This window comes from Lysinibacillus sp. JNUCC-52 (assembly GCF_015999545.1).
GTDB lineage: Bacteria > Bacillota > Bacilli > Bacillales_A > Planococcaceae > Lysinibacillus.
In genome coordinates, this window is the sequence record NZ_CP065546.1 from 3509731 (window position 1) to 3625073 (window position 115343).

A 115343-nucleotide genomic window follows, 5' to 3' on the forward strand; every position below is an offset into this window, starting at 1 on the left:
TGTTGAAAGACATTGTTGCCCGTCAGCTAGTCACTATTCCAGACTTAGACAATATCGAGAAGGAGATTAGTGTTTATATTGGCATTCCGTTTTGTCCAACAAAATGTGCATATTGTACTTTCCCTGCGTATGCGATTGGAAGTAACCGTAAACAAGGTCGTGTAGAGACATTTTTAGATGGCTTGCACATTGAATTGCGTGAGATGGGTAAGTGGCTAACTGAGAACAATATGAAAATTACTTCAATTTATTGGGGTGGGGGTACACCAACTTCAATTGAAGCACATGAAATGGATGCACTGTATCAAACAATGTATGACGCTTTCCCGAATCCTGAAACGATTCGTGAGGTAACGGTTGAAGCAGGTCGTCCAGATACGATTACACCAGAGAAATTAGCTGTACTGAAAAAATGGGGCATTGATCGTATTAGTGTAAATCCGCAGTCTTATACAGATGAAACATTAAAAGCAATCGGTCGCCATCATACGGTGCAAGAAACAATTGATAAGTTTTGGCTAGCACGCGAATCTGGGATGAATAACATCAATATGGATTTAATTATTGGCTTGCCGAATGAAGGGACGGAAGAGTTCCAACATTCGTTAGAGGAATCTGCAAAAATGCAGCCAGAGTCTTTAACTGTTCACACATTATCCTTTAAACGCGCCTCTGAAATGACGCGTAATAAAGATAAATACAAGGTGGCAGATCGTGATACGGTTGCTCAAATGATGCAGATGGCACAAGTATGGACGAAGGAAAATGATTATGTTCCTTACTATCTATACCGTCAAAAAAATATTTTAGGCAATTTAGAAAATGTAGGCTACAGTAAAGCGGGAGAAGAAAGCATTTATAATATTGTGATCATGGAGGAAGTGCAGACGATTTTAGGTATTGGTTGTGGAGCATCTTCAAAATTTGTTCATCCTGAGACAGGGAAGATTACACAATTCCATAATCCAAAAGATCCTGCCGCTTACATCATGACGTTTGAAGACGCAATTGGCAAAAAAATTGAGCTATTAAATGAATTATATAATGTTTAAAGGGCAAAAGAGTAAAGTGTTAGATTGACTGCAATCAATCTAACACTTTTTTTGTGTGCGTATTCTGAAGAACTTAGCCATTCTTTCTTTGGCAATAGATAATATTTAGCAGAGAGCAATAGTTGATGGTAGCGGAGGCGGCGACTCCTGCGGGAACGCACGCAAAGTAAGACGCAACAAACCTCGCGTTAGCGAGGGTTGCGGCTTACGGTGTGCCCGCGGAAAGCGCCCGCCGTAGCGGACATCAACCATAGCAAAAATTACGAATGACTTTTCTTTATAAGTTATATGTCCCAGACTGGTTATGATTTACCGTAAAGTGCAGGCCATTTTTAAGATGACAGCATCCTCAAAATATTGCGGATCGTAGCCTGTTAGCTCTCGAATTTTATTTAAACGATAGGTAAGAGTATGACGGTGAATATTAAGCTGTTGTGCACAAAGTTTCAGCTGTAAATTACAATCAAAAAAAGTTTGTAATGTTTCAAGTTGTTTAGCATTCATATTTTTTAGTACACGATTTTGGAATGCTTGTACTTCTTCAGAGTCTCTCTTTTTAAAAAGAGAAAATAACTCGACATCTTCAAAAAACGTAATTTCTTTATTCATAAAGGCAAATTCAAGTGCTGTTTTTGCGCCGTTATAGCAATTTGGAAGTTGCGATAAATTTGGTACTGTTGGTCCAACACCAATCTGTAATGACGGTAGTTTATGCTTTTTTTTACGTAAAGCTTTCATCATTTGTTGTTTTTTCTGCTCATCATAGTTTGTTAGTAGTATATAGTATTCATGAAGCTGGCTATGACCTGAAAGAACAGGCTGCTTATAAAATAAATCCTCAAAAAACAGAGGAAGGCTATTTTCTGCAGACGAAGGTGCATCTAAGCTAAGTAATACAATTTGAAAAGGTGCTTCAAGAGAGAATGGAAGTTTTTGAATGCGTTCTTGTAAGGCGGCGTCTATCTTACTGCCGTGCACTAACGCTTCAAATATGTAATCGTTGTTTTTCCGTTGCCACTCACTTTTTGATTCCACAATCGCTTGATGTGTCATGATTTCAGTTGTTAGTTGAACAAGATTGGCAATTTCTAAAATTTCCTCAGAATCACCTGTAATACCGATTACTCCAAGGACTTCATCTTGATACATAATCGGCATATTGATGCCAGGTTTTGTATTGGGATAGGCATCGATGTTTTCCTTATTAATGATGAGTGTCTCTTTTGATTTTGCCACATAAAGTGCGCCTTCGTGTATATTTTCCACCCTCATTTTATCGCCAGAAGCTAAAATAACTCCAGTTGGACTAATAACATTAATGTTGCGACGTAATCGTAACATTGTTTGATGCACGATTTCTTCTGCTAATTTTTTTGTTAACATGCTTATACACCTCGCATAAATAAACCTCTGTTATATTACAGTTAATTTGTACATTCATTATAATGTTTTCTGAATTTATTGTCATTATAATAATTTGTAAGCGCTTAACTTTGACTAGAAGAAATTTCTTGTATGCGATAAAACTATATCGTCTGACAGCTGAGCACCAATTTAAATATGAATGGATGTAAAGTGGGGGTATCAAATGAAAGTCATAATTTGTCCAGATTCTTATAAAGGTACTTTATCTGCATTTGAAGTTGCGAATGCGATGCATGAAGGAATCATGGATGCTGATCAATCGATTGAAACAGTTATTTTACCAGTGGCAGACGGTGGAGAAGGTACGCTAGAATCCCTTATTGCTTCAACGGGAGGTAAGTATATTTCAGAAAATGTGCTCGATCCGCTAGGCAGAACAATCGAAGCAAAGTTCGGTGTGCTTGGAGATGATGAAACTTGTGTCATCGAGATGGCACAGGCTTCTGGAATTATGCTGTTGCAGGACAGTGAAAAAAATCCTGAGCTGGCATCAACATATGGGACAGGGCAGTTAATAATGGCAGCACTGAATAAAGGGTTTCGAAAATTTATTATTGGAATAGGCGGTAGTGCCACAAACGATGCTGGTATTGGTTTATTAAAGGCTCTAGGCTTACAGTTTAAAAAAGATGATGGGACATCTATTGCGAATGGCGTGTCAGCATTATTAGATTTAGCATCCATTGATAATAGTCAGCTCGATGCACGATTGTCTGAAGCAACATTTACAATTGCATGTGATGTAGATAATCCATTGATTGGAGAGCGCGGCGCTACAGCTATTTTTGGCCCGCAAAAAGGTGTGAAAAAGCATGAAATTACTTATTTTGATAATTGCTTAAAGCAGTTTGCAGATATTGTGGAAAAGCAGTATCACATACGTTTACATGATTATAAAGGGGCAGGTGCTGCTGGTGGTGTAGGTGGTGCATTAATTGCCTTTTTAAATGGTACTTTTCATGCAGGCATAGATATTGTTATAGAGGCTGTCCAGTTAAAAAAACAGTTGAAAGACGCACAAATTGTTCTTACTGGTGAAGGTAAATCAGATCGCCAAACATTACATGGCAAGGCGCCATTGGGGGTGGCAATGGCTGCAAAAACAACAAACACACAGGCGATGCTATTGTCTGGAGCCATTGATGAGGAGGATAAGTCTATTTTGCTCAATTATTTTGCTGTTGTGGAATCGTTAGTAGACGAATCGACTACTGTCCAGCAAGCAATGCAAGAGCCTTATCGTTTAATTCGTCTAAAAACGAAAAAAATAATTGAGAATTATGTAAATATGGGGGATGAGTAAATGTTGTTCGTTATTATTTTAATAGGGGTAATATTTGTTGTAGTCGGAACAGCAAAGCTAAAGCTTCATCCGTTTCTAGCACTATTAATTAGTGCATTCTTTGTAGGCATTGCTTCTGGAATGCCATTATTAACGGTTGTTGAAAGTATTAATACTGGATTTGGAGGCTTGATGACAAGCATTGGTTTAGTCATTATAGCAGGAACAATTATCGGACTTATTTTAGAAAAATCAGGGGCTGCCTATCGTATGGCAGAAGTGGTATTGCGAATTGTTGGGCCAAAGCGTCCGCAATTAGCAATGTCTTTAATCGGCTATATCGTATCCATTCCTGTTTTCTGTGATTCAGGGTTTATTATATTATCGAGTTTACAAAAATCATTAGCAAAGCGCGCAAATGTTACGATTGCCTCGATGGCTGTAGCTTTGGCTACAGGGCTCTTTGCTACACACGTATTAGTGCCACCAACACCAGGGCCAATAGCAGCGGCTGGTAATATAGGGGCAGCAGATTATTTAGGAACAGTAATTGTTATTGGATTGTTAGTAGCAATTCCAGCGACTTTTGTAGGCTATTTATGGTCAGTTAAAGTAGCAACAAAAATTCGTGTGCCTGAAGATGACTTAGAGGCATTGGATTATGAAGAAATCATTAAATCATTTGGTAAAATGCCATCAACGTTTAAATCATTTTTACCGATTGTGCTTCCAATTGTGTTAATCGGGCTAGGATCAATCGCAGCATTAGTTGGGGATAGCGAAGCTACGTTTAATATGATTTTACGTTTTTTAGGATCACCAACAGTTGCTTTATTTTTAGGTGTAGCAGCAGCGATGTTGTTATTACCTGAAATAAGTGAAAAAACGTTAACTGGTTGGATAGGTGATAGCTTAAAAGAGGCTGCTCCGATTTTATTAATTACTGGAGCGGGTGGTTCTTTTGGAACGGTTATTAAAAATGCTGGCGTTGGTGAAATGTTGCAAGAAATGGATTTAGGTATGTTTGCATCAGGAAGCCTATTCCTACTTGTACCATTTATCGTAGCGGCTGCGTTAAAAACAGCACAAGGCTCTTCAACAACAGCGTTAGTTATAACATCTTCTCTAGTAGCTCCAATGCTTATGACGCTTGGTATTGAAGGAGCTGTTCCATTAGCATTGGTGGTAATGGCAATAGGAGCAGGGGCAATGACTGTTAGTCATGTAAATGATAGCTTTTTCTGGGTTATTACGCAGTATAGTGGAATGGAAGTGACACAAGCCTACAAAGCCCAAACTGTTGCGACACTATTACAGGGGCTTGTAACGATTGTGATTACGATGATTTTGTGGTGGATTTTAGTTTAATTTGCTTTAGCAGAGAGCGGCCTTCGGGTTCGCTCTCTTTTTTTGTATAATAGAAAATAGAAAGGAAGATATGTAATGAAAAAAATATTCGCTGTGCTCCTTTGTATTTTTGTATTAGCAGGTTGTACATCAGCATTAGAAACAGAAAAAATACCAGTGGCAGCTGGCCATGAAATGCGTGTGCATTTTTTTGATGTAGGACAGGGCGATTCAATTTTAATTGAGTCACCGAATGGTAAAACGATGCTCGTTGATGGAGGTGTGAAAGGGGCTGGGCAACAGGTCGTTTCACATATAAATGAACTTGGTATAGATAAGCTTGATATAGTCGTCGCGACACATCCAGATGCGGATCATATTGGCGGTTTAATCCCTGTATTGAATTCGATCCCTATTGAACAGTTTTATGATTCTGGGAAAGTACATACATCACAAACGTTTGAAGAAATGCTATCACTTATTGATACGAAAAATATTCCGTATAATGTGCCGAAAACGGGAGATAGCATTGCTTTTGATGATGAACTAGAAATAAAAGTACTGAATGCTAACGAAGATGCCTCAGATAATAATGATGCATCGATTGTGCTAAAAGTTACCTATGGAAATATTTCATTTTTATTAACAGGTGACGCAGGTGTAGCTCTAGAAAAAGAAATGATGCAACAAAATGTGAAGGCGACTATTTTAAAGGCAGGCCATCATGGTTCCAATACAAGTAGCTCTCAAAGCTTTATACAAGCAGTGCAACCAGAAGTAACTATATTAAGTTATGGTAAAGACAATAAATATGGACACCCACATGCTGAAGTTGTAGAGCGTTTACAGGCGATCGGAAGTAAAATTTATGCAACAGCCGAGGCTGGAACAGTTACTGTTTCAACAGATGGGGTAAGCTATAATGTAAGTGCGAAAGAGTGGTCAGGTGCCATTGCTGAAAAACCGAGTTTGAAACAAGATGTAGAAATTATTAGCAAGGATTTAATAGAGGAAATAGTCGCTATAAAAAACAATGGTCAAGATACAGTTTCGTTAAAGGATTGGCAACTTGTATCAATAGAAGGGAATCAAGTTTTTAATTTTCCTAATGTATCATTACAGCCAGGAAAAACGATTTATGTCACTAGCGGAACGACAGCACGTGAGGGGCAAAATTATTTAAAGTGGACAACAAGACAGATTTGGCTAAATGATGGAGATAGTGCACAATTACTTAATGCGAAAGGGGAAGTTGTAAGTGAACTCGACTAAATACACATTAGACCGCATTGAAGATGGCTATGCAATTTTTTTAAAATATCCAGAGGAAGTTGAGCAACTAATTCTACCTATCAACACTGTGAATCAATCGTTACAAGCTGGTGATCGCGTCTTAATTAAAGAAATTGATAACACTTACCATATTGACATATTAAAAGAAGAAACAGAGCAAAAGAAGGCCGAAATGCAAAGTTTAATGGACAAATTACGCCGAAAAAATTGAGTGCCAGTCACTCAAACAATTCTGAATTAAAATGGCGATGCCAGTAGCGCTAACTAAGTAAAAATCCACGGAGAATCCTGCGGGAATACGTGCGCTAGCGGGGGTTGAGGCTTACACTGTGCCCGCGGAAAGCGTAGTGGATTTTTACGATTTAACTATGCTAACTATTTTGAAAATATGCTAAAATAAGCGATATGAATGCTTTTTGTTCAAGTAGAAAAGAAGCTAGGAGCTGACACAATGTCAATAAGTACAATTATTTTTGATTTGGATGATACGTTGTTATGGGACAAAAAATCTGTAAAAACAGCATTTGAAAAAACATGCGCATACGCAGCAACAATACATACGGTGGATTCAACTGAATTAGAGGAGGCAGTGCGCAAAGAAGCACGTGCACTTTATGAAAGCTACGAAACATATGACTATACGGTGTTAATAGGTATTAATCCATTCGAAGGACTTTGGGGAACATTTGATGATCCAACCGATTCATTTCAAAAGATGAAAGAAATTGTGCCTGGATATCGCTCAGAAGCGTGGACAAAGGGCTTAGCTGCACTTGGAATTGACGATGCAAAGTTTGGAGCCGAACTAGGCGAACGTTTTGTAGCAGAACGTAAAGTGTCGCCACTTTTATATGAAGATACTTTTACTGTTTTAGATGAACTGAAAGGTAAATATCAACTTATATTATTAACGAATGGCGCACCGAGCTTACAAAATTTAAAGTTAGAAATTACACCTGAAATTGCTCCGTATTTTGACCATATCATCATTTCTGGTGATTTTGGAAAAGGGAAGCCAGATGCGTCCATCTTTGAGCATGTCATGGAAAAGGCGGGCATTACTGCTGACGAGGCAATTATGGTTGGCGATAACTTAAATACAGATATTTTAGGTTCATCTAGAGTCGGCATGCGTAATGTTTGGATTAACCGTGAAAACAATGTACCAATAGGAGCTGTCACGCCAACATATGAGGTAGATTCATTAACAGCCTTTTTAAAACTTGTGAAAGAGCTTTAATCCTCCTTATGAATTAGTGCAACAAAAAATAAATATGCATAAAAGGACTGATTAATAACTAATCAGTCCTTTCAGACTGTAGACAAACTCGAAAAATTTCGAGTTTGCCTACAGTCTTTTTTCATTTTAAAATAAAAATAGATGTCTACTGCCGTTGATTTCCGCTACGTTCGGGCGCTTTCCGCGGGCACACACGTAAGCCGCAACCCTCGCTAACGCGCGGTTTGTTGCGTCTTACGTTCTGTGCTTTCCCGCAGGAGTCGCCCGCCCTTCGCTCCAATCAACTTGATATGAATTGCTAGCAGTCTACTATAATTATGGCAAACCGCTTCATATGGAGGGGATGCTCGAAGAGTATAGCAAGACGAAAGTAAGAACTCCTAATTGTCGATAAAGCTTAATGAATCGCCGATAGAATGCAGGAAATCGCCGATAAATTCTCCAGCTACGTTTATAGAGCTTAGGCAATGTGCGCTATCACAGTAGCGTTGCCCTCTATACGTAGAACATTAACCATAAAATTACAAAAGACAACAAGAGTGTAAACTCTAGTTGCTTTTAGTAATTTAGTCATTAAAGATCAATTGCTTTCACTTCGTCAATGTTTTCAAGTTGTGAAACGTATGTTAAATCTTCTTCCGTAACAATATTATCGACTGTTAGCATCATTACAGCTGTTCCACCAACTTCAGCACGTCCAACTTGCATTGTTGCGATATTAATATCTTTTTCAGCTAATTTTGTTGCAACGCGACCAATTGCCCCTGGTTTATCTGTGTTTTTAATGTAAAGAAGGTGTCCTTCTGGTACAACGTCTACTACGTAATTTTCTACTTTTACAATACGTGCGCCAAGGCCATTTAATAATGTACCAGCAACAGTATGTGTTTCAGTAGCCGTTTTTACTTCAACTGTAATTAAGCTTGTGAAGCCTTTTGCAGTAGTAGTTTTATGTTCGTTAATTTTCATGCCAATACGTTCAGATAAGTAACGAGCATTGACATCATTAACGTGATTGCCATGGTTTTTAGCTAATAAACCTTTTAGAGCATTAGAAGTTAAAGGACGTACATCATAGTTTGCTACTTCACCTGCATAAGATAGATTAATTTCTTTAACTGGCTCAGCTGTAATTTGAGATAAGAATGAACCAAGTTTTTCAGCTAATTCAAAGAATGGTTCTACTTGAGCAAGTAGTTCTTTCGGAATTGAAGGCATATTTACTGGGTTTGTCACTGTACCTGTTTTGTAAAATTTAATAATATCGTTTGATACGTCAACTGCAACAGATTCTTGTGCCTCAATTGTAGATGCACCTAAGTGAGGTGTCGCAATGACTTGTGGTAAAGTTAATAATTTGTGATCAGTTGCTGGCTCAGAAACGAAAACGTCCAATGCTGCACCTGCTACTTTACCTTCGACGATAGCATCATATAAGTCATCCTCATTAATGATACCACCACGAGCACAGTTAATAATACGTACGCCATCTTTCATCATGGCAAACTTTTCTTTGTTAATAAGGTTACGTGTTTCTGGTAGTAATGGTGTGTGTACTGTAATAAAATCTGCCGCGGCACAAATTTCCTCGACAGTAGATTTCGTAACACCTAGCTCATTGGCGCGTTCATCAGTTAAAAATGGATCATACGCCATAATATTCATACGCTGACCTTTTGCACGGTAAGCTACTTCTACACCAATACGTCCGAATCCAACAACTCCAAGCGTTTTGTTTTTAAGCTCTACTCCTACATATGATTTACGATCCCATTTACCGTTTTTCAATGTATTAAAAGCTTGGGGAATATGACGAGCAAGTGAAGTCATCATGGCGATTGTATGTTCAGCGGCAGAGTTTGTGTTACCGTCTGGAGCGTTCACAACGATAATGCCGTGTTCTGTTGCAGCAGCTAGATCAATGTTGTCTACACCTACACCAGCACGACCGATTAATTTTAAGCTTTTCGCCGCTTCAATTACTTCACGCGTAACGGTTGTTTGAGAGCGAACTAGTAATACATCTATATCAGCAATTTTGGCAATTAATTCTTCTGGTGCTAGTCCAGTGTCGATAATAACGTTTAAGTCTAATTCTTTTTCTTGGCGTAATGGAAAAATACCATCTTCACTTAGTGGATCAGCGATAAATACGTTAATTGTTTTTGTTGCAGTAGTCATTTGTAATTAGCTCCTTTTAATAAAAAATTAGTAGTGATGTCTAAATGAGTAGTCCACAGGGGTGATGCTACAGCATGTAAACAATCTTTTTTTCGAAAAAATATAAAAGCCTTCCGCGCCTTACGAACACAACTATTGTGTCGTAAGGGGCGAAAGGCTGAAAAATATAGGTTCGCGGTACCACCCTTAATTACTGCTCGAAAAAAATCGATACAGTCTTAGCTATATGCGTAACGTGCATGTGACGGACAGGCTTACTTTTGGATGTTTCGGCATGTCTATTCGGGAGTGGAACTTTATCGTAGAAATCACTGATTTACACCAACCATCAGCTCTCTTTGGATTTTCTTGCGACTAGCGTGTCTCCGTCGTTATATTTTTGTGTGATTAAATTTGTTAACATCATAATCCCTATTGTTCACCTTTGTCAACAATAATTCAAAAAAAGATTAAAATCACTCGCTTCAAAAGTCTGAAAACTGCATATAAACGAACGATATATTGAATTACAACTTTTATCGTTCGTCTTTTTGCAGTGGACATTGTAAGCGCTAACGAATGTGTCAAGACAGATAATATAAGGATTAAGCGAGTATAAAATGATAAAAAATTTTTGAGAAATAATTGTCGTACATTCGATTATTTTCCTAAAACTCTCTTTAATTAAGACGGAATGCGAACATTTCGCTAATGCCATATTTTTGACGAAATTATCAAAAGATAAGGAGGTAAAGCGCCAATAAGAGAAGAATGTATGTAAAGAAAGATGGATTTCGATTTTTCGGGGGTGTTGGGATGAAATACGATGTAGCAATTGTCGGAGCTGGTCTGGCGGGACTCGTTGCAGCCTGTGAATTAATAGATGCAAAGAAACGTGTACTATTAGTAGACCAAGAGCCTGAAAATTCAATGGGAGGCCAGGCATTTTGGTCTTTTGGTGGGCTATTTTTAGTCAATACACCAGAGCAAAAAAGGCTTGGTATTAAGGATAGCAAAGAGCTTGCGTGGCAGGATTGGCTAGGTACTGCTGGCTTCGATCGTTTGGAAGATGAGGATAGTTGGGCTTACAAATGGGCAAGGGCTTATGTCGATTTTGCTGCAGGTGAAAAATATGCATGGCTTAAATCATTAGGCATAAAATTTTTCCCTGTTGTTGGTTGGGCTGAACGAGGTGGCTCATTGGCGGGAGGTCACGGGAATTCGGTTCCTCGCTTTCATATTGTTTGGGGAACGGGACCAGGCATTGTAAAGCCTTTTGCAGATAAAGTGAAGAAAGCGATAAAGGAAGGAATTGTTGATTTTAAGCCGAGACATCGTGTAGATGAATTTATCCAGCAGGATGGACGAATTATGGGCATAAGTGGCACAATTTTAGCTGAAAGTTTTGCCCAACGTGGAGAGCAAAGTTCACGCATTGGGGTAGGTGCTTTTTCCTATGAAGCAAATGCAGTTATTGTAGCAAGTGGGGGCATTGGGGCCAATATCGATTTAGTACGTAAAAATTGGCCTGCACGCCTTGGGACGCCGCCTAAAAATATAGTATGTGGTGTACCCGCATATGTAGATGGACGCATGTTAGAGATTACTGAACATGCTGGTGGGCGTATCGTTAATCGTGATCGGATGTGGCATTATACAGAGGGTTTAAAAAACTGGGACCCAATTTGGCCAAACCATGGTATTCGTATTTTACCAGGTCCTTCATCTTTATGGTTTGATGCCGAGGGAAATCGCTTTGGGGCACCGAACTTTCCAGGGTTTGATACATTAAGTACATTAGAGGCAATTCAAAAAACAGGTTATGATTATTCATGGTTTATTTTAACGGAAAAAATCATTGAAAAGGAGTTTGCCTTATCAGGTTCAGAGCAAAATCCTGACTTAACGAATAAAAGCATACCAGAGTTGATGAAACGCATTTTGCCAGGACCACCCGCACCGATTCAAGCGTTTAAAAATCAAGGTGAGGATTTTGTTATTGCAAACGATTTAAAACAGCTAGTAGATGGCATGAACAAGCTTGCTGGGAATGACTTGCTAGATTTTATTAAAATTAAAGAGCAAATATTAGCACGGGATCGTGAAATGGACAATAAATTCACGAAGGATTTACAGGTAAATGCCATATACGGGGCGAGAAAATATATCGGTGATAAAGTAGTACGGGTTGCAAAACCTCATAAAATTTTAGATACAAAAAATTGGCCACTTATTGCAGTGCGATTAAATATTTTAACCCGAAAAACATTAGGGGGCTTGCAGACGAATTTAGATGGAGCTGTATTTGGCATGGATGGACAATTAGTGCCAGGACTATTTGCAGCAGGAGAAGTGAGTGGTTTCGGAGGGGGCGGTGTACATGGTTACCGAGCTTTGGAAGGAACGTTTGTCGGCGGATGTTTATTTAGCGGAAGACAAGTAGGCCGCTATTTAGCAAAACAACCTTAAGTGTCAGGCACTCAAACAATTCTGAAAAAAATCCACGCAAGATCCTGTAGGAACGCACGCAAAGTAAGCCGCAACAGACCTTGTTGCGGCTTACTTTATACTGCACGAAAGTGTCAGGCACTCAAACAATTTTAGCCTGTGCAATTTTTGCTATTTGTTCTTCAACTTGCTCTTTTGTCCATCCATTTTCTTCGACAAAGAAATTACGTTTTGCGCGACGACAATCGTCAGAGCAGCTTCGCATATAAAATGCCTCATGCTTTTCCTCGCATAGCATTAATTTATGGCACTCAGGATTAGCGCAGTTTGTATAGCGCTCTGTCGGTTCACCTGTGAAATAGTCCTTACCAACAACTACATGCTCAACCTGATTAATAGGTACACTGCGGCGACGATCGAAAACAAACATTTGGCCATCCCATAATTGTCCCTTCACTTCAGGGTCTTTCGCATACGTAGCAATACCACCATGAAGTTGCCCGACACTTTCACCATAGCCTTCTCGTTTTAACCAGCCAGAGAATTTTTCACAGCGTATTCCACCTGTACAATAAGTTAAAATGTTTTTACCAGCAAAGTCTTCTTTATGCTCTTCCATCCAAGCAGGAAGATCACGGAAGCTTTCAATATCAGGACGCACCGCATTGCGGAAATGTCCTAGGTCAAATTCATAATCGTTACGTGCATCAATAATAACCGTATTATCTTCTTGCATACGAGTCATAAATTCCTTTGGTGTTAAATAATCTCCAGTTAATTCTAAAGGGTTAATATCATTTTCTAAGCCAAGGTGTACAATCTCCGTACGAGGTCGTACATGCATCTTTTTAAAGGCATGTCCTTCTACCTCGTCGATTTTCCACATTATATCGCTAAAACGAGGGTCTGCTTTCATATAATTCATGTAGCTTTCAGTTTGCTCAATCGTACCAGAAACCGTACCATTAATGCCCTCTAAGCCTACTAAAATCCGACCAAGTAGACCGACTTCTTGACAAAAAGCTAAATGCTCTTCGGCAAATGCTACTGGGTCCTCAATAGCAACATATTTATAATAAAGTAATACACGAAAGTCCTTTTGTGACACAAAAATACCCACCTTTAATTTCAATATTCGACATTAAATATAGCATAACAACGACTATTTTGCGTAGGAGAGAAGGAGTTTTCAGAAAAAACACGAATAGTACATAGTGAATGACTATTCATATTCGGGGGTGTAGGACATGGAATTTTCAACAATTACATTAGAAAAGTTAGAGCGTCGTGCTACATTAACACTAAATCGACCACAGGCTATGAATGCGATGGACGATGTAATGATGCGTGAATTAGCTAAGTGTTTTGAAGCATTACAGCAGGAGCAAGAAATACAGGTTTTAGTTATTCGTGGGGAAGGGAAGGTCTTTTCTGCGGGCGGTGATATTAAGGCAATGCTTGATCCAACTAAGCCATTAAATATTGATGAGGCGATGGTATATTTAACACGTATCGTCAAAGCGTATTATCAACTACCGATGATTGTTATAGCTGCGGTTCATGGTGCATCAGCAGGCTTAGGCTTTAGCTTAACACTAGGGGCAGATATCGTAGTTGCTTGTGAAAATAGTAAGCTAGCTATGAATTTTATAGGGATTGGGTTAATTCCAGATGGTGGTGGTCATTTCTTTATGAAGGAACGACTTGGTACTGTGAAAGCAAAGCAAATGATTTGGGAAGGCAAAGTGCTTACAGCCGAAGAGGCACACAATGTAGGCTTAATCGATTATGTGGCACCTGAAGGGTCCGTTTTTGCAGTGGCTGATCAATTAGTTGGAAAGATGCTAGCATCTCCAATTGCTTCAATGATTACGACGAAAAAGATTTTACATGCTCAAAACTTGCCACAGTTAGAAAATATTTTAGCGATGGAAGCACAAGGGCAATCTGCTATGCGTAAAACGGCTGATCATTTAGAAGGTATACATGCATTTGTTGAGAAAAGAACACCTGTCTTTGTAGGACAGTAAACATGTAGCTTGGCTTACAGTCTGAACACGACGCAAGCCCCATCACATAAACTTTTGTAGCGAGACAAGTGAGATTCCGTTTCGGAGGCTCTGTGCTTGTTCATAAAAGTAAACGTGGTGGGGCTTGCCATTTTTCTTTAAAAAGCTATTTAAAAATATTGTTACTGTGTTAGACGCCTAGTATTTTTTAGGTGTCTTTCTACTCTCATAGTTTAAACATGGAATAATATTAATTTTCCAGAAGAGTTGACAAGGCGATGTGTTTTTTCAGCAACGCCCTTTTCTACGATTTGTTGTTGACCATTTACTTTTGCAGCTTCATCGCTTTCAAATGTCCAAGTTTCATCAAAAAGTGTTTCCCCAGTTTTTTCAAAAGCTGTAAAACGATAATTATTCATAAACAAACCCCACCTTTTTTTGAATATATAACTATTATACATAGAAGAAATATAAACTTCACGGTATATCTAGCGAATATTTCGATAATTTACGAAAATTGTGGAAAATTTAGTACAACATGATGCTGAATAGTCTAGCAATTCGTTTCTCATCTAACAGGAAGTATGATAAAATAGAACAAATATTCGCTTTTGAATACTCTTGTTATACATGGCTCAAATCTTCCTTGCCTTGTACACGCAAAACGAAAAACTAGACGAAATGATGAACAAAGGTTTAATTAATATGTAGAGGTGATTGGATGTCCGCAATTCGTTTTTTCCATATGGCAGATTTACATTTAGATAGTCCTTTTAAAGGGTTATTTGGATTACCTGAGAAGAATCTAAAAAAAATTCGAGCAAGTACTTTTGAAGCATTTGATAAAATTATTCAGAAGACAATCGAAGAAAGACCAGATTTCCTGCTTATTGTAGGGGATCTTTATGATGGCGAAAATCGCAGTTTACAGGCACAAAGACGTTTTCAAGCAGCAATGGAGACGCTATTTGAACATAACATTCCCGTCATAGTCAGTTATGGCAATCATGACCACTTACATGGTTCTTGGACACGATTTGCTTTACCGAGTAATGTTTACGAATTACCAGCTGATACAAGTGTTGTGCAATTAAAAATACGAGGTCAGCAAGTAAATATTTATGGCTTTAGCTATGGTGAGCGCCATGTCAAGGAATCGATGATTGATAATTATCCTGTTGCACATGATCAGCATGCAATTCATATAGGGATGCTGCATGGCAGTGAAGCAAGTGATTCTTCGCATGCGGTATATGCGCCATTTAAAAAAGAGCAACTTCTTGAAAAAAGATACCATTACTGGGCACTTGGTCATATTCATAAACGACAGCTATTACACAAGGAACCGCCGATCGTTTATCCAGGTAATATTCAAAGTCGACACCGAAATGAGCAGGGAGTGAAAGGTTTTTACGATGTAACCTTATCGCAAACATCTGCTGAATTAACTTTTATACCAACTTCTGCTGTTGTCTATAATATAGTGGAGGTGGATTGCACCGATGTACTTCATGCAAATGAATTACTACTAAAATGTGAAGAGGCCATCGCTACTAATCGAATGGCATATGGAGCATCCGTAATTGAGCTTCATTTGAAAAATATAGATGAAGAAAGTGAAGCGTTATTTGAACATGCTTCGGTAGAAGAATGGCTTGAAACAATTCGGGAGTCAGAAGAGGGGGTTGAGCCAATGGGATGGGTGCAGAAGCTTATTTTGCATAAAGTTTCATCTTCATATGAGTCAACTGCGATGACTGAATCAGTAATAAGTGTAATGGAACAGTGGGATATTTCGGATTGGAAAGATATTTTAAAGGATTTGTACCAGCATGCAAGTGGGGCAAGATTTGTAGAACCTTTAACTGAACGGGAAATCGAACATTTGAAGCTTGATGCGCAGGAGTTATTAACCGATGAAATTCAAAGGGCGTGAAAACTTTGCTAACGATACAGAAAATCCATATTTACGGCTTTGGTAAGCATGAAAATATCACAATCTCTTTGCAAGACGGTGTTACGATTTTTTATGGCATGAACGAGGCAGGCAAAACGACTATTCAACAATTTATTTTGCAGATGCTTTTTGGATTTCCAACAAAACAGCAAAGCCAGCGAAAATATGAGCCAAAAACATCACCGAAATTTGGGGGTCAGCTAACCATACTTCACCCAATATATGGTCAATGTACAATTGAACGTGTAAAAGGAAAGGCTACTGGTGATGTTACTGTCTATACAGAAGATGGTATGAAAGGGCATGACGAGCTTTTAGCCAAGCTTTTGTACGGCTATTCACGTTCATCATTTGAAGCGATTTTTTCCTTTTCAATTCATGAATTGCAAGGAATCGAAAAAATGTCAGAGGACGAGCTGACACATCTATTGCTTGCATCAGGGACGACTGGCATTCATCGGCTATCTGCGCTTGAAAAAAAATTAGAAAAAGACGCTGGAGAGCTTTTTAAAAAATCTGGTAAACTGCCAATCATCAATCAAAAAATCGAAAATTTAAAGCAACTTGAAAAAGCCATTAAAAAAGAACAGGCTACAATTCATACATTTGAAGATAAATCACTCAAATTACAGCAACTTGAGCAAAGACTGAAGGATTTAAATAAACAACAAAAAACGCTGCAACAAGATTGGCAACAACTGACGGTCATAAAACAGGCAATGCCACTTATTGAGCAGCAAGATGCTTTACAGCAATCATTTAAAAATTATGAACATGTCCAATTCCCTCCAGAAGGAATTCGACGTTATGAACAGTTAAAAGATCGACTGACGCACGAAACATTACAGCTAACTCAACTAGAGGAACAATATCAAGCTTTAAAAAGTAAGCTTCAATTGACGGCAGATGAACAAGCAATTGACGAGATGGCTAGGCTGATGAATAAAGAAGCAACTTGGAATCAGCTCCTCGTTAAAGAGCAGAACCTTCAGGACGAGCTGTTTGTACTAGAGCAAGACGTTGAAGCCCAGTTTCGTTTATTGGGTGTACACGAAATGGAAGCTCAAGCAGCTCTTATAGAGGAAACAGTTTCTTTGCAACAAGAGGAACAATTTCAACGGCAGTTGACTGTATTACACGAAGCAGAGGAAGAGCTAAAGTCTTATCTACAATCTTTAGAGCGAATACACGAGGAACTAGATAGCATTGCTCGGCAGAAAAAGCAACTTCAGCAGGAGTCATTATCCGCTGAAGAAGAACATATTTTAGCAAAGTGGCCTCAGAGAAAGGGGCGCTTGGAACAACTGCGTCATGTTCAATCGCAACGCTCGAAACAAAAGCAACCAATGCTTTTTGTTATGCTTGTGTTAGCTATAAGCATTGTTGCGCTTATTTATGGCGTCTTAGAAAAAAATTGGGCTGTAATGGTTATTGGGGCTATGTTATCGTTACTATTTTTATTGTATTTAAAACAAGCGAAACAAGCAGAGGATGGACCTCCAGAGCACAATAGTCAATTACTGAGAGAACTAGAGCAAGAAGAAAATATTGTTCAAGTATTACTTGTGAAAAAGCAACGGCTTGAAGATCGATGGATACTAGCCAATGAGCAACAGCGTGATAAAGAACGACAGTATGCACAGCTCGAACTTAAAATACAACAAGCTGAACAAGTAAGCGCCGAGGCAACTCATTCGTTGCAAAACTTTTTGGAGCGTTTCCGCCTAGAGGGAAATGTACCACGCTCGCTATTACCAGAGTTATTCATGCGTATTCGTGGGGTACAGGAGTTGGTAGTTAAAAAAACAAGCATCTATCAACTATTACATGTTATACAATCTGAAAAAAAAGAGCTTTATGAAATGCTACAACAAGTTTTAAAAAATGAGTATAGTGAGCAGGAAATTTTTGTCCATCTACGCTCAACCTATTTTGCAATTCAGCAGGCACAACAACAGATGCTGCAAACAAAGGAACAACTTGCTCAAATCGATTCAAAAATACAAGAAGTACAACCACTTTTAGTAAACTATGAAGCGGCAATAGCACAATTATTTCTTGACGCAAATGTAGAATCAGAAAACGCATTTTACGAAGCATATGAACAATATCAACTTCAGCAAAAGCTGCAGTCCGAACTACAAGCGATTCAATATCAATTAGACTCATTAGATATGCAACAGCAAGAAAGCTTTTTAAGTGCGGAACAACTTCAAGAAAAAATACAAGCTTTGGAAGAAGTACGCAATGCTCTACGAATAGAAATTGAGCATTGCTTGGAAGAGCGAGCAGCCTTGCAGATTGAGAAGGAACATTTACTTAACGATGAACAATATGGTTTATTGTTGCAACAGTTTGAGCAAGAGAAAGCAATATTGCAACAGCTAATGGCACAATGGGCTTCTAAAAAAGCGTTAGCAACAGCTATTCATGAAACATTATTCCGTTTGCGTGAAGAAAAATTACCACATGTACTTACACAGGTTAATGCTTTCTTCCATTCGTTAACAGGTGGTCGTTACGATAAACTTTTCATTCATGAGGAAGGCTATTTTGAAGCGCATGCGGTTTCTGGCTTACGCTATCATGTAGCAGAATTATCACAAGCTACAAAGGAGCAAGTCTATATTTCATTGCGAATGGCATTAGCGAAAACCCTTGCAACTTCAGCGCCATTTCCGTTTATAATGGATGATCCATTTGTCCATTTTGATCGAAACCGTACAAACAAAATGGTACAATTAATGAAAGAAGTAGGATATGAACGTCAAATTTTGTATTTTACTTGCCATGAAGAGATGCTCGAACTTTGGCAAAAAGAGCAAATTGTCGATCTAGGAGCACTAGCAAATGAAAGGGGAGTGACGTCAACATGAAAGGTATTACGACGCTCCAAGTTGGAGAATCAGTTGATCAATTTTTATTAATTAAACAATCGACAAAAGGGGTTACCACTGTAGGGAAGCCATTTATGTCGCTGTTACTACAAGATAAAAGTGGAGATATTGAAGCAAAACTATGGGATACAAACGAAGACCATGAAAAAATGTATCATGCAGAGGCGATAGTACATGTAGGGGGAGAAATTCATGACTATCGTGGCAAAAATCAATTGCGCATTAAAACGATTCGTGTGGCAAAGCCTGAGGAGGGAATTGCCGTTAATGATTTAGTTCCTTCTGCTGCTACTCCAAAAGAACAGCTTTATGAGGAATTGACACAATTCTTCTTTGATATTAAAAATCCAAATATTTCACGTATCACACGTGCAGCTATTAAAAAGCATCAGGATGCTATTTTAGTATATCCTGCAGCAACGAAAAACCATCATGACTATGCATCAGGCTTATTAGATCATATGGTATCGATGTTAAAGCTAGGGAAAGCCATTGCTGATTTATATCCAACGTTAAATCGGGACCTATTATACTCGGGTATTATTTTACACGATATCGGTAAGGTCGTTGAATTATCAGGTCCAGTGGCAACAATGTACACTGTGGAAGGTAATTTACTCGGGCATATTACGATTATGGTCAATGAAATTGCCAAAATTGCTAGTGAGCTGGAAATTGAAGGCGAAGAAGTGATGCTGTTACAACATCTAGTGTTATCGCATCATGGAAAAGAAGAATGGGGAAGCCCGAAAAAACCTATGATTCAAGAAGCGGAAATCTTACATTATATTGATAATATCGATGCGAAAATGAATATGCTTACGCGTGCATTAGGGAAAACAGCTCCTGGAGAATTTACAGAGAGACTATTCCCACTCGATAACCGATCATTTTACAAACCAAATATTGAGTAAAACGAAAAGGGTTACGCCTTTGATGGCGTAACCCTTTTTCATATAGTAAAACAATGACTATTTAGATTCTTTGTCTTTACTTTCATCTGCTGCTTTTTTAGCTGCTTCTTCATCTGCTTTTGCTTGTTCTTCACTTGTTGTTGTAAAAGACTCTAATGCTTCTTTTAATTCTTTATCAGATGTTTTAAAGTCAGCATCTTTTGCTAATTGGGCAATGATGTCTTTTAACAATGTTTGTGCTTCACCAGTTTGAGTAAGCTTGTTTAACATTGTTGTACGAATTTTTTCTTCTTCATCTTCAAATGAGCCTACATCTTTTACATCGCGCTTTTCCGTAATTTCAATTACGTGGTAGCCATAGCTTGATTTAATTGGCTCACTTAATGTGTTTAATGGAAGTTCATAAGCCGCGTCATTGAATTCATCTACCATAGAACCAACTGTAAACCAACCTAACTCTCCGCCTTTTGCTGCAGAACCAGTATCAGTTGAGTATTCTTTTGCAACATCAGCAAAAGAAGCGCCGCCTTTAATTTTTTCAATCGCTTCTTTCGCAGTTTTTTCATCTGCTACAAGAATATGGCGACCGTTTAATTCTGTTTTCATTTGCTCATAATATTTTTTTACGTCTTCTTCTTTAATGGCTTTGTCTTTTAAAGCTTTTTCTTGTAGAAGTTGTACACGTAAAGAATCTTTAAAGCCTTGTTCTGTTAAGCCGTTTTCTGCTAGTGCTTGTGCAAAGCTATCGCCGAACTGTGATGCAGTTGCATCATATTGTTCTTTAATTTCTTTGTCAGTCACTTCATATTTGTCTGCTAATACTTTTTCAGTCACCATTTGTTGTAATACATATGAGCCTGTTAAAGTTTTTGCTTTTTCATTAAAATCAGATACTGAAATATCGCCTACTTTAGATGTAACTAATGCTTTGCTGTCGCCTCCACTACAAGCGCCAAGAGCTAAAATTGAGGCTGCTAATGTTAAAGATAATACAGTCTTTTTCATATGGATATTCTCTCCTTAATTCATTTCGTCCATTTTTTACTATAACATAAACGTTTTAAAAACAAAATGGTTCCCCCTTGAGTATAGCCTAAATTTCAATTTTCAAAGCGCATAGGATATAGAAAAGAAAGGGGGTGAAGTTATGAGCAACGGAGGATACGGTGGTGGCGGTGGCTACGGCTCAGGCTTTGCTTTATTAGTTGTGTTATTTATTTTATTAATTATTGTTGGTGCAGCGTTCCTATACTAATTAATAAAATGCCGAAAAGCTAAGGATATGCTGTTCCTTAGCTTTTCTTATCAATATCTAGGCATTCGCTCCGCACGCACGGGTCGAGGCCGAAAGAATTTTGGCTTCAATTAATTTCCCATTGCTGCATGGATGTTTTAAATACATGACCCGCGTGCGGACTGGCGCGGATGCAACTACATTAGACTGCAAACAAAATTTCTACGTAAAATGAAACAAGTAAAATTGTGATAAGTATATTGATAGTTCGGAATATCTTTGGTTGGTTTTCTTCGGGAATTTCACGTCGCATACACAGTGCGTAGGTCATGCGATTGATTTGAAATAAATAGAATACCGAGAATAGAACTACAATCATTAATAGCAAGTCTATTCCTCCCCTCTTTCAGTATTATTAGCATATCAAAAAACATTAATAAAACACAAGTACAAGCGAATCAGTTAATTGTAGGCGGTACTAAAATTTCATAGCCCTTCGGTGTTTCTTCAATTTGGGCATCTTTAGGTGAATTCAACAAATATTTCACGTAAAGAATATCAATTAAACATAAACTACAATGATACGCTAAAAGTAATGTTCCATAATGTGTATAGGCAGGCAGAAGCCATGTACTAATGACGATAATTGTATTTAATACAATAAAAGGTGTAAGTAATGCGAAAATATAGCGGTTTTTCGATAATGGCTCACGAATGCGCATATGCAGTATAGGAATAACGTAAAACTGTTTCCGTACACGTAATTTGAGATGCTGGCGTAAGTCATATAATGCTAGAAAGTGTAAACATTTATGAATAGGATAAAGAGCAAGGACGGCAATAACAAATAGCCAAAATAAATGATCATTATAATATTCATCGTTAAATAAATTAAATGTCACATAGGACACGGAAAAGACAGTGAGAAAAACAATAACAGCCATCATTATAATACGAGTCGTTCCATAATGATGTTCAAGGTTTAAAATTTTCCAACAGTGCACGTTAAATATCAACTCCATAATAGGGAAGGTTCCTATTCAATGTAAATTGATTTCTATAAGATTGCAAGAGAAAGGAGGTATTTCAGAAATGTTTCTGAAATGCCTCCTTTTTTAGCATATATTATCCTTTTACAGTAGAACGTTCTTCTAACGTGTCAAAGGAATCACGGAAGTGTTGAAATGAACGTTCAAAAATATCAATAAAGTCCTCACCGTAAATATTACGAATAACAGCCATTACATCTAAAAATTCTGGGAAGCGACCATATAAATCTTTCAAAGCTAACGAGCCCTCCAGCACAGAATGGTATGTGTTATGATAATTGCTATTCATTTCAATAATAAGGTCTGTCCCTGTTTCAGTTAGTTCTACATAAGTATTTCGTTTGTCATCATCGCGTTTTGAAAACTTTAATAATCCACGTTCCTCTAGCTTTTTTGAAAAGTTAAATGCTGTTGAAACGTGCATTACACCAAATTTGGCTACATCTGAAATGGAAGCCCCTTTTAAATGATATGAAATCCACAAAATATGGTGCTCGTTAATGTTTAAATCGTATGGTTTAATCCATTGTTGCCAATCTTTTTCAACTGCTTTCCATAAAGCTTTTGATAATTGTGCAATTCTTTGACTGTATAGCATTGCTTCTTTTTGAGTGTATAATTCCTCTGACAAAGCCATCACCTACTGCTTTCTTTAACGTTTTAAAATTATTATAGCAATAAAGAAAAAAAGTTTAAAGTTAGAAAAATTAAAAAATTGAAAAGTGGTTAAAAAATAACAATTTGAATATTGTTTTTGGTAAAAAAACAGGTTTTATTACCGTTTTATAAAACTTTATGCCTGTGCCTTTTCTTCTGGTTTTTTCTTTTTATCAGTGAATTGTGCAATGTTTTTCTCGATTTCGTTAATTGAATTCTGTAATGCATCTATTTCTTGTTGTAAATTATTCTTTGTCGGTTCGATTTCTTGTGTAAAGACAGTAATCGAATGTTTTAGATCATTTATTATTTGTGGTATATTATTTTTCGCTTCATTTGTTAAAGTGCCTACAGATTGTTTAACATTGTTGACTTGATGCTTTACATCTTGAAGCTTAAGTTTTGCACTATCAGTATTAGAAAGTATTGTAGAACGTAATTGTTGGCCTGATTGAGGTGTTGACAAAAGGACCGCAATTGCGCCTCCGATTATACCTGTTGTTAATCCGAATAAAAATGGTTGTGCTTTCATAGTAAATACCTCATTTCTATATTTGTTATCTTTCTTCTATTAAACCATGAAATCAGTCGATAAAAAAAGAAAAAAGAAGCTAAACGAGTGATTTTGCCTCACTGTTTAGCTTCTTCCCTTATATTAAAGCTTAAAACGTCTTACGTTTATAATGCTTGCGAAATTGCTGTGTTGAATTTAGAACGCTTCACTAGTTTGGCAACGATAGGATAAATAATAACAAATGCTACAACGTTAAAGGCAACAGCTGGTATTACAACCCCCACAAACAGCACCGTAAACGTTGCGCCTACATTAGCGTTAAATACAAATAGCGCAACAGATAAAAAGACAGATCCCGACAAAATCGTACCTAAGCCAACTAAGACAGCGGATATAGCAAAATGACTTGTCACTTTTTTTAGCATAATGAGTATTGCTAAAAACACAAAGCCTGTAACAGCTTTATCGATAATATTTGGGATAAATCCTGCTGGGAATGTTGTAAATAAACCTGAAAGTACCCCTGTCGATAAAGAAAGTAAAAAAGTTTCTTTTATTGAAGGGAACAATAAAATGCCGATAAACATCATTGTTAACATGAAGTCAGGCTTCATGCCATTTACCATACCTGGTGTGACCACATAAAGGGCAGCACCGACACCGACTAAAAGCGCCATTAACACTAGATTTTTTGTATTCATTTCTAATCTCTCCTCAACTATGCTAATCTAATTGTTTCCTAACGTGTCCTCATGACCGTTAGCGAAACTTATTTGTGATTGTACGCTAAAATGGATCGTTTGACAATAGCGTTCCATTTTCATAACTAAATTGTTTGAGAATTGTTTGAGTGCCTGGCACTATAAATTAGCTTTAATGCTGTCGGCTACTTCTGTTAATTGCTCTGGTGTATATGTTTGTGTTTGCCAAATTAAGCCTAGGCCTTCTTTTTCATCGTAACGCGGAATAAAATGTAAGTGGTAGTGGAAAACAGTTTGTCCAGCTGCAGCACCATTGTTATTAATCGTATTCATACCGATAGGGTTAAATGCTGCTTTAATGGCATTGGCAAGCTTCGGTGCGACTGCATATAAATTACGTGCTACCTCTTCTGGCATTTCGAATAAGTCTTGACAGTGATGTTTTGGAACTAATAAAGTGTGACCTTTTGCAACTGGTGCAATGTCCGTGAATGCATAGACATGTTCATCTTCGTAAACTTTTGTACTTGGAATTGATCCATCAATGATTTTGCAAAATAGGCAATCGCTCATTCGTAAAATCCCCCTTAATATTTATATGTAAGTTTATTCTATCATACTCATAACTGAATCATTTGCTAATTTTTGATAAAATAATAACAAGAAGAGGAGTGAGGGTATGTCGGTATTAGAAGTGCAACATGTGACAGGTGGCTATACGAAAAAGCCTGTTATTAAAGAATTGTCATTTACAATAGGTAAAGGAGAGCTTGTCGGGCTAATTGGTTTAAATGGTGCAGGTAAAAGTACGACCATTAAACATATAATCGGCACAATGCTACCAAAAGAAGGCGACATTCGTCTAAATGGTGTGACGTTAAAAGAAAATACGGACAAGTATCGGACAGCATTTTCCTATATCCCTGAAACACCAGTTTTATATGATGAATTAACATTACGTGAACATCTTGAATTAACAGCAATGGCTTACGGTTTAGATGAGGCTACACTTGCAGCTCGTTCAGAAATGTTATTAAAGGAATTTCGGATGGAAAAACGCTTAAATTGGTTCCCATCGCATTTCTCAAAAGGGATGCGTCAGAAAGTAATGATTATGTGTGCATTTTTAGTAAATCCAAGTCTGTATATAATTGATGAACCGTTTGTCGGACTGGATCCACTAGGTATCCAATCATTGCTCGATCAGATGGATACAAAGAAAAAAGAGGGAGCATCCATTTTAATGTCGACACATATTTTATCGACAGCTGAAAAACATTGTGATCGAATTATTTTATTGCATGAAGGATGTGTTCGAGCACAGGGAACGATGGCGGATTTACGACAAGCGTTTGGCATGCCACATGCTACATTGGATGACCTATATATTGCGATGACGAAGGAGCGGGACCATGAAGAACTTGCGTGATGTATGGTCCTCGCGCTTCATGCACTATATAAGTGAAGTACAAAAATATATGCAGTTTATTTTCACTGGACATATTGCGATTGTACTTGTGTTTCTTGTTGGAGCTGGGGGCTATCAATATAGTGAGTGGTTGAAAATCGTTGAGTCTGATTTTCCAGCTGAAGGGCTTATTGCCTTAATAATTGGTGTATTACTAGCATTTAGCCGCCCAACGACATTATTGCGTGAGCCAGACCAAGTGTATTTATTGCCATTAGAATCAAAAATGTCGCTGTATTTAAAAAAGGCACTTGCGTGGACGTTTTGGTCACAAGTTTGGATTGTGGCAATCGTTTATATCATTAGTATTCCTTTATTAAAGGCAGTAACAGAATTAACAACAACTAATATTTGGTTACTATTTTTACTAGTTATCGCCCTAAAGTATGTGAGTGTGCAAGGTGAATTTAGTTATCGTTATAGTGAACGCGGACATTTTGTATGGGTGGACAGACTAATACGAGCTATTATATTTGGTGTAACCGTATATATGGGGCTACAAATGCAACTTATTCTTGCATTCGTTGCAGCGATAATTGGTTGTATCTATGTATTGGTGTTTCGCAAAAAATGTGCGAACGAGCCTGTACCATATGAGCACTTTGTAAAATTAGAACAAAATCGAATGATGAGCTTCTATCGTTTCGCCAATTATTTTACCGATGTACCTCATTTACGTGGGAGTATTCGACGTAGAGCATGGCTGGACTGGTTTTATAATTTTATACCCTATCAAAAGGGGAATGCTCAAAAGTATTTAGTGTTCCGTACGTTTATTCGTACAGACGATCATTTTTATTTATGGCTCCGATTAACCGCTATTTCGGCTATTATTGCAGCCTTTGTGGATATTCCTTTTGTTACATGGTTTATTGCAGGTGCATTGAGCTTTGCGACGACAATTCAGCTAAAGCAAGCATTATTAGCTAGCGGTGAGTTTCGGATGGACATGCTTTATCCGCTGCCAGAGGGTGCGCGTAAAGTTGCTGTTATGCAAGTTGTGCGTCTGACAATGATTGCGCAAGCGATTATTGTTACTCTATGCGGAGTAACGCAGCCGATGTTTTATGTAACAGCAATAATCATTTTTGTAGTTAGTGAAATAACTGCAAAGGTGTCAAAACCTTAAAGACAAACGTTACTATTGTATATTAAAAGAAAGCTCATTTTGCCCGAAATAGATTAGGCAAAATGAGCTTTCTTTTTATTATTCCACGCCTTGATATTCAAGCGCAGCGCTTAACATAACTTTTGCTGCAACTAGCATACCTTTTTCATCAATATCAAATTTCGGATGATGATGTGGTGCATATTCTACAGGTGCGGCCCCTGTGAAGAAGAAAGTACCTGGTTTTTCCTCTAAATAATAGGCGAAGTCTTCGCCACCCATCGTTGCTGGTATTTCAACAACATCACAAATGTCTTGTGCGATATCGCGAACAAATAGTGTTTCTTTTTCATGATTCACAATCGCTGGATAGCCTTTACGATAGTCTAGCTTAATTGTGCAATCTTGTGCAATTTCAGTTCCGTGTACAACGCGCTTAAATTCACGTTCCATCGTTTCACGGACTTCTTTATCAAACGTACGGATAGTCCCATTTAAATAAGCTGTATCTGCAATAATATTATCCGCATTCGAGGCAACGAATGAGCCAACAGTAAGAACAGCTGATTCAGTTGGAGCTACTCGACGTGCTACAAGTTGTTGCAAGTTCATGACAAGCTGAGAGCCGATAACGATGGCATCTTTCGTTTGATGTGGATGAGCGCCATGCCCACCTTTACCTTGAATTTTTAACTCAAAGCTATCCACTGCAGCCATTAGTGGACCAACACGGTAACCGATCATGCCCGTCGGATGATTGGAAGATAAATGTGTACCAAATATAGCGTCAACACAGTTAAGTGCACCTGCTTGTATCATACCGATAGCACCGCCTGGGTCTGCTTCTTCAGCATGTTGATGTATCAGCACATATTCACCTGCTAACTCATCTCTCATTTCCCATAAAAGTTTCCCTATTATTAATAAAGTAGCCGTATGACCATCATGACCACAAGCATGCATAACACCATCTACCTTTGATTTGTAAGGGACATCTTTTTCGTCTTGAATAGGAAGTGCATCAAAATCAGCACGTAAGGCAATCCTTTTACCAGGCTTGCTACCTTTAATACGTGCAATCAGTCCATAGCCGCTAATATTAGGTTCAACTGGGACACCAAGCTTTTGATAGTATTCAATAATATAGTTTGCTGTTTCTTTCTCTTGGAAGCTTAGTTCCGGATGCATATGTAGATGGCGGCGAATGGCCACCATTTCATCAAAATGAGCATCAATTTTATCGAGTAATTGTTGATTCATAAGTAAGTGCTCCTTAAAAAAAATTATGCCTCGTCGTCTTCTTTCGGGACAACAGTATAGGTTGTAACATAGGATGCGGCAGAGAAAATATTTTGTTGTCGCACACCAGTTGGTTCTTCACGTTGGGCATGTGCTGTATTATACGCTTTTGAGCTTTTCCATGCTTCAAATGAGTGAGGTCCATTCCATTGTGTCAAAACAATGTATGTGTCACCATTTAATGGCCGTAACAGTCGGAACGCTACAAAACCAGGCTCGTTCTCAATGGCACGTGCACGATTTAAAAAACGATGTTCAAAAACAGGTTTCCCTTCATCTGTCACTGGAATATTATTGAACACGAAAAAACCGCGTTCTTCTAATTCATTTACCGAATCTAACACTTCAAATTTACGAGGTGTAGCAAATACAGATTTTCCTTCAGTTTCATGGATGAGCACAGAATTACCCTCACCATGCATTAAAATCATATGTTCGTCAGGGTACTTATTTTTCACTTGTTCCATAAACTCTCCTGTGCCAGAAGTTATATAAATATTCATTGTTTTGCCCTCCTTATAAATGTCTAAGTAATCAGTGATTAACTCCATTTAAGTGTAAGTTACCCGCTTTGTCAAAAAAGAAAGCATGGAGAAAGAACAATTTTATGACATTTCACTAGGAAAACTATACAATAGCAGAGGAAGCGTTTACTATTGAAAACGGATATCAATAATAATGGAATAAACAAGTGATTTTTTTTATGATACGAATTTCATCGAGGGGAAGGAAATAATCAATGACAACACTTTTTAATGATACACTTCTACGTGCTGCACGCGGAGAAAGGACTGAGCATACTCCAGTCTGGTATATGCGACAGGCAGGTCGTTCTCAACCAGAATATCGTGCAATTAAAGAAAAATATTCATTAGAGGAAATTACACATCAACCTGAGCTTTGTGCGTATGTAACACGTTTACCGGTCGAAAACTATAATGTGGATGCAGCGATTTTATATAAAGATATCGTAACGCCTCTTCCAGGTATCGGTATTGATGTAAAAATTAAAGCTGGTGTAGGTCCAGTTATTTCAAACCCAATTCGCACAGTATCAGATGTAGAAAAATTAGGTGAGTTCAACGCAAAGGAACATACACCATTCGTTTTAGAAACAATAAAAATATTATCAGAAGAACAGCTTAATGTGCCATTAATAGGTTTTGCAGGAGCACCGTTCACATTAGCGAGCTATATGATTGAAGGCGGACCTTCTAAAAACTATAATAAAACCAAATCATTTATGGTATCGGAACCAAAGGCATGGTTTGCATTAATGGACAAATTAGCAGACATGATTATTGCGGACGTTTCGGCGCAAGTGGAAGCGGGGGCAAAAGCGATACAAGTATTTGACTCATGGGTAGGAGCCTTAAGTGTTGAAGATTATCGTGTGTTCATTAAACCTGTTATGACTCGTATTTTTGGTGAGTTAAAAAAAGAAAATGTACCGCTTATTCAATTTGGAGTTGGCGCAAGCCATTTAGTAAAAGAGTGGCATGATTTACCGATTGACGTTGTGGGCTTAGATTGGCGATTACCAATTAAAGACGCACGTGCAAAAGGAATTACAAAGCCCGTACAAGGAAACCTAGACCCTTCATTATTACTTGCTGATTGGTCAGTAATAGAAAAACGAACAAAAGATATTATCGATCAAGGTTTAGAAGTACCAGGTCATATCTTTAATTTAGGCCATGGTGTATTCCCAGAAGTTGATCCAGCAGTATTGAAACGTTTAACAACACTTATTCATGAATACAGTGCACAACAAATTCAAGCACGTTCTTAAAATAAGCAAAAGAGCAGATTAAATGACGCAATTACACTATTTTTTGGTGTAATTGTTGTTGACGTACAGAAATCATACAAAAAATATAGTTAAACTATTATTTAGAGGTGAAAAGGTTTATGAAAAAAGTTAAAGGTTTATTAGTAATGGCATATGGTACACCCTATAAAGAAGAAGATATTGAATCCTACTATACACATATTCGTCACGGACGTAGACCATCTGACGAGCATTTAGAAGATTTACGCAGTCGCTATGAGGCAATCGGTGGTTTATCGCCACTGGCAGCTGCAACAGAAGCGCAGGCGGAAGCTTTATGTGCACGTTTAAATGAAGTGCAAGATGAGGTTGAGTACAAACTATTTATCGGCTTAAAGCATATCCATCCATTCATTGAGGATGCTGTTGAGGAAATGGTTGCAGCAGGTATTACGGAAGCAGTTTCTATCGTGTTAGCTCCTCACTTTTCGACTTTCTCTATTAAATCTTATAATGGTCGTGCAGAAGAAACAGCAGGTGATCGCCTGAAAATTACATCTGTTGAATCTTGGTATGATGAGCCGAAGTTTATTGAGTATTGGAAAATTAAAGTGAATGAAGCGTTTGATTCGATGACTGAAGAAGAACGTGAAAAGGCATGTCTAATCGTTTCAGCACACTCACTGCCTGTGAAAATTAAAGAAATGGGCGATCCATACGAAGACCAATTAATTGAAACTGCTCGATTAATTCAAGAAGCAACGGGCGTGAAAAATGTAAAAGTAGGCTGGCAATCAGCTGGTCAAACACCAGAGCCATGGTTTGGTCCAGACGTTCAGGATTTAACACGTGATCTTTATGAGCAAAATGGTTATCGTTCATTTGTTTACACACCAGTAGGCTTTGTAACAGAACATTTAGAGGTACTTTACGATAACGATTATGAATGTAAAGTGGTTTGTGATGAATTAGGTGCTAACTATTATCGCCCAGCAATGCCTAATACACATCCGTTATTTATCGATGCTATGGTAGACGCCATTCATAAAAAATTAAGCTAAGCGAAAAGAAAGTGATGATGTTGGTGACTCAAAAAAGACGAAAGGTAGTTGTTGTTGGCGGCGGCATTACAGGCCTCACAGCTGCGTTCTATATGCAAAAACAAGCGCGTGCAAAAGGATTGCCGGTAGATATCGTACTTGTCGAGTCGTCATTACGTCTTGGCGGGAAAATCCAAACGCTTAGAAAAGATGGCTTTATTATCGAGCGTGGGCCAGAATCCTTTTTCGATCGCGAAAATCATGTCCAGGCACTTGCAAAGGATTTAAATATTGAAGATAAGATGATAACTGGAGATTCGGGTCCAACCTATATAGCTGTTGGCAGTAAATTATATCCGATTCCGAGCAATCTGATGTCTGGAGCAACGCCACATATCTCGTCATTCATTACATCAGGATTATTTTCACTCAGCGGTAAAATTCGTGCAGCGGGAGATTTTGTCCTCCCGCGTTCTGCACGGGATGACGACCAGCCAATAGGTGAGTTTTTTCGAAGAAGATTTGGCGCAGAGGTTGTAGAAAATCTTGTAGAACCTTTACTTGCAGGTACATTCGCAGGGGATATTGAGCAGCTAAGCATGAGATCTACATTCCCGCAGCTCTACGAATTAGAGCAAAAGTATCGCAGCTTGCTTTTCGGTATGAAACAGTCGGGTACAAATTTTTTAAGTTACAATCGGATAGCAAAGGATAAGGGGATTTTTCAAACATTTGAAAATGGCCTTGAAACGCTAATCGAAAAACTAGAAGACTCTCTACTTCCAGGGACAGTTATGAAGGGTGTTAAAGTAGAGCAAATTGACCATAGCAAAGATGGCACTGTGCAGGTCGTATTAAATAATTTTTCGCATATAACAGCTGACGCGGTTATTATTGCAACACCATATAATGTTGCGCAAATGATGTTTAGTAATCACCAACTTTTAACAGAGTTAAATACAATGAAAGCCGCAACAATTGCGACCGTGACGATGGCATTTAAAAAAGAGCAGTTAGGTGACTTAGATGCACTGTCGTTTTTTGTCTCTCGAAATAGTGATTTTTCAATAACATCTTGTACATGGATTAATCGTAAATGGCCTAATACTACTCCTGAGGACTATGTATTATTACGTAGCTATATTGGTCGTGTAGGTGACGAAACGATTGTTGCCCTATCTGATTCAGAGATTGAAAAAACAGTATTACAAGACTTAAAGAATACAATAGGAATAGATGGGGAGCCTGTGACGACGGTTGTTTCTCGTTGGAAAAATGCTATGCCACAATATACTGTAGGACATGAGGCAAAAATTGATCGGGTGAAGGAAGAACTTTATGAACACTTCCCGACAGTCAAACTTGCTGGCAGCTCCTTTGAAGGGATTTCAATTCCTGAATGTGTAGAACAAGGGCGCAAAGTTGCAAATGAAATTTTAAGCGAAATGTTTATACAGGAAGATTAAAAAAAGTAGTACAAAATTTAATTTGTACTACTTTTTTATTTGATTTAAGTTTATCCATAGTGGAATGCATTAATGTATAAAGGTTAAATCTCTTAATTGAATAGATAACTAACAATTAAGAAATTCTGTGGCATGACCATACAATACCACCTGAGTTAGCGCCTCCTAGTGTTAAGGCAAGCGATAAACCATTTGCTTCGTAAAATAAATCTATTTGATCACCAGCAGTTAAATTAACTTCTCCAGCCAATGTTACAGTGCCACTACCAAGAATTGCTCTAATAGTTAATAAGGTTACGGATAAATTTAATATTGGGAATAAACCACTAATTAAATTAGTACTTGTATTTCTACGGATAGCAAATGCAGGGTTAACACCTGCACCTATACCAAGGCTAATGGCAGCTACTGTAGAATAGTTGATAGTTGCCTCAAAAGCATATCTTCCAGTTGTAGGAACTGTAAATATACCCGTTGTTGGATTAAATGCTGGTGTTGTGAAATATGGTGAAGCTACACTCCAATTAGTTAAAGTAGTAGAGGAACTAACAGATAAAGTACTTAGGAAGGCTGAGAAACCTTCTGTAAATGCAGGTCCAGTTGGCCCAGTAGCACCAGTAGGTCCCGTAGGTCCAAGAAGCCCCGTCGCGCCAGTAGGTCCTGTAGGTCCAAGAAGTCCCGTTGCGCCAGTAGGTCCCGTAGGTCCAAGAAGCCCAGTCGCACCAGTAGGTCCTGTTGGTCCAAGAAGTCCCGTTGCGCCAGTAGGTCCCGTAGGTCCAAGAAGCCCCGTTGCGCCAGTAGGTCCCGTAGGTCCAAGAAGCCCAGTTGCGCCAGTAGGTCCCGTAGGTCCAAGAAGCCCAGTCGCGCCAGTAGGTCCGAGAAGCCCCGTTGCGCCAGTAGGTCCCGTAGGTCCGAGAAGCCCAGTCTCGCCCGTAGGTCCTGTAGGTCCAAGAAGCCCAGTCGCGCCAGTAGGTCCCGTAGGTCCAAGAAGCCCAGTCGCGCCAGTAGGTCCCGTAGGTCCAAGAAGCCCAGTCGCACCAGTAGGTCCTGTAGGTCCAAGAAGCCCCGTTGCGCCAGTAGGTCCTGTAGGTCCAAGGAGTCCCGTTGCTCCAGTAGGTCCAAGAAGCCCAGTCGCGCCAGTAGGTCCCGTAGGTCCGAGAAGCCCAGTCGCGCCGGTAGGTCCCGTAGGTCCGAGTTCGCCAGTGGCACCAGTAGGTCCCGTAGGTCCAAGAAGCCCAGTCTCACCAGTAGGTCCAGTAGGTCCGAGAAGCCCAGTTGCGCCAGTAGGTCCCGTAGGCCCAAGAAGCCCAGTCGCGCCAGTAGGTCCAGTAGGTCCGAGAAGCCCCGTCGCGCCAGTAGGTCCTGTAGGTCCAAGAAGTCCTGTTGCACCAGTAGGTCCCGTAGGTCCAAGAAGCCCAGTCTCACCAGTAGGTCCCGTAGGTCCGAGAAGCCCAGTTGCGCCAGTAGGTCCCGTAGGTCCGAGTTCGCCAGTGGCACCAGTAGGTCCCGTAGGTCCAAGAAGCCCAGTCTCACCAGTAGGTCCCGTAGGTCCGAGAAGTCCAGTTGCGCCAGTAGGTCCCGTAGGCCCAAGAAGCCCAGTCGCACCAGTAGGTCCCGTAGGTCCAAGAAGCCCAGTCGCGCCAGTAGGTCCTGTAGGTCCAAGGAGTCCCGTTGCGCCAGTAGGTCCCGTAGGTCCAAGAAGCCCCGTCGCGCCAGTAGATCCCGTAGGTCCGAGAAGCCCCGTTGCGCCAGTAGGTCCAGTAGGTCCAAGAAGTCCCGTCGCGCCAGTAGGTCCAGTAGGTCCAAGAAGGCCAGTTGCGCCGGTAGGTCCCGTAGGTCCAAGAAGCCCAGTTGCGCCAGTAGGTCCCGTAGGTCCAAGTTCGCCAGTGGCACCAGTAGGTCCCGTAGGTCCAAGAAGCCCAGTCTCACCAGTAGGTCCCGTAGGTCCGAGAAGCCCAGTTGCGCCAGTAGGTCCCGTAGGCCCAAGAAGCCCCGTCGCGCCAGTAGGTCCTGTAGATCCAAGAAGTCCCGTTGCGCCAGTAGGTCCAGTAGGTCCAAGAAGCCCCGTCGCGCCAGTAGGTCCTGTAGGTCCAAGGAGTCCCGTTGCGCCAGTAGGTCCAGTAGGTCCAAGAAGCCCAGTCTCACCAGTAGGTCCCGTAGGTCCGAGAAGCCCAGTTGCGCCAGTAGGTCCCGTAGGCCCAAGAAGCCCAGTTGCGCCAGTAGGTCCCGTAGGTCCGAGAAGCCCCGTCGCGCCAGTAGGTCCAGTAGGTCCAAGAAGTCCCGTTGCGCCAGTAGGTCCTGTAGGTCCAAGAAGCCCAGTCGCGCCAGTAGGTCCAGTAGGTCCAAGAAGCCCCGTCGCGCCAGGATCTCCCGTAGGCCCTGTAGGACCAGTGGCTCCTGTTATGCCAGTAGCGCCAGGATCTCCCGTAGGCCCTGTTGGACCAGTAGCCCCTGTCATGCCAGTAGCACCAGAATCCCCCGTAGGCCCAGTAGCTCCCGTCATGCCAGTCGCGCCAGGATTTCCCGTAGGCCCTGTAGGACCAGTGGCTCCTGTCACACCAGTAGCTCCTGTAGGTCCTGTTGCGCCTGTACAACCAGTAGTTCCTGTTGGTTTAATTGGCCAAATGCAGCTATGATGTTCAGGTATTTTTATACAACCACAGGGGAATGTCCTACATTTACTGCAAACATTATTTAAAAAATAATCTTCAAAGTTCATTTATTCACCTCCTCTCTCAAGTATCCTATTCATAAAAATGATAGAGGAGGTGGACGGTTAACTACTTTTACTGTTTATTTGATAATTTGTAAAACCTATATTATTTATTATTAAATTTATTTACCGAAGGGGGAGGGCGATAAGATTGATAGATGGAAGGTAACACTTTTACAAGAATTTAAATCCTTTTATAAAAGGTAAATTAAAGTTTATCGTTGTTGTTTTTTAACAAACGATCGAAGTAGCTTTTATTGTGTAAGATTTTTGGATCATTGGGTAAGTAGACACGTGCTAATTCATTATGGGTGTTAGCTAATTCGTATTGTTGTAATCGGTCATAGAGAACGCAAAGTTGTAAATGGGGTAACCAAGTAGTAAAGGTTTTATTTTGGAAAGGGGCATTTGGTTTAGGTTTTATTGTGAGTGCTTGTTCATACCAAAAAATGGCCTCATGATTTTTTGCCTGTTCTATAAAGTGATGACCAAGCCTGCAGCATGCTTCAGGGCGCGGGGTGTCATATTCGAAGCTTCTTAAAATAGAACTTACGTTATTTTCCTTATCATTTAATTTCGTATAGCAATCAGCTAGTTTAAAACAGGCATTAATATTATCTTCTACCCAGCCTTGTTTAGATGTGAGAAAAAGCTCATAGTAAAATATTGCATCTTCAATTTCATTGTGATCCAGTAATTCATTGGCATAATAAAATGTGTCACGTGGTGATAGAGGTTCCCCTGATTGAAGGAGTTTCTTGTAAATAGTAATATTGCGCTGGTGATCGTGCTGAAGTGGTAAATGGCTTACTGCAACATCACTTTCAATCAGAGTACCACTAACCTCTAAATATTCGTGTACCGCCCCTATCCATCGAAATTGTTTCTCCCTTCTGACTAATCGATTTCTTCTTATAAGAGAGCTAACATTACCTTCGTTATCAAAGCTTAAATGATAATTCATCGAGACGGCATCGATATTAGGAGTTAAAGATTCCTTTAGCACTTTAAATTTTTCTTGATCTTCAGCCATTAAAACATCATCTGCATCTAACCAAAAAATGTAATCGCAAGTTGCTTGTTGAAAGGAAAAATTACGTGCATCGGCAAAATGGTGAATCCACTTAAAATCAAAAATCCGATCTGTAAACTGTTTAACAATTTCCTTTGTCTTGTCAGTGGAGCCTGTGTCCACTATATTTATTTCATCAACTAAATCACTTACTGATTCAAGGCATCTGGCGATAACATCCTCTTCGTTTTTCACAATCATACATAAACTTATCGTTACCATATTGATTCCTCCTTTCAATAATCTTTGTAGTATATGTAAAGTTAGTTTTTTTGCGAGGCAAATTGACCTTTCTTATTACGTTAAAGCACTGTTATCACTTGGGAATTTGTCATAAATTTACCTTTCAAGTTTCACGCAGATTTCACAAATGTAAAGTATAGTTAAAGGGCAGAGGTGATGATTATGAAAAAATGGGCATTCTTCATTTTTTCTTTTATACAAGTTATTTGGTTGGCGGGATGTACCGAGAAATCTTTTGAGCCACTTGACCGTAATCAGAGTTTTATTGCATCGCTCAACATACAAGAGCCTTCACTAGATTTTATTGATGAGCTGGGGAACGTAATTGCAACATGGTCATTCGATAAAGCATATACGGGCGCATTATTACTAGATAATGACCGAATATTATTATATGGGCATCAATTAGATGAAATCGTTGTCTATACACTTTCAACGGGTAAAAAGCTTTATTCCAAAAAAGTAGAGCTAGGTACGACAAATGTGTACTATGATCCAAATGTTAAACAATTTTTTATAACGAATAGTAAGATGAACACAGTGACAAGCTTTGATGTGGAAGGAAATAAGTTGGCATCACAGCAACTTGGTAACTACCCGATGTCGATGGCTACTTACAAAGATAAGCTCTATGTAGTCAATTATAAAGATACGAAATTATCAGTATTATCCATTAAAGATTTAACAATAGAACAGGAATGGCCAATAGGAAAATCATCACATGGCATTGTCATCGTTGAGGAGACAAATGAGCTTTGGGTTGGCGGGCATGGTGAAGGAAGCAAGCCGAATAGTTCAGTAAAGCGATTTGATCTTGGGACGGGTACTGTGCGTGGCAATATAGAAATGCCTTTAATGCCAGTAGGTTTAACAAAGACGAAAGATAAAGTGTTAGTCGTTAGCCACGGTCATAATGAATTATATGTTGTTGATTTTAAAGGAAATGTTTTATGGGAAAAAGAAGTAGGAGCAAATCCATTTGTTGTGAATCAGTTTAAGGACTATATTGTTGTAGCTGGTTATGATGACCATACATTATATTTTATAAAAGATGGTCAAGTACAAAAAACAGTTGATGTTGGCAAAGGTGCATTTCAGCTGTTAGTAAGGGAGGAAGAAAAGTGACAACGGTATTAATTGTTGATGATGAGCAAGATATGCGTAATTTAATCGAGATGATGCTCAATAACTCCAATTTCGAGACCTTTACAGCTGCATGTGGAACTGAGGCGTACGATATTATTGTTCGCGAACAAATTGACTTAGTTTTATTAGATGTGATGATGCCACATGAAGATGGCTTTGCGGTTTGTCAAAGTATTCGAGCAATGTCTAATGTGCCTGTCATTTTCTTAACGGCACGAGATGCTAATGAGGATAAAGTAAAAGGACTAACACTCGGTGGAGATGATTATATCGTTAAACCGTTTACAAATGATGAACTAGTGGCACGAATGCATGCTGTTTTGAGAAGAAGTGGTACGAATATTGCAGATTTTGAGCAAAAATTTGTTGTCTTTGGGCCAATTAAATTAGATGAGATTGCACGTAAAGTTTCAGTGGAAGGGAAGGTTATTCCATTAACTTTAAAGGAATTCGAATTATTACACTTATTTATGAAAAATCCAGGAAATGCTTATTCTCGTGAGCAGTTGTTAGAGCGTATTTGGGATATTGATTATTTAGGTGGAACAAGAACGGTTGATACTCATATTAAAACTTTGCGATTAAAGCTTGGAAAGGAAGCGGCAGGGTATATACAAACCGTCTGGGGAGTAGGCTACCGCTTTGATCCAGGCGAATGAAAAAGATTTCTACACGTATTTGGCTTTTGATTTTTGCATTTTTGATAATCACAGTTGTTTTTATGTATGTACTGACTGATTTTTTATATGAACAGCTTTATGTGGAAGATACAGAAAGCAATATGATTGAAATCGGGACAAAGCTACAAACAATGTATACGAGTGGTAAAGTTACAGACGAATTTATTGCTAATATTGAACATTATAATGACTATTCCAATTTAAACATTTTTGCTGTTAGAAATCCTCGTGAACTGAGTGCCTGTGTTCCGTTTGATATTGATTATGAAACATTGATAGGAGCTGATGAACGGCAGCAATTGCTAGAAGGGAAATATGTGCAAAAAATTGGCTATGAACCTCGTTTCGATCGACAGCTTATTTCAGTAGTCCTACCTTTAGTAGATCAAAATAGGCTAGAGGGAATTATTTATATTTACTTCCCATTAGCCAAAATTAGTGAGTTAGCAAGTCAAGAAGTCATTTTTTTATTTTTGAGTGCATTTGTCTTTTTGATAGTGACTAGTTTTTTTGTCTATAAAGGTATTCAACATATTATGCGTCCATTAAGTGACTTACAAACGGCAGTAGAACAAATGTCTTATGGACAATATGCAACACGTGTCCCTGTCAAATCGAGTGATGAGATAGGGAAACTATCAAGCACTTTTAACGATATGGCGGAGGCAATTCAACGAGAGGATGAGGCGCAAAAGACTTTTTTAGCGACTGTCTCTCATGAATTGCGTACACCTATTAGCTATGTAAAAGGTTATAGTGAAGCAATGCAAAACGGTATTATTGCAGAAGAGCAACAAGAGGAAACCATTCAGTTAATCGTGCGTGAAGCAAATCGTATGGAACGTTTAACAAATGAGCTTCTTCAACTTGCTCGTATGGAAAATGAACAAAAGGACATCGCACTCTATCCGATACCACTTGCAGAGACATTACGAGAAGTTCAAAAAATTTTAACGCATCAAGCACAGAAAAAGAATATTACTTTGCACCTTGATGTAGATGATGAATTAATTGTTAAAGCCGATGAAGTGAAGCTAAAGCAAATTTTTATCAACATTATTGAAAATGCTATCAATTACTCCTATGAGCAGTCGAAGGTTGACATTGTAGCAATTGAACACAACGGCAATGCGCTTATCATGATAGAAGATGAGGGGATAGGTATACCGCAGGAAGATTTATCTCATGTCACAGAGCGTTTTTATCGTGTCAATAAAGCGCGCAGTCGAGTAGATGGTGGAAGTGGCCTAGGTCTATCCATTGTTGAACAATTATTAAAACAGTTACAAGGCAAGTTAGAAATTGAAAGTGAAATAGACAAAGGCACAAAAGTAAAAATTTCGATGCCATTAATGGAGGAGTAAAACATGAAGAAGTGGTTATTTACATTGATAGCTGTACCAGCATTATTAGTAGGTTGTGGAGAAAAGGAAGAACCTGCAACATCTTCTGCATTGGAAGAGCCTCAAATGTTGGAGGTGGAAATTTTAACGCCAAAAGAAGTAGCGATAAATGCTCCTATTGAACTTGCTGCACATGTAATTCAAGGTGAAAAAAATATTGATGATGCAATAGTCGAATTTGAAGTGTGGGAATCAGGTAAACGCGATGAAGGACAAATGCTTGAAGGAACATTAGAGAAAGATGGCGTCTATAAAGCCCAAACTACATTTGATCATGATGGTGTTTACTTTATGTTTGCCCATACTACTGCGAATGGTATTCATAATATGCCGAAACAGCAAATTACGGCTGGAACACCTGATATGACACAAGTAATTAAAGAAGATGAAAAAGCTAATATGAACATGTCGGATCACGGTAAAGATTCATCAGAGGATTCAGAGCATTAATAAAATGAAAAAAATATTCAATAAATGCTTGCATTATTTTTAAAATAGGAATATTATAATGACCAGATGACCGAAATGGTTTTCTGGTCATTTTAATTTCTGTGTACAAAAAATGTACATAACTTAACAGGAAAGGATGTCACAAATGGATCGTAGGCAGGAAATTCTTGAAGCAGCTGCAAAATCATTTACGTTGTTTGGCTATAAGGCAACGACGATGGAACAAGTGGCGAAAATTGCTAATGTCGGTAAAGGAACGATTTATACATTCTTTGCAAATAAGGAAATTTTATTTCAAGAGATAGCGATGTCACTTGTACGTGAGATGAAGGCAGAAGCGGATGCAGTGTTGGATGTATCAGCTAGCTTCATGGATAATGCACATAATGCTTTAATGAAAATGCTACAGTTCCGTGAGAAGCATCTTTTATTTGCGAAGTTAATTGAGGAAGAAAAAGAATTACGTACGCCAGCAGTAAAACAAGTATTAATTCGTATTGAATCTGAAATATTATCGTATGTCGCAACGTTAATTCAAAGACGTATTGATAAAGGTGAGATTCGAGATTGTGATGCAGAGTTAGTAAGTTATCTGTTGCTAAAGGCGTATTTAGCGTTCGTGGTAGATTGGCATGAGCTACATGGCGACATGATTCCTGAAGAAAAGATACTAAATCTTTTCAAGGAAACGATCTTTCGAGGGCTAGTTCTTTAACAAAGAATCTACAAATTTTACGCACTGTGAAGTTTGTGATTTTTTTGCAGAAAAATGACCAATTGACGATTACGGTCAATTAGTATAGGAGTGAGAGAAAAATATGATTAAAGCTGAATGGCTGAAAATCCTAAAAACAAGAAAAATGCTTGTTTCAATAATTGCCGTCCTATTTATCCCAGTCATGTATGCAGGCATGTTTTTATGGGCGTTTTGGGATCCATACGCAGGCATGTCTAATTTGCCAGTAGCAGTTGTCAATGAAGATAATGGAGCAGAAATGGATGATGTGAAGTTAGACTTAGGAGATACCTTGGTCGATAAACTCGTCGATAGTAAGCAATTTGACTTTATTGAAGTGTCAAAAGAAGAAGCAGAAAAAGGTTTAAATAGTAGAGACTATTACATGATCTTAGAAATACCAGCAAATTTCTCAGAACATGCGACGACTTTACTTGATGACAAACCTTCTAAGTTAGTGATGAACTATATCCCAAATGAAGGGTTGAACTTCCTAGGTGCGCAAATTGGTGAAACAGCAATGGATCGCATACGCGCAGAAGTAAATTCACAAGTTTCTGCTACATATGCAGAAAAATTATTTGATTCCATTGCAACGCTTGGAGATGGCTTTACAGAAGCTGCTGACGGTTCAGTTAAGCTAGATGAAGGAGCACAAAAAGTAGCAAATGGAGCAAAAGATTTAAAAGGGTATTTAGAGCAGTTAGCTTCTAGCACAATCGAACTTTCTGATGGTACAGATAAAATTACAAAAGGTGCAGGGCAAGCAGCAACAGGTGCCAACGAACTGTCAACTGGTTTAGTTAAATTAGAAAATGGTACAGTTCAATTACAGCAAGGTGCACAGCAGGCAGCTGCAGGCGCAACAAATCTTGAACAAGGCTTATCTCAATACACACAAGGTGTAGCTAAAGTAGAAGCAGGCCTTACAACATTAAATGAAAAACAACAGCAAATCGTTTCAGGTGCGGCATCAGTTGCTGAAAATGCTGGTAAAATAAACAGTTCAGCAAATCAATTATCGAATGGTTCTGCACAAGTAGAAGCAGGTATTACAGCACTATCTGAACAGTTGAAAAGTGCGATTGCATCTATGCCAGAGGAGCAAGCAGCAGCGTTAAAACAAACGTTAGCAGAGCTACAAGCAGGAAGTGCAAGTGTGCATAATGGATTAAATTCTTTAGCATCTGGTGCTGAACAGTTACAAGCTGGTGCAAGCCAAGTAAGTGGTGGTGCATCACAAATTGCAGCTGGTCAAAAAGATGTTTTAACTGGTGCAAATGCATTATCAGCAAAAAGCAATGAATTAGTTAAAGGTGCGCAAAGTCTACAAGCTGGTAATGCGACACTAGCTGATAAACTAGGTGAATTACATGCTGGTGTGAACACAGCTGTTACAGGTTCAAAAACATTAGCTTCAGGATTAAATGATTTAGCTAGTGGTACGACAACATTGAACGAGGGCACATCAACGCTAGCTTCTAAATCTGGTGAGTTAGCTGAAGGGTCTGCAACACTTGCAGATGGTTCGACTGAACTTGCGGACGGTACTGCTACACTATCAGGCAAATTAGGTGAAGCGAGTGAAAAAGCAAACGAAGTACATGCGAATGATGACACGTATGATATGGTAGGTAATCCAGTAGAAGTAGAAAAAGAATCAGTTAACCATGTTCCAAACTATGGTACAGGTTTTGCACCTTACTTTATTTCACTTGGATTATTTGTTGGGGCATTATTAATCTCGATTGTATTCCCACTTGTTGAACCAGCTATTCGTCCGAAAAATGGTGCAACATGGTTTACAAGTAAAGTGACAGTGCTTGCATTTGTCGGTCTTGTTCAAGCTTTATTAACAGTAGCAATTGTAAAATGGGGCTTAGGTCTTGAAGTACAAAATTTAGGTTACTTTGTTCTAACAGCTTTAGTGACAAGCTATGTATTCTTAGCTTTAATTCAAATGTTAGTATCTATTTTCGGTGATCCAGGTCGCTTCATAGCGATTGTTGTACTGATTTTACAACTTACAACAAGCGCGGGTACATTCCCACTTGAGCTTATTCCAGAACCATTACAAGTGTTCAATAAATTATTGCCAATGACTTATACTGTTCAAGCGTTTAAAGCAAGTATTTCAACAGGCGACATGTCATATTTATGGCAAAACTACGGCGTGTTATTTGGATACTTAATTGTGTTCTTAGCCATTACATTTGGTTATTTCATGCTATTACACACAAGACGTTACTCAAAAGTAGTAGAAGATTAAACAAATTTGTACACCCACCATTTACTTGGTGGGTGTTTTTTAGTGCCAAATTGTTTTAGTGCCTGACACGCAAACAATTAGTCGCCTAGCAAAAGTATCGGCTCCTAAAACGTAAAAATCCACTTCGCTTTCCGCGGGCATTGTGTAAGCCGCAACCCTCGCTAACGCGCGGTTGCGTCTTGCAACTAGTGCTGTTCCCGCAGGAGTCAACGTGGATTTTTACTAGCAAATGAAATTGTATGAGTGCCTGACACCCGTCCTCAGTGGGAAGAGTGTCAGGCACTCATACAATTTACAAAGTAAAACAGCAGCTGATATGAGCGTATCAGCTGCTGTTTTGTGTAAGTGTAAGAGATTTAATTAATGGTTCACCATAAATGTATGATGAGGGGTGTCATTATTAGTTCGTGTGGGGCACGAAATGACTTACAGAATAGGCAAATGCTTATAGGCAGTTACATTTTTCACAAGTGTTGCTGTAGCATTCGCTTTGTTCTTCGATCTTTTCACCGCATTCTGTGCATTGTTTTGCAGGTAAGTTCTTGAAAAATTCAACTACGTTTTCTAACATTGTGGACTCCTCCTTTAAGTTCATCTGTACTATTACTGTTTTATTATTTTCTAGTGTATTATAACAGATGCGTTTCGTCAACACAAAATGCCTAATTTACGTTAAAATAATATATGGATATTTTGTGAAGGAGGAAACGATTATGATTTTCGTTGATAATAAAGGGATCCATGATCCACGCATTAACCTTGCCATTGAGGAGTATTTATTAAAAACAATGGACGTTGAGAAGGAGCCAGTGCTGTTATTTTACATAAATCAGCCATCCATCATTATTGGAAAGAACCAAAATACAATTGAAGAAATTAATACAGATTATGTTGAGGACAATGGTATTATCGTTGTGCGCCGTCTCTCTGGTGGAGGTGCGGTGTATCATGATCTCGGAAACCTAAACTTTAGTTTTATTACAAACGACGATGGCGATAGCTTTATGAATTATAAAAAGTTCACTCAGCCAGTTGTAGATGCACTTGCAAAAATGGGCGTGAACGCTGAGCTGTCAGGTCGTAATGATATTTTGGCAGAAGGGCGTAAAGTATCTGGGAACGCACAGTTTTCTACTAAAGGCCGTATGTTTAGTCACGGGACATTAATGTTTGATACAGAAATTGATGCGGTTGTATCTGCGTTGAAAGTAAAGAAAGATAAAATTGAATCAAAAGGCATTAAGTCGATTCGTTCACGCGTAGCCAATATTTCGGAATTTTTAAAGGACAAAATGACGGTGGAAGAATTCCGCCTAGAAATTTTAAAGTCCATTTTCGGTGGTGAAGAAAATATTCGCTATTATGAACTAACTGACGAAGATTGGGCGAATATTCATAAATTATCCGCTGAACGCTATCAAACATGGGAGTGGAATTACGGTAAATCTCCACGCTTTAATATTCAAAAAACACATCGCTTCCCTTCAGGTGGGATTGATATACGTCTAGAGGTGAAAAATGGTGTGATTGAAGAAGCACATATTTTTGGTGATTTCTTTGGTGTGGGCGATATGGCTGATGTAGAACAACGTCTAGTTGGGACAAACTATGACCGTGCTGCTATCGCAAATGCGCTCGTAGATATCAACATTCCAACATACTTTGGTGGCGTATCGACAGAAGAGTTTCTACAATTAATTTATTAACAGTAGATAAAAAAATAGCTGGCAAATGCCTTTCGATAACAAAGATATTTTTAGCCTATACTAAGACGATAGATTGGTTATGCTACTGGAAACATTTTGAGTCGAAACATGCTAAACACCCTAGTAAGGGAAATTCGAAGCTACTTCTGTAATCACAGTAGAAAAGGGCACGCGCAATTATGGCGCGTAGCCTTTTTTTGGTACAATATACGATAGAAAGGAGTGTCGGTATGGAGAAGCATCGAATATTTATTGTCGAGGATGATGTGAAGATTGCATCATTGCTTGCAGAAACATTAAGAAAATATCAATACGAAGTGGAAACAATTCAAGAATTTGACCATTTAATCGAAGAGTTTACAACTTTTAATCCACATATGGTATTGCTTGATATAAATTTACCAGCGTATGACGGCTATTACTGGTGTCGTCAATTACGTCAACATACAACATGTCCAATCATTTTCATTTCAGCGCGATCTGGAGAAATGGATCAAATTTTTGCGCTTGAAAATGGGGGTGACGATTTTATTACTAAGCCATTCAATTATGAAATTGTTTTGGCTAAAATCCGTAGTCACTTGCGTCGGACATATGGCGAATATGCAGCTAGGCAAGAAGAACGGACAATTAAGCAAGGGCAGCTTGTATTGCATCTAGAACGTATGGAGTTGCATAAAAATGACTTAGAAATTCCATTACAGAAAAAAGAATGTATTATTTTAGAATTATTAATGGGCCATGCACCAAAAGTAGTGGCGCGCGAGCAACTGTTAGAGGAACTTTGGGACGATCAGGCATTTGTCGATGAAAATACATTGAATGTTAATATGACGCGTGTACGTAAAAAGCTAGCGGATTATAATATTTCATCATCAATTGAGACAGTCCGTGGTGCAGGTTATCGCTTTATTTTAAGTGCAGGTGAGCTGTAAATGGGCTGGAAACTATTTTTGCGGGATTATGCAACATTTTTTATATTTCAGCTAATATTAGTTGGTTTTATTATGGTGTTGTATTGGCTCGATGGCTTCCGTAACGTTGATACTGCCATTTACTCTGTAAGTATTAGTTTGGTATTGCTATGCTCTTTTCTACTTATTCGTTATTTAATGCGTCAAAGCTATTTGAGCAAAATACTGCATCTTCCAAAGTCTATGGAGGACGTGCTTCAAAAAAATGCTAAGACACCAGAAGCGATGCAAGTGGAAAAGTATATGCATGAATTGTATCGTCTTTATCAGCATGAGCTACATTCGTTGTATGCTAGCCAAAAGCGACACGATCAATTTATGAATCAATGGGTACACCAAATGAAAACGCCTATTTCCGTTATCGAGATGCTATTACAGGATGAGCGTCCTCTCGATAAAAAGAATGTTCAAGAGGAAATCGATCGCTTACGAAGAGGATTGGATATGGTGCTTGTCAATGCACGACTCGAAAACTTTGAAGAGGATATGCAAGTAGAACAAATACCGTTAAAATCGATTGTCACTGCAACTGTTAATGAAAATAAACGTTTATTTATAACGAATAGAGTTTTCCCAGAAATCCATATTGATGATGACATGATTGTAGCAAGTGATTCAAAATGGCTTCGCTTTATTATTGGGCAATTCGTAACAAATGCAGTGAAATATACGTTTGAAGAAAATAAAAAAATTGTGATGTCTGCCATTAAAAAGGATGATTATATTCAGTTAGCAATTTGTGATGAAGGTATTGGTATTCCAGCTTCTGACCTTTCACGCGTGACTAAAGCCTTTTTTACAGGTGAGAATGGACGTAAAACTGGGGAATCCACAGGTATGGGCTTATATTTAGCAAAGGAAATCTGTGAAAAACTAGGGCATCAATTAGACATTACATCTGAAGTAGGTAAAGGTACAATTGTCACCGTGACATTTACAAACTAGGGGGAGCAAAAAATGGGAGAAGTACGTTTGGATGATTGGGTATTAAATATTGAATTAGAAAAGACGAAAAATTTGTATGACTTACAATTAGACGTTTGTGACTGTTTGTTTTGTGAAAATTTTCGTCAGGCTAGCCTATTACTTCAGGATGAGGTAATGCATTTTTGCAATGCGCTTGGGCTAAACTTACATAAACCATGCCTACTTAATGCTTTGCCAGTAGAAGGTGAGCAAGTCATGTATAGTGGGCACTATTCAGTTTGTGGCGAAATCATTGAAGGTGAATTAGATGGTTGGGATATGATCGTCGGGGAGCATTGCTTTAGTCTAGTTCAAGAAGAAGCGAACATACCTTCAGCTATTTTAGAGCCACAGTTTCAAATTGGCTTTGAGGTGGTATTTAAATGGCTATTACCAGAATCTATGGAATTAATCGAGAAATAAGGTGGATGAGGCATGCCTATTTTACAAATAAATGATGTGACAAAAGTATATGAGGGAAAGGTTACACATCGTGCACTCAATCAATTAAGCTTTGAGGTTGAGGAAGGTGAGTTTTTAGCTGTAATGGGACCATCGGGAAGTGGTAAAACTACGTTACTAAATATAATTTCTACAATTGACGAACCAACAAGTGGCGAAATTATTTTAGACGGCATGAATCCTCATAAGCTAAATGCTACTGAACTAGCTTATTTTAGAAGAAGACAGCTTGGCTTTGTTTTTCAGGACTTTAATTTATTGCATATGCTTACTGTCGAGGAAAATATCGTGTTGCCATTAACGCTTGATCAGCAGCCATTAGAAGTAATGGAAGCGCGTCTTGCAGGTATTATAGAGAAGCTTGATTTAGCTTCTTTCTTGCACAAGCGTCCAAATGAAATTTCAGGTGGACAAGCGCAAAGAACAGCGATAGGGCGAGCATTAATTCATAACCCAAGTCTTATTTTGGCAGATGAACCGACGGGGAATTTGGATTCGAATTCTTCTCGCGATGTACTTGAACTATTAACAAAAATTAATAAGGAAAAACAGACGACAATCGTGATGGTGACCCATGATCCGATTGCAGCAAGTTATTGTGATCGTGTGCTATTTATTAAGGACGGGGAATTTTTCAATGAAATTTATCGAGATGACCGACGTCAAATGTTTTTCCAACGTATTTTAAATGTATTGAGCTTACTAGGGGGAGGGCAAGTAGGTGACCTTTCGACAATTCGCTTACCGTAATGTCGTACGGAATAGCCGTATATACGGAGCCTTTTTTATGGCAAGCTTTTTTTCAGTAGCCGTATTTTTTATCTATTCAATGTTAATGTTTCATCCAGATATTGAACGTGGCATTTTAGGAGAAGTATCGTTAGTCGGCATGATTGGCGCAGAAATCGTACTTGTTCTCTTCACCTTGTTCTTTTTATATTATTCCATGAGTGCTTTTTTAGAGGCGCGCTCACATGAGTTTGCGATTTTATTGCACCTTGGAATGGAAAAGCGACAAATGAACAAGCTTGTCTTTTTAGAAACAATGATTATCGGTGCAGGCTCTATTATTGTGGGCATTATTTTTGGCTTTTCATTTTCAAAGTTTTTCTTCATGATTGTTCGAGAAATATTGCATTTAGAGGATTTACCGCTTTATGTTTCTTGGCAACCTTTTTTACTTACTATTGGTGTTTTTACGAGTGCCTTTGTCGTTATTTCTATCATTAGCGTGTATTTTACACGTGAGAGAAAACTACGTGCTCTTATTAAGGGAAATGATTATATAAATAGCGAAACTAGCTTTTCAAAAGTTCGTGCAACATATGGCATTACTCTTATTTTAGCAACCTATGTGCTGGCATTTATCGTTTCTCATACAACAATGATTGGGCTTACGTTATTAATACCGTTTTTTGCAACTTTCGGAACTTACTATTTTTTTAGTGATTCAGTACCATTCATTTTACAAATTGCACGTGGTAAACGTAAATTTAATTGGCAGCGCTATCGCCTTCTCTCTTTAGCGGAACAAACACATATTATGAGGGATAATGTAAAAATGTTTTTCGTCGTAACGATGGTATCGACGTTAGCATTTTTATCTGTCGGAGTATTGGCTACGATGTCCTCCTACACGACACAATACGATCGATTAAATCCTTTAGGGCTTATTTATAAAGGAGATATCGATAACCCATATGAAGCTACGCACATCAATTCCCTCCGTATCCAATTAGAGGAAAAGGGCTTATCCTACCATTTATCCCGCTTTGTAGTTGTAAAACAAACTTCCTCGTATACACATAATGAGGTTGAGGTATTCCGAGAATCAGATATGAATGTTTTATTATCCTCCTTTAACTATCCATTGATTAATTTAGAATCTGGAGAAGCGGTGTTCATACCATATTCGGAAGAGTCGTTAAAAAAGCTTAAAAATAAAGAAGTCAAAACAGTTTTAGAAGAAAACGAAATACCTATTACGATAGATAGTGTTTACCCTAAAATAGTATTCCCAGGATCAATAGTAAGTGTAAATTCAATTGTCATTAGCGATGAAGACTTTGTGAAGCTTGTGAAGCCAATTACGAGTAACGGTGCTGTGCAGCCAAGCTACCATCTATTTACTTTTGATATTCCACAGTGGATGGAAACAAAGGAAATTGGTAAGGACATAATTGAAATGGCTTCAACCGAATATTTTAACAATATTAAGAAGGGCAAGCATAGCCCATTTTATTTTGAAAATGCAGGATTAAATTATTCTTATATACTAGCTACCTACTCATTATTTACATTAGTTGGTGTTTTAGTGGCGACTGTATTTTTGCTGGCGGCTGGTAGTTTCATTTACTTTAAACTGCATACTTCACTTGAGCGAGAGAAGCGGAAATTTGATGTCCTAAAACGTATGGGTTTAACAGATATAGAGTTGAAAAAGCTAGTCAATCGTCATTTGTTCCCACAATTTTTCTTACCTTGGAGTGTTGCTATGATGCACAGTGCCTTTGCCTTTTTTATGGTGCAAGGCATTTTAAAGGATATTGCTAATATTTCAATTGTTAAAGAAGTATTCTTTGCATTTGGTTTTTTCGTCCTTATTCAAGTCATTTACTTTTACTTAATCCGTTGGCGCTATATCTCACATATCCGTTCTTGAAAATCTGTACAAAAGAGAAAAAAATGAATTTTTTGACGGTAATAATGACATGAAGTAAAAAGACTCATTGTCTTTTAGATATATTTCTTATATAATATTACTGAATAACGATTCATTTTATACGATAAGGGGATGGTGTAATTGAATTTAGTTTCATGTGTTCGTCAACAAGCAGCAGAGCAACCAGAAAAAATTGCGTATCATTTTATGGGGAAAGATACGACGTATGGGGAATTTGAACAGACAATTGGTCGCTTTGCACAGGGGTTACAAGATTTAGGGGTACAAAAAGGGGACCATGTGGCGTTTTTACTCGGCAATACGCCACATTATTTAATTGCTTTATATGCAACAATGCGTTTAGGAGCTACAGCAATACCTGTAAATCCAATTTATACGCCAGATGAGATTTCATATATTTTACGGAATGGCGATGTCAAGGCGGTGATTGCGCTCGATGCACTGCTTCCATTAGTAGAAGTAGGTGTACAAGCCTTTCCAGAAGTTGTGACATTTGTAGTGTGTGAAACAACACCAGATGTGGCTGAAAAAGTAGCTGCTTTATCGGAAGCGGCGAAGGCGAGAACACATTTATTTTCACAAGTCATCGCGCGCGCATCTGGCTCACTAGAACCAGTGAACGTTGCTGAAGATGATACGGCAATTATATTATATACATCGGGCACAACAGGGAATCCAAAGGGTGCCATGCTGTCCCACGGAAATGTCTATTCAAATGCGCGTGACGTCTCTACTTATTTAGGATATAGAGCGGATGACCGCATTATTGCAACATTACCAGTTTTCCACGTGTTTGCGTTAACAGTAGTTGTCAATGCACCATTAATTAGTGGTGCAACTGTATTGCTTGCACCACGCTTTAGTCCAAGTGAAATATTCGCATTGGCGAAGGAGCAGCAGGCAACGGTCTTTGCTGGTGTACCAACAATGTATAACTTTTTATATTTATTACCTGAGGGCAAGCCAGAAGATTTTTCGACAATTCGATTAGCCATTTCAGGAGGCGCATCTTTACCTGTTGCACTATTACATAATTTCGAACAGAAATTTAATGTGCGTGTCTCAGAGGGGTATGGTTTATCAGAAGCTTCACCTGTAACATGCTTCAATCCATTAGACAGAGAACGAAAAGCAGGCTCCATCGGGACATCTATTAACAACGTTGAAAATAGAGTCGTAGATATCAACGGAAGAGAAGTCCCTGTTGGTGAGGTTGGCGAGTTAGTTGTTCGTGGGCCAAACGTGATGAAAGGCTACTATAAAATGCCTGAAGAAACGGCCATGGCCATCCGTGATGGTTGGTTATTTACGGGGGATCTTGCAAAAGTAGATGATGAAGGCTATTTTTATATCGTCGATCGCAAAAAGGATATGATTATTGTTGGAGGCTATAACGTATACCCGAGAGAAGTCGAGGAAGTGTTATTTGCACATGACAATATCGTAGAGGCGGCAGTAGTGGGCTATCCAGATCTTAACTTCGGTGAAGCGGTACACGCTTATATCGTGCTCAAAGAAGAGTCGGCATCTACAGCAGATGATATATTAGCATACTGTGCAAAACATATGGTGAAATACAAAGTGCCAAAGGTTATTGAAATCTTGGACGAGCTACCGAAAAATACGACAGGTAAAATTTTGCGCCGCTCATTAAAGGCGACAAAAGTATAAGATATTTATAATAGAAATAATGTCCACCACAGAAAGTTAAGTGGTGGGCTTTTATTTTATAATTTGTTTGACAATTGTTTGAGTGACTGGCGCTCCACGGGGAGAATTCAGAATTGTTTGGGTGCCTGACACTTAAATGGTACTTAAATAAGTTGAGTGCATAGAGCTGTAGTGATAAAATCAGTCATGTGTAAAACTTCTACATACTTTAAAAGGGCTTGTCATATAGTAGGGGAGTAGTAACTTGTATACTCTGTTGTATTGATTTGGAACCCTTTTGTGAGTAACAACGTCCAAGCTTTTAGGAAAAATTAAATTGAAAGAGAGCATACAAAAACAATGATAGGACTCATTCAAGAGTTATTTAGTTTTATAATGCATATTGATGTGCATTTAGAAGAAATTATTCGTGATTTTGGTAATTGGAGCTATCTCATTTTATTTGCAATTGTGTTTGTCGAAACAGGTGTTGTTATTTTTCCATTTTTACCTGGTGATTCATTGCTGTTTGCTAGTGGTACATTAACAGCCGCAATGGGTGCCTTTGATTTATGGGTTCTAATTCCTGTATTTTTGGCTGCAGCAATTTTAGGAGATACAATGAATTATCATATAGGTCACAAAGTTGGCACTTCAATTCCACCTAAGAGCTTTTTAGGCCGAATTGTTAAAAAGGAACGTATGGAGGCAGCGGAAAAGTTTTTTAACACACATGGTGGGAAAACAATTGTGATTGCTCGATTCATGCCTTTTATTCGTACGTTTATCCCATTTGTTGCAGGGGCAAGTAAGATGCACTATAGCTACTTTTTACTGTACAATATTGTAGGTGCAGTTTTATGGGTATTCAGCTGTACATTACTTGGTTATTTCTTTGGTAATATCCCTATTATTAAAGATAACTTCTCGGTCGTACTTATTTTAATTATATTTATCTCAGTCGTACCAGCAGTTATCGGCGCTTTTAAATCTAAATTTGGGAAATAAATCGATACTTAAGAGATGATTCTCTGAAGTATGGAGACTATAGACAACTTGAAAATTTCAAGTTTATCTATAGTCTTTTTTATTTAACTAATGTGCTTCTTGCAAAAGAAATATTCCGAAAGGATTATCAAAAATGTATTATTTAAAACGCCATTAGTACATAAGTAATAAAAAACCAATTGTATAGGTATATGTTAGTTGAAGAATAACAATCAATTAATATGTTGCTGAAAAAATAAGCGTAAGGTAATGAAAGGTGCTATAATAATTACTAGAAAATGGTGAATTGGAGGCAACGAAATGGAAGTATTTATCGGAAGACAGCCAATCTTTAATCTTCACGAACAGGTCGTTGCATATGAATTGTTGTATCGAAATAAAAATGTAAATTCATTTCCTGATGTCGATTCGGATGCTGCAACAGTAGATGTGTTAGTGAACTCATTTTTATCAATTGGTATCGACGAGGTGACGAAAGGTAAGCCTTGTTTTGTTAATTTTACGGAAAACCTGATTATGAGTTCAATCGTTGAATTTTTAAATCCTTCTCAAATAGTAATTGAGATTTTAGAGGATGTACCACTAACACCAAAATTAGTTGAGCGTGTCATTGAACTGAAGGCGCATGGATTTAAAATAGCTTTAGATGATTTTATTTTAAACGAAGATGTACAAGTTTATGAAAAACTTTTCCCACATATTGATTATATAAAAGTGGATTTTTTATTTTCCTCTTTGCTTGAACGAATGGAAATTGAAAATATGGTAAAAGAAAATTTCCCCCATATTAAATTGCTTGCTGAAAAAGTAGAAACACAAAAGCAATTTAAAGTAGCTAAGCATTCAGGTTATGAGTTATTCCAAGGTTATTTCTTTGAGCAGCCTCAAATCATTAGAGCAATGGATATACCTGCAAATGCTATTCAATATTTTCATATAATTTCTCTTTTAAAAGAAGAGGAGCCGAATGTTCATCTGTTAGCGGAAAATATAGAACGGGATATATCGTTGACGTATAAATTATTACAAATGATTAATAATTCTAATAGACGATCAAAATCTAAAGTACGTTCAATTAAACAAGCTATACTACTACTTGGTTTAGCCAATCTTCGTAAGTGGATCTATTTATTAGCTTTGCGTGAGTTCGATGGTAAAACAGATTCAGATCTTTTCCAAGAATTAATGCGTACATCATTGTTCAGAGCAAAAGTTTGTGAAAAATTAGCAAAGCTATCATATAAGCAAAACTTTTCAGAGTACTTTTTAGTTGGGATGTTTTCATTAATTGATACGATATTACAAAGACCGATGAGTGCAATTTTACAGCAATTACCTTTTTCAGAGGCAATTACGGAAACAATTTTAGGTGGACAAACTGAAATGACCCCCTATTTAGAATTTAGTATTGCTCTAGGTAAATTAGATTGGGAACGCCTAGAAGAATTAGCAACGCAAATAAATATCGAAATGACAAGTATTGATCTTTTATATAATGAAGCTTTAGAATGGGCAGAAACATCATTATAATTAGGGAAAAATTACAGAAACTAAGCTACCGATGTTCACAAGGTAGCTTTTTTTGTTTGTTAAGTCGAGTTTCTCTTCATCAAGATGAAGTTCTCAACATGAAAACTATTTGCTATAATCATGTCGTCTTTAGAAAAATTCTGATAGTTGAAGTGGGCGTGAGGAAATGAATCAAACACAAGATGTAAAGGCAAGTATAGTGGAATATGTGTATGTAATTGTTGGTGCCGCTATTGTGGCAATTGGTTTTAATGTATTTTTACTACCAAATCAAGTAGCTTCAGGAGGCGTTAGCGGTATAAGTACCATTTTACATGGCTTATTTGGCTGGAATCCTGGACTAGTACAATATGCATTTAATATCCCGTTGTTTTTAGCTGGAGTTCTAATACTTGGTAAAAAGTTTGGCGTAAAGTCTTTTGTTGGCACAATAACGTTACCGTTTATCGTCTTATTAACTAATAGTTGGGAACCGTGGACGGATAATCCTTTACTCGGTGCGCTTTTTGGTGGAATTGTTGTTGGATTAGGAATAGGACTAGTCTTTAAGGGGAATGCTTCTACTGGTGGCACTGATTTACTAGCTCAAATTATTACAAAGTATACCGGTTTATCGCTTGGTACAAGTGTACTATTAATTGATGGAATTATCGCGATTAGTGCAGCAATTGTTTTTGACTTAGAAAAAGGACTCTATGCCTTAATCGGCCTTTATGTCACAACGAAAACGATTGATATCATTCAGCTTGGATTTAGCCAATCGAAAATGGTGTATATTATTACGTTGAAACAAGATGAAGTGCGTGATGCCATATATGCTGAAATTGATCGTGGCGTGACAAAATTGCCTGCCATTGGCGGTTATACAGGAGAAGCACGACCAGTTTTAATGGTTGTTGTCTATCAAACAGAGTTCACAAAGCTGAAACAACTCATTAAAAGCGTTGATCCGTCTGCGTTTGTCATCGTTTCTGATGCTTACGAGGTGTTAGGTGAAGGTTTCAAGCGTGCATAAATTTGGTATAATAGCAATGGTAAGATATTCATTTACTTAGGAGGGGTACTAATGAAAAAAGCAATGTTAACATTAGTGTTCGGTTCAGCAATTTTCTTAGCTGCATGTGGTGGCGGCGGAGATAAAAATAATGCTACGGGTAATAACGATACGGCTGCTGAACCAGACGGTAAAGCTATCGCAATGAAATCATGTGTTTCTTGTCACGGTGGTGAGCTACAAGGTATGGGTAATACACCTGCACTAAACAATGTAGGTTCTCGCTTATCGGAAGAGGAAATTTTAGATGTAATTAACAATGGTCGTGGGGCAATGCCAGCTGGACTTATTAAAGGTGCAGATGCTGAAGCTGTTGCCAAATGGTTAGCAACTCAAAAATAATCAAAGCTAAAAACTAGCGGTTCTGGAGACCGCTAGTTTTTCTATTTAATACATGTAAATAGTATAACTCTCATTATTTTGCACTTGTTTGTTACACCACCGTTTAGAAAGTATAATGGTGTTATTAAATAAACATGCAAACAAGTGTAAATTCATTTCTTTTATACATAGGCATGCTAAAATAAAACAATATTCAATTCGTTTGAATGGAGGCTGCACACATTGGTCGTAGTATTGACAAGGGATGTAATGGAAAAATTTAAATTAGAACTATTAGGCGGCGAGGAAGGTATAGGAAGAACGATTACTACAAGTGATATTTCTAGACCAGGGTTAGAGATGGCTGGGTATTTTACGCATTATCCTGCAAATCGAGTTCAATTGCTAGGGAAAACAGAACTTTCCTTTTTCGAAATGTTACCAGCAAATGTTAAACTAGAGCGCATGCGTTTACTATGTTCACAGGATACACCTGCGATAATTATCTCCCGTGACCTAGAAGTACCTGAGGAACTAATTCAAGCCTCAAACGAAAAGCATGTACCTGTATTTAAAACACATATGACGACAACGAAATTTTCGAGTAGGCTAACCAATTATTTAGAGGGGCGTTTAGCACCTATGACAGCGGCACACGGTGTGTTAGTCGATGTCTATGGCATTGGTGTGCTTATTATCGGAAAAAGTGGTGTTGGGAAAAGTGAAACAGCGCTAGAACTAGTGAAAAAAGGACATCGATTAGTTGCAGATGATTGTGTTGAAATCCGTCAGGAATCAGAGAACTTTTTAATAGGTAGTCCACCACCTTTATTAGAGCATTTATTGGAAATACGAGGGATCGGTATTATCGATATTATGACACTCTTTGGAGCAAGTGCCGTACGACCATATAAACGTATTACTTTAATTATTGAGTTAGAGATTTGGGATCCTGCCAAAGTATATGATCGTTTAGGTTTAGAAGAAGAGAAAATGAAGATAATTGATACAGAGCTGACAAAACTAACAATCCCAGTTCGACCTGGACGAAATGTATCCGTAATTATCGAAGTGGCAGCAATGAATTACCGTTTGAAAAAAATGGGTGTCAATGCAGCTGAAGAGTTTTCACGACGTTTAGATGAAGTCATTTCTTCAACAGATGAATTAGACGATTAATAAATTGTTAAATATTGAAAGGAGTTAAAGATGGATTTATTACTTTTAGACATTAACCCGATTGCCTTTCATTTAGGGCCAATTCCTGTACGTTGGTACGGACTGTTAATTGTATCGGGGATTATTTTAGCATATTTTGTTGGACAACGAGAGGCTGTAAAACGCGGTTTACCCGAGGATTTTTTAGCTGACTTGTTATTATGGGCAGTACCGATCTCAATCGTCTGTGCACGCATCTATTATGTTTCAATGCGTTGGGATTATTATAGTGAAAATCCAGGCAGCATTATTCAAATTTGGAATGGCGGTATTGCTATTCACGGTGCGCTAATAGGTGCATTTGTGACAGCTTACATATTTACTCGGAAAAAAGGGGTAAGCTTTTTACGCGTGGCAGATATTCTAGCGCCAAGTCTATTAATTGGACAAATTATTGGTCGCTGGGGCAATTTTATGAATCAAGAAGCATTTGGTGGACCAGTGTCACGTTCGTTTTTAGAAAACCTAATGCTTCCAGATTGGATTATTAATCAAATGTACATTGAAGAACTTGGAACATATGTACATCCTACGTTTTTATATGAATCTGCATGGAATTTTGTCGGTTTATTAATTTTACTGGCATTACGGAAAGTGAATTTAAATCGTGGGGAAATTTTCTTTGGTTATTTAATTTGGTATTCAATTGGTCGTTTCTATATAGAAGGTTTACGTACAGATAGTCTATATTTAGTTGGAGATATAAGATCAGCGCAGGTCGTTTCAATTATTGGTATTGTCATTGGTCTTGGAGCAATTATTTACCGACGATTGAAAGTTAAGCCAGCAGTGAAATATTTGGACAATAAGTAAGGAGTGTAATGTATGGCTGTAAAAGCATTACTTTTTGATTTTGATGGAACACTATTAAATACAAATGACTTAATTATTCAATCATTTATGCATGTTTTAGAAGAGAGATTTCCCGGGCAATATTCGCCAAAAGATTGCCTAAAATTCATGGGTCCGTCATTAAAACAAACATTTAGTGATTTAACGCCAGGCGAAGAAGAGGAAATGATGGCAAAATATCGCGCTTGGAATGAACCACACCATGATGAGCTTGTAACAGAGTTCCCAGATGTTGTGTCAACGTTAGAGCAATTAAAGTCAATGGGTATTAAATTAGCCATTGTCTCAACTAAGCGTAATGGTATGATTGATCGCGGCTTGAACATTTTAGGTGCTAGACATCTATTCGACGTGATTGTGGGGACAGATGATGTGCAAAACGTGAAGCCAGATCCAGAGCCTGTCTTACTTGCCCTATCACGTCTAGGTGCAGTAAAGGAAGAAGCCATTATGATTGGTGATAATTCTCATGATATTGAAGCTGGTCATAATGCGGGAGTAAGAGCTGCAGGTGTCGCATGGTCAATTAAAGGTGAACAATATTTACAGCAGTTTAACCCAGAGTATATGTTGCAGCATATGAACGATTTACTTGATATTGTGAAAGAGGGGTAAATGCATGGCGCGTAAAACAGAAAGATATCGTGTCGAAGGAGCAAACTCGCTATGGAATGTCTATGATACGGTGTCCTTTTGGAAGGTGATGAAGTGCTTCATTGTCATTCAAATTGGACGCTTCACACCATTTTTACGCGTGAAGAACTGGCTGTATCGCACATTTTTAAAAATGAAAATTGGTGACCAAACATCTATAGCCTTAATGGTCATGCCAGATACGATGTTTCCTGAGCGTATCCATGTCGGCAATAATACTGTCATTGGCTTTAATACGACAATATTAGCACATGAATACTTAATTGAAGAATATCGTCTAGGGGATGTCCATATTGGCAATGAAGTGATGGTAGGTGCTAATTCGACTATTTTACCTGGCGTGACAATAGGAGACGGAGCCATTGTGTCAGCCGCGACACTAGTACATAAGGATGTACCTGCAGGCTGTCTAGCAGGTGGTAACCCGATGCAAATTATTTATACAGCAGAACAGATGGCGGAGCGCAAACAGAAGGAAGATGTGCAATGGTGTACACCGAAAAAGTGAAATAATGAGGCTGCGACACAATTGCGCCGAGGTGTAATTGATAAACAGGGACAAAGGTGTTCGTAAATTTTACTATTTTTCTGAAGGAGAACTTAGCTATTCATTCTTTGGCAATAGATAAAATCTAACGGTGGACGGGTTCTCGGCACTAATGCAATTTCCACGCTACCATGTAATATTTAATTACTAAGTAAAAATCCACGTAGACTCCTGCGGGAACAGCACATGTTGTAAGACGCAACAGACCGCGCGACAGCGAGGGTTGCGGCTTACACTGTGCCCGCGGAAAGCGAAGTGGATTTTTACGATTTAGGACCGATATTCTGCCAGGTTCTATGCTAAGTGCAAGGCGCTAAAACATATATACTAGTTGATGGTAGCGGCTTACTGTGCCCGCGGAAAGCATCCGCCGAAGCGGACATCAACGGCGTTGGAAAAAGTGTTAGATTGATTGCAGTCAATCTAACACTTTTTCTTTTGTACTAGCTATTTTTACGTTATTCAAGCTGTGTGATAGAGATTGATAAAAGTTCCACTTTATATAAATAGGTGTATAATTAACTGAATAATAAGTAATTAAATCTTTAGAGAATTCAGTGCGTAATATATTGACTGGATAAAAGGAATGCGTTAAAATACTTTCATATTCTAATTCTCTAGCACTCTAGTGAATTAAAGTGAAACGTGAGGAAGTGTCAACATGTCAGCGATTAAAATGTTTGAAAAGCCACTTGGTATGCGCGATAAATTTCCGCAAATCTATGAAAAAGTAGAAGCTGTAAGACATACAGGTCGTAATTTTCTACGCTCAAGGGGCTATGAATTTATAAAAACGCCTACAGTAGAGTATTTCGATACAGTAGGTAAAGCATCGGCAATTTCCGATGCGCATTTATTCAAGCTTGTAGATAGTCAGGGCAATACGCTCGTCCTACGACCTGACATGACAACGCCGATTGCTCGAGTAGCTACTTCAAAATTATTAAAAGAAATGATACCGTTACGCTTAGCTTACTTTGCTAGTGTATTTCGTGCACAGGAAACAGAAGGTGGACGGCCAGCAGAATTTGAGCAAATGGGTGTTGAGCTAATCGGTGATCATTCGGTATTTGCGGATGCTGAGGTAATCGCTACAGCAATGGAACTGTTAAAGCAGTTTGGCATTGAAAACTTCAAAGTAACCATTGGACATGCAGGTGTCTTAAATTGTATCTTACAGGACTATACAGAAAGTACCGAACAACAAGATGCACTACGCACTTTGCTTGTACAGCGTAACTACGTAGGCTTTGAAGAGGCAGTGGCATCATTTGATTTACCAAAGACAAAATCAGATGCATTGCTACAATTTATTGAAGAGGCAATGACCTTAAAGGAAATTCGAGATATTGAAAAATATGTGCGTAAAAATGACGCATTAGACTATATGCAACAGCTTGCAAAATTGTTAGAAGTTGCGGACTTAGCTCAATATGTTGCGTTTGATTTTACACTATCAAGTCATATGAGCTATTACACAGGCATGTTATTTGAAGTGTTTGCCTCAGGCAGTGGTTTCCCTTTAGGCAATGGAGGACGCTATGATGGACTGCTTGAAGTCTTTGGCTCAAAAGTGGGGGCTACAGGTTTTAGTATTCGTGTAGATAGACTATTAGAAACGATAACAGCACAAGCTTTGCAAAAGGAAGAAGCTATTGTTGTGCTATTTGAGGAAGAAGACTTTGAGGAGGCTCTTGAAAAGATAAAAGCTTTAAGAGCAGCGGGAAAACAGGCGACATTGCAGGTAAGAAGTAGTTTAGTTGATGAAGCAGCCTTTTTAACGCATTTTACTGAGGTAGTTGTTGTTGGACAGGAGGAAGTTCGCGGTGAATGAATTAACAATTGCTATGCCAAAAGGGCGTATTTTTGAAGAGGCATACCAAATGCTTATTGATGCAGGCTTTAATTTACCAGAAGAGGTCGAGATGACACGTAAATTAATGATCGAAATTCCTGAAGAAAAAATTCGTTTTATATTAGCAAAACCTATGGATGTTCCTGTATATGTCGAGCACGGTGTTGCAGATATAGGCATTGCAGGAAAAGATGTTTTACTGGAACAACAGCGAGTTGTCCATGAGCTCCTTGATTTAAGAATAAGTACATGCTATATCGCATCAGCGGGTTTACCTAATACGACAATGAACGAAATTGCGCCACGCATTGCGACAAAATATCCAAACATTGCGATGAAATACTATAAAGGTATTGGCGAGCAAGTAGAAATTATTGAATTAAATGGGTCGATTGAGCTTGCACCGATGATAGGCTTAGCAGATCGCATTGTCGATATTGTATCAACTGGACGTACGCTCAAAGAAAATGGCTTAGTCGAGTATGAGTTTATTACGGATGTGTCATCGCGCCTAATCGCCAATCCAGTAAGCTATCGAATGAAAGGTGATCGCATCATTGACCTTGTAAAACGTTTGAAAAATTGTGTCGACTAATAAAAGTTTTGCGAAAGGTGTTGCCAAAACACCTAGAAATAAAGGGGACTTTTTCATGAAAATCACAAAATTAGCAAAAGGTATTTCCTTGAAACGACCACTCGAAGGTGGCAATGAAGAACAATTAAAGGTTGTACGACAAGTATTAGCGGATGTCCGAGCACAAGGTGACATCGCAGTACGTACATATACAGAAAAATGGGATGGCTATGCTCCTGACAATTTACGTGTCACAAAAGAAGAAATGGCAGAGGGCGTCAACACGATTGATACACAGCTATATGCAGATTTAACAGAAGCTGCACAAAATATTCGTCTCTATCATGAGCAACAAAAGCGTACTGGCTATCGGATGGAATTGGCAGATGGCTCCTGGCTTGGACAACGTATCACTGCGCTCGATGCAGTAGGCCTTTACGTTCCAGGAGGGACAGCTGCCTATCCATCATCCGTATTGATGAACGTTATCCCTGCACAAGTAGCTGGTGTGAAGCGAATTGTTATTACATCACCTGCTGGTCGTGATGGTAAATTACCTGCTGGCGTGCTTGCTGCTGCGCATATTTTAGGTGTAGAAGAAGTGTATAAAATTGGTGGTGCGCAGGCAATTGCGGCACTTGCCTACGGAACGGAAACGATTCAAGCGGTCGATAAAATTACGGGACCTGGTAATATTTTTGTTGCTCTAGCAAAACGTGAAGTATTTGGTGAAGTGGCAATTGATATGATTGCAGGACCAAGTGAAATTGCTGTAATTGCAGATGAAACAGCTTTTGCAGACGAAGTGGCAGCAGATCTTTTATCACAGGCAGAGCATGACAAGATGGCTTGTGCCATTTTAGTAACAACATCGGAGCAACTTGCTTATAACGTAGCGCTTGAAGTAGAAAAACAATTAGCTACTTTACCTCGTGAAGAGGTAGCACGTGCATCTATCGAAAATTATGGTGCGATTTACATTGCCGAGACGATGTCAGAAGCAGTTGAGGCCATTAATTCATTAGCACCAGAACATTTAGAAATCGTGACAAAAAATGCGGAAGCTGTGGCAGAGCAAGTACGTCACGCTGGCGGTATTTTCATTGGGCGATATAGCTCAGAGCCTGTAGGTGATTATTTTGCAGGTACAAATCATGTATTACCGACAAACAGCACAGCTCGTTTTGCAAGTGGTTTAAATGTAGATGACTTCGTGAAAAAATCGAGTATCGTTTATTACACTGAAAAAACGTGGGCCGATAATGCCTCAAAAATCGCACGCTTAGCTCGCATGGAAGGCCTAGAGGGGCATGCGCGAGCAGTCGAATCTCGTGGATGGGAAAAGGAGTAGAACGATGACAGAACAAAGACGCTATGCAAAGGTAGAACGAACAACAAATGAAACGCAAATATCAGTAGCCATTGATTTAGATGGTGAGGGCAAAGCAGATATCCAAACAGGTGTTGGATTTATGGACCATATGTTGGATTTATTTATTAAACACGGTCTTTTTAATGGCTCAATACAAGCGAACGGTGATACGCACATTGACGATCACCATACGACGGAAGACCTTGGCATTGTGTTAGGACAAGCTATTCGTGAAGCACTCGGTGATAAGAAAGGCATTAAACGTTACGGTAATGCCTTTGTCCCAATGGATGACGCCCTTGCTCAAGTCGTAGTCGATTGCTCAAACCGTCCGCATTTAGAATATCGTGTGCCTGAGCTAAAAGAAAAGGTAGGCACTTTTGATACTGAATTAGTGCATGAGTTTTTATGGAAGTTCGCACTTGAAGCAAGAATGAATGTGCATGTTATTGTGCCATATGGTCATAACACGCACCATATAATTGAAGCTATTTTTAAGGCGTTAGCCCGTGCGATTGATGCGGCAGTGGAGATTGATCCTCGTGTTAAAGGTGTACCTTCAACGAAGGGGCTGTTAACGTGAAAATCGGTGTAATTGACTATGGGATGGGCAATTTATTTAGTGTCGAGCAAGCATTAAAACGCCTTGGCTGTGAGGTCATTGTAACGGCAGATGAACATGAGCTCGATGCAACGGATGCTCTTCTATTGCCAGGTGTAGGTGCTTTCCCTGACGCTATGAAGCGCTTAGCGGAAACAAAATTAGATAACTACCTACAAAAAGTAAAGGCAGAAAATCGACCTTTACTCGGTATTTGTTTAGGGATGCAGTTATTATTTGAGGAAAGTACAGAAGTCACATTAACGAAGGGGCTAGGCTTTTTCAAAGGGAGCATTCAGCGCTTTAGCGGTGTTCAAGGGAATCAATCCTATCGAGTACCTCATATGGGGTGGAATGAATTGATTGTAACAAATCGCCCTGTATGGCTTAAAGACGAAGCAACTGCCGAGCATGTATATTTTGTCCATTCATTTTATGCGACAAATATTGATGCAACAGAGCTTGTCGCTTATGCAGACTATTATGGCATTGAAGTGCCAGGCATCGTTGCAAACGGCTCGATTACAGGTATGCAATTCCATCCTGAAAAGTCAGGGGAGTTAGGCGTGTACTTATTAGAACAATGGTTAAAAGGGGTGGCGGCGTGCTAACAAAACGTATTATTCCATGTCTTGATGTCAAGGATGGGCGTGTTGTCAAAGGTGTACAGTTCGTTTCATTGCGCGATGCAGGAGATCCTGTAGAGCTTGCAACATTTTATGATGAGCAAGGGGCAGATGAGCTTGTCTTCCTGGACATATCTGCATCGCATGAAGGTCGTGAAACGATGGTCGATGTGGTGCGCCAAACAGCGGCGACATTAGCTATTCCATTTACCGTTGGTGGTGGTATTCGTTCGTTAGAGGATATGAAGCGTATTTTACGCGCTGGTGCAGATAAAGTGTCTGTTAATACATCTGCTTTAGAACGTCCAGCGCTAATTAAGGAAGGTTCTGACTTCTTCGGTGCGCAATGTATCGTTGTGGCAATCGATGCGCGCTACAGTGAAGAAGATGGCACATGGATGGTGTATACACACGGTGGCCGCAACAAAACATCTTGGAAAGTAATCGAATGGGCAAAAGAAGCTGTTCGCTTAGGTGCTGGTGAGATTTTATTAACAAGTATGAATCAGGACGGAGAAAAATCTGGCTTTGATTTAGCTTTGACAAAGGCGGTAAGAGATTCCGTGACAGTCCCAGTAATAGCAAGTGGTGGTGCAGGGAATGCCGAGCATTTTTACGAAGTATTAGCAGATGATGTCGATGCAGATGCAGCACTTGCAGCATCCATTTTTCATTACAAAGAAACGAGCGTAGCGCAAGTAAAACAATACTTACGTGAAAAAGGAGTGGCAGTTCGATGATGGATAACATTAAATTTGACGATAAAGGTCTTGTGACAGCAGTTGTGCAAGATGCCAATACAAAAGAAGTATTAACGGTAGCTTATATGAATAAAGAGTCATTAGAAAAAACATTGGAATCAGGCGAAACATGGTTTTACTCACGTTCTCGCGAAGAGCTATGGCATAAAGGCGCTACTAGTGGCAACGTACAAAAGGTAGTATCCATTAAAGCGGATTGTGATGGCGATGCATTAGTTGTAGAAGTACTTCCTGCTGGTCCCGCATGCCACAACGGCACGACTTCTTGCTTTACGAATGTACTCCTGGAAAAAGCGAAAGTTGGTTCAGTAGGCATTATCCCTGAACTAGTTAAAGTAATTGAAAAGCGTGAGCAAGAAATGCCAGAGGGTGCATACACTACATATTTATTCGATAAAGGCATCGATAAAATTTGTAAAAAAGTTGGGGAAGAAGCAACAGAGGTTGTCATCGGTGCAAAAAATCGTGATGCAGAAGAGGTAAAATGGGAAGCGGCAGATTTAATTTACCATCTATTAGTTTTACTACAAGAACAAAAAGTAAATGTTTTTGATGTATTGCATGTGTTGGAAAAACGTCACGAGGAGAAATAACAGCATATCGCTTATTGTATGGTATAATATAAGTTACTGTAAAAAGGAACGTATGATGCGTTCCTTATTTCTTGTTTCGGAGGAAATATTTTGGAAAAGAAACGTCAAAAAGAGAAGCAAACGAATGTCGTATCGTTCATTCCAACAGGCGACTATTATTATAAAAAATCAATTCAAGCGATGAATAGCGGACAGATGGATAAAGCCTATAAATATTTACAGCGTGCTGTTGATTTAAGCCCAGATGACCCGATGATTTTATTGCAATTAGCGATTGTAGAATTAGAAGGTCAAGGCTTTGAAGAAGCCTATGATTTACTTCGTCGTGCCTATCAATTAGACCCAAATGAGCCAGAAATTATTTTTTATATGGCAGAGGTGTCTGGATGCGTCGGCATTATACAAGATGCCAAACGCTTTGCAGAGCAATACTTAGAGATGGAACCTGAGGGTGCTTATGCAGATGAAGCGGCTGAAATTTTGGACTTTGTAGCTTTTGAACAAGATGATTATGAAGAGCTTGAAGGTAGCGGCGAGGATTTATATCGTCAGGAACAAGCGCGTCGTTGTATGGAAAAGGGTGATTTTCCAGAGGCGATAAACATTTTAGAACAACTCGTAGAAGATAGACCAGAATTTTGGTCTGCATACAATAATTTAGCTTTAGCTTATTTCTATGTCGGTGAAGCAGAGCAAGCAAAAGCAATCCTAAACACAGTACTTCGTGAAAATAAAGGGAATTTACATGCGTTATGCAATTTAACGGTTATTGCGTATTATGAGAAAAATGATGAGGAATTAAATGCTCTTTTAGAAGTTTTAGTGAAAATCCAGCCTTATGCATGGGATCATCGCTATAAACTAGGTGCAACGCTTGCGCTTATTGGTCAATATGAAATAGCCTTTAAATGGCTACGAAGCATGCAAAAACGTGGCTATTTAGGTGATCCAGGATTTTACTTTTGGTTATCACATGCGGCGTATTTCTCGGGCTACGATGATATTTCAAAAAGCGCTTGGGAGCAGTTACTTGAGCTTGATCCAGAGAAAGAGGGCTTTGAACCTTGGCGTCAGCATGAAAATACATATGAACTTGACGCATTAGAACATGATCGTGACTTCATTGTATCTAAACTTGAAAGTGAGTATATAAGTGATCGCCTATTTGGTTTGTTTTTATTAAAAGGGACAGCGCATAAACAGGAAATCATTGCTCATCCTAAATGGATAGATGTTGAGCAATTTGATGCTTTTGAAAAGCTTTTTTTAGCTTACGCACTTGGCCATCAGTTTGATGAAAAAAATAAAGTAGAGGCAAGCTTTTTAAGAGCTGTCCGTGTATCAGAGATTTTATTAGAGCAATATGGGAAAATGACAACATTGGTTGCGCCAATGTTTCAAATGTGGTTTGTGCTATGTGAACAAGCGCTTAGTGAAAATTATCGCTTTACAAATCCAGCTGCCATTGCAGGTGCAAATGATTTCTTATTCCGCTCATCTCGCATGTTGAAGGTGACGAAGAAGGAAATTGCAGAGCAGTATGGTATATCTGTGTCTACATTATCTAAATATATTGAAGAAATGTTAATGTTTTTACCAACCAGTTAAATTTAGGTTGTGAGCAACATAGTTGAATAACTTCATGCTTTCACATACGATGAACATACTAACGTTATTATAAAAAAGTTTTACAAGTTTAGGAGGAAGTATGTATGTCAGAAGAAAAAATTTATGATGTTGTAATTATCGGAGCAGGACCTGCCGGCATGACTGCGGCTGTTTATACATCACGTGCCAACCTTTCAACGCTAATGATTGAACGCGGTATTCCAGGCGGACAAATGGCGAATACAGAAGAAGTAGAAAACTATCCAGGGTTTGATACAATTTTAGGGCCTGAACTGTCTACTAAAATGTTCGAGCATGCGAAAAAATTTGGTGCTGAGTATGCATACGGTGATGTTTCAGAAATCATCGATGGAGAAGAATATAAAATCATTAAATCTGGTGCAAAAGAATATAAAACACGATCAATTATCCTTTCTACAGGTGCAGAATATAAAAAAATGGGTGTACCAGGTGAAAAAGAGCTTGGTGGACGCGGTGTCAGCTATTGTGCAGTATGTGATGGTGCATTCTTTAAACAAAAAAATCTCGTTGTCGTAGGTGGTGGGGATTCAGCTGTTGAAGAAGGTGTTTATTTAACACGTTTTGCTGATAAAGTAACAATTGTTCACCGTCGTGATAAATTACGTGCTCAAAAAATTCTACAAGATCGTGCATTTGCCAACGATAAAATCGATTTCATTTGGAATGCAACAGTAAAAGAAATTAACGAAGCGAACGGTAAAGTAGGCGGCGTTACATTACAATCAACTGTGGATGGCACAGAATCAGAATTTAATGCTGATGGCGTATTTATCTATATTGGTATGCTTCCATTAACAAAACCTTTTGAAGCATTAGGTATTTTAAATGAAGCTGGTTATATTGTGACAAACGAAAATATGGAAACGAAAGTACCAGGTATTTTTGCTGCAGGAGATGTACGTGAAAAAACGCTTCGCCAAATCGTAACTGCGACTGGCGATGGTAGTATTGCAGCACAAGCAGCACAACATTATGTGGAAGAATTATTAGAAAAAATTAACGCATAATAGGCCTGAAATAGTTCGTCTCGAAATAGCTAGCGTAAAACGCTAAACGTAGAAGCTCGTTGCTATTGGCCGTTATTACCGGAAAAAAATACAATTTTTTAATACGGTTTTAATATTGCTGTAACTTGAATGACATATAAAAGGTGTAATATGTAGAGTGTAATTAGCAATCCCCCTTTTATTTTTTTAGTAGGTTGTTTCCGCCTAATTAGGTGGGGGCAACCTATTTTTGATATTTGAGTGTCACTCAAACAATTCTGAATTTTAAGTGTTATTGACGCTATTGTTATTTGTCCATTCATGCTACAACAGCACAAAAAGTAAGGCGCAACAAGCTGCACAATAGCGACGGTTGTAGCTTACGTTGGGCTGTGTGGACAACATACTGGGTTTTTCCGCAATTGGATAACTACTGCTTAAGCTTATTATTTCTGAATGTGTCATGTCTCACTATAGAAAACTGTATACTATAAGTATGATTATTCGTGTAAAATAACTGTCATTGGGAGTACAACGATCCTTTATGCAAGAGAAATAAAAGCCATTCATGTTGATTCAATATAAACAGTTTTTTGCGCAAGATACCATAGTTGTGAAATGAGGACAAACTCTGATAGGTCTTGCTATAATGAAAATATAATGCAAAAGAGATTAGAGGTGTGTCTATGCAAAGAATTGCAAACTTAATTGCCGTAAAAGACGGCCAAGTATTATTACTTCAAAAGCCGAGACGAGGCTGGTATGTAGCACCTGGCGGAAAAATGGAAAGCGGTGAGTCGATTTATGAGGCTGCTTTACGTGAGTTTCAGGAAGAAACAAATGTCATCCCATTGAACGCGCATCTAAAAGGTGTATATACGATGATTATTAAGGAAGATAACGTTAAGGTGGATGAATGGATGCTATATACTTTTATGGCGAAAGATATTGAAGGCGTTCCATTCGAAGAAACAAGAGAAGGTAAGCTTGCATGGCACCCAGTTGGGGATTTAAAACATTTGCCGATGGCTGAAGGTGATCGAACGAATTTACTATTTGCGATTTCCCAATCAGGCATTCAATACGGCACATTTGAATACACGAAAGATTTTGAATTGCTTCATGAGAAAATACAAATATCAATAGAACAATAAAGGAGCTGCATGACAGTGGTGGTTGAAAGTCAACAATGTACACATGAATTGGTCATTATTACAGGAATGTCTGGAGCTGGGAAGACAGTAGCTATTCAAAGCTTTGAGGATTTAGGGTATTACTGTATTGATAATTTACCACCAGCGTTACTCACGACTTTTTTAACTTTACTTAGGGATTCAGGTAAAAATATAACACGTATTGCAGCTGTCATGGATATGCGTGGCGGCAACTTTTTTGATTCGCTAATTGGAGCGCTCGACCATATATTAAAAGAAGGCGATATCGTTGTCCGCATTTTATTTTTAGATGCAGATGATGCAACGCTTGTGAGACGTTATAAGGAAACGAGACGTGCACATCCATTAGCTGTAACTGGTTTACCTCTTGATGGCATTAAACAAGAACGCGTACTGCTATCAGAAGTAAAAGGCCGCGCTAATTTCGTTTATAATACGTCAAATATGAAACCAAAAGAGTTACGTGAGAAAATCGTGAAAGCATTTGCAAGTGATGCAGATCACACTTTTTCAGTTAATATTATGTCCTTTGGATATAAACACGGTATGCCAATTGATGCAGACTTAGTATTTGATGTGCGCTTTTTAAAAAATCCTTATTATGTAGAGGAATTGCGCCCTAAAACTGGTTTGCAAACAGAAGTCTCTTCTTATGTATTAGCGTTAGAGGATACACAAATCCTAATTCAAAAACTAACGGATTTGTTTGAATTTATGATACCGCTTTATAAACAAGAGGGGAAATCGCAACTTGTCATTGCTTTTGGTTGTACAGGAGGACAGCATCGTTCGGTGACTTTAGCAGAATATTTTGGCGCTTGCTTGGCCAAAAAAGAAAATGCTGTGATATCGCACCGTGACATCAATCGAAGAAAGGATTGAGTGAATGGGGAAAAAGCATACAAGGCTAGTTGTAATAGGTGGTGGTACTGGCCTTTCTACGTTACTACGTGGTTTAAAGCATCACCCGTTTGATATCACTGCAATCGTAACAGTTGCGGATGATGGTGGTTCCTCAGGACGTTTACGTGATGATTATGATATCCCCCCGCCTGGGGATGTTCGTAATGTCATTGCAGCATTATCGGATGTGGAGCCACTCGTTGAGCAAATGTTTCAATATCGTTTTTCCGTATCAGAAGATTTAAATGGTCATTCTCTTGGCAATTTAATGTTAACGGCCTTAACCGATATTACTGGAGATTTTAGCCATGCTATTAGCGAAATGGGAAAAGTTTTAAAAGTACATGGTCGAGTAATTCCAGCTGCTAATAAAAAAATTACTTTACATGCCGAACTAGAAGATGGGGCAGTAATTCAAGGTGAGTCGAAAATTCCTACTGCTGGAAAGCGCATTGACCGCGTTTTTTTAGTGCCTGAAAATGTGCAGCCGTTACCAGAAGCAATACGCGCAATTAATCGTGCTGACTATATTTTAATAGGACCTGGTAGCTTATATACAAGTATTATTCCTAATTTGCTAGTAAAAGAAATTGGAGAAGCTGTAGTTAGAGCAAAGGGACGAAAAATTTATGTATGTAATTTAATGACCCAAAAAGGGGAGACCATTTCTTATACAGCAGGTGACCATGTTGAGGCAATTCACAAGCATGTTGGACATTCCTTTATTGATGCTATTTTAGTAAATGATGAACAACTTCCACATCCTGTTAAAGAGCTTTATAAAGAGGAATGTGCGGAACCCGTAACATTCGATGTTGGAAAGCTTGAAAGTATGGGATTAGAGGTTATTAAACGTGATATTGCAACCATTCGACCAGATGGGACAGTGCGCCATAATGCTGCAAATGTGGCACAATGGCTTGTGGATTATGCAAAAATCTTACCGAAAAAGTAAGGAAGCCAACAATAGAGTCCTAAAGAATGCTTGTTGTATATGGTAAGATGAACATATACATAGAAATAAAGGTCGAAAGGAGGGCGTAATATGTCATTTGCTTCAGAAACGAAAAAAGAGCTGACGCAAGTAGAAGCGGACGATTATTGTATGAAAGCAGAAGTATCTGCATTAATTCGTATGAATGGTTCATTATCTTTTGCAAACAAGCAACTTAGTTTAGACGTACAAACCGAAAATGCAGCGATTGCAAGAAGGCTTTACACTATTATGAAGAAGTTGTATCCATATAACGTAGAGCTACTTGTACGTAAGAAAATGCGTTTGAAAAAAAATAACGTGTATATATGTCGTGTGCGAGAAGGGGCGCGGGAGTTACTTATTGATTTAGCGATAATATCGGATGATTTCCAATTCAATCACACAATTTCTAAAGAGCTTATAAAAAAGAGTGGCCATAAAAGAGCTTACTTACGTGGAGCATTTTTAGCAGGTGGCTCGGTAAATAACCCAGAAACGTCTGCCTATCACTTAGAAATTTATTCTTTGTATAAAGAACACGGTGAAGCATTAATGGATTTAATGAATGAATTTGAGTTAAATGCAAAAACAATTGAACGAAAGAAGGGCTTTGTGACATACTTAAAAGAAGCGGAAAAGATTTCCGATTTTTTAAACATTGTCGGAGCTCATCAAGCGATGATGAAATTTGAAGATGTTCGCATACTACGCGATATGCGAAATAGTGTTAATCGTATTGTAAACTGTGAAACAGCAAACTTGAATAAAACAATCGGTGCTGCACTGCGCCAGGTAGAAAATATTCGCTTTATTGAAAATTCAGTAGGGCTGGATCAGTTGCCTGAAAAGCTTCGTGAAATTGCACGCTTACGTGTGGAATATCAAGATGTGACGTTAAAAGAACTTGGTGAAATGGTATCAAGTGGAACGGTTAGCAAATCAGGCGTTAATCATCGATTGCGTAAAATAGATGAAATAGCAGATGCACTAAGAAGAGGTGAAAAAATAGGCGGTTAAGCTTTCATACAAAAGACAGAAAGCAAGTGCAATCGCTTATTGTTCTTCTGCTGTAAAGTGCGGTAATATAAAACTAAGAGACGAACGGTAGTGAAGGAGAGAATTGCGAATGACTGAGAAAACAGTCCAGGTAAAATTAAAATTAGGACTTCAAGCTAGACAAGCGGCTTTGTTTGTACAGGAAGCAAATCGTTTTAGTGCTGATATTTTTCTTGAAAAAGATGAGAAAAAAGTAAATGCCAAATCCATTATGGGTGTAATGAGCTTAGCGATTGCTAAAGGTACGAAAGTTGTTTTAAGCAGTGAAGGTAGCGATGCAGAGCAAGCGGTTACATCATTAGCTGCTCTTATTGAAAAAGAAGACTAAATAAAAAACCCTCTAAGTCACCTGGACTTAGAGGGTTTTAAGCATCATCGCTGTGGATTTCCACGGGCACCGTATTTTGAGTGCCAGTCACTAGTGCAATTCGAAAGATTCGGAATTGTTCGAGTGCCTGGCACACATAAAAAACCCGCTAAGTCATCTGGACTTAGCGGGTTTTTCTAATTAACGTTCGTTACGTACAAAAATGTGGTCGATTAAGCCGTATTCTTTAGCACGTTCAGCTGTCATGAAGTTATCACGATCAGTATCTCGTGAGATGACTTCTAGTGGCTGACCAGTACGTTCAGATAAAATACCATTTAATTTTTCACGAAGGAATAAAATGCGTTTTGCAGCAATTTCAATTTCAGTCGCTTGACCCTGTGCACCGCCAAGTGGTTGGTGAATCATTACTTCTGCATTTGGTAATGCATAGCGTTTACCAGGTTCACCAGCAGCAAGTAGGAACGCACCCATTGATGCAGCCATACCAATACAAATTGTTTGTACTTTTGGCTTGATGAATTGCATTGTATCGTAGATTGCCATACCAGCTGTAATAGAACCACCTGGTGAGTTAATGTAAAGAGAAATGTCTTTATCTGGATCTTCTGCTTCTAAAAATAGAAGCTGCGCAACGATTGAGTTTGCAACGTTGTCATCAATTGCACTTCCTAATAGGATAATACGGTCTTTTAGTAGTCGTGAATAAATGTCATAAGCACGCTCACCACGACTTGTTTGTTCAATAACTGTAGGAATTAAATTCATGTTAAATCCTCCTTAAAAAGCTAAATTCGAATACTTTTACTGAAATCATCCATTATATTTCAGTTGTAACCTTATCATACACATTATAGTCAGGGAAGGTCAAATATTAACGCTGATATTAAGAAATAAAATCCCTTATAAAAATTTTAAATTATAGTTGAATTGTGGGCAATAGGTTTGTATAATGGAAAGGTCGTAAGTTAAAGTACAGTACACTATTTTGCAGGTATGCTTCTACAATGAGGGTTATCTACATGATGCTTTACCGTAAAGCCTAAGAGTGAGTACTTTTTTTTTATGTTCAATTGCCCTCGTGGTGTAATGGATAACACGTAAGATTCCGGTTCTTGCACTGGGGGTTCGATTCCCTCCGAGGGCGCCATTTACTGATGAATTGATTTACTTTTATAGCTCGATTCTCCTATTAAGTTGCTTAGCAGCCTGCTTAATGGAGAAAGAGAGGAATATGGTGGAAATCTGTCCCGTAGGCATTATTCCCATTATGATTCCTTTCTAAACCATCAAAAGCAATAACTCCAAAAAGTTTTTTAGTGAACATACTGATCGTGAAGCTAGCATTGCTAGCACAAAAGAAGAATCCTATCTGAGGGGATTCTTTTTTTGTGGTCAAAAATATCTAAATTTAGCATAAAAATCATCTTAATATTGCATAAGTATACATTTTCAGACATAGATATTGTTTTTATTACATAATTTCTCTACGTTTTGTATTATAAAATTAATTATTATGAAAAAATAATCACTTTTATACGAAATCGTATTGTATATCCCCTCTATTGACACTATAATTGACCTAATAGTCTAACATTTCCGAATTGATAAAATTGAATTAGTCGGAAAATATTAATTGTATAGGGGGAAAAACTATGAAAAAACGTTTTTGGACGTTATTAATGGTTGTAGCAGCATTTACGCTAGTGCTAGTAGGCTGTGGTGCAAAAGAAGATGCATCTTCTGGCGACGCAGTTTCTGATGGTGGCGGTAAGGACAAAGTTTATAAGGTAGGTACAGAGGCTACTTTTGCACCATTTGAATCGATTGACGATAAAGGGAATATTGTAGGATTAGATGTCGATATTTTGCAAGCGATTGCAGATGAAATGGGCTTTAAAGTGGAATGGGAAAACATCGGGTGGGAGCCTGTATTCCAAACAATTAAAAATGGTGAAACACACATCGGTGCATCGGGGATTACAATTAATGAAGAACGTAAGGCGTCATTCGATTTTACAGAGCCATACTATGAATCTCAATTATTAATCGTAGTTAAAGAGGATTCAGATATTACGTCATTAGCAGATTTAAAAGATAAAAAGATTTCAGTGCAAATAAATGCCACTGGTCATATGGCTGCAAAAAAATTACAAGGTGATGCAAGCACAAACATTATGGCATTCGAAAGCCAACCTGTTGCTATTCAAGAAATGTTAAATGGGAACGTTGATGCAACAATTGGTGATAATGCAGTTATTTATGAATATATTAAAGCTAACCCAAAAGCGAAACTTAAAGTAGTTGAAGATGATGCATTTGAAAAAGAATACTACGGCTTTATGGTGAAAAAAGGTAATACGGAATTATTAAACCTATTGAATGAAGGTCTACAAAAAATTAAAGACAATGGTAAATTAAAAGAAATTACTGGTAAGGACTTTAAGTAATGGATGATGCCGTTAGCCTAATCATGCTAGCGGCTCATTTGATTTATTAGCGTATTTAATAGAGAAATTGATAGGGAAAGTAGGGGTTCTAATGGACATCTTTGATTTACGCTGGGACATAGTTTGGAACTACCGTGATATGTTTATCCGTGGTATTGGTATAACAATCATCTTAACGCTCAGTGGTTATTTTGGTGGTATAATTTTAGGCTTACTATTAGGTTTAGGGAAAGTATCTAAAAATAAGTTTATTTACTGGCCATGTAAACTATATGTCGATTTATTCCGTGGGACACCAATGCTAGTGCAAATATTATTAATTCATTTAGCGGTGATTCCAACGATTTTTGGCCATTCATTAGGATATATGGTGTCAGGTATAACTGCGCTTGTATTAAACTGTGCAGCCTATAATGCAGAAATATTCCGTGCGGGAATTCAAAGCATTGATAAAGGACAAATGGAGGCAGCGCGTTCACTTGGCCTAACACACAATCAAGCGATGAAAAAAGTTATTTTACCACAGGCTTTCAGACGAATGATTCCACCACTTGGCAATGAATTTATTGCATTATTAAAAGACTCATCATTAGTAACGGTTATTGCGGCGCCAGATATTTTATATGCAAGTAAAGTTGTGGCAGGTGCGAGCTTCCGTTTCTGGGAACCTTATATTGTAGCCGCATTGCTATACTTAGTTTTAACATATGTTGTGACAAAGGTAGTCGCGTTTATTGAAAAACGATTCAGCAACAGCTATATCCCTCGTAAAGCGGAAGGGAGAGAAGCAAGATGATTAGAATTGAAAACTTACACAAATACTTCGGAAAACTGGAAGTATTAAAGGGCATCGATTATGAAATACATGAAAAGCAAGTTGTCTGTGTTATTGGACCTTCAGGATCAGGAAAAAGTACTTTTTTACGTTGCATAAATATGCTAGAAGAAGTGACAGATGGTGCAATTTATATTGAAAATGTGAAGGTAAATGGACCAAAAACGAATATCAATGCTATTCGAGCAGAGGTCGGAATGGTATTCCAACAATTTAATTTGTTCCCTCACATGAATGTCATTGATAATGTAACAATGGCACCAATGCAAATTCGCAAAATGAACCGTGCAGATGCAGAGAAACTAGGGCATGAGTTACTGCAAAAGGTCGGGCTAGATAGTAAGGCTTACAACTTTCCTGAGCAGCTTTCAGGTGGACAACAGCAACGTGTAGCGATTGCAAGAGCATTAGCGATGAAACCTAAAGCTATTTTATTTGATGAGCCAACTTCCGCACTAGATCCAGAAATGGTGAAAGAAGTATTAGATGTTATGAAAAATCTAGCGATTGAAGGAATGACAATGATTGTCGTGACACATGAAATGGGCTTTGCACGAGAAGTTGGAGATCGTGTTGTGTTTATGGATGGTGGCTATATCGTAGAAGAAGGAACACCAGAAGAACTCTTTGGTAACCCGAAAAATGAGCGGACCAAAGCATTTTTAGGAAAAGTTTTATAAAAAAATGGGAAAAACCATTCAACGCATAAGCGATGAATGGTTTTTTTGTATTTAATGGAGGGGATTTGTAGTTGTTGCATACGCATCAAGCATTGCACGCATATCTTGTTGCGTGTATTGTGGCACTTGATAATAGCCATGCTTATTTTGGTAAATAGATACTTCGTATGCCATCTCGATGCAGTTGGGAATACTATCAGCAACTACACGACGCACAACTGGATTTGTTGTTTCAGTTGCTGCTGCAGTCATACATTTAGCTGAACCTTTATGTGCACCAAGTAAGAAGCCTGAAATGACTTCATCATTGATTTCACTTGCATTTTGCATAGGCTTTTTCGGCTGAGAAGGCTTAATGCCATATTGGAAGTTGTTCCCTGTCTGCATTTCATAGCGACCAGTTGGAACAGAAGGATCATGCCCTGTTTTAAAAGATTCCACAATCGTATTGTACATACCGAGTGTGAAATTATATTGATTATCTAAAATGCTAAGTAGTTCTGGGTCTTTTACTTGTGGACGTAAAATAATGGATAGGTTTAGTCCAGCGATTATTTCGCCAATCGTTTCATGCATGTCCATAACTTCATGGCCACCATGATTAAGGCTTTGTTGTTGGTTAGGTGTTGTTGCATTGTTTTGTTCATTATAAAAAGATTGTGACAAAAAAAACGCCTCCTGAATGGTTTAGTTTGTTGCAGTAGTTAGTATGCCTTGCAAGTACTATTTCATACGATATAAATCCGTTTGCATATATTTAGCATAGCGATGTTTTTTTGCAACACATTAGAGGTATAACAAAAGAAAGTTAAGGAGGATAAAAAATTGAAAAAATTACTTGGACCAGTAGGGATAATCGTTATTATTTTAGCTGTATTAGCTTTACTATTTATTCCAAAATACAATAGTCTTGTAACCGCGGAGGAAAATGTTGACTCGAAGTGGGCTCAAGTCGAAAATCAGCTACAACGCCGTTATGATTTAATTCCGAATTTAGTGGAATCTGTAAAAGGGTACGCAAATCACGAGCAAGATGTCATTACTAGCATTACGGAGGCGCGTGCACAAATGGGCAATGCACAAACACCCGAGGAACAAGCGAGTGCAAATGATGCGTTAAACGGCGCACTTAGTCGATTACTTGTAGTCGTAGAAAATTATCCGAATTTAAAAGCCGATGCAAATTTCCGTCAATTAATGGATGAACTGGCGGGGACAGAAAATCGACTAGCAGTAGCACGTGAGGATTACAATAATGAAGTACAAGGCTTTAATAAAAAAGTAAAACGCTTCCCAGGGAATATTATTGCAGGTATGTTTGGCTTCGAACAAAAGGAATACTTTAAGGCAGCGGCTGGAGCTGAAAAAGCACCTGCAGTAGATTTTAGTGATTCGGGTAAACAATAATGAAACGGTTGACAGTAACGCTTTTAGTTGCGTGTTTTATGTGGTTTGTTACAGCTAACAGCGCACTAGCACAGTTGCCCACACCAATGAAAAATACGTACATCCATGATTTTGCGAATGTGCTTTCAAGTTCTGTAAAGGAAGAACTTAATCATTATTCAGAGCAATTAGATAAAGGCACAGGTGCTGAAATAATGATTGTTACAATGGATAGCATTCAAGGGCAAGACCCAAAAATGTATGCCACGCAATTAATTCGTGCATGGGGTATTGGAGATGCAAAGAAAAATAATGGTGTTCTGCTATTGGCTACATTTGGGCAAGGACAAGGAAATAATGATGTAGTCATTGCTGTTGGTCAAGGTTTAGAGGGAGCGTTACCAGATGGAAAATTAGGACGTATTTTAGATGATGCTTTTTATCCATCTGCAAGTACAGGTGAAGTCGATCAAGCTTTTCAAGCGACATATGCTGAATTATTTCAAACAGTAGCTAAAGAATATAATTGGGATGGAGAGATGCCGACACAAGCAGTGGAGGATGAGTCAATGCCCAATTGGCTATTTGTGTTACTCGTTATTTTAGTGCTTGTTTTCATTATCTTCTCAAATGGCGGAGGCGGACCACGTTCAAGGGGACGCGGAGGTTATCCAGGAGGATTTGGCGGCGGTTTTGGTAGAGGTGGTTCCAGCGGCGGCGGGTTCGGTGGCTTTGGAGGCGGATCATCTGCAGGCGGCGGAGCAAGCCGAAAGTTTTAATTGTGTGAGTGACTGGCACAATTTAAGTGCCAGTCACTCAAACAATTCTGAATACTGAAAATCCACGAAGACTCCTGCGGGAACGCACGTAATCTAAGACGCAACAAAGCGCGCATAAGCAAGGGTTGTGGCTTATGCTGTGCCCACGGAAAGCGAAGTGGATTTTAACGCTATAAAAGAAACTAAATTGTTTAAGTGCCAGTCACTCAAACAAAGGACTTTCCATAATAGGAGGGTCCTTTTTAATTGGATAAAAAGGATAAATAAATAATTATTATCATTTATTGACAAATTAACTAATTTTGTTATAATTTCATTGTATCGACAAACGATATAACGAACACTGATATAAGGAGGAATTACTTTGAAAAAAAGATTTTTGTCAGCATCTTTAGCGGTCATTTTAACAGCCTCTGTTGTTTATCCTGTTTCCGTACAGGAAGTTCGTGCTGCTAATGAAACTAGCAACATTACTATTGCACAAGAGGAACGCCTAACAGCAAAAGAATTTCTTGATTTAGCTGTAACATCTTTAACATTCCAACATGGCTCAGAATCAATGCGTCAAGAAGTGATTAATAAGTGGGTTAAAGACGGGGAATTAGACAACTTAAGTAGTGCAATTAAACGTAATGAAGCCGCACGAATTTTAGTAAGAGCGCTTGAGAAAGAAGAAAAAGAAGTAACACTAGCAGACTATCTGGAAAAAGCAAATAAGCTAGGCTTATTTAATAGCATTTCAGAAAATAGTGAAACAATTTCTAAACAAGACGCTACTAAAATATTTACTACATTTAAGAGTTTAAAAAACGGTGCTAGTAACGAAGGTGTTAACGAAATTTCTGTAGAGGATTTTATGAAAAATCCAGGAAACTTCGGTTATCAGCTTTCACCAGATGGTAATTACATTACATTTGCATCATCCTGGGAAAGCCGTTCAAATGTTTTCGTGAAAAAAATGAATGATGATAGTGAACCAGTTCGTGTATCTAATTCAAAGGATCGTGATATTGCAGGATTCTTCTGGAAAGATGATACATTGCTTTATGCGAAAGATAAAGGTGGAGATGAAAACTTCCACATTTATTCTTCTACATTTAACGGTACAGAAGAAAAAGATTTAACGCCTTATCCAGGTGTAACTGTAGGAGTATTAAGTAGTTTACAAGGTGTTAAAGATGAAATTTTAATTATGATGAACAAAGAAGATGCAACAGTCTTTGATGTGTACAAGCTAAATGTTAAGACAGGCGAAACAAAACATGTTGCAAAAAATCCTGGTAACGTTGCAGATTGGTTAGCTGACCGTGATGGCAATATTCGTATAGCTGTAGTTTCAGATGGTGTAGAAGGTATGATTCTATATCGTGACACAGAAAAAGACGAATTTAAGCCGTTTATTGAAATGGCTGCGGGCGATGAAGTGACGCCACTAGCTTTCTCTAAAGATAATAAGCATATTTACGCAACTTCAAATAAAGGTAGAGATAAAGTAGAAGTAGTGAAATATGATCTTGAAGGTAATGAAGAAGTCATTATGTCGAACGAAGAAGTAGATGTAACTGGTGTATTATATAGTGGTGAGCAAGATAAAATTTTATACGGTGCATATGTAACGGATAAGGTACATTATCAATTCTTCGATGAAGATTTTGAGAAGTTATTCCGCAAAATTCAAGACAAGCTAGGCGTTGAAGAAAGTGAACTAGGCATCAACGACTACAATAAAGAAATGACGAAATTCATCGTCAGCGTGTCTAGTGACACAGTGTATGGCAAATATTACTACTATGACTCAACTACAGATGAAATGACAGAGCTAGCAACATTAAGTCCTTGGTTAAAGTCAGAAGAGCTTGCAGAAATGCATCCTGTTTCTTATAAGAGTCGTGATGGTTTAACAATTAACGGTTATTTAACATTACCGAAAAACAAAGAAGCAAAAGATTTACCGCTTATCGTGAATCCACACGGTGGACCATGGGCTCGTGATATGTGGGGCTTTAACCCAGAAGTGCAGCTACTTGCAAACCGAGGCTATGCTGTACTACAAGTGAATTTCCGTTCATCTACTGGTTACGGAAAAGAATTTTTACAAGCTGGTAATAAGCAATGGGGTCTAAAAATTCAGGATGATATTACAGATGGCGTGCAATGGGCAATCGATCAAGGGATTGCTGACCCTGACCGCATCGGTATTTATGGTGCATCATTTGGAGGTTACGCAACATTAGCTGGTATTGCGTTTACACCAGATTTATATGCAGCAGCAGTTGACTATGTTGGTGTATCAAATATTTTCACATTACTAGATACAGTCCCACCATATTGGGAAACTATGCGTAATATGTTCTATGAGCGTGTAGGGCATCCAGAGAAAGACAAAGATCTGTTAACAGCAGTTTCGCCAGTCTTCCATGTGGATAAAATTAAAACACCATTATTTGTTGCGCAAGGTGCAAACGATCCGCGTGTAAATCAGGCAGAATCTGATCAAATCGTTGAAGCGTTACGTGCAAGAGGCGTGGATGTAGAGTACATGCTGAAAGACAATGAAGGACATGGCTTCCAAAACGAAGAAAACCGCATTGAATTCTATAATGCGATGGTTAAATTCTTTGATAGCCATTTAAAAAAATAACGATAATGAGGCTGTGCAGAAATTTTACTTGCACAGTCTTTTTTCATTTAAATATATATAAGCCATCGATTTCCGCGGGCCCAGGTATGCCAGGCACTCAAATTGTTTGAGTGCCTGGCACTTAATGAGCAACTCCTAAATAGTAGATATCCACTTTGCTTTCCGCTCAGCGCTCTGGAGCCACAATCCTCATGAGCACGCGGTTTGTTGTGTCTTACTTTACTTGGTAAACTTTAATAGGAGTGGCATGAGAATTCAGAATTGTTTGAGTGCCTGACACCTAAATAGGAAGGGGTTGTGTGTAAATGAATGTGAAATTTTTTAGTCGTTTGCATTGTGAGCTTTGTGTAGAAGGCTTACGTACATTAAAGCTTGTTCAAGAAGAACTGGATTTCTCAATTGACATCATCGATATAGAAAAAGACGATGCAGTACACGAAAAATATATGCTGATGATACCCGTTGTTGAAAAGGACGGAGAAGTCATCCAATATGGCAATTTAGACTATGTAACGTTGATGGAACATTTGTGCAGTGAATAACGTGTATTCCGATGAAATGAACGTACATAATTCAATCGTAAAAAATTCGTTTTTCACCAAGTGAAAAGCGGATTTTTTGTTTTCTTCTATAGATATAATTAAACCTGCAATTTGCGTTATTCACAAATTGTTCAATGAAAGCGTTATGAATATGAACAGTTTGTGAAGAACTTCACACAAAGCTTTCTTTTTGAAAAAATTGGAGTAGAATAGGAATCAAGTAAGAGGTTGTTATAAAACAGTTAATCAAAAGTATCACATATTTACGTGGTTGTTATATTACAAAAATAAACTTAAAGGGAGATTTGACTATGTGGGTTATTACAGTATTTGAACAAAAGGACGTACGTATTTTTGAATACACAAACAAAACGGAAGCAACAAAAGCTTTAGCAGGCTTCAAGAAAAACGCCGTACTATCTTTCACTAAATAATAACATGCAGTCCCGCAGCCAAAAGAATTGGTTGCGGGATTTTTTATTTTCACGAACAACAATTTTTACAAACCATATGATAACGTGTATAAAGTTTGTAAAAGCAAACCATTCCATTATTTACTTGCTCTTTTTTATAAACCATATTATAATAAAATTACAAGTGGGACACAATTTTATATAGTGGGTTAAAAGTTGTCCCACTAAAGTGAGAGGGAGTAGATATTTATGTTAACTGTTCCTGAGGCACAGCAAAGACTACTTCCAGAAATGAATCCACTTCTACAATCGAGATACCGTATTTTGCAATCGGTTCAGTTAATGCAACCAATTGGGAGACGAACACTAGCGGAGTCACTCAAAATGACAGAGCGTGAAATCCGTAAAGAAACAGATATTTTACGTGATCAAGGGTTATTAGATTCCCAAAAGTCGGGTATGGTATGTACGAGTGATGGTGAATTAGTTATTGAACAGCTTAGAGCATTAGTATATGAATGGTCTGGTCTAACGCAGCTTGGTAAAACGCTCGAAAACCATTTAGGACTACAGCATGTGCTAGTTGTTCCAGGTGATTATAACGATGACGAAACCGTATTAACATTGCTTGGAAAAGAGGCGGCACAGCAATTTCTTTCGACTATTGCTAATGAGCAAGTTGTAGCTGTTACTGGAGGAAAGTCAGTCGCTTCGCTAGCGCAGTTTTTACAACCAGTCGATGGTAACCACAATGTAACATTTGTTGCTGCTCGTGGCGGAATCGGACATGAAATGCAAATGCAGGCTAATACACTCGTTGCAACATTTGCTATGCAGATGGAAGCCCAGTACCGTACATTGTTTTTACCTGAGCATTTAAGTGAACAGGCATATCAGGCAATGTTAACGGAGCCAATGGTGACAGAAATCATGGCTTATTATGACCGTGCTGATTGCGTTATTCATGGTATCGGCTCTGCTGAAGAAATGGCGATTCGTCGTAATTCATCAGCCGAAGATTTGCGTATTCTCGAGGAAAAAGGGGCTGTCAGTGAGGCGTTCGGTTATTATTTTAACGCCGAAGGAGACATTGTGCATCGTATTCGTACGATTGGCATTCAACTTGAACAAGTTGAAAAATGTAAGCATATTATTGCGGTTGCAGCAGGAAAACAAAAGGTGAATGCAATGCTATCTTACTTTAAGGTAGCGCCGAAGCAGACGATTTTTATAACAGATGAGGCTGCTGCGAAAGCAATCGCTGAACGTTTACTGTAAAAATAAATCAATAAAACATTATTGGAGGAATTAACAATGGCATTAAAGTTAGCAATTAATGGATTTGGACGTATTGGACGTTTAGTATTTCGTGAAGCAATGAAACATGATGAGTTTGAAGTAGTTGCAGTGAATGACTTAACAGATGCAGGTCAACTTGCACACTTATTAAAATACGATTCTGTACATGGTATTTATGATGCTGATGTCAATGCAGACGAAGATTCTTTCGTAGTGAATGGAAAAACAGTGAAAGTATACGCTGAAAAAGACCCAGCACAATTACCTTGGGGTGAGCTTGGCGTAGATGTTGTTCTTGAATGTACAGGTCGATTCCGCTCAATGGAAGAGGTAGGCAAACATATTGAAGCAGGTGCTAAAAAAGCAATTTTATCTGCTCCAGCTAAAGGCGATATGCCGACATTTGTAATGGGTGTTAACCACGAAGATTACAATCCAAAAACAGATGATGTCATTTCAAATGCATCTTGTACAACAAACTGTTTAGCGCCAGTAGCTAAAATTTTAGATGAGAAATTTGGCATTGAGCGCGGTATGATGACAACAATTCACTCATATACAAACGATCAACGTATCCTTGACTTCCCGCACTCTGATCCACGTCGTGCACGTGCAGGGGCAGTGTCAATGATTCCAACAACAACAGGAGCAGCAGTAGCCGTTTCGAAAGTATTACCTCAATTAAAAGGTAAGCTTGATGGATTCTCTATGCGTGTTCCTACACCGAACGTATCATGTGTGGATTTAGTTGTAGAACTGAAAGCAGATGTAACAAAAGATGCGATTAATGCGGCTTTAAAAGAAGCTTCTGAAAATGAGCTAAAAGGCATTTTAGGCTACAATGAGCTGCCATTAGTATCAATTGATTACAATGGCAACCATAACTCTTCAACTGTAGATGGCCTTTCCACAATGGTTTTAGAAAATAGTATGGTGAAAGTTCTTGCTTGGTATGACAATGAAATTGGTTACTCTACTCGTTTAATGGACCTTGCATTATATATCGCACAACAAGGGTTAAATCATAAATAAGTGTCATAATTCGCAATTTGAAGTAAAAAGTGTGACATAATACGGCTTTTTACGCACAAAAAGTATAGCCTTTATAATATCGAAAAGATATAATAAACAAGGGTAATAGGAGTAGGGGACGTTTACCCTACTCCTTTTTAAATACAAATATCTTGGATAAAATATGGATGACTTGCTATCTGCATACAGGTAGTAGTTACCTTGTCTTTTACAAGACACCGAACATTACTTTTGCTACTATAAAAGCTAATAAAGGTATATTTTAACTTGGTCCAAAATGTGTAAAACCAAGATGGGTTGAGCACATTTTATAATGTCCGCACAACAAAACTTTGAAGGGGGTTTCTTCATGTTAAATAAGAAAACAATGAAAGATCTTGATGTAAAAGGGAAGCGCGTCTTCGTACGTGTCGATTTTAATGTACCGATGGCAGATGGTGAAATTACAGATGAAACACGTATCCGCGCAGCCATTCCAACGATTGAATATTTAGTCGAACAAGGCGCAAAAGTTATTTTAGCGTCTCATTTAGGTCGTCCAAAAGGTGAAGTAAAAGAAGATATGCGATTAACTGCAGTAGGTATCCGCCTTGCTGAAATTTTAGGTAAGCCTGTTACTAAATTGGATGAGTCAATCGGTGAAGCAGTAGAAACAGCTGTGGCGAACATGCAAAATGGCGATATCGTTCTACTAGAAAATGTACGCTTCCATGCTGGTGAAGAGAAAAACGATCCTGCACTTGCCGAACAATTTGCTAAACTAGCGGACGTTTATGTCAACGATGCATTCGGTGCTGCTCACCGTGCACATGCTTCAACAGAAGGAATTGCAAAACACATCCCTGCTGTATCTGGCTTCCTTATGGAAAAAGAATTAGATGTATTAGGAAAAGCATTATCAAATCCTGAACGTCCTTTCACTGCGATAATTGGTGGCGCAAAAGTAAAAGATAAAATCGGTGTTATTGAGAGCTTACTTGAAAAGGTAGACCATTTAATTATTGGCGGCGGTTTATCATTTACCTTCATTAAAGCGCAAGGTCATGATATCGGTAAATCGTTATTAGAAGAAGATAAAATTGAACTAGCAAAATCGTTCATTGAAAAAGCGCAGGCAAAAGGCGTGCAGTTACATATGCCAATTGATGCAGTGGTAGCCAATGAATTTTCGAAAGATGCAGAGACAAAGGTTGTCGATGTAGATGCTATCCCAGCTGATTGGATGGGTCTTGATATTGGACCAAAAACAGCTGCACACTATGCAGAAGTTATTCAAAATTCAAAATTAATCATTTGGAATGGACCAATGGGCGTTTTTGAATTAGAACCATTTGCAAATGGTACAAAAACTGTTGCAGACGCAATGGCAGCAACTGCTGGCTATACTGTAATCGGTGGCGGAGATTCCGCAGCAGCCGTAGAAAAATTCGAAGTAGCTGATAAAATGGACCACATTTCTACTGGTGGCGGCGCTTCACTTGAATTAATGGAAGGCAAAGAGCTTCCTGGAATTGTGGCATTAAACGATAAATAATAGATAGGAGGCATAACGATGCGTAAACCAATTATTGCAGGTAACTGGAAAATGTATAAAACATTTGAAGAGGCAATACAGTTTGTCGATAGCTTGCAGGATAATCTCCCTGCCAATGACAAAGTAGATGCTGTTATTTGTGCACCGGCACTTTTTCTACCAACACTAGTGCAAATCGCTAGTGAATCTGAGCTAGCAATTGGTGCTCAAACAATGCATTACGAAAACGAAGGTGCGTTTACAGGCGAAATTAGTCCAGCGCAGCTTGCAAGTGTTGAGGTTGACTATGTAATATTAGGACACTCTGAGCGACGTGAATATTATAACGAAACTGATGAAGCTATCAATAAAAAGGTGGCAGCAGCGCTTTCACATAATATCGTGCCAATTATTTGTTGTGGTGAAACATTGGAAGAACGTGAGGCAGGTACGACAGAGCAAAAAGTAGCTGGCCAAATTACAGCAGCGCTTGCAGGCTTTGCCGCACAGGATGTAGAGCATATGGTTCTTGCCTATGAGCCTATTTGGGCAATCGGTACAGGTAAAACAGCAACAGCAGAAGATGCTAACCAAGTATGTGGTGCTATTCGTGCAGTTGTTGAAAAATTATATGATAACGCAACAGCAGAGGCTGTGCGTATTCAATACGGCGGTAGCGTAAAGCCTGATAATATTAAAGAATTATTGTCAAAAGAGCATATCGATGGTGCGCTAGTCGGTGGTGCAAGCTTACAAGCTGATTCATATTTAAAATTATTGGAGGCGGCAGCAAATGCCTAAAAAGCCAGTAGCATTAATTATTCTAGATGGTTTCGCATTCCGTAATGAAACATTCGGGAACGCCGTTGCGCAAGCAAAGAAACCAAATTTTGATCGCTTTTGGAATCAATTTCCGCATTCAACTTTAATAGCTTCAGGTGAAGCAGTAGGGTTGCCAGAAGGACAAATGGGGAACTCTGAAGTTGGGCACTTAAATATCGGTGCGGGCCGTATAGTGTATCAAAGCTTAACGCGCTTAAATAAATCGATTCGCGAAGGAGATTTCTTTACGAATCAAGCATTTTTAGACGCAGTAGCACATGTGAAAGCACATAATTCTAAACTACATGTTATGGGCTTACTATCAGATGGCGGTGTACATAGCCATTATGAGCATATGTTTGCGCTATTAAAGCTTGCAAAAGAACAAGGGCTTGAAGATGTTTTTGTGCATGCATTTTTAGATGGTCGTGATGTTGGACCAACAACAGCAATCGACTATATCGAAGAAACAGAAAAACAAATGGCTACCATTGGTATTGGTAAATTTGCTTCCATCCATGGACGCTATTATGCGATGGATCGCGACAAACGTTGGGATCGTGTAGCATTATCTTATAATGTCCTTGTTGATGGGGTTGGACAAACAGCGGAAAGCGCTAAAGGTGGCGTTACTGAATCCTATGAGCGTGAAGTGACCGATGAATTTGTTATTCCATTTAGCATACAAGAACATGGAGAGCCAGTAGCAACAATTGATGATAATGACGCGGTAATTTTCTTTAATTTCCGACCAGACCGTGCAATTCAATTATCGAAAGTATTTACAAATCCAACATTTGACGGCTTTGCTTTATCAGCAAATCATCCACAAAATGTAAAGTTCGTATCGTTTACACATTATAGTGATGAAGTGAACGCACAAGTTGCTTATGAAAATGACAACTTGAAAAATACGATTGGGGAAGTGTTAGCCTCTAATGGTAAAACACAGCTACGTATTGCAGAAACAGAAAAGTATCCCCATGTGACATTCTTTATGAGTGGCGGACGTGAGGAGAAATTCGCAGGTGAAGAACGTCTTCTGATTGCTTCTCCAAAAGTAGCAACATACGATTTGAAGCCTGAAATGAGTGCTTATGAAGTAACAGACGCATTGCTTGCAGAGATTGCAGCCGATAAATTTGATGGCATTATTTTAAACTTTGCGAACCCTGATATGGTGGGACATAGTGGAATGCTAGAGCCGACAATTAAAGCAATCGAAGCCGTCGACGAATGTCTAGGAAAAGTAGTAGATGCCCTGCTTGAAAAAGGCGGAGCGGCTATTATTACAGCTGACCACGGTAACTCTGACGAGGTTGTAACGTTAGAAGGAAATCCGATGACAGCTCATACAACAAACCCTGTTCCAGTAATTGTGACGAAAGCAAATTTAATGTTAAGAAATGGTGGCATTTTAGCCGATTTAGCGCCAACCATGTTAGAATTATTAGAGGTGTCACAACCTATTGAAATGACAGGTAAATCATTAATCGAAAAAGAGGAGAATTAATTATGCCATTTATTACACAAGTTTATGCGCGCGAAGTTTTAGACTCACGTGGGAACCCAACAGTAGAAGTTGAAGTATTTACAGAATCAGGTGCTTTTGGTCGCGCAATCGTGCCATCAGGTGCATCTACAGGTGAATACGAAGCGGTAGAATTACGCGATGGTGACAAATCACGTTACCTTGGCAAAGGTGTATTAAAAGCAGTCGAAAATGTTAACACAATTATTGCACAAGAATTAGAAGGTAGTTTCTCAGTTCTTGACCAAGTAGTAATCGACAAAGCTTTAATCGAGCTAGATGGCACAGAAAACAAAGGTAAACTAGGTGCAAACGCAATCCTAGGTGTTTCAATGGCAGTTGCACATGCTGCAGCAGATTATTTAGATGTACCTCTTTATCAATATCTTGGCGGTTTCAACTCAAAACAATTACCAGTACCGATGATGAACATCTTAAATGGTGGTGCACATGCGGATAACAACGTAGACATCCAAGAATTCATGGTAATGCCTGTTGGCGCTGAAAACTTCCGTCATGCATTACGTATGGGTGCTGAAATTTTCCATAGCTTAAAAGCTGTACTAAAAGACAAAGGCTACAACACAGCTGTAGGTGATGAAGGTGGTTTCGCACCAAATCTTGGTTCGAACGAAGAAGCAATCACTGTTATCCTTGAAGCAATCGAAAAAGCTGGCTACAAAGCTGGTGAAGAAGTGAAATTAGCAATGGACGTGGCATCTTCTGAATTATTCAACAAAGAAGATGGCAAATACCACTTAGATGGTGAGGGCGTTGTGAAAACTTCTGAAGAGATGGTGGACTGGTATGAACAGTTAACTTCGAAATACCCAATCATCTCAATCGAAGACGGCTTAGACGAAAACGACTGGGCTGGTCATAAATTATTAACAGACCGCATTGGCGCTCGCGTACAATTAGTAGGAGATGATTTATTCGTAACAAATACGAAAAAATTAGCTGCTGGTATTGAGCAAGGTGTTGGTAACTCAATTTTAATCAAAGTAAACCAAATCGGTACGCTTACAGAAACATTTGAAGCAATCGAAATGGCGAAACGTGCTGGTTACACAGCAGTTATCTCTCACCGTTCTGGTGAATCAGAAGATGCAACAATTGCTGATATCGCTGTTGCAACAAACGCTGGTCAAATTAAAACAGGTGCTCCATCTCGTACAGACCGCGTTGCAAAATACAACCAACTTCTGCGCATCGAAGATCAACTTGGTGCAACATCAGAATACCTTGGTTTAAAAACTTTTTATAACTTAAAATAAGTGAACGGCTAGTATTAGCTTCAGACTATAGACAAACTTGTTTGTCTATAGTCTTTTTTTAACGAATGAATTTTTACTAACAGGGGTCATATTATTCTAAATCGTAAAAATTCACTGCGCTTTCCGCGGGCACGACGTAAGCCGCAACCCTCGCTAGCGCGCGGTTTGTTGCGTCTTACATTACGTGCGTTCCCGCAGGAGTCGCCGCCCTCCACTGCAATAAACTGTTATAAATTGTGTGAGTGCCTGTCACTATTCACTATTCAATTAGTGCGTGATTGAAGTAGAGTGAGCATGGAGAGAGTTCTACAACGTTGATTTCCGTTGCGGGCGGCGCTTTCCGCGGGCACATCGTAAGCCGCAACCCTCGCTAGCGCGCGGCTAGTTGCGTCTTACGTTCCGTGCTGTTCCCGCAGGAGTCGCCGCCCTCCACTGCAATCAACTAGTATAAATTGTTTGAGTGCCTGGCATTTTTTAGGGACTCCTGCATAAATCGGCTTTCTAAGTGTGAAAATCCACTTCGTTTTCCGCGGGCGTGTTGTACGTTGCAAAGCTTGCTACCGCGTGGATTGTTGCTTCTTACATCGTGTGGAGCTTGTCTTATGTGTAAATGCAAGAAAATTCAAAATTGTTTGGGTGCCAGGCACTGCATTTGGGATTTGAATTATTTCTATATTTTTTTGTATAATATCAGTAGCGTAGAGTGAGACTTCTACTTTTTAATTTATGTATTGTACATAGTATTTGGAAAAGTTATACCATTTTGTAATCTGTGTTTGTCATGGGAATCTTTATTTGTTATAATATAGTGTGTTGTGATGTTTCAAAGTTCGGGAGGTGCAGTGGATGCATACAGCAGTATTAATAGCTTTAGTTATCGTATCATTAGCATTGGTTGTCGTAGTTTTATTACAATCTAGTAAAAGTGCAGGCTTGTCAGGTGCCATCTCGGGTGGAGCTGAACAACTATTTGGAAAGCAAAAAGCACGTGGTATGGATTTAATTCTTCACCGTGCAACAATTGTTTTATCAATTTTATTCTTTCTTTTAGCAATCGCTATTGCAAAAATATAATAGTTGAAGATATTCCGCCTAACCTCGACTGGTTGGGCGTTTTCTTTTATTTTCAGTACATAGATGAGCCTAGACGAATAAAGTGGGTATTATACGTATGAAAGATGCTAAATTACGCCAATGTATAATGGATATGGCTATAATAGAGTGAATATGTTTTACAGTGAAGGAGAACTTGCCATGAACAAATCATTATCTCAGCCATTTTTCTTTCAAGCAGGACCGCGTGCAGTGTTATTATTACACGGATTTACTGGTAGCTCTGCAGATGTGCGTATGCTTGGTAGATATTTAGAGAAAAAAGGGTATACTACATTAGCGCCTCATTATAAAGGGCACGGTGTGCAACCTGAAGAACTTATTACAACAGGACCAACTGATTGGTGGCAAGATGTTAAAGCGGCGTACCAACAATTACAAGATGCTGGCTATGAGGAAATTGCCGTAGCAGGGCTATCACTTGGCGGTGTGATGGCTTTAAATGTAGCACTTAACAATCCTGTAAAGGGCATTGTAACAATGTGTGCACCAATGACAATGCGCACAACAGACGTAATGTTTGAAGGCGTATTGAAATATGCCAAGGAATATAAAAAATTTGAAGGCAAAACCGACGCAGAAATTGATGCAGAAGTGTCGTTAATCGCTGACAAAGGTATGCCATCATTACAACAACTTCGTGAGTTTATTGCGCAGACTCGAAAAGAAATAGATATGATTTATGCCCCTATTTTTGTCGTACAGGCGACAAATGATGAGGTAATAGAGACAGAATCTGCCAACATTATATATAATCAAACTGAGTCACTAGAAAAATATATCAAGTGGTATGAAAACTCAAAACACGTTATAACATTAGATCAAGAAAAAGATCAATTACATGAAGATATTTATCGTTTTTTAGAAGGCCTAAATTGGGCACACTAAAAATGATTTAGGATTTTTACATGAGGGAGGGTATTAAGTATGACGGACAAAAAAGATTCACTACAAAGTCGATTACTCGAGTTTTTCGGTGAAGAAGAATATAAACCTTTAACCGTTGGAGAAATAGAAGAGGAGTTTGGGTTTGAGGACGCAGAAGAATTTAAGGAGCTCGTAAAAACGCTCGTACGCATGGAGGGGCAGGGCTTAGTTGTACGCTCACGCTCGAACCGTTACGGCTTACCAGAGCGCATGAATTTACTACGTGGTAAATTTATCGGCCACGCAAAAGGATTTGGCTTTGTCGCACCTGATGTTGAGGGCATGGACGATGTCTTCATTCCACCGCACGAAGTAAATGGTGCCATTAATGGCGACATAGTACTTATTCGTGTGTTAAAGGAATCATTTGGCGATCGCCGCGAAGGTACAATTACAAAAGTTGTAGAACGCGGGCAAACGTCATTTGTTGGAACATTCCAAGCAAATAGAGGCTTCGGCTTTGTCGTATTGGACGATAAAAAATTACCAATGGACATTTTCATTGCAAAAGGCGATACATTAGGCGCTGTTGATGGTCACAAAGTGGTCGTTGAAATTGCGACATGGCCAGAAGATTTAAAATCAGCAACAGGCTATATTACCAAAATTTTAGGACATAAAAATGACCCAGGTGTCGATATTTTATCTATCCTATATAAGCACGACATTCCACCAGAGTTCCCAGAAGAAGTGGTCGCTGCTGCACAACGAGTGCCAGATGAAATTTCACCAGCTGATTTAGAGGGGCGTCGTGATTTACGTCATGAGACAATCGTCACAATCGATGGTGCAGATGCAAAAGATTTAGATGATGCTGTAACCGTAACAAAAAATGTAGATGGTACCTACAAGCTTGGCGTACATATTGCCGATGTCAGCTATTACGTAACACAAGGCTCTGTAATAGACATTGAAGCATATGACCGCGCGACAAGTGTATATTTAACAGACCGTGTTATTCCAATGATTCCACATCGACTATCAAACGGTATTTGTTCTTTAAATCCACAGGTAGATCGACTAACGCTATCGTGTGAAATGATTATTGATGGCAATGGTAATGTCATTGCGCATGAAATTTTCCAAAGTGTTATTAAAACGACAGAGCGTATGACGTACAAAGACGTGTACAAAATTTTAGAGGAACAAGATGAAGAACTAATTGCTCGCTATGAGCCACTTGTACCGATGTTTAACCATATGGCAGAGCTATCAAAAATTTTACGCAATAAACGTGAGCTACGTGGTGCCATTGACTTTGACTTTAAAGAGTCAAAAGTGATTGTCGATGAGGATGGATGGCCAGTCGATATTGAACTACGTGAACGAACTGTAGCAGAGAAATTAATTGAAGATTTCATGCTTGCTGCCAACGAAACGGTTGCAGAACATTTCCATTGGATGAATGTTCCGTTCCTATACCGTATTCACGAAGATCCAAAGCCAGAAAAGCTACAACGCTTCTTTGAATTCGTAACGAACTTCGGTATTTTAATTAAAGGTACAGGCAATACGGTGCATCCAAAAGCATTGCAAGATGTTTTATCAGCGATTGAAGGCATGCCAGAAGAACCTGTTATTTCAACGATGCTACTACGCTCTATGCAACAAGCGAAGTACTATCCAGAAAGCATCGGTCACTTCGGTTTATCGACTGATTTCTATACACATTTCACATCACCAATTCGTCGTTACCCTGACTTAGTTGTCCACCGTTTAATTCGCACGTACTTAATTAATAAAGACACGTCACAAGAAACGGTTGCACAGTGGTCGATGGCAATGGATGAAATTGCCGACCATACATCAGAACGCGAACGTCGTGCAGTCGATGCAGAACGTGATACAGACGCACTGAAAAAAGCACAATATATGTCTGATAAAATCGGCGAAGAGTTCGAAGGCATCGTTTCTTCTGTTACAAACTTCGGTATCTTTATCGAGCTACCAAATACGATTGAAGGCCTCGTGCACATTAGCAATATGACGGACGATTACTATCGCTTCGATGATCGCCAAATGATTATGATTGGTGAACGTACGAACCGCCAATTCCGCATCGGTGATGAAGTAAAAGTACGCGTCGCAAACGTTATTATAGAGGAGTCATCGATTGACTTTGAAATCGTAGGAATGGTAACTTCTTATGGAAGAACAAGAAAAGCAACACCTACAGTTATTCATGCACGCAAAAACTATAATGATAATAAAGATGGCCGCAGCAGCCGTAGCAGTCGTTCAGGTTCAGGCGGAGGCAAAGGTCGCCGTGATGATGAAAAACAAAGCCGTGGTGACTCAACTAAACGTGGAGAACGAGGCGGAAGTGACCGTGACCCACGTGGCCGACGCAAAGATAGCTCAAGCCCAGGCCCGAAAAAAGGCGTAAAGCAAAAACAAAAGTTTTACGAAGGCATCGCGAAAAAAGGCAAAAAGAAAAAAACAAAACGTAAATAAAAAATCCAGCGTGAGCAGGCTATGTCCTGCTCAACCTTTGAATTGAGGGTGAACAAGATGGCAAAAGGTACTGGGAAAGTATTAGCACAAAACAAAAAAGCAGGGCATGACTACTTCATTGAAGAGACGATTGAAGCAGGCATGGTACTAACAGGCACAGAAATTAAAGCCATTCGTGCAGGCAAAGTCCAATTACGCGACTCGTACGTTCGAATCACAAGCGGCGAAGCATGGATTAGCAACATGCATGTCAGCCCATTCGACCAAGGTAACCGTTTCAACCACGACCCACTTCGCCAACGTAAATTGCTCTTACATAAAAAGCAAATCGGCGAACTAGTCGGTGCCGTCAAACGCGATGGCTACACAATCATCCCACTGAAGATGTACATTAAGGACGGCTACGCCAAACTCCTTATCGGCGTCGGCAAAGGGAAAAAAGACTACGACAAACGCGACGACATGCGCAAAAAAGAAGCAAAACGCGAAATGGAACGTACCTTCAAAGCAAAAAATCAATATTGATAGATTGAGAGAGCTCACCACGGACTGTGGTGAGTTTTTTTATACTAAGGCCGTTGATTTTCGCTACGGGCGGGCGCTTTCCGCGGGGCACACCGTAAGCCGCAACCGTCGCTGTCGCGCCGCCTGTTGCGTCTTACTATGCGTGCGTTCCCGCAGGAGTCGCCCGCCCTTCGCTACAATCAACTAGTTTCGACTAGGAAGTTAAGTGGGTAGGTACTAACATGGAGAATGCCGCGAAGTGAGGTGTGGATTCCGCGAAGCTGGGTAGATTCGCAGAGCAAGGAGGATGCTCGCGCAACGAATCGTGACCATGATTGTGTACTTGCAGTATTTAATCAATCATAATCGATAGTTAATGAACCTATTAATCTGTCATAAGGCACTATACTTGAAGTACAGCTAGCTTTGTTTTATAATATGAATTGTTAATGCCAGATGTATTGAAGCGTAGTACTACTCTTCAACCGTACTAGAAGCAATTCTAGCTCTTGTTTGATCGATGCCTCGTGCCTCGCATCATATTCAAGGGGACGTTACGGATTCGACAGGGATGGTTCAAGCTTTGGTCGCGCGTCGGAGGTCTCGGCTCCGTCATCAACGGAAGTTATATAATAACTGGCAAACAACAAAACTTAGCTTTCGCAGCGTAAGCTCGTAAGCGCTCTGCCTCTCTATCGCCCATGTAGAGAACGTGGGGCCCAACTTTAGTGGGATACGGTCGATGGTGCCACCTGAGTCACCGGCAAGAGATTTCCAGGTTAGCGTACAGGACGCCTGTTTGTCGGCATAATGCTACGCGAATTGCGAATGGACAAACTACACGCGTAGAAGCTGAAGTATTGGAGTTTCTGGACGCGGGTTCGACTCCCGCCGTCTCCATTTTATGAAATCAAATGATTTCAATAGATGTCAAAACCCTTGATAAATAAGGGTTTTGGCATTTTTTTATTTTCATCCAATTTCAACTGATTGTATTCAAACGTAGTCAAAAACGTATTCAAAATGTATTCAATAATTTTATATCTCAAGATATGAAACAAACTTTTGAATGGCACCTTCTTGAGCTTTTTTCGTAACGTGTGTATAGATATCCATTGTGGTTTTCACATCTGTATGGCCAAGACGATCTTGTACTTCTTTAATTGATGCACCAGCTTCAAATAGAAGTGAGCAGTGTGTATGTCTTAGTCCATGAGGTGTAATTCTCGTTAAAGAATGCTTCTTTATTACACTATACATCCATTTTTGGACTTGAACAGGTTGAACAAATTTGTTTTTTGAATTACTAAATATTAGCTGGTTTGCTTTCATCGTATTGTGACCCAAAACTAGATATTCTTGTTTTTGAATTCTCTTCCACTCTTTCAAGATTGCAATTGTTTCTTCATCAATTTTTATTGTACGAGAAGAACCGGTTTTCGTTGTTTTTAAATATAGCCTCGCACTTTCCCCTCTACCAATAGCTTTTGAAATCGTAAGCTCATTTTCTTTTAAGCTTAAATCATTCCATGTAAGGGCTAATGCTTCACTTTTTCGCATACCAGTGAAAGCAAGTAAACGTAATAGAGCAAATGATTTAAAGTGTAGAGATAACTCGCAGCATTTCAAGAATTCAATCAATTGTTCACGTGTATAAAAGTTTTCATCCTTATCTTCCACTTCAATCAATTTTTTTGTTTTGATTCTAGTTTCGATATGAGTAAATGGGTTCGTTTGAAGATACCCTCGCTTTATTCCAAAATCTAAAACTAGAGCTGCATATGATTTAATTGTTCTAGCTTTTGAAAGCTTCATAGCCCATTCATCAAAATGTTTTTGACAAATATCTATATTGATTTTGTCAATTTTATAGCTCCCCATTGAAGGAAGAATGTGATTTTTAAAATATCCACGTGTTTTTACAAAAGTGCTTTCTTCAACCGTTTTCTCATATTGAACAATCCATAAATCATATAGTTCTTGATAAGATTCGGCACGTACTTTACGATAGGTTCCTTCAGCAACTTGAATTTTGATACGTGAAAGAGCAAGTTCAGCTTCTTTTTTTGTTTTAAATCCACGTCTAGTAGTTCTTTTTTGTTTTCCCGTTAATTCATCAGCCCCTAAATAAATTTGGAACATATATAATGTTTCACCATGCTTATTTTTATAAGGCTGTATTTGTGATGTTTTCTTATTTCTCATATGAAGTCCTCCTATAATCGTTGCGGGGGCAAGATATAAAAGGAGAGGAGTTACCCTCTATCGATATTATAATCGATCAGCATGGTAAATCCTCTCGCTAACAATCAAAAGCTATGATTTTCTAAGAAATGATCGATTTCTTTTCGCGATACGCGTTTAACTCCATCAATTTCTGAAACTTTCAAGCCCATTTCTCGGAACTTCATAAATGTGTTGTAAGAAACACCAGCGTATTTCGCTCCTTCTTTTAAAGACATCCATTCATTTATTCCCATCAATTGCTTGGTTGAAAGTAACGCTTTGTTTATAGCATCGGTAATTATATTTTCTAAATGAGATGAATTATGGTCTAACTCTGAATTTAAATGACTTACTTTCAAGTGTCTCACTCCTTTGTGATTTATCATTTTTCTTTCCTTTTTTCCTTGACTGCATCATGATTCTTTATCAGTTGCTCCGTATACTTTTGTGCTAAATTGTATGACTGGTTGTCCAATTCTATTTTTTGTTGTTTCTCATACCAAGGAAAATCTAATGATAAATTATTCATGTGATTAATGAATTCCTTGGATAAAATTATTGCATTGTTTGAACTAATTAAATCATCAAGTTCAGGATTTAAAGCTACATCAAGCGTACGGACTTGATTAAAGATGGTAGAAAGAACTACAAATATTTCTTTCTTTGAATACTTTTCTTTACTTTTGACGATAACAACTGGTTGTTCAGCCATATTTGATGATTGCCTACTTACTTGAATTTTGATGTGGTGACTGTTTTCTAGTAAAGGGTTGATTCCATTAAGTATCGATTCATTTTCTGATTCATTTTGCTCCTGAATTAAATCATTAACAGGTAATGGAATCAAATCCACGCTATCTGGCAGTTTCGTTTTATAGAAATCATTCGTAAATAACTCTAAATTAGCACCGAAGTCTTTTGCTATTGCTTCAACTACACCGAAATATACATCTTTTGCTCTATCCTTTTCAATCTGAATTAAAGTTGAAGGTGAGATAAGCTGTATACGATTTGCAACACTTTTCCCGCTAAATACGTTGCCATATTCATTTTGTAAAAACTCGCGAATGTATCGAATTTTTCTTCCGAGAGATAAACTCGCAAGGTCAGATAAATTTGTTTGAAGCAAGGTTAACTTTTGCATTTATATTACCTCCATCTTTATATAATAGGTTCATTATAACAGGATGGTTAAAAATATCAATATAGGTATTGGAATTTTTAATTTCGATATGCTATGCTTAATTTCAAGAAAGTGTGGATTTGGAAATGACAACGAAATCTAATATTTTTGATGTTTGATATAACTATCCCTGTTCGTGACCAGAGTGATAGACTTTAAGCCTTATGCACAGAGGTCTCGGGCGCAGAATTTAGGAGTGATTATTCTATGAATTACATTTACAAGGGGGACCTACTTGATAGGGTTTTCGATTCAGATCCGGTTATTAGGCACGTAATGCTCCATGAACACAAGGTGGGTTGTCCTTATGATGGCGTGTATTTTTGTAGTAAAGATTACCCTAGGAAAAGTTTCTTAAATCAAATTAAAGGAAGTCGCAGTGAAAATAGAAGTAAGAATATCTATTTTCGGAATGTATTGATAAGCGAGTACTTTGAAGTATGCTGGCAATGTCTTAATTCTAGCCAATGGATGACAAGAGTACGTATCAATCCTAGTGTTTTAGAAATATCTCCCCACGGAATAGAATTATTGTTATCAATGATATTTGATAATATTCATTCCGTCTTCATACACTCGTTTGATGAAAAGATAGATATAACAACGCTAAGTTTAAGTGAGGTGGTGAGTTCACTTCATGTACCTTACAGTCGAAACACTAATTCGAACTATTTAAACACTGGTACTTATTATTGTGGTAGCCGAAAAGGACAACAATGTAAGATTTATGATAAAGCTAAACAAATGAAGGTGAAAAATAAAACCATCACTAGAATTGAGAAAACTAAAAAGTATTCGACAAATAGTAGACCATCTCTAAATGAGTTTATGCAATGGAAAGATAGTAAGGCTATCACATCTTTGGTGTTGGTGGATGTTTCAAAAATCGATAAAAGGACAGCATTAGGAAAAATAATTCAACAACACAAAACGTTACAAGAAGCATACAACTCAATGGATAAAGCTCTAAGGAGGAAGTTGATAAGACACCCTGCTTATTTAAATCCAAGTATCAATTTAGGGGACGAATTTAATTCTCAGTTAATAAAATGGCATACTGTATCGTCCAAGAATGTAAAGGTAGTTTAAATACTATGTTCATAAAAGGTGGTGAAGATATGAATGTTACCGTTGAAATAATAGATACATTTCCTCAACATGATACTTTTGCAATTGCTAGAGTATCAATTGATGCAGTATTGAGTCTTGTAAACGTTAAATTAAAGCGTGGTAGCAAAAGAAATCAATACATATTAGCTCTGTCAGATACTGAGGGCAAAAATTTGTATGTTGAATTACATGATAATACTCTTGCAGAAAAGATTTTTGATGCATTGGTATATCAGTATGAACATTTTATTTTAGACATGTTCAATAAGGGTATTGATGATATAGAGTTTCAACAACCTGCACGCATTTATGTGATGGAAAAAGATCGCATTGAAATGAAACATAGAAAACGTAATCATACTATCTAATAGGGAAAAATAATTCTTCCAATGTTACAATTAGATAGAGTAAGAAGTTCGGAACGTTTGTTCGTAATAATTTATCTAATTGTACTAAAAATCACATAATTATATTAAAAAGTCGATATTTTGACTGGTACTGGAGGCAAATTTGATTTACCTGATTAAATTAAGCCCAATATACAAAATTATAAAAGAGGCAGCGAGAAGACTCAGCCTCTTTTAGCGTTTTTGTTAGAAGTATCCTTTTTCTTTCATGGACAGATATTTGTTTGAGCCGACGATGATATGGTCGACAATGTCGATGCCGATGATTAAACCAGCTTCTATTAATCGCTCAGTAACTTGAATATCCTCTGGAGATGGTGTCGTGTCTCCCGAAGGGTGATTATGTGACAGGATTGCACTAGCACATGAACGTTTAATAAGTTCTTTCATGATTTCACGTGGATGACAGATAGATGCGTTTAATGAACCAATGAATATTGTTTTACGGAACAATACTTCATTTTTAGTATTTAACCCTAAGATAACAAAATGCTCTTGTTGTAGATGCTGTATATCATTCAAAAATTCATAAGCATCATGTGGTGAGCGAATACGAAAACGTTGTTCAGTAGTAACTGGATTCATACGTGCTAATTGAAGTGTGGCGATGATTTGTTGAGCTTTTGTTTTACCAATACCTTTAATGTTTAATAATTCTTCTTCCGTCACATCCAATAATTCTTGGATAGATGGATAACGAGTGAAGATTTCTGATAGAATGTAGCCATCTTCCTTCTCACGTAATGTCGTTGCGATTAATGATTTGAATGTGTTTTGGTTGATTGTAGTCATAGTTAATTCCTCCGGTTTGTATAAATTTATAAATGCAAAAAGGAGCAGCGTCGACGCCACCCCTTTATGTGTGTTAAATTTGAATTACGATAGAAAGACATGTAGATTCATCTGTGAAATGTATCTACACATACAAAAGCCCATCTACTGCGTTTGCAATGGATGGGTTTTTAGTATTGCGTTAGATGGTTGATAACTGCTTCATTGCCCTGTTGTTGTGCATATTGTAGAAGCAGTAAATCTTGTATGAATTCATGTACTTGTTGCTTCGTCAACAGTGTACTTTTGTCGACAGCGAACTTAATCTTCATCATCTCCTTTGCTACACCATTTGGCATGCCCATTTCCTCGACAATACGATACAACGTTTTTAACTGGTGCTCTGTTGCTAGTGCATCACCTCCTTTACGGTTTGGTTTTGGAAAGTCCTCAATATCTTGTGTGAACAATCCTGATGCCCTAGTAGCTGACAATACAGCGTCAATCAAAGCTCGTTTCTTTGCCATTTTGAGCAATGTATTGACTATTGTAAAAGGATCTTGGAAGCGAAAAGCAGCCTCTTTGCTGTTACATAAACCAATGCCCTCAACTTCGATAACGCCAGTTTCTTTGTTAGACAATGTCACCTTTACCTCATATGAAAAAATACCAATATCCCATTGCTCAATTCGGTTGATGACGTCGACAGTCTTTAAGAAGCCGAATGCATCACAAAGTTTTTCAGCACCAGGTTTCAATAGGGTTGGTTTTGAGAATCCATCGATTGCTCCATAATCGATACCACGTACCATAGACGTTTTCACGAATTCCTGTAGCATATCTATACGCTCCTTTGCTTCTGTGGACGTGATTACTAAATTAGGTAATGTCGACGAAAGTGTTGGAGAAGGCGGTTGAGGTAGTGGGACAACTTTATTTTCAATGTTTTGTTTTTCTTGCATCATTTGCTTCACGCCCCTTAGATTGTTTGAGTAATTGCTTGGATAGTCTAAATAATCGATCTGATATGTTGTTCAATGAATGATTCAACTTTTCATTAAACTGCGAACTATACTTTAGGCTCTTTGCGGTTCCGTTAACTAAGCTACTAGCTATTTTCTGCGAGGTGCTGTTTAGTGCAGCTAATGATTTATGGAGATGTGATTGAAGTTTTACACCATCTGTAAACAAAAAGAAACGATGTCGATCAATATCATAGACTATCGCTTCTACTGTTTTTATTGCTAATGAAATTTTATTTCTTTCTATTACCAAGTCAGACATAAACGTATAGTCATTTCGTTCAATGGCTGCTAATATTTCTTCTTCAATCTCTTGGTATTTTTGTTGTAAATCTTTGTAGATGCGTTTTACTTCCTTAGGTGATACGTCGATGCCGTCTTCTAATTGTGATGAATACTTACGCAATTTCGATTTTTTATTCATTCGTCATTCCTCCGATATTTGTTTGTACTGTTGGTATCCTTTTAACGTCAATTTCATGAGTACGCCTTCATTTGCATGCCGCTTTATTAATAGTAGTCCTTCATCTTCAAGTTGCATTAAAACTGTTGGATGCACTGGAAGCATAACAAAATGCTTTAGAGCTACCCATTTGTTCACTTCCTTTGCGCGTATTAAAACACGTAATAACGATTCATTCATCTTCTTCACCTCCTTTCAATTTTTAGTGCTAATCCCACTACACCTGAATTCGCTGTAAAACAAAAAAGCCGATACATATCCAAATTGGATACATAGCGACTATTGTGTAGAGGGGTGGGGCATGAAACAAAGGAACCCCTATTCATATATTCATGACCAGGTACAGATCAAAAATATATAGATTTTTTTTCTATATAAGGATTTTAATTTTTACTTAATTTATTTTGAATATTTCGCTTGCATTTAGATTCATGATATGTAAAAATATAGTTAAATAAAATCGAAACAAGCGCGAAATAATTTGAGAAACAAACGTAATGATTTTGTGCCAATAAGGAGGAAATATTATGGATAATTTGATGATTCAAGTGGGGGAAAAGTTAAGAAATTTACGTGAAAGTAGAAAAATTAATCTCAGAGATTTAGCAAGAGATATAAAAGTGAACCATACGGCATTGAACAAAATTGAAAATGGCACACAGCGTTTAGATATGGAAACATTATCAAAAATCGTAGCGTACTTTAGCGTGCCAGCCGATTATTTTATTAATCGTTCTTTAAAATTAGAGGATGTTAATGTAATGAACTTTGCCAATGGAAATTTAAATGTGGCCTTTAAACGTCTGCTTGATGAATACCTAATCGAAAAAGGAAAATCTTTTAAAGGAAATGAGCTAGGGCATTTTGTTCGAAATGAATTTGTTGAAATTTTAAATGAGACAATGTCATTAGATGAGAGTAAATACTATGTTAGTGCCTCGGTTGGCCAGGGTGTATGGGCAACGATACCTTGGATATGTTGTTTTGATCGATCAGTATCGACTTCTGCAACAAGTGGTTACTACTTGGTTTATCTTTTCAAAGAAGATATGTCAGGATTTTATTTAAGCTTGAATCAAGGATACACTTATTTCCGTGAAAAGTATGGGGCTAAAGAAGGTCGTCAAAAAATTCAGCATACGGCAAAGCTTATTCGTTCAATGATTGAGGATTCAGATGATTTTAATTTAACAGAAATTGATTTAGGCTCAACAAGAGATTTAGCAGTAGGGTATGAAAAAGGCCATATTTATGGGAAGTACTACGATACTAAAAAAATGCCAAGTGATAGAGAACTTATCTCGGATTTCCGTGAATTATTGGAGGCTTATCAAAAAATCGTTGTATTTATGAATGGTCGTAGTGTAAAAGAGTTTAATGATTACTTACTACTTCAAGATGATTTAGAGTTTTTGGAACAGGATGAGGAGCAATATCAAAAAATAGCGAATGAAATTACAAAGGAAAAATTAATCCCACTGTTTGAATTTGAAGATGAGCCTCGCTCTCCGAAGGATCCAGTAGTTGATGAAGGTGGTAAAGAACGATATCCAAGAAGTGCGAAAGAAGCGGGAGATGCTTTAATTCGTGCGCATTATAAATGTGAAGTTGATCCACAGCATGAAACATTTATTTCTAAAGCATCAAAACATAGTTATGCTGAAGCACATCATTTTGTTGGGATTTCACATTATAAAAAATTTCCTGACGTTGATCTTGATCGAGCAGCAAATATTGTATGTTTATGTCCAACTTGTCACCGTAAAATTCATAATGCTGTCGACGAAGTACGTTTACCAATGATTGAGGCATTATATTACAAGATAAAAGACCGACTAGAACAAGTAGGAATTGAAGTAACGATGACACAGTTGAAAGAGTTCTATAACATTGAGAGTAATGAGGGGTAATATGAAGATTACAATTTTATTAAGAACTAAAGAGGAAGAAAGTTTATATCGAAAAGTGTTACTTAAAATAGGTTCACTACAAGGGGAAGAATTATATATTTGCTCGGGAACATTGACGAATATCAGTGTCGACCCATCTTTATTTAAGTCATTAAAGAAAGGATTTAGCTCAGTTTCTGATCCTAAACTAGTAACTTTGGGTATGAGAGAATCAAGTAAATGTCAGAAACCCCTAGATTGTGAATGTAGTTTTTGTAAATATAAATCTTTAGCCATGTCATTAAAAAGAGAAAGTTTAGCGTCTGGATATTCTTATAAAGCCTTAATGGACAAAGATAAGAAATGGCATTCTAAAATAGCTCTTAAAGTTAGAGATGGGCAAGTTTTAGCGGCAATCATTGGAAGTAGTAATTTAACTATCCCTGCTTATGGACAAAAAGGGGAAAGTTGGATAGGCAAAACTAAAAATTTCCCTTATGAATGTGATGTGCTTATTTGGGACGAAAACAGGATTGGAAATGTATTTGAAAGTGATCCGGATATTGGATTGGATTTTTCTGAAACAGATTTAATTACTGCTACTCCAGACGATGATATTAGACCTTTACTTAATCACCAATTACAAAAAATAAAAGAGCTAATCTCTAAAAATAATTACGTTTTTGATATCCTAAATTAATTTTTCTAGGAGGATTGTAATTATTCGTAATTAAATATACAGTTGCTAAATTAAAGAATACAAATAGAAGCTTTTTTGTTCAAACTTGGTTCATTTAAAGGAAGTTTAGAATTAAAATATAGCACTTCTCAGGAGAAATCCTGGGGAGATTGCTACGTCTATTTGATAAATGAGTTTCAATTTATGTCTACGATAATTGCATTCTTCTTTTTGAAAATTACCTCCCGTTTACAAACTATCGATGACCAGATGGGACAAAATTATTGAGAAAATAGGAATTGGTATGTTTTAGCATGTTATAAGGTAAAAATGATCAAAAATACATCATTGTATCTGTTATCTTAAAAAGAAATAATAGATATAGCTGAATTTATAGACAGGGGTTATTAAATGATTGAGGAACCGATAATTGAATCTATATTAGAAATTTCAGATGAAAAGGGCGGAGATAGCGCTCTTGATGGATTTGAATTTCAAGTATCTAGCGCGATTTATTTAGTGTTTACAGAAATTCTTTCTAATGCCGAGTGTGCATTAATTTATGAAAAAGTAGAGGATTTTATAATTATTAATGATCAAATAAATTTATATCAGGCTAAGAGTTTAAATAAGAATCTAACTCCAAATGTACTTTATTCACCTTCTCGAAAAACAAACTCTGATGACTCAGGATTATCCATTATTGAAAAAATGCATATTAATTACTTAAAAGTAAAAGAAAAAGTCCAGAATAATCGAGTTGTAAGTAATTTAATAATTTGTGAAAACCAAGTCTTCTCAAAATTACTTTCTAAGGAAGTAGAAAATATTGCTGAACTTAAAAAAATTAATTTTACCGATTTAAGTAGTGAAGCGAAATCGGACATTATTTCAGCTACCACATTTGAGGAATATGAATGGGAAAATATTTATGCTCATAGAATTATACCAAAAAGTCGTCATGAGGAAGTAACAAGGATTTTTATAGAGGATGTTATTTCTCAAGTTTTTGGTCAAAATAAAATAAATAGTGCTGCTTTGTATACAAGTTTAGCATTTGAGATTAAAAAGATTCGAAAGAACAAAACGATTTTGACAAGTGCATTTTTGTTGGAAAAAATACCTAGTTTTAGCGAGTTAGATAATCAATTAAACTTTAATGATTATGTTTACTTATTAAATGACATTGATAAAAGAAATATCAAAGTACCAATTAGCTTTATGCAAATTCAAAACAATTTATTAATTAGAAATCATCCTATTCAGAATGATTATACTCAAATTAAGAATTTAGTAACTCAAAATGATTGTGAAAATGTTGATGACATTGTAATGAAAATTGAAACAGAAGATGAATTTACATTAATAAAATTTAGGTTAAAAAGACATGAATTATTAGCACTCATTTTAATAGTAATAGCGAGAGAGGTGATACAATGCAATTAGTTATAAATGAGTTTTCGATATTATCTCCATCAATAGAGAAAGCTTTTAATGAAAAGTTTAGGTCTGGTGTAAATCTAATTGTAGGGGAAAAAGATACAGGGAAATCTACTTTAGCTAGATCTATATTATATACATTTGGTTGTGATGTTAAAGGATTAGATTTGATTACTTCATCACCAAATAATATATACATATTAGATTTTAATATTGATAATGATCGTTATCTCTTGGTAAGACAAAAATTAAAACAGGGAAGAGGTAAAAATTGTTTTAAACTCTTACAATATAAAAATAAAGAATTACTTACTTATTACGATACTACGAGTTTTAAGGAAAAATTAAATGAATTATTGAATATTAAATTATCTACACTTGATAAAAATGGAATAGAAACAAAGTTATTTCCCAATCATATTTTTTTACCTTTTTATACTGATCAAGATAATAGCTGGCAGTCTTATTTAAAAGATACCTTTTCTAATATAAATTTTATTTCTGACTATAAAAAATTGATTTTAGAATACTTTACTGGAGCGAGAAGTAACAATTACTACGATTTAATACTTCGTAAAAATAAATTAAAAAGAGAATTGCAAAATTTAGAAGCAATAATTAAAAGTAAGGAATTAATTATAGAAGAGAACCTTAGGAATATAAAAATTTTAGAAGATATTGATATAAATAATTTTAAAAAAAATTATGAAATAGTATTAAAATTGTTTAATTCAGTTATAGAAACAGAACATCAATTAAAAGACCAATTAAATCAAAATATCTTCGAAAAAAATTCATTGAAAGAAATGGAAGATTCAATTAATAGTTCAATTGAAGTTATGATAGAAGAAAATATGAAAAAAGAGTGTCCAACATGTAATCAAAGCATTTTTAATACAATTGAAGATAATTATAGTTTACAAATAGCTAAACAAAATTTAATTCAAGAACGTGAAAAAATAAAAATGCAATTACATGATGTTCAAAAAAATATAGATAACCTTTTAGAAGAGTTAAACCAGACAGTAATGACAAATAAAGAGTATGAAGAGAAATTGAATGCCAATGCAAATGTAGTATCGATGGCTGAAAGAGCTGATAGTTACGCCCTTTCTAGAATAAATATTCGACTTGAAGAAGAATTAGAGGGATTGCTTGGGGATAAAGTGGGTGTGGAATCAAAATTAGATGTTATAGAAACTTCTTTAAAAGAATTGAACTCCATTGATGTTGCTTCTAAATATAAAAAGCTAATGATAAAAGCGTTTGAAGAGCTTAACATTAAATTTTCTTTTAATAATTACTATAATTCCAATTTAGAATCAGTAAATATAAATTTGTCTGGAGCTTCAAAAGTTCAAGCTTTTATAGCACAATATGTTTCTATATATCAAATGAGCCAGGATAATAAAGAAGTAATAGATATTCCTATGTTTATTGATACTTTTTTAAAAGACGATTTTAATAATATAGAAATTGAAAAAACAGTGTCATTTATATTTTCAAAATTAGAAGACCAACATCAATCTTTCGTTTTTATTTCAAATAATGAGCAAACTTTAAAATCCGTGGAGGGTTATAATTTTGCTAGAATCGATCTAGAGGAACCATTTAATATTTTTAATAAAGGATACAAAGAAATTTTTGAAAGATTTGAATCTATTCTTAAATAAAGATTTAATTCTTTATATTATATTTTCAACAGTTAAAAAAGACGCGCAAATGTTGTTTAATCAAGAATTTGTGCGTCTTATACTTTTACAATCAAAAATCTAGAATTTTTGTGTTGATTTTGAATATTTAATGGAAGTGATATAGATGAATAAAATAGAAGTAGCTACATGGCCTTTTCAAGATAGAAGTTTAAATAAAATTGGTAATAATGAAATGTTTTTAAATTATCCCGTTATTTATATATTAAATGGATCTAGAGAAGCTTATATAGGTGAAACGGTTTACTTTAAAAAACGTATGCGAGCTCATATGAAAAATAAAAATAGGAATAATTTAGAATATATGCATTTGATTATGCATGAAGAATTTAATCGATCTGCAACCTTCCATCTCGAAACAAAATTAATAAATTATTTTTTAGGCGATGAAAAATATAAGCTACAAAATAAAAGTAAGATTACAAATGATTTTACACATAACTATTACAATAAATCATTTTATGATCAATCAGTATTTAAAGAGCTTTGGAATAGACTATATGAAAAAGGCATTGTAACAAATCAACTTCATATTATAGAAAATAAAGATATATTTAAACTATCACCATTCAAAGAGTTGTCATTAGATCAATTAGATTTAAAAGAAAAGGTACTAAAGTTTTGTGAGGAACAAGTTCAATTACAACAAAGTGAATATGGAAGTTTATTTGTTATTAAAGGTGAAGCTGGAGTCGGAAAAAGTGTCGTATTAAGCTCGATTTTTAATACAATTCAAGAATATATTTCAGAAGCGTCTTCGCCTCTTTATAAAACGGAAAATTATTTAGTTGTGAATCATGAAGAGATGTATAAAACATATAAAGGAATTGCATCCCAATTAAAGCATCTCAAGGCTAAAAATTTTGCAAAGCCAACACCTTTAATAAATCAATTAAAAAAGCAAAATAAAAAAGTAGATATTATTCTAGTAGACGAAGCACATTTGTTATTAACTAGACCAGATACATATAATAATTTTTATGCAGAAAATCAGTTAGAAGAGTTGTTAAAACTTGCTAAAATTGTGGTGATAGTATATGACGATAATCAGGTACTAAAATTAAAAAGTTTATGGAAAGAGCTCACTTTAGAAAGCATAATTGGTAAAAGTTCATTTACACAATATTATGAGTTGACAAATCAGTTCCGTATGCAAGCAAATGATGATGTAATAGGCTGGATTAATCAATTTAAACAAAAATGTTTATTACCTTTACCGTATGATGAAAATTATGAATTGGAAATATTTGCGACGTTAAAAGAGATGCATGAAGCAATTATTGAAAAAAATAATAAGTATGGATTAAGTCGCGTTGTTTCTACATTTGATTTTTTACATAAAAAAGATGGTGGAGTATATTACGTTAAAGAAGATAATGGAGATTATCAAATTCCATGGAATATAACAGATAGTAAATATACTTGGGCTGAGAAAGCTTCTACAGTAAATGAAGCTGGTTCTATTTACACTATTCAAGGATTTGATCTGAATTATGTGGGAGTAGTTTTAGGCCCATCTATTTCTTTTGATGAGCAATCAAATCAATTGGTTATAAAAACAGAAGCTTATAAAGATGTAGGGGCATATTCAGGCATAGAAGGAATTGAGAATGCTGAATTAGCAAAAGAAAGAATAATATTAAATTCCATAAATATTTTGATGAAGCGTGGGATTAAAGGATTATTTTTATATGCAAGCGATGATGTATTACGAAATAGACTATTACAAGATCGAAATGCAAAAGGTAAAATTAGAGGAAATTAAAATGGAGAATTTGTATAATTATAAATTTTTGAAAATCAACTTTTTAATGCCTGTATAAATACCTTATTTATATTGCACTATTAAAAGTGTTAGATAGAAAATGATAGTGTTCTTATTAAACTGTTTATTTAATGATAATTAATCACTATATTGGAGGCTCAATATGAACTACGAAAAGTATATTTTAGAATACATAACTAATATTGATGTTACTGAGGAAAAAATCTTTTTCTTTAAAGGATTTCCTAAAGAGTTCTATGACCAATTAATACAACACAATGAGTTCCCAAGATTTACCGACTGTTCTATAGATTATGTATTCCAAAAAGGTATGGAAGTAAAACCTCTTGTAGTGTCACTGATGATGTATAACAGACAAGTAAGCTGGGGAACATATGAAGAACTAATAGCAATTTCTCAAACAATTAATGATATCTCTACTATTTATAAAGGGAAAATTGAGATTATTAATAATAACTTATATCAGGGTTACTATGAAAGCTATTCGAGTTCATTAGTTGAGATTTTAGATAACATTTCTATTGAAAATGAAGAAACTGTTTATGACTTATATTATTCGGATTATAAAATGTTTAACTCAAGTATTTTAGTTGAGTATATTTTAAAGCATGAAGAAAATGAACTAGGCTTACCTATAACAGAAAAAAACTTCTTTACTAAGGAAATTATTTTAGTAGATATTCCGAGTGAAGAAGTATCGAAAATAACAGAAAATGAGATAAATCAAATAGTTTATACTTGCTTAACCGGTGAGTATGACAATGTTGATTTTATTGTAAATACTCTGCCTTCTAATGATGAAACATTATTTAAAAGATTAAATATATTAAATGAACTTTTTCAAAATTCAACTATAAGATTTTATAGTGGGAAATCTGCGAAAAAAATTAAAAGACCTATTGAAGAGCATTTGAGTTATTTTAAAAAACATTGGGGGGAAGATAAAGAGTATAGAAATGCTTTATTCTATAAGGATCCAGATTTATCCCTAGAGACTATTAATATTAATCAAGGGGATATAATTAGTGACGTTTTAGTACAATGTGAAAATAGTAGAAATGTAAAGGATGGAATTTTTAAATCCTCGGATATTATAATAACTGCTCCTACAGGTGCTGGTAAATCATTGTTTTTCCAAGTACCTGGTATTGTATTACATGAAAAATATAAAGAGGTAACGATTGTTGTAACGCCTTTACAAGCTTTAATGAGAGACCAAGTAGAGAAATTGAATATTGAAAGAAAAATTCCTTTTGCTACTTTCATTAACTCAGAAATTAGTTTTGATGAAAGAAGATCAAGAATAGATGGGATTAAAAATGGAGAATATTCAATTGTATATCTATCTCCAGAATTATTATTATCCTCATCTATTGAGGATTTAATAGGGGAAAGAAGAATAGGCCTATTTGTAGTAGATGAAGCCCATTTAGTAACCTCATGGGGAAGAGATTTCAGAGTAGATTATTGGTTCTTAGGAGATTATCTAGATAAAATTAGAAATGCAGGTTATTACTTAGACAAATCTAAAAAAAGGAAGTTTCCAATTTTAATATTAACTGCAACCGCTATATACGGAGGTGAAGACGATGAGATTGGGGAACTTATTGAAAGTCTTCATTTAAATATCGACCAATCTGATCATATGTATCTAGGGTATGGTCGCAAAGATAATATTAGTTTTAATATAGTGCCACATTCTGCAAATAAAAGTGAAAAAGAACAGAAAAATAAATTTGTTTTAAATAGAATTAAAGATTTCATTAATAAAAGAGAAAAGACAATTATTTATTGCCCTTATACTAAACAAGTAGATGAAATTTATAATTTGTTTTATGCGAAAGACGAACATCTAGCATCTTATCTTGGTATATATCATGGGAAGTTAGCTCCTCACGATAAAGAGGAAACCTATCGTAAATTTAAATCTAATCAGTTGGTAGTAATGATTGCAACTAAAGCATTTGGTATGGGTATCGACATAGATGATGTTTCAAATGTTTATCATTATGCTCCTACTGGAACATTGGCTGACTACGTTCAAGAAATAGGAAGAGCAGCAAGACAGTTAGACAAAGGTTATGCAATTATGGATTTTATTACAGGTAAAGATATGAAGTATGCTAAGACTTTATGGGGTTTAGGTGGAATAAAGCAATATCAAGTAAAAGAAATAGCTAATGTTCTTTATAAAACTTATAAAAAAAATAAGAAAAGAAATTTATTAATTTCACCAGAATCATTTTCACATATATTTGATAGTAATGAAGTAGATGCAAAAGTAAAAAGTGGTTTGATGCTTTTGACAAATGATTTATTGAATAAATTCCACTTTAAAGCTATAACGATTAGACCTAAGGCAATGTATACAACCCAATATATTAGTGTAAATAATTCGATAGAAGAAGAGTTTTTAAAACAATATGGTAACTATATTTCTTTGATTGATGTTAATAAATGTAGACAGGAAAGTGGCTTCGGTACAAGAGAGGACCTTCAGATAACTCTTTTAGGTAATATATATGAGATCGATCTAGGTAGATTATGGGAGGAGAAATTTGATAATTTAACGTTCCCACAATTTAAGTATAAATTTTTTAATAATGAATTATTTGTTTTTAATGAGCGTATCATCCCTAAAATGAAACTAGTAATTGATTACTCCGAAAACGGATATGATAATGTACTATCAGATTTTTTAAATATAGCTTCTAAGATTCAAAATACTTTTTTAAGCATTGCAAGAGAATATAATAAAAAAGAATTCAGCTTTAAAGATTTCTATGACCGTTTTAGTTCATTGTTCGAAGAGAAGGATAAGCCAAAACAAGAATTTGTAAGAATTTTATTAGATATGTTTTGTTTTGAGGGAATTGCTTTGGATTCATCAGGGCAATCTATATGGAAATTTGTTCAAAAGAGAAAAAAAGAAAACAATTTAGAAGTAAATTATAAATTGGTAACAAATAAATATAATTATGTTCACAGCAATTTGAAAAGGTTTATTGGCGATGCCACTCCTAATCAAGGAGAAAATGAACATATAGTGTATATAAATATTCCTGAAAAAGGTCACGAAAATAGAGATTTTAAGATACTATTGGCTTCGATTTTACAATTATTTAACTTGGCTTCATTTGAAATTCAAGGAGGTAAAAATGCACAGATTTTTGTTCGAATAAATGATCCATTAAAACTTTATCAAATATTAAATGCAAAAAGTTATACTAATAATATTCTTCATGGAATCACTCAAAAGCACGATAAATCAATTAATTTTATGAACAAATTTTTAGGTGTTAATTTTGAAGATCGGGAAAGATGGGACATTATAGAACACTATTTCTTAGGGAGAAATGATTGGGTAAATCAAAAACTAAATCAATTTTCACCAAAGGAGATTCATAGTAAGCCAACTCAATTGAAAATTAAGGAAATGGGGGAAAATACAATTGAGTACTATGAAAAATGGGATGATCTCGAATATGGTCAGATATTTAAATCCTTATCCATTCCATTACCGGATTTCTTGGGGACAGTTATTACAATTGAAAATAACGATTATAATTTAGAATATTTTTGGAGAGACTTGAATATAGGTATAGTATCTTCTGCAAAAAAAATACCTGAAAAAAATATAGGGTTAACTTTCATGAGGTTATTAAATTTTGATGAAATTGATTCTACATCTTTGAGTAAATTATTTGGGAGTGAATGATTTTGGCCGTCTTTATTCCGAATGATCGCGTTATTGAAGAATTTAACAGAAGTATAGGAGAACAACAGATATATCAAGCTTTTGAATCGTTATCGGATGATTATTATATTTTCCATTCTATTAGATGGACAGACGCTAGTAAAGATTATCCAAGGTTTGGTGAGTCTGACTTCACTATATTTAACCCTAAATATGGAGTTTTATGTATAGAGGTAAAACACGGAGGTATCTTTAGTGAAAATGGGAGGATTTATCAGGTTAATACATCTAACAATCTCATAAAAGAGATTAAACCTATGTTTCAAGCTGATCGATCCAAATACTTTTTTGCAGATTTATTAAAAGAGAAAATGTCTGATATAGCTTCTAACTATTATGTTCACTCAGTGGTATGGTTTAGTCATATAAATAGAAGTGATTTAGTTGGAGAATTACCACATGAATATTATATTAACGGGAATGTATTTTTTAAAGATGATATTCAAAATATAGAAAAAACCCTATTAAACTGTTTCGAATTCTTTAAAATAAACAAAAGATCCTATACTGAAGATGAGCAAAAAATGGTTATTAATAGTTTATCGCCAAATTTTTCTGCATTTCCTAGTATGATAGGGCTGTTTGAGCAAGCAGAATACGTTTTTAATCGAATGACAAATGAACAATTATATTTATTAGATTATTTAGAAGAGCAAAAAATTGCTGCAATTCAAGGTGGTGCTGGCACAGGAAAAACTATGCTGGCTGTTGAAAAGGCTAGAAGATTAAGTAGTAATGAGAGCGTATTATTTCTTTGTTATAATAAATTGCTAGTTGAGCACTTACAAAAAATTTATCAACATGAATTTCCTAATATAACATTTACAAATCTTAATACTTTAGCTTCTAGAGCGTTAAATAAAATTGTTGATAGTCATGATATAAAATTTTTTTTGGAGAAGTTTGTTAAGTATCCTGATCTTTGGAATTATAAAAGTATAATTATCGATGAGGGACAAGATTTTGATGAAAATCATTTATCATTACTAAAATCTATTATTGAATTAAATGAAGGAAGTTTCTATATCTTTTATGACAAAAATCAATTAGTACAACAACGAAACGGTTTATCTTGGGTAAAAGATATAGAATGTAGGCTAGTTCTGACCTTAAATTGTAGAAATACATTAAGTATTGCTGAAACCTCTTCGAAAGCTATCGGAGTTGATAAGGTTAAAATGAGGCTAGAAGTATTAGGGGACAAACCCACGTTGAAAAATTTTGAAGATAGGGAAAGTTTATTAGCTGAAATAAGTAACCAAATAAGATTTTATCTTCAAAATGGTATTACATTGGATCAAATAGTAATCCTAACTACAAAAACTATTGAGAGATCTATTCTTAATGATTTGTCGAAAGTAGGGGATTATTATATTTCTAATGAAATTGAAGGTGGAAAGTTGTTATTTACAACAGCTAGAAAATTTAAAGGCTTAGAATCAAACATAATAATAATTGTAGATGTTGATTCAGATACATTCTCAACTGAAGAAAACAGGAGAGTGTTCTATGTAGCTGCTTCGAGAGCGAAGAATATTATGCATATTTACACATGTCTTTTAGATAAACAGCTGAAAGAATTATTTAGTACTGTTTCAAATGGCGGAACTAACACAAAGATTTCACTTGTGAAAAACTTAGGGATAAAATGCATCTAAAGCTACTTTGCTAAATTCATTAAATCTCAATATTTGCAATATATTTGCCCCGCAACTTATTTTTAATTAGAAATGTAGTCAAAAGCGTAGTCAAAGATTTCAATAGTAGCTCTAAACCCTTGAAAATACAGTGTTCATAGAGATTTATGTGACGGTTGGTTCGACTCCCGCCGTCTCCATACATAGGAATCATTTGATTTCAAAGAGTACCCAAATCCTTTCATATCAAGGATTTGGGTGTTTTTTTGTTTCATTGAGTTTCATCTAATCGTGGTCAATCGTAGTTAGATTTGGTAGTCGACTCCAAAATCAGAAATTATTATAGTTTTCGAACTGCTGGATTGCTTCGGCTTTAGTTTTATGAGTTACGTGAGCGTAAATATCCATTTTGGTTTTCTCATCAGAATGTCCTAATCAATCTTAAACTTCTTTTATACTTGCATCAGCCTCGAACAATAGTGAGCCGTGTGAATGACGTAAGCCATGTGGTGTGATCTTTTCTAATAGATGTTTCTTTTGGACACTATACATCCATTTCTGAACCTGTACACGTTGAATATAGTCATTATTAGTATTACAAAAACATTAACTGGTTAGGTGTCGTAGTATTATGACCCAAAACAAAATACTCTTTTTTCTGGATTTTCTTCCACTCATTTAAAATAGATAGGGTAGTATTATCAAGTTAAATTTTACGGGAGGAACCTGTTTTTGTTGTTTTTACATATAGCTTCGCACTTTGAGTTTAAGAGCTATGTTCTTCTAAAAATCTGTCAATTTCTTTACGAGAAATGCGCTTATACCTTTGATTTCACATTTAAGCCCATTGTTCAAAATTTCCATGAGTATTATGTGAAACTTGTGCATATTTGCTAAAGCCACTCTTTAGACGGTTGGCTTTTTAACGTGAGGGCAATA

Annotated in this window: 105 protein-coding genes, 1 tRNA gene, 1 other RNA gene and 1 other annotated feature (1 of these 108 running past the window's edge); of the genes, 81 read left to right on the top strand and 26 right to left on the bottom strand. The window is 37.4% G+C overall.

Annotation, left to right across the window (positions count from 1 at the left end; genetic code table 11):
* Positions 1-1052, top strand: partial view of a coproporphyrinogen III oxidase gene (locus JNUCC52_RS17365; protein ID WP_173479824.1) — the 3' portion only. 454 nt of this gene lie to the left of the window's left edge; the window shows 1052 of its 1506 coding nt (coding positions 455-1506); the start codon falls outside the window, past its left edge; it ends in the stop codon at positions 1050-1052.
* Between the two features lie 309 nt (positions 1053-1361).
* On the opposite strand, the gene JNUCC52_RS17370 is transcribed toward JNUCC52_RS17365, so the two are convergent.
* Complete coding sequence (locus tag JNUCC52_RS17370) at positions 1362-2435, bottom strand: CdaR family transcriptional regulator (protein ID WP_173479823.1); 1074 nt, start codon at positions 2433-2435, stop codon at positions 1362-1364.
* A 205-nt stretch (positions 2436-2640) separates the two neighbouring features.
* On the opposite strand from JNUCC52_RS17370, the gene JNUCC52_RS17375 reads away from it, so the two are divergent.
* The 5 genes from JNUCC52_RS17375 (at position 2641) to JNUCC52_RS17395 (ending at position 7639) form a co-directional block, all read left to right on the top strand.
* Positions 2641-3780 carry a glycerate kinase gene (locus JNUCC52_RS17375; protein WP_173479822.1) on the top strand — a complete coding sequence of 380 codons (1140 nt, stop codon included), beginning with the start codon at positions 2641-2643 and terminating at the stop codon, positions 3778-3780.
* Positions 3781-5127 (top strand): GntP family permease, encoded by a 1347-nt coding sequence (locus JNUCC52_RS17380; protein ID WP_173479821.1) that lies wholly within the window; start codon positions 3781-3783, stop codon positions 5125-5127.
* Positions 5128-5202: 75 nt separating this feature from the next.
* Positions 5203-6378: an MBL fold metallo-hydrolase gene (locus tag JNUCC52_RS17385; protein WP_173479820.1), complete on the top strand. Its 1176-nt coding sequence runs from the start codon at positions 5203-5205 to the stop codon at positions 6376-6378.
* Positions 6365-6610 carry a DUF3006 domain-containing protein gene (locus tag JNUCC52_RS17390; protein WP_173479819.1) on the top strand — a complete coding sequence of 82 codons (246 nt, stop codon included), beginning with the start codon at positions 6365-6367 and terminating at the stop codon, positions 6608-6610. Before JNUCC52_RS17385 ends, JNUCC52_RS17390 begins: the two co-directional genes overlap by 14 nt.
* Positions 6611-6850: 240 nt before the next feature.
* The gene (locus tag JNUCC52_RS17395; RefSeq protein ID WP_337980422.1) at positions 6851-7639 is read left to right on the top strand and encodes an HAD family hydrolase; all 789 of its coding nucleotides are present in this window, start codon (positions 6851-6853) and stop codon (positions 7637-7639) included.
* A 573-nt stretch (positions 7640-8212) separates the two neighbouring features.
* On the opposite strand, the gene serA is transcribed toward JNUCC52_RS17395, so the two are convergent.
* Complete coding sequence (gene serA, locus JNUCC52_RS17400) at positions 8213-9820, bottom strand: phosphoglycerate dehydrogenase (RefSeq protein WP_337980423.1); 1608 nt, start codon at positions 9818-9820, stop codon at positions 8213-8215.
* A 142-nt stretch (positions 9821-9962) separates the two neighbouring features.
* Positions 9963-10201, bottom strand: a binding site (T-box leader).
* A 414-nt stretch (positions 10202-10615) separates the two neighbouring features.
* Here serA and JNUCC52_RS17405 point away from each other — a divergent pair.
* Positions 10616-12268, top strand: a complete 1653-nt coding sequence (locus tag JNUCC52_RS17405) for an FAD-binding dehydrogenase (RefSeq protein WP_173479816.1) — start codon at positions 10616-10618, stop codon at positions 12266-12268.
* A 121-nt stretch (positions 12269-12389) separates the two neighbouring features.
* Here the strand turns inward: JNUCC52_RS17405 and trhO are convergent, their stop codons facing one another.
* Positions 12390-13355, bottom strand: coding sequence for an oxygen-dependent tRNA uridine(34) hydroxylase TrhO (gene trhO, locus JNUCC52_RS17410; protein WP_337980424.1), 966 nt, complete (start codon positions 13353-13355; stop codon positions 12390-12392).
* A 139-nt stretch (positions 13356-13494) separates the two neighbouring features.
* On the opposite strand from trhO, the gene JNUCC52_RS17415 reads away from it, so the two are divergent.
* Entirely contained in the window at positions 13495-14277 is a 783-nt protein-coding gene (locus JNUCC52_RS17415; protein ID WP_337980425.1) for an enoyl-CoA hydratase, read from the top strand.
* A gap of 212 nt (positions 14278-14489) precedes the next feature.
* Here the strand turns inward: JNUCC52_RS17415 and JNUCC52_RS17420 are convergent, their stop codons facing one another.
* Entirely contained in the window at positions 14490-14675 is a 186-nt protein-coding gene (locus JNUCC52_RS17420; RefSeq protein ID WP_173479813.1) for a YhzD family protein, read from the bottom strand.
* A gap of 302 nt (positions 14676-14977) precedes the next feature.
* Between JNUCC52_RS17420 and JNUCC52_RS17425 the strand changes: the two genes are divergently transcribed.
* The 3 genes from JNUCC52_RS17425 to yhaM are packed head-to-tail and all read left to right on the top strand — an operon-like array spanning position 14978 to position 20024.
* A complete protein-coding gene (locus JNUCC52_RS17425; RefSeq protein WP_337980426.1) occupies positions 14978-16192 on the top strand; it encodes a metallophosphoesterase family protein in 1215 nt (404 codons plus the stop codon).
* Positions 16189-19089 (top strand): ATP-binding protein, encoded by a 2901-nt coding sequence (locus tag JNUCC52_RS17430; protein ID WP_337980427.1) that lies wholly within the window; start codon positions 16189-16191, stop codon positions 19087-19089. The genes JNUCC52_RS17425 and JNUCC52_RS17430 overlap by 4 nt, the downstream gene beginning before the upstream one ends.
* The gene (yhaM, locus tag JNUCC52_RS17435) at positions 19086-20024 is read left to right on the top strand and encodes a 3'-5' exoribonuclease YhaM (RefSeq protein WP_173479810.1); all 939 of its coding nucleotides are present in this window, start codon (positions 19086-19088) and stop codon (positions 20022-20024) included. The genes JNUCC52_RS17430 and yhaM overlap by 4 nt, the downstream gene beginning before the upstream one ends.
* 57 nt (positions 20025-20081) lie before the next feature.
* Here yhaM and JNUCC52_RS17440 read toward each other — a convergent pair whose 3' ends face one another.
* Positions 20082-21029: a peptidylprolyl isomerase gene (locus JNUCC52_RS17440; protein WP_173479809.1), complete on the bottom strand. Its 948-nt coding sequence runs from the start codon at positions 21027-21029 to the stop codon at positions 20082-20084.
* Positions 21030-21171: 142 nt separating this feature from the next.
* Here JNUCC52_RS17440 and JNUCC52_RS17445 point away from each other — a divergent pair, with 142 nt between their 5' ends.
* Positions 21172-21279 carry a YjcZ family sporulation protein gene (locus JNUCC52_RS17445; RefSeq protein WP_080647610.1) on the top strand — a complete coding sequence of 36 codons (108 nt, stop codon included), beginning with the start codon at positions 21172-21174 and terminating at the stop codon, positions 21277-21279.
* A gap of 181 nt (positions 21280-21460) precedes the next feature.
* Here the strand turns inward: JNUCC52_RS17445 and JNUCC52_RS17450 are convergent, their stop codons facing one another.
* The 6 genes from JNUCC52_RS17450 to JNUCC52_RS17475 all read right to left on the bottom strand — a co-directional run bounded on the left by JNUCC52_RS17450 (position 21461) and on the right by JNUCC52_RS17475 (position 24752).
* Positions 21461-21646 carry a hypothetical protein gene (locus JNUCC52_RS17450; RefSeq protein ID WP_010857338.1) on the bottom strand — a complete coding sequence of 62 codons (186 nt, stop codon included), beginning with the start codon at positions 21644-21646 and terminating at the stop codon, positions 21461-21463.
* A 70-nt stretch (positions 21647-21716) separates the two neighbouring features.
* Complete coding sequence (locus JNUCC52_RS17455; RefSeq protein WP_337980428.1) at positions 21717-22262, bottom strand: DUF3267 domain-containing protein; 546 nt, start codon at positions 22260-22262, stop codon at positions 21717-21719.
* Positions 22263-22383: 121 nt separating this feature from the next.
* On the bottom strand, positions 22384-22944 hold the full coding sequence (locus tag JNUCC52_RS17460) for an HTH-type transcriptional regulator Hpr (RefSeq protein WP_029747195.1): 561 nt from the start codon (positions 22942-22944) through the stop codon (positions 22384-22386).
* A 156-nt stretch (positions 22945-23100) separates the two neighbouring features.
* On the bottom strand, positions 23101-23496 hold the full coding sequence (locus JNUCC52_RS17465; RefSeq protein WP_173479807.1) for a YtxH domain-containing protein: 396 nt from the start codon (positions 23494-23496) through the stop codon (positions 23101-23103).
* Between the two features lie 146 nt (positions 23497-23642).
* Positions 23643-24179: a tryptophan transporter gene (locus JNUCC52_RS17470; protein WP_173479806.1), complete on the bottom strand. Its 537-nt coding sequence runs from the start codon at positions 24177-24179 to the stop codon at positions 23643-23645.
* Positions 24180-24338: 159 nt separating this feature from the next.
* Positions 24339-24752, bottom strand: coding sequence for an HIT family protein (locus JNUCC52_RS17475; RefSeq protein ID WP_337980429.1), 414 nt, complete (start codon positions 24750-24752; stop codon positions 24339-24341).
* A gap of 106 nt (positions 24753-24858) precedes the next feature.
* Between JNUCC52_RS17475 and JNUCC52_RS17480 the strand changes: the two genes are divergently transcribed.
* Positions 24859-25608: an ABC transporter ATP-binding protein gene (locus tag JNUCC52_RS17480; RefSeq protein ID WP_337980430.1), complete on the top strand. Its 750-nt coding sequence runs from the start codon at positions 24859-24861 to the stop codon at positions 25606-25608.
* Positions 25592-26776 (top strand): ABC transporter permease, encoded by a 1185-nt coding sequence (locus tag JNUCC52_RS17485; protein ID WP_337980431.1) that lies wholly within the window; start codon positions 25592-25594, stop codon positions 26774-26776. Before JNUCC52_RS17480 ends, JNUCC52_RS17485 begins: the two co-directional genes overlap by 17 nt.
* Before the next feature lie 78 nt (positions 26777-26854).
* Here the strand turns inward: JNUCC52_RS17485 and JNUCC52_RS17490 are convergent, their stop codons facing one another.
* Positions 26855-28015 (bottom strand): amidohydrolase, encoded by a 1161-nt coding sequence (locus JNUCC52_RS17490; RefSeq protein ID WP_337980432.1) that lies wholly within the window; start codon positions 28013-28015, stop codon positions 26855-26857.
* Positions 28016-28038: 23 nt separating this feature from the next.
* The gene (locus JNUCC52_RS17495; RefSeq protein ID WP_139860602.1) at positions 28039-28557 is read right to left on the bottom strand and encodes an antibiotic biosynthesis monooxygenase family protein; all 519 of its coding nucleotides are present in this window, start codon (positions 28555-28557) and stop codon (positions 28039-28041) included.
* A gap of 236 nt (positions 28558-28793) precedes the next feature.
* Between JNUCC52_RS17495 and hemE the strand changes: the two genes are divergently transcribed.
* The 3 genes from hemE to hemY all read left to right on the top strand — a co-directional run bounded on the left by hemE (position 28794) and on the right by hemY (position 32331).
* Positions 28794-29846: a uroporphyrinogen decarboxylase gene (hemE, locus tag JNUCC52_RS17500; protein ID WP_139860599.1), complete on the top strand. Its 1053-nt coding sequence runs from the start codon at positions 28794-28796 to the stop codon at positions 29844-29846.
* 119 nt (positions 29847-29965) lie between these two features.
* Positions 29966-30886: a ferrochelatase gene (hemH, locus tag JNUCC52_RS17505; protein WP_173479801.1), complete on the top strand. Its 921-nt coding sequence runs from the start codon at positions 29966-29968 to the stop codon at positions 30884-30886.
* Between the two features lie 14 nt (positions 30887-30900).
* Positions 30901-32331, top strand: coding sequence for a protoporphyrinogen oxidase (gene hemY / locus JNUCC52_RS17510; RefSeq protein ID WP_337980433.1), 1431 nt, complete (start codon positions 30901-30903; stop codon positions 32329-32331).
* Between the two features lie 115 nt (positions 32332-32446).
* Here hemY and JNUCC52_RS17515 read toward each other — a convergent pair whose 3' ends face one another.
* Positions 32447-35050, bottom strand: a complete 2604-nt coding sequence (locus JNUCC52_RS17515) for a collagen-like protein (RefSeq protein WP_337980434.1) — start codon at positions 35048-35050, stop codon at positions 32447-32449.
* 202 nt (positions 35051-35252) lie between these two features.
* On the bottom strand, positions 35253-36338 hold the full coding sequence (locus JNUCC52_RS17520) for a glycosyltransferase family 2 protein (protein ID WP_173479421.1): 1086 nt from the start codon (positions 36336-36338) through the stop codon (positions 35253-35255).
* 183 nt (positions 36339-36521) lie between these two features.
* Between JNUCC52_RS17520 and JNUCC52_RS17525 the strand changes: the two genes are divergently transcribed.
* The 6 genes from JNUCC52_RS17525 (at position 36522) to JNUCC52_RS17550 (ending at position 43043) form a co-directional block, all read left to right on the top strand.
* The gene (locus JNUCC52_RS17525; RefSeq protein WP_337980435.1) at positions 36522-37484 is read left to right on the top strand and encodes a YncE family protein; all 963 of its coding nucleotides are present in this window, start codon (positions 36522-36524) and stop codon (positions 37482-37484) included.
* Positions 37481-38164 (top strand): response regulator transcription factor, encoded by a 684-nt coding sequence (locus tag JNUCC52_RS17530; protein ID WP_173479423.1) that lies wholly within the window; start codon positions 37481-37483, stop codon positions 38162-38164. The genes JNUCC52_RS17525 and JNUCC52_RS17530 overlap by 4 nt, the downstream gene beginning before the upstream one ends.
* Complete coding sequence (locus JNUCC52_RS17535; RefSeq protein ID WP_173479424.1) at positions 38161-39549, top strand: sensor histidine kinase; 1389 nt, start codon at positions 38161-38163, stop codon at positions 39547-39549. Before JNUCC52_RS17530 ends, JNUCC52_RS17535 begins: the two co-directional genes overlap by 4 nt.
* 3 nt (positions 39550-39552) lie before the next feature.
* Complete coding sequence (locus JNUCC52_RS17540; RefSeq protein ID WP_173479425.1) at positions 39553-40038, top strand: FixH family protein; 486 nt, start codon at positions 39553-39555, stop codon at positions 40036-40038.
* 145 nt (positions 40039-40183) lie between these two features.
* Positions 40184-40753, top strand: coding sequence for a TetR/AcrR family transcriptional regulator (locus JNUCC52_RS17545; protein ID WP_173479426.1), 570 nt, complete (start codon positions 40184-40186; stop codon positions 40751-40753).
* 103 nt (positions 40754-40856) lie between these two features.
* Positions 40857-43043 carry a YhgE/Pip domain-containing protein gene (locus tag JNUCC52_RS17550; protein ID WP_337980436.1) on the top strand — a complete coding sequence of 729 codons (2187 nt, stop codon included), beginning with the start codon at positions 40857-40859 and terminating at the stop codon, positions 43041-43043.
* A 445-nt stretch (positions 43044-43488) separates the two neighbouring features.
* Here the strand turns inward: JNUCC52_RS17550 and yhfH are convergent, their stop codons facing one another.
* Positions 43489-43614: a protein YhfH gene (gene yhfH / locus JNUCC52_RS17555; protein ID WP_069514604.1), complete on the bottom strand. Its 126-nt coding sequence runs from the start codon at positions 43612-43614 to the stop codon at positions 43489-43491.
* Positions 43615-43756: 142 nt separating this feature from the next.
* Here yhfH and lplA point away from each other — a divergent pair, with 142 nt between their 5' ends.
* The 29 genes from lplA to JNUCC52_RS17700 all read left to right on the top strand — a co-directional run bounded on the left by lplA (position 43757) and on the right by JNUCC52_RS17700 (position 72124).
* Positions 43757-44749, top strand: coding sequence for a lipoate--protein ligase (gene lplA / locus JNUCC52_RS17560; RefSeq protein ID WP_173479428.1), 993 nt, complete (start codon positions 43757-43759; stop codon positions 44747-44749).
* 230 nt (positions 44750-44979) lie between these two features.
* Positions 44980-45684 carry a response regulator transcription factor gene (locus tag JNUCC52_RS17565; RefSeq protein WP_173479429.1) on the top strand — a complete coding sequence of 235 codons (705 nt, stop codon included), beginning with the start codon at positions 44980-44982 and terminating at the stop codon, positions 45682-45684.
* On the top strand, positions 45685-46668 hold the full coding sequence (locus JNUCC52_RS17570; RefSeq protein WP_173479430.1) for a sensor histidine kinase: 984 nt from the start codon (positions 45685-45687) through the stop codon (positions 46666-46668).
* 12 nt (positions 46669-46680) lie between these two features.
* A complete protein-coding gene (locus tag JNUCC52_RS17575) occupies positions 46681-47112 on the top strand; it encodes a hypothetical protein (protein ID WP_337980437.1) in 432 nt (143 codons plus the stop codon).
* Between the two features lie 12 nt (positions 47113-47124).
* Positions 47125-47901 (top strand): ABC transporter ATP-binding protein, encoded by a 777-nt coding sequence (locus JNUCC52_RS17580; RefSeq protein WP_173479432.1) that lies wholly within the window; start codon positions 47125-47127, stop codon positions 47899-47901.
* A complete protein-coding gene (locus JNUCC52_RS17585; RefSeq protein ID WP_337980438.1) occupies positions 47873-49813 on the top strand; it encodes an FtsX-like permease family protein in 1941 nt (646 codons plus the stop codon). Before JNUCC52_RS17580 ends, JNUCC52_RS17585 begins: the two co-directional genes overlap by 29 nt.
* A 141-nt stretch (positions 49814-49954) precedes the next feature.
* Positions 49955-51505 carry a fatty acid--CoA ligase family protein gene (locus JNUCC52_RS17590; RefSeq protein ID WP_337980439.1) on the top strand — a complete coding sequence of 517 codons (1551 nt, stop codon included), beginning with the start codon at positions 49955-49957 and terminating at the stop codon, positions 51503-51505.
* Between the two features lie 342 nt (positions 51506-51847).
* The gene (locus tag JNUCC52_RS17595) at positions 51848-52492 is read left to right on the top strand and encodes a VTT domain-containing protein (protein ID WP_370635742.1); all 645 of its coding nucleotides are present in this window, start codon (positions 51848-51850) and stop codon (positions 52490-52492) included.
* 300 nt (positions 52493-52792) lie between these two features.
* Positions 52793-54022, top strand: coding sequence for an EAL and HDOD domain-containing protein (locus tag JNUCC52_RS17600; protein WP_337980440.1), 1230 nt, complete (start codon positions 52793-52795; stop codon positions 54020-54022).
* A 166-nt stretch (positions 54023-54188) separates the two neighbouring features.
* Complete coding sequence (locus JNUCC52_RS17605; RefSeq protein ID WP_337980441.1) at positions 54189-55037, top strand: YitT family protein; 849 nt, start codon at positions 54189-54191, stop codon at positions 55035-55037.
* A 51-nt stretch (positions 55038-55088) separates the two neighbouring features.
* Positions 55089-55418: a cytochrome c551 gene (cccB, locus tag JNUCC52_RS17610; protein WP_139859783.1), complete on the top strand. Its 330-nt coding sequence runs from the start codon at positions 55089-55091 to the stop codon at positions 55416-55418.
* Positions 55419-55640: 222 nt separating this feature from the next.
* A complete protein-coding gene (gene hprK / locus JNUCC52_RS17615) occupies positions 55641-56576 on the top strand; it encodes an HPr(Ser) kinase/phosphatase (protein ID WP_139859785.1) in 936 nt (311 codons plus the stop codon).
* Between the two features lie 30 nt (positions 56577-56606).
* Positions 56607-57428: a prolipoprotein diacylglyceryl transferase gene (gene lgt, locus JNUCC52_RS17620; RefSeq protein WP_139859786.1), complete on the top strand. Its 822-nt coding sequence runs from the start codon at positions 56607-56609 to the stop codon at positions 57426-57428.
* 12 nt (positions 57429-57440) lie between these two features.
* The gene (gene ppaX / locus JNUCC52_RS17625; RefSeq protein WP_337980442.1) at positions 57441-58082 is read left to right on the top strand and encodes a pyrophosphatase PpaX; all 642 of its coding nucleotides are present in this window, start codon (positions 57441-57443) and stop codon (positions 58080-58082) included.
* A 4-nt stretch (positions 58083-58086) separates the two neighbouring features.
* The gene (locus JNUCC52_RS17630) at positions 58087-58629 is read left to right on the top strand and encodes an acyltransferase (protein WP_173479436.1); all 543 of its coding nucleotides are present in this window, start codon (positions 58087-58089) and stop codon (positions 58627-58629) included.
* A 700-nt stretch (positions 58630-59329) separates the two neighbouring features.
* A complete protein-coding gene (locus JNUCC52_RS17635; protein WP_173479437.1) occupies positions 59330-60502 on the top strand; it encodes an ATP phosphoribosyltransferase regulatory subunit in 1173 nt (390 codons plus the stop codon).
* Positions 60495-61118 carry an ATP phosphoribosyltransferase gene (hisG, locus tag JNUCC52_RS17640; RefSeq protein WP_173479438.1) on the top strand — a complete coding sequence of 208 codons (624 nt, stop codon included), beginning with the start codon at positions 60495-60497 and terminating at the stop codon, positions 61116-61118. Before JNUCC52_RS17635 ends, hisG begins: the two co-directional genes overlap by 8 nt.
* A gap of 55 nt (positions 61119-61173) precedes the next feature.
* On the top strand, positions 61174-62448 hold the full coding sequence (gene hisD, locus JNUCC52_RS17645; protein WP_337980443.1) for a histidinol dehydrogenase: 1275 nt from the start codon (positions 61174-61176) through the stop codon (positions 62446-62448).
* Between the two features lie 4 nt (positions 62449-62452).
* Positions 62453-63052 carry an imidazoleglycerol-phosphate dehydratase HisB gene (hisB, locus tag JNUCC52_RS17650; RefSeq protein ID WP_337980444.1) on the top strand — a complete coding sequence of 200 codons (600 nt, stop codon included), beginning with the start codon at positions 62453-62455 and terminating at the stop codon, positions 63050-63052.
* On the top strand, positions 63049-63681 hold the full coding sequence (gene hisH / locus JNUCC52_RS17655; RefSeq protein ID WP_337980445.1) for an imidazole glycerol phosphate synthase subunit HisH: 633 nt from the start codon (positions 63049-63051) through the stop codon (positions 63679-63681). The genes hisB and hisH overlap by 4 nt, the downstream gene beginning before the upstream one ends.
* Positions 63675-64436: an imidazole glycerol phosphate synthase subunit HisF gene (gene hisF, locus JNUCC52_RS17660; protein WP_337980446.1), complete on the top strand. Its 762-nt coding sequence runs from the start codon at positions 63675-63677 to the stop codon at positions 64434-64436. Before hisH ends, hisF begins: the two co-directional genes overlap by 7 nt.
* Positions 64433-65050: a bifunctional phosphoribosyl-AMP cyclohydrolase/phosphoribosyl-ATP diphosphatase HisIE gene (hisIE, locus tag JNUCC52_RS17665; protein WP_337980447.1), complete on the top strand. Its 618-nt coding sequence runs from the start codon at positions 64433-64435 to the stop codon at positions 65048-65050. Before hisF ends, hisIE begins: the two co-directional genes overlap by 4 nt.
* A 90-nt stretch (positions 65051-65140) precedes the next feature.
* On the top strand, positions 65141-66658 hold the full coding sequence (locus JNUCC52_RS17670; RefSeq protein WP_173479443.1) for a tetratricopeptide repeat protein: 1518 nt from the start codon (positions 65141-65143) through the stop codon (positions 66656-66658).
* A gap of 104 nt (positions 66659-66762) precedes the next feature.
* Entirely contained in the window at positions 66763-67707 is a 945-nt protein-coding gene (trxB, locus tag JNUCC52_RS17675) for a thioredoxin-disulfide reductase (protein WP_337980448.1), read from the top strand.
* Positions 67708-68372: 665 nt separating this feature from the next.
* Positions 68373-68840, top strand: coding sequence for an NUDIX domain-containing protein (locus JNUCC52_RS17680; RefSeq protein WP_173479445.1), 468 nt, complete (start codon positions 68373-68375; stop codon positions 68838-68840).
* A gap of 9 nt (positions 68841-68849) precedes the next feature.
* Positions 68850-69743: an RNase adapter RapZ gene (gene rapZ, locus JNUCC52_RS17685; protein WP_173479446.1), complete on the top strand. Its 894-nt coding sequence runs from the start codon at positions 68850-68852 to the stop codon at positions 69741-69743.
* Between the two features lie 4 nt (positions 69744-69747).
* Positions 69748-70719 carry a gluconeogenesis factor YvcK family protein gene (locus JNUCC52_RS17690; RefSeq protein WP_173479447.1) on the top strand — a complete coding sequence of 324 codons (972 nt, stop codon included), beginning with the start codon at positions 69748-69750 and terminating at the stop codon, positions 70717-70719.
* 90 nt (positions 70720-70809) lie between these two features.
* Positions 70810-71757, top strand: a complete 948-nt coding sequence (gene whiA / locus JNUCC52_RS17695) for a DNA-binding protein WhiA (protein WP_173479448.1) — start codon at positions 70810-70812, stop codon at positions 71755-71757.
* A 109-nt stretch (positions 71758-71866) separates the two neighbouring features.
* A complete protein-coding gene (locus tag JNUCC52_RS17700) occupies positions 71867-72124 on the top strand; it encodes an HPr family phosphocarrier protein (protein ID WP_173479449.1) in 258 nt (85 codons plus the stop codon).
* 180 nt (positions 72125-72304) lie between these two features.
* Here the strand turns inward: JNUCC52_RS17700 and clpP are convergent, their stop codons facing one another.
* Positions 72305-72892, bottom strand: a complete 588-nt coding sequence (clpP, locus tag JNUCC52_RS17705) for an ATP-dependent Clp endopeptidase proteolytic subunit ClpP (RefSeq protein WP_024363901.1) — start codon at positions 72890-72892, stop codon at positions 72305-72307.
* 307 nt (positions 72893-73199) lie between these two features.
* On the opposite strand from clpP, the gene JNUCC52_RS17710 reads away from it, so the two are divergent.
* The 4 genes from JNUCC52_RS17710 (at position 73200) to JNUCC52_RS17725 (ending at position 76089) form a co-directional block, all read left to right on the top strand.
* Positions 73200-73274, top strand: a tRNA-Arg gene (locus JNUCC52_RS17710).
* Positions 73275-73779: 505 nt separating this feature from the next.
* A complete protein-coding gene (locus tag JNUCC52_RS17715; protein ID WP_173479450.1) occupies positions 73780-74574 on the top strand; it encodes a basic amino acid ABC transporter substrate-binding protein in 795 nt (264 codons plus the stop codon).
* A gap of 91 nt (positions 74575-74665) precedes the next feature.
* Positions 74666-75370, top strand: coding sequence for an amino acid ABC transporter permease (locus JNUCC52_RS17720; protein WP_173479451.1), 705 nt, complete (start codon positions 74666-74668; stop codon positions 75368-75370).
* On the top strand, positions 75367-76089 hold the full coding sequence (locus JNUCC52_RS17725) for an amino acid ABC transporter ATP-binding protein (RefSeq protein WP_337980449.1): 723 nt from the start codon (positions 75367-75369) through the stop codon (positions 76087-76089). The genes JNUCC52_RS17720 and JNUCC52_RS17725 overlap by 4 nt, the downstream gene beginning before the upstream one ends.
* Positions 76090-76140: 51 nt before the next feature.
* Here the strand turns inward: JNUCC52_RS17725 and JNUCC52_RS17730 are convergent, their stop codons facing one another.
* Positions 76141-76755 carry a spore coat protein gene (locus JNUCC52_RS17730; protein ID WP_173479453.1) on the bottom strand — a complete coding sequence of 205 codons (615 nt, stop codon included), beginning with the start codon at positions 76753-76755 and terminating at the stop codon, positions 76141-76143.
* A gap of 159 nt (positions 76756-76914) precedes the next feature.
* On the opposite strand from JNUCC52_RS17730, the gene JNUCC52_RS17735 reads away from it, so the two are divergent.
* The 16 genes from JNUCC52_RS17735 to ssrA all read left to right on the top strand — a co-directional run bounded on the left by JNUCC52_RS17735 (position 76915) and on the right by ssrA (position 95225).
* Positions 76915-77496, top strand: coding sequence for a LemA family protein (locus JNUCC52_RS17735; protein WP_173479454.1), 582 nt, complete (start codon positions 76915-76917; stop codon positions 77494-77496).
* Positions 77496-78254: a TPM domain-containing protein gene (locus JNUCC52_RS17740; RefSeq protein WP_173479455.1), complete on the top strand. Its 759-nt coding sequence runs from the start codon at positions 77496-77498 to the stop codon at positions 78252-78254. Before JNUCC52_RS17735 ends, JNUCC52_RS17740 begins: the two co-directional genes overlap by 1 nt.
* A gap of 364 nt (positions 78255-78618) precedes the next feature.
* Positions 78619-80895, top strand: coding sequence for a S9 family peptidase (locus JNUCC52_RS17745; protein WP_173479456.1), 2277 nt, complete (start codon positions 78619-78621; stop codon positions 80893-80895).
* A 305-nt stretch (positions 80896-81200) separates the two neighbouring features.
* Positions 81201-81437 carry a glutaredoxin family protein gene (locus JNUCC52_RS17750; RefSeq protein ID WP_337980450.1) on the top strand — a complete coding sequence of 79 codons (237 nt, stop codon included), beginning with the start codon at positions 81201-81203 and terminating at the stop codon, positions 81435-81437.
* Positions 81438-81748: 311 nt separating this feature from the next.
* Positions 81749-81871 (top strand): hypothetical protein, encoded by a 123-nt coding sequence (locus JNUCC52_RS17755; RefSeq protein ID WP_255313811.1) that lies wholly within the window; start codon positions 81749-81751, stop codon positions 81869-81871.
* 228 nt (positions 81872-82099) lie between these two features.
* Positions 82100-83128 carry a sugar-binding transcriptional regulator gene (locus tag JNUCC52_RS17760; protein WP_173479458.1) on the top strand — a complete coding sequence of 343 codons (1029 nt, stop codon included), beginning with the start codon at positions 82100-82102 and terminating at the stop codon, positions 83126-83128.
* A gap of 36 nt (positions 83129-83164) precedes the next feature.
* On the top strand, positions 83165-84181 hold the full coding sequence (gene gap / locus JNUCC52_RS17765) for a type I glyceraldehyde-3-phosphate dehydrogenase (RefSeq protein ID WP_173479459.1): 1017 nt from the start codon (positions 83165-83167) through the stop codon (positions 84179-84181).
* 349 nt (positions 84182-84530) lie between these two features.
* The gene (locus JNUCC52_RS17770; RefSeq protein WP_337980451.1) at positions 84531-85715 is read left to right on the top strand and encodes a phosphoglycerate kinase; all 1185 of its coding nucleotides are present in this window, start codon (positions 84531-84533) and stop codon (positions 85713-85715) included.
* An 18-nt stretch (positions 85716-85733) separates the two neighbouring features.
* The gene (tpiA, locus tag JNUCC52_RS17775) at positions 85734-86495 is read left to right on the top strand and encodes a triose-phosphate isomerase (protein WP_173479461.1); all 762 of its coding nucleotides are present in this window, start codon (positions 85734-85736) and stop codon (positions 86493-86495) included.
* A complete protein-coding gene (gene gpmI / locus JNUCC52_RS17780; RefSeq protein WP_337980452.1) occupies positions 86488-88029 on the top strand; it encodes a 2,3-bisphosphoglycerate-independent phosphoglycerate mutase in 1542 nt (513 codons plus the stop codon). Before tpiA ends, gpmI begins: the two co-directional genes overlap by 8 nt.
* A gap of 2 nt (positions 88030-88031) precedes the next feature.
* Positions 88032-89324 (top strand): phosphopyruvate hydratase, encoded by a 1293-nt coding sequence (gene eno, locus JNUCC52_RS17785; RefSeq protein WP_173479463.1) that lies wholly within the window; start codon positions 88032-88034, stop codon positions 89322-89324.
* Between the two features lie 846 nt (positions 89325-90170).
* Positions 90171-90398, top strand: coding sequence for a preprotein translocase subunit SecG (gene secG, locus JNUCC52_RS17790; protein ID WP_173479464.1), 228 nt, complete (start codon positions 90171-90173; stop codon positions 90396-90398).
* A 180-nt stretch (positions 90399-90578) separates the two neighbouring features.
* Positions 90579-91325 (top strand): alpha/beta hydrolase, encoded by a 747-nt coding sequence (locus tag JNUCC52_RS17795; RefSeq protein ID WP_173479465.1) that lies wholly within the window; start codon positions 90579-90581, stop codon positions 91323-91325.
* A gap of 39 nt (positions 91326-91364) precedes the next feature.
* Entirely contained in the window at positions 91365-93818 is a 2454-nt protein-coding gene (rnr, locus tag JNUCC52_RS17800; protein ID WP_337980453.1) for a ribonuclease R, read from the top strand.
* A gap of 57 nt (positions 93819-93875) precedes the next feature.
* On the top strand, positions 93876-94343 hold the full coding sequence (gene smpB, locus JNUCC52_RS17805) for an SsrA-binding protein SmpB (RefSeq protein ID WP_173479467.1): 468 nt from the start codon (positions 93876-93878) through the stop codon (positions 94341-94343).
* A 526-nt stretch (positions 94344-94869) separates the two neighbouring features.
* Positions 94870-95225: a transfer-messenger RNA gene (gene ssrA / locus JNUCC52_RS17810) on the top strand.
* Between the two features lie 135 nt (positions 95226-95360).
* On the opposite strand, the gene JNUCC52_RS17815 is transcribed toward ssrA, so the two are convergent.
* The 3 genes from JNUCC52_RS17815 to JNUCC52_RS17825 all read right to left on the bottom strand — a co-directional run bounded on the left by JNUCC52_RS17815 (position 95361) and on the right by JNUCC52_RS17825 (position 97692).
* Positions 95361-96527 (bottom strand): site-specific integrase, encoded by a 1167-nt coding sequence (locus JNUCC52_RS17815; protein ID WP_337980454.1) that lies wholly within the window; start codon positions 96525-96527, stop codon positions 95361-95363.
* 104 nt (positions 96528-96631) lie between these two features.
* Positions 96632-96907 carry a helix-turn-helix domain-containing protein gene (locus tag JNUCC52_RS17820; protein ID WP_337980455.1) on the bottom strand — a complete coding sequence of 92 codons (276 nt, stop codon included), beginning with the start codon at positions 96905-96907 and terminating at the stop codon, positions 96632-96634.
* Positions 96908-96930: 23 nt separating this feature from the next.
* A complete protein-coding gene (locus tag JNUCC52_RS17825; protein ID WP_337980456.1) occupies positions 96931-97692 on the bottom strand; it encodes a hypothetical protein in 762 nt (253 codons plus the stop codon).
* Positions 97693-97938: 246 nt separating this feature from the next.
* Here JNUCC52_RS17825 and JNUCC52_RS17830 point away from each other — a divergent pair, with 246 nt between their 5' ends.
* Together JNUCC52_RS17830 and JNUCC52_RS17835 are read left to right on the top strand one after the other, a co-directional pair.
* Entirely contained in the window at positions 97939-98820 is an 882-nt protein-coding gene (locus JNUCC52_RS17830; RefSeq protein ID WP_337980457.1) for a hypothetical protein, read from the top strand.
* Between the two features lie 29 nt (positions 98821-98849).
* A complete protein-coding gene (locus JNUCC52_RS17835; RefSeq protein WP_337980458.1) occupies positions 98850-99209 on the top strand; it encodes a hypothetical protein in 360 nt (119 codons plus the stop codon).
* Between the two features lie 225 nt (positions 99210-99434).
* Here the strand turns inward: JNUCC52_RS17835 and radC are convergent, their stop codons facing one another.
* The 4 genes from radC to JNUCC52_RS17855 all read right to left on the bottom strand — a co-directional run bounded on the left by radC (position 99435) and on the right by JNUCC52_RS17855 (position 101684).
* Positions 99435-100040 carry a RadC family protein gene (gene radC / locus JNUCC52_RS17840; RefSeq protein ID WP_337980459.1) on the bottom strand — a complete coding sequence of 202 codons (606 nt, stop codon included), beginning with the start codon at positions 100038-100040 and terminating at the stop codon, positions 99435-99437.
* A gap of 170 nt (positions 100041-100210) precedes the next feature.
* Positions 100211-100984, bottom strand: coding sequence for a hypothetical protein (locus JNUCC52_RS17845; protein WP_337980460.1), 774 nt, complete (start codon positions 100982-100984; stop codon positions 100211-100213).
* Positions 100959-101465: a hypothetical protein gene (locus tag JNUCC52_RS17850; RefSeq protein WP_337980461.1), complete on the bottom strand. Its 507-nt coding sequence runs from the start codon at positions 101463-101465 to the stop codon at positions 100959-100961. The genes JNUCC52_RS17845 and JNUCC52_RS17850 overlap by 26 nt, the downstream gene beginning before the upstream one ends.
* Before the next feature lie 3 nt (positions 101466-101468).
* Entirely contained in the window at positions 101469-101684 is a 216-nt protein-coding gene (locus JNUCC52_RS17855) for a hypothetical protein (RefSeq protein WP_337980462.1), read from the bottom strand.
* A 347-nt stretch (positions 101685-102031) separates the two neighbouring features.
* Here JNUCC52_RS17855 and JNUCC52_RS17860 point away from each other — a divergent pair, with 347 nt between their 5' ends.
* The 7 genes from JNUCC52_RS17860 (at position 102032) to JNUCC52_RS17890 (ending at position 114425) form a co-directional block, all read left to right on the top strand.
* The gene (locus JNUCC52_RS17860) at positions 102032-103414 is read left to right on the top strand and encodes an MrcB family domain-containing protein (protein ID WP_337980463.1); all 1383 of its coding nucleotides are present in this window, start codon (positions 102032-102034) and stop codon (positions 103412-103414) included.
* Between the two features lies 1 nt (position 103415).
* Positions 103416-104093 carry a phospholipase D-like domain-containing protein gene (locus JNUCC52_RS17865; protein WP_337980464.1) on the top strand — a complete coding sequence of 226 codons (678 nt, stop codon included), beginning with the start codon at positions 103416-103418 and terminating at the stop codon, positions 104091-104093.
* 390 nt (positions 104094-104483) lie between these two features.
* A complete protein-coding gene (locus JNUCC52_RS17870) occupies positions 104484-105518 on the top strand; it encodes a dsDNA nuclease domain-containing protein (RefSeq protein WP_337980465.1) in 1035 nt (344 codons plus the stop codon).
* On the top strand, positions 105509-107185 hold the full coding sequence (locus JNUCC52_RS17875) for an AAA family ATPase (RefSeq protein ID WP_337980466.1): 1677 nt from the start codon (positions 105509-105511) through the stop codon (positions 107183-107185). The genes JNUCC52_RS17870 and JNUCC52_RS17875 overlap by 10 nt, the downstream gene beginning before the upstream one ends.
* Before the next feature lie 145 nt (positions 107186-107330).
* Complete coding sequence (locus JNUCC52_RS17880) at positions 107331-108989, top strand: DUF2075 domain-containing protein (protein WP_337980467.1); 1659 nt, start codon at positions 107331-107333, stop codon at positions 108987-108989.
* A 163-nt stretch (positions 108990-109152) separates the two neighbouring features.
* Positions 109153-112728 carry a helicase-related protein gene (locus JNUCC52_RS17885; RefSeq protein ID WP_337980468.1) on the top strand — a complete coding sequence of 1192 codons (3576 nt, stop codon included), beginning with the start codon at positions 109153-109155 and terminating at the stop codon, positions 112726-112728.
* Between the two features lie 2 nt (positions 112729-112730).
* Complete coding sequence (locus JNUCC52_RS17890; RefSeq protein ID WP_337980469.1) at positions 112731-114425, top strand: nuclease-related domain-containing DEAD/DEAH box helicase; 1695 nt, start codon at positions 112731-112733, stop codon at positions 114423-114425.
* A 420-nt stretch (positions 114426-114845) separates the two neighbouring features.
* On the opposite strand, the gene JNUCC52_RS17895 is transcribed toward JNUCC52_RS17890, so the two are convergent.
* Positions 114846-114956, bottom strand: coding sequence for a site-specific integrase (locus JNUCC52_RS17895; RefSeq protein WP_337980470.1), 111 nt, complete (start codon positions 114954-114956; stop codon positions 114846-114848).
* Between the last annotated feature and the right edge of the window lie 387 nt (positions 114957-115343).

What these genes read in the sequence shown, in the direction of transcription:
- JNUCC52_RS17875 (WP_337980466.1), top strand. Translation starts at nt 105,509, where the DNA reads ATGCAATTAGTTATAAATGAGTTTTCGATATTATCTCCATCAATAGAG.
- gap (WP_173479459.1), top strand. Translation starts at nt 83,165, where the DNA reads ATGGCATTAAAGTTAGCAATTAATGGATTTGGACGTATTGGACGTTTA.
- gpmI (WP_337980452.1), top strand. Translation starts at nt 86,488, where the DNA reads ATGCCTAAAAAGCCAGTAGCATTAATTATTCTAGATGGTTTCGCATTC.
- ppaX (WP_337980442.1), top strand. Translation starts at nt 57,441, where the DNA reads ATGGCTGTAAAAGCATTACTTTTTGATTTTGATGGAACACTATTAAAT.
- JNUCC52_RS17470 (WP_173479806.1), bottom strand. Translation starts at nt 24,179, where the DNA reads ATGAATACAAAAAATCTAGTGTTAATGGCGCTTTTAGTCGGTGTCGGT.
- hisIE (WP_337980447.1), top strand. Translation starts at nt 64,433, where the DNA reads ATGATGGATAACATTAAATTTGACGATAAAGGTCTTGTGACAGCAGTT.
- JNUCC52_RS17540 (WP_173479425.1), top strand. Translation starts at nt 39,553, where the DNA reads ATGAAGAAGTGGTTATTTACATTGATAGCTGTACCAGCATTATTAGTA.
- rapZ (WP_173479446.1), top strand. Translation starts at nt 68,850, where the DNA reads ATGACAGTGGTGGTTGAAAGTCAACAATGTACACATGAATTGGTCATT.
- JNUCC52_RS17385 (WP_173479820.1), top strand. Translation starts at nt 5,203, where the DNA reads ATGAAAAAAATATTCGCTGTGCTCCTTTGTATTTTTGTATTAGCAGGT.
- JNUCC52_RS17600 (WP_337980440.1), top strand. Translation starts at nt 52,793, where the DNA reads ATGGAAGTATTTATCGGAAGACAGCCAATCTTTAATCTTCACGAACAG.
- JNUCC52_RS17405 (WP_173479816.1), top strand. Translation starts at nt 10,616, where the DNA reads ATGAAATACGATGTAGCAATTGTCGGAGCTGGTCTGGCGGGACTCGTT.
- JNUCC52_RS17715 (WP_173479450.1), top strand. Translation starts at nt 73,780, where the DNA reads ATGAAAAAACGTTTTTGGACGTTATTAATGGTTGTAGCAGCATTTACG.
- JNUCC52_RS17580 (WP_173479432.1), top strand. Translation starts at nt 47,125, where the DNA reads ATGCCTATTTTACAAATAAATGATGTGACAAAAGTATATGAGGGAAAG.
- JNUCC52_RS17425 (WP_337980426.1), top strand. Translation starts at nt 14,978, where the DNA reads ATGTCCGCAATTCGTTTTTTCCATATGGCAGATTTACATTTAGATAGT.
- JNUCC52_RS17370 (WP_173479823.1), bottom strand. Translation starts at nt 2,435, where the DNA reads ATGTTAACAAAAAAATTAGCAGAAGAAATCGTGCATCAAACAATGTTA.
- JNUCC52_RS17485 (WP_337980431.1), top strand. Translation starts at nt 25,592, where the DNA reads ATGAAGAACTTGCGTGATGTATGGTCCTCGCGCTTCATGCACTATATA.
- JNUCC52_RS17495 (WP_139860602.1), bottom strand. Translation starts at nt 28,557, where the DNA reads ATGAATATTTATATAACTTCTGGCACAGGAGAGTTTATGGAACAAGTG.
- JNUCC52_RS17635 (WP_173479437.1), top strand. Translation starts at nt 59,330, where the DNA reads ATGTCAGCGATTAAAATGTTTGAAAAGCCACTTGGTATGCGCGATAAA.
- tpiA (WP_173479461.1), top strand. Translation starts at nt 85,734, where the DNA reads ATGCGTAAACCAATTATTGCAGGTAACTGGAAAATGTATAAAACATTT.
- JNUCC52_RS17850 (WP_337980461.1), bottom strand. Translation starts at nt 101,465, where the DNA reads ATGAATAAAAAATCGAAATTGCGTAAGTATTCATCACAATTAGAAGAC.
- JNUCC52_RS17740 (WP_173479455.1), top strand. Translation starts at nt 77,496, where the DNA reads ATGAAACGGTTGACAGTAACGCTTTTAGTTGCGTGTTTTATGTGGTTT.
- JNUCC52_RS17545 (WP_173479426.1), top strand. Translation starts at nt 40,184, where the DNA reads ATGGATCGTAGGCAGGAAATTCTTGAAGCAGCTGCAAAATCATTTACG.
- JNUCC52_RS17395 (WP_337980422.1), top strand. Translation starts at nt 6,851, where the DNA reads ATGTCAATAAGTACAATTATTTTTGATTTGGATGATACGTTGTTATGG.
- JNUCC52_RS17750 (WP_337980450.1), top strand. Translation starts at nt 81,201, where the DNA reads ATGAATGTGAAATTTTTTAGTCGTTTGCATTGTGAGCTTTGTGTAGAA.
- secG (WP_173479464.1), top strand. Translation starts at nt 90,171, where the DNA reads ATGCATACAGCAGTATTAATAGCTTTAGTTATCGTATCATTAGCATTG.
- JNUCC52_RS17825 (WP_337980456.1), bottom strand. Translation starts at nt 97,692, where the DNA reads ATGCAAAAGTTAACCTTGCTTCAAACAAATTTATCTGACCTTGCGAGT.
- JNUCC52_RS17490 (WP_337980432.1), bottom strand. Translation starts at nt 28,015, where the DNA reads ATGAATCAACAATTACTCGATAAAATTGATGCTCATTTTGATGAAATG.
- JNUCC52_RS17690 (WP_173479447.1), top strand. Translation starts at nt 69,748, where the DNA reads ATGGGGAAAAAGCATACAAGGCTAGTTGTAATAGGTGGTGGTACTGGC.
- JNUCC52_RS17755 (WP_255313811.1), top strand. Translation starts at nt 81,749, where the DNA reads ATGTGGGTTATTACAGTATTTGAACAAAAGGACGTACGTATTTTTGAA.
- JNUCC52_RS17465 (WP_173479807.1), bottom strand. Translation starts at nt 23,496, where the DNA reads ATGAAAGCACAACCATTTTTATTCGGATTAACAACAGGTATAATCGGA.
- JNUCC52_RS17870 (WP_337980465.1), top strand. Translation starts at nt 104,484, where the DNA reads ATGATTGAGGAACCGATAATTGAATCTATATTAGAAATTTCAGATGAA.
- JNUCC52_RS17885 (WP_337980468.1), top strand. Translation starts at nt 109,153, where the DNA reads ATGAACTACGAAAAGTATATTTTAGAATACATAACTAATATTGATGTT.
- yhfH (WP_069514604.1), bottom strand. Translation starts at nt 43,614, where the DNA reads ATGTTAGAAAACGTAGTTGAATTTTTCAAGAACTTACCTGCAAAACAA.
- radC (WP_337980459.1), bottom strand. Translation starts at nt 100,040, where the DNA reads ATGACTACAATCAACCAAAACACATTCAAATCATTAATCGCAACGACA.
- whiA (WP_173479448.1), top strand. Translation starts at nt 70,810, where the DNA reads ATGTCATTTGCTTCAGAAACGAAAAAAGAGCTGACGCAAGTAGAAGCG.
- rnr (WP_337980453.1), top strand. Translation starts at nt 91,365, where the DNA reads ATGACGGACAAAAAAGATTCACTACAAAGTCGATTACTCGAGTTTTTC.
- yhaM (WP_173479810.1), top strand. Translation starts at nt 19,086, where the DNA reads ATGAAAGGTATTACGACGCTCCAAGTTGGAGAATCAGTTGATCAATTT.
- hisD (WP_337980443.1), top strand. Translation starts at nt 61,174, where the DNA reads ATGAAAATCACAAAATTAGCAAAAGGTATTTCCTTGAAACGACCACTC.
- JNUCC52_RS17570 (WP_173479430.1), top strand. Translation starts at nt 45,685, where the DNA reads ATGGGCTGGAAACTATTTTTGCGGGATTATGCAACATTTTTTATATTT.
- eno (WP_173479463.1), top strand. Translation starts at nt 88,032, where the DNA reads ATGCCATTTATTACACAAGTTTATGCGCGCGAAGTTTTAGACTCACGT.
- JNUCC52_RS17725 (WP_337980449.1), top strand. Translation starts at nt 75,367, where the DNA reads ATGATTAGAATTGAAAACTTACACAAATACTTCGGAAAACTGGAAGTA.
- JNUCC52_RS17460 (WP_029747195.1), bottom strand. Translation starts at nt 22,944, where the DNA reads ATGGCTTTGTCAGAGGAATTATACACTCAAAAAGAAGCAATGCTATAC.
- JNUCC52_RS17535 (WP_173479424.1), top strand. Translation starts at nt 38,161, where the DNA reads ATGAAAAAGATTTCTACACGTATTTGGCTTTTGATTTTTGCATTTTTG.
- smpB (WP_173479467.1), top strand. Translation starts at nt 93,876, where the DNA reads ATGGCAAAAGGTACTGGGAAAGTATTAGCACAAAACAAAAAAGCAGGG.
- JNUCC52_RS17630 (WP_173479436.1), top strand. Translation starts at nt 58,087, where the DNA reads ATGGCGCGTAAAACAGAAAGATATCGTGTCGAAGGAGCAAACTCGCTA.
- JNUCC52_RS17855 (WP_337980462.1), bottom strand. Translation starts at nt 101,684, where the DNA reads ATGAATGAATCGTTATTACGTGTTTTAATACGCGCAAAGGAAGTGAAC.
- JNUCC52_RS17860 (WP_337980463.1), top strand. Translation starts at nt 102,032, where the DNA reads ATGGATAATTTGATGATTCAAGTGGGGGAAAAGTTAAGAAATTTACGT.
- hemY (WP_337980433.1), top strand. Translation starts at nt 30,901, where the DNA reads ATGATGTTGGTGACTCAAAAAAGACGAAAGGTAGTTGTTGTTGGCGGC.
- JNUCC52_RS17525 (WP_337980435.1), top strand. Translation starts at nt 36,522, where the DNA reads ATGAAAAAATGGGCATTCTTCATTTTTTCTTTTATACAAGTTATTTGG.
- JNUCC52_RS17830 (WP_337980457.1), top strand. Translation starts at nt 97,939, where the DNA reads ATGAATTACATTTACAAGGGGGACCTACTTGATAGGGTTTTCGATTCA.
- hemH (WP_173479801.1), top strand. Translation starts at nt 29,966, where the DNA reads ATGAAAAAAGTTAAAGGTTTATTAGTAATGGCATATGGTACACCCTAT.
- cccB (WP_139859783.1), top strand. Translation starts at nt 55,089, where the DNA reads ATGAAAAAAGCAATGTTAACATTAGTGTTCGGTTCAGCAATTTTCTTA.
- hemE (WP_139860599.1), top strand. Translation starts at nt 28,794, where the DNA reads ATGACAACACTTTTTAATGATACACTTCTACGTGCTGCACGCGGAGAA.
- JNUCC52_RS17605 (WP_337980441.1), top strand. Translation starts at nt 54,189, where the DNA reads ATGAATCAAACACAAGATGTAAAGGCAAGTATAGTGGAATATGTGTAT.
- JNUCC52_RS17835 (WP_337980458.1), top strand. Translation starts at nt 98,850, where the DNA reads ATGAATGTTACCGTTGAAATAATAGATACATTTCCTCAACATGATACT.
- JNUCC52_RS17865 (WP_337980464.1), top strand. Translation starts at nt 103,416, where the DNA reads ATGAAGATTACAATTTTATTAAGAACTAAAGAGGAAGAAAGTTTATAT.
- JNUCC52_RS17445 (WP_080647610.1), top strand. Translation starts at nt 21,172, where the DNA reads ATGAGCAACGGAGGATACGGTGGTGGCGGTGGCTACGGCTCAGGCTTT.
- JNUCC52_RS17575 (WP_337980437.1), top strand. Translation starts at nt 46,681, where the DNA reads ATGGGAGAAGTACGTTTGGATGATTGGGTATTAAATATTGAATTAGAA.
- JNUCC52_RS17845 (WP_337980460.1), bottom strand. Translation starts at nt 100,984, where the DNA reads ATGATGCAAGAAAAACAAAACATTGAAAATAAAGTTGTCCCACTACCT.
- JNUCC52_RS17795 (WP_173479465.1), top strand. Translation starts at nt 90,579, where the DNA reads ATGAACAAATCATTATCTCAGCCATTTTTCTTTCAAGCAGGACCGCGT.
- JNUCC52_RS17565 (WP_173479429.1), top strand. Translation starts at nt 44,980, where the DNA reads ATGGAGAAGCATCGAATATTTATTGTCGAGGATGATGTGAAGATTGCA.
- JNUCC52_RS17520 (WP_173479421.1), bottom strand. Translation starts at nt 36,338, where the DNA reads ATGGTAACGATAAGTTTATGTATGATTGTGAAAAACGAAGAGGATGTT.
- JNUCC52_RS17770 (WP_337980451.1), top strand. Translation starts at nt 84,531, where the DNA reads ATGTTAAATAAGAAAACAATGAAAGATCTTGATGTAAAAGGGAAGCGC.
- JNUCC52_RS17760 (WP_173479458.1), top strand. Translation starts at nt 82,100, where the DNA reads ATGTTAACTGTTCCTGAGGCACAGCAAAGACTACTTCCAGAAATGAAT.
- JNUCC52_RS17680 (WP_173479445.1), top strand. Translation starts at nt 68,373, where the DNA reads ATGCAAAGAATTGCAAACTTAATTGCCGTAAAAGACGGCCAAGTATTA.
- JNUCC52_RS17700 (WP_173479449.1), top strand. Translation starts at nt 71,867, where the DNA reads ATGACTGAGAAAACAGTCCAGGTAAAATTAAAATTAGGACTTCAAGCT.
- hisB (WP_337980444.1), top strand. Translation starts at nt 62,453, where the DNA reads ATGACAGAACAAAGACGCTATGCAAAGGTAGAACGAACAACAAATGAA.
- JNUCC52_RS17420 (WP_173479813.1), bottom strand. Translation starts at nt 14,675, where the DNA reads ATGAATAATTATCGTTTTACAGCTTTTGAAAAAACTGGGGAAACACTT.
- JNUCC52_RS17720 (WP_173479451.1), top strand. Translation starts at nt 74,666, where the DNA reads ATGGACATCTTTGATTTACGCTGGGACATAGTTTGGAACTACCGTGAT.
- JNUCC52_RS17415 (WP_337980425.1), top strand. Translation starts at nt 13,495, where the DNA reads ATGGAATTTTCAACAATTACATTAGAAAAGTTAGAGCGTCGTGCTACA.
- JNUCC52_RS17895 (WP_337980470.1), bottom strand. Translation starts at nt 114,956, where the DNA reads ATGTATAGTGTCCAAAAGAAACATCTATTAGAAAAGATCACACCACAT.
- lgt (WP_139859786.1), top strand. Translation starts at nt 56,607, where the DNA reads ATGGATTTATTACTTTTAGACATTAACCCGATTGCCTTTCATTTAGGG.
- JNUCC52_RS17815 (WP_337980454.1), bottom strand. Translation starts at nt 96,527, where the DNA reads ATGAGAAATAAGAAAACATCACAAATACAGCCTTATAAAAATAAGCAT.
- JNUCC52_RS17475 (WP_337980429.1), bottom strand. Translation starts at nt 24,752, where the DNA reads ATGAGCGATTGCCTATTTTGCAAAATCATTGATGGATCAATTCCAAGT.
- JNUCC52_RS17550 (WP_337980436.1), top strand. Translation starts at nt 40,857, where the DNA reads ATGATTAAAGCTGAATGGCTGAAAATCCTAAAAACAAGAAAAATGCTT.
- JNUCC52_RS17515 (WP_337980434.1), bottom strand. Translation starts at nt 35,050, where the DNA reads ATGAACTTTGAAGATTATTTTTTAAATAATGTTTGCAGTAAATGTAGG.
- JNUCC52_RS17380 (WP_173479821.1), top strand. Translation starts at nt 3,781, where the DNA reads ATGTTGTTCGTTATTATTTTAATAGGGGTAATATTTGTTGTAGTCGGA.
- serA (WP_337980423.1), bottom strand. Translation starts at nt 9,820, where the DNA reads ATGACTACTGCAACAAAAACAATTAACGTATTTATCGCTGATCCACTA.
- lplA (WP_173479428.1), top strand. Translation starts at nt 43,757, where the DNA reads ATGATTTTCGTTGATAATAAAGGGATCCATGATCCACGCATTAACCTT.
- JNUCC52_RS17440 (WP_173479809.1), bottom strand. Translation starts at nt 21,029, where the DNA reads ATGAAAAAGACTGTATTATCTTTAACATTAGCAGCCTCAATTTTAGCT.
- trxB (WP_337980448.1), top strand. Translation starts at nt 66,763, where the DNA reads ATGTCAGAAGAAAAAATTTATGATGTTGTAATTATCGGAGCAGGACCT.
- clpP (WP_024363901.1), bottom strand. Translation starts at nt 72,892, where the DNA reads ATGAATTTAATTCCTACAGTTATTGAACAAACAAGTCGTGGTGAGCGT.
- JNUCC52_RS17880 (WP_337980467.1), top strand. Translation starts at nt 107,331, where the DNA reads ATGAATAAAATAGAAGTAGCTACATGGCCTTTTCAAGATAGAAGTTTA.
- JNUCC52_RS17375 (WP_173479822.1), top strand. Translation starts at nt 2,641, where the DNA reads ATGAAAGTCATAATTTGTCCAGATTCTTATAAAGGTACTTTATCTGCA.
- JNUCC52_RS17480 (WP_337980430.1), top strand. Translation starts at nt 24,859, where the DNA reads ATGTCGGTATTAGAAGTGCAACATGTGACAGGTGGCTATACGAAAAAG.